The sequence below is a fragment of the Alistipes onderdonkii genome (assembly GCF_025145285.1).
Classification (GTDB): domain Bacteria; phylum Bacteroidota; class Bacteroidia; order Bacteroidales; family Rikenellaceae; genus Alistipes; species Alistipes onderdonkii.
In genome coordinates this window covers 461,373-576,715 of the sequence record NZ_CP102251.1, presented here as the reverse complement: position 1 = coordinate 576,715, position 115,343 = coordinate 461,373, and the positions used below count along the sequence as shown (strand labels likewise).

Here is a 115,343-nt window from a genome sequence, read left to right as displayed (position 1 = left end):
GGAAGAGACCGAGGCGGACATTCGCCGGATTTTCGATAACGATCCCGAATTCGTGGCCCGCGGACTGGTGGAGACCAGGGGCAAATATGTCGATAAGGAGGGGCTGCGCAGGCAGTTGCAGCGTCTGAAGAAGTCATGGCCCGAGCTGAGCCTGCGTATCCGCCGGCAGATCATCCCGTTCGGGGAAGTCCGCCGCCGCCTTGAGCTGGTCGGTGCGCCCTACGAACCCGAACAGATCGGCGTATCGCGTGCCAGGTTCCGGGCAAGTTTCGAAAAAATACCTTACATGCGCAGTCGTTTCACGGTCATCGACATCGCTTTCCGTTGCGGTTGGATGGAACAATGGCTCGATAAACTTTTCGGGAAAGGCGGAATTTGGGAAATAAAGTAGTATATTTGCAAACTGAAACTACTAAACTTTCATTCCGAAATGACTCCTGAACAAACCAAACGCTTCAAGTATTGGCAGACGCGTACCATCATCGCCACGATGGTGGGCTATGCGCTCTTTTACTTCGTGCGTAAAAACTTCTCGCTGGCGATGCCCGGCCTGGAGGCCGACCTGGGGATCTCGAAAACCAGCCTGGGTATTTTCCTGACCCTGAACGGTGTGGTCTACGGGCTTTCGCGTTTCGTGAACGGTATCCTGGCCGACCGCATGAACGCCCGCTGGTACATGGCCATCGGGCTTGCGCTCTGTGCGCTGGCCAACTTCGCCTTCGGATTCGGCGAGGATGTCTCCTACTGGATCACGGGGCAGCACGACGGTTCGCAGTTCACCAATACGATGATCCTCTTCATGGGGATCATGTGGGTGATAAACGGCATGTTGCAGGGGACGGGATTCCCTCCCTGCGCGCGTCTGCTGACCCACTGGATTCCGCCTACGGAGCTGGCGACCAAGATGTCTGTGTGGAATACCTCGCATTCGATCGGTGCGGGCCTCGTGGTGATCCTCTGCGGTTATATCATGGGTACCGTGGGCATGAACATGACGGCCGACCCCGACGCCGTGGCGACGATCGCCGCCAATCTGGGCGTTGCCCCCGACGATGCCGCCGGGATGGAGCGCGTCATGGCTTCGGCTGCGCATGTCGGGGCGTGGAAATGGTGTTTCTGGGTGCCTTCGGCCATCGCATTCGCCGGGGCGATCGGATTGGTCGCCTTCCTGCGCGATACGCCCTCTTCGGTCGGGCTTCCCGAACTGGAAGGCACCGAGGTGAAGGAGGTGAAGAAGGAGACGAAGAGTGCCGAGCACCGCGCTTTCCTGATGAAGCACGTGTTCAGGAACCCGCTGATCTGGATCCTGGGCTTCGCCAATTTCTTCGTATATATCGTCCGTTTCTCGGTGCTCGACTGGGGGCCTTCGCTGCTGAGTCAGTCGAAGGGCGTCAGCATGTCGCATGCTGGGTGGCTCGTGGCGATGTTCGAAATCGCCGGTATCGTCGGCATGTTGTTTGCCGGCTGGGCTACGGACAAATGGCTCAGGGGCCGTGCGCACCGCACCTGCGTGTTCTGCATGGCGGGTGCTGCGCTGTTCGTGTTCCTGTTCTGGCAGCTGCCTGCCGATGCTCCCGTGTGGTTGCTCTTCCTCACGCTGTGTGCCGCCGGGTTCTGCATCTACGGCCCGCAGGCGCTGATCGGCATTGCAGCCGCGAACCAGGCTACGAAAAAGGCAGCCGCGACGGCCAACGGGCTTACCGGCCTGTTCGGTTATGCCAGCACGGTCGTTTCGGGCGTGGGGCTGGGCTTCGTGGCGCAGCATTACGGTTGGAACTGGGCTTATGTAGGGATTATCGGCGTTGCCGTCGTCGGCATGCTGGTATTCCTGATGATGTGGGGGGCGCGTGCCGACGGTTACGATGCCGAGCCGGAGCGGAATTAAACCGGATGTTCCTATTTTAGATGATGATACGGGTCTTGCGGCCCGGGAGTATCCGAGCCGGAGTGCGGTTTCGGATACTTTTTTTGATAAAAGCGAAAAAAATAATTATATTTGCTCCAATAACTGCTAAAAAGACAGAGAGATATGCTGAGCATTGCCGAACGACACAAATATATCCTCGACAAACTGAACAAGTACGGTTTCGTGCGCATCACCGACGTGGCGAACGAACTGGGGGTCACGAAGGTAACGATCCGTAAGGATGTGAAAATCCTGGAGAGCAAAGGGCTGCTTTACAAGGTGCATGGCAGCGCCCGCCCCGCCAATCCCCATGTCGCCGACCTCGACGTGCATGTCAAGGACAATATCAACCGCGATGCAAAGCGTCTCATCGCGCAGCGCGCCGTCGAGTTGTTGGACGATAACGATTCGATCATCATCGCATCGGGATCCACGATCTACGCCTTCGCCGAGGAGATCAAGATGCGCCAGTGGCACCACCTGAACATCGTCACGCCGTTCCTGCGGCTGGGTGTGCTGCTCAACGAGGCGGAGAACGTCAATGTCGTGCAGCTGGGCGGTACGGTGCATAAGAAGTCGCTTTCGGTGCTGGGCGAGGAGGCCTCGCGGTCGCTGGACGACTGCATTTGCTCGAAACTCTTTTTCGGGGTGGACGGCATCGACCTCGAACACGGCATCACCACCTCGACGCTCGACGAGGCGAAACTCACGCGCAAGATGATGAAGGCCTCGTCGCAGAATATCGTGCTGGCCGACTCGTCGAAATTCGGGCAGCGCGGTTTCGGGCGCATCTGTGCGTTGGAGGATATCGACGTGATCATCACGGACGACGGGATTCCCGAACAGATGGTTACCATCGTCGAAGAGGCGGGCGTCGACCTGTTTATCGTCAAATAACGCTGCCCGGGGGCATTCCGGGCTGTAAAGCCGTTGCGGGGCGGTTGGCGTTTCCGGCGGCGGGGGCGGTGTGGATTATTTGTTGAAAATTTTCCGGCTAAATTTTGCATGCCCGGCAAAAAAGCCCTACCTTTGTGCACAATTATAGTGATCCCGAGAACCTATGAATTGTAAACCCAGCATATTGTCGGCGCAGGCTTCCTGGCAGCAAGACTATTGGTTGGGCGACGTATTTCCTCCGGTTTTCGGCGATTTTGTTTTATTAGGGTAACTGTTTCAGTTGCCCTATTTTTTTACGCTTACGCAGATGAAGACGCTTTATACCAATGCCGTAATTTATGACGGCGGCCGTTTTGCGGCCGGGGAGTTTGCCGTCGACGGGGGGCGTGTCGTGCCCGCCGGGGGCGTTGCCGACCGGGTCGTAGACCTCGGGGGGCGCCACGTGGTGCCGGGGCTTGTCGACGTGCATGTCCACTTGCGCGAACCGGGGTTTTCGCAGAAGGAGACCATTGCGACGGGTACGGCGGCCGCGGCCCGCGGAGGCTATACGACGGTATGTTCGATGCCGAACCTGAACCCTGCGCCCGACACTCCGCAGACGCTCCGTGCGCAGACCGACATCATCCGCCGCGATGCCGTCGTGCGCGTAGTTCCCTACGGCTGCATCACGATGGGGCAGCGCGGCTGCGGCCGGCTGGTCGATTTTGCGGCGCTGGCGCCCGAGGTCGTCGGCTTTTCGGACGATGGCCGCGGCGTGCAGTCGGACGGCCTGATGGAAGAGGCGATGCGCCGCGCTGCACAGGTGGGGAAGCCGGTCGTGGCGCACTGCGAGGTCGACGACCTGCTGCGGGGCGGCTATATCCACGACGGGGAGTACTGCCGTGCGCACGGGCATAAGGGCATCTGTTCGGAAAGCGAGTGGCGGCAGGTGGAACGCGATATCGCGCTTGCGGAAAAGACCGGCTGCCAGTACCATGTCTGCCATGTGTCGACCCGTGAGAGCGTCGAACTGGTACGCCGCGCCAAAGCCAGGGGCCTGCGCGTGAGTTGCGAGACGGCCCCGCACTACCTGCTGCTCTGCGACGAGGATCTGCAGGAGGACGGGCGCTTCAAGATGAACCCGCCGCTGCGCAGCCGCGCTGACCGCGATGCCCTGCTTGCGGGGATCACGGACGGCACGATCGAGGTGATCGCCACGGATCATGCGCCCCATACCGCCGCGGAGAAGTCGCGCGGCTTGGCCGCAAGCGCCATGGGGATCGTGGGGTTGGAGTGTGCTTTCCCGCTGTTATATAAATATATGGTGTTGCCGGGCATTATCACGCTCGAAAAGCTGATCGCGCTGATGGCTGTCAATCCCCGCCGGATATTCGGCCTGGGCGGCGGGCTGCATGTCGGCGACCAGGCCGACTTTACGGTGCTGGATCTCGATGCACGGTACAGGGTCGACCCTGCGACGTTCCTTTCGATGGGCCGGGCGACTCCGTTTGCGGGCTGGGAAGTACAGGGCCGTGCGGCGATGACCGTCGTGGGCGGCAGGGAAGTGTTTACGGACGAAGTGATGAAAACCAATAGATAAGAATGAAACCATTTACGAAGAAAATTGTTCTGGAAAACGGCCGGGAGTTCTACGGTTACGGCTTCGGTGCCGACCGAGAGGCTATCAACGAGATCGTCTTCAATACCTCGATGGTGGGGTATCAGGAGATCATGTCAGACCCCTCCTACACGGATCAGATGGTCGTGATGACCTATCCGCTCATCGGAAACTACGGTATGACCGACGAGGATTACGAAACGAAGAACCCGACCATCGGCGGTATGATCGTGCGCGAGTATAACGACTCGCCGTCGAATTTCCGGTATACGAAAACCCTGAACGAGGTGTTCGAGGAGTACGGCATCCCGGCGATCTGGGGCGTAGATACCCGCACGCTGACGCGCATTATCCGCAACGAGGGCAGCCAGAAGGTCATCGTCACCGATGCCGCCACGCCCCGTGAGGAAGCGATGCGCAAGCTCGCCGAGTATCGCCTGCCGCACGATATGGTTTCACGTGTGAGCTGCAAGAAACGCTGGATGTCGCGCGTTCCCAACCACAAGTACGACGTGGTGGCCGTCGACTGCGGCATCAAGCACAATATCATCCGCCAGCTCAACCGCGTGGGCTGCAACGTGACCATCGTGCCCTACGACTCGACGGTCGAGGAGATCATGGCCTTCCATCCCGACGGCATCGTGCTGTCGAACGGCCCCGGCAACCCCGAGGATGTGACGCCGGTGATCGGGCTGGTCAGGCAACTGCGCGGCAAACTGCCGATTTTCGGCATCTGCATGGGGCACCAGCTCATATCGCTCGCCTATGGCGCCAAGACCGTGAAGATGAAGTTCGGCCACCGCGGCGGAAACCACCCCGTGAAAAACCTGGAGACGGGACGGATCGAGATCACGAGCCAGAACCACAGCTATGCCGTGGACATCGACTCGCTGGCCGCCACCGACCTCAGGCTGACGCACGTAAACCTGCTCGATGGCACGGCCGAAGGCGTGGAGTGCGCCAGGGACGGTGTCTTTTCGATGCAGTACCACCCCGAGAGTGCCTCGGGCCCGCAGGATAGCGGCTATTTGTTCAAGAAGTTTACCAAAATAATGGAGGAGCGTAAAAATGCCTAAGAGAAAAGATATAAACAAGGTAATGGTCATCGGTTCCGGCCCGATTGTCATCGGCCAGGCCGCGGAATTCGATTATGCGGGTACGCAGGCGTGCCTCGCACTCAAGGAGGAGGGATACGAGGTAATTCTGGTGAATTCCAACCCTGCGACGATCATGACCGATACGCATATCGCAGATAAGGTCTACATGGAACCCCTGACGCTCGAATACGTGGCCAAGATCATCCGTTTCGAGCGTCCCGACGCCATCGTGCCGGGGCTGGGCGGCCAGACGGGTCTGAACCTGGCCGTGCAGCTGGCCCGCAAAGGCATCCTGAAGGAGTGCCAGGTCGAGATCCTGGGTACCTCGTTCGAGTCGATCGAACGCGCCGAAGACCGCGAACTTTTCAAGGAGCTGTGCGAGTCGCTGGGCGAACCGGTGATCGAATCGAAGATCGCCATGTCGATCGAGGAGGCCGTGGAGGTCGCCGCCCAGATCGGTTATCCCGTCGTGCTGCGTCCCGCCTATACGCTGGGCGGTACGGGCGGCGGCTTCGTCGACAACGAGGAGCAGCTGCGCGAAATGATGCGCCACGCCCTGTTCCTCTCGCCCGTGCACCAGGTGCTCGTCGAGAAGAGCATCAAGGGCTACAAGGAGATTGAGTTCGAGGTGATGCGCGACCACAACGACACGGCCATCAGCATCTGCTGCATGGAGAATATCGACCCCGTGGGCGTGCATACGGGCGACTCGATCGTCGTGGCGCCGTGCCAGACGCTTACCAACAAGGAGTTCCAGATGCTGCGCGACTCGGCGCTGAAGATTATCCGCGAGCTGAAGATCGAGGGCGGTTGCAACGTGCAGTTCGCACTCGACCCCCTGTCGTTCAAATACTACCTGATCGAGGTGAACCCCCGCGTGTCGCGCTCGTCGGCCCTGGCGTCGAAGGCCAGCGGCTATCCGATCGCGCGTGTGACGGCCAAAGTCGCCGTAGGGCTTACGCTCGACGAGATCATGCTGGCCAATACGCCCGCCAGCTTCGAGCCGACGCTCGATTACGTGGTCACCAAAGTCGCCCGCTTCCCGTTCGACAAGTTCAGCGATGCGTCGAACAAACTGGGTACGCAGATGAAGGCCACGGGCGAGGTGATGTCCATCGGCCGCACGATGGAGGAAAGCCTCCTGAAGGCGATGCGCTCGCTCGAAACGGGCGTCTGCCATATCTACCACAAGAAATTCGACGACTGGTCGGACGCGCAGCTGCTGGAATACATCAAGGACGCTACGGACGACCGCCTCTATGCCATCGCGCAGCTGATCCGCAACGGCATCGACCTGGTGCTGATCTACGACAATACGAAGATCGACATGTTCTTCCTCGAAAAGTTCAAGAACATCGTCGAATTCGAACGCGAGGTGAAAGCGCACCCGATGGATGTCGAAACCCTGCGCGACGCCAAGCGCATGGGATTCAGCGACAAGTTCATCGGCCAGTTGTGGGGCATCTCGCAGTATGACGTTTACCGGCTGCGCGAGAAGAACGGCGTCTTCCCCGTATACAAGATGATCGACACCTGCGCCAGCGAATTCAGCTCCTACGTGCCCTATTTCTACTCGACCTACGAGGACGAGAACGAATCGGTCGTGAGCGACAAGGAGAAGATCGTGGTGCTCGGCTCGGGCCCGATCCGTATCGGGCAGGGCGTTGAGTTCGACTACTCGACCGTGCATGCCATCTGGTCGATCCGCGAGGCCGGTTACGAGGCCATCATCATCAACAACAACCCCGAAACCGTGTCGACGGACTACACTACCAGCGACAAGCTCTATTTCGAACCGCTGATGGTCGAGGACGTGATGAACGTCATCCACCTCGAAAAACCGAAGGCGATCGTCGTGTCGCTCGGCGGACAGACGGCCATCAACCTGGCCGAGCCGCTGGCGCAGCTGGGCGTGCCCATTATCGGTACCGATACGCAGGCGATCAAGAACGCCGAAGATCGCGGTTGCTTCGAGAAGATCATGGAAGAGCTGCGCATCCCGCAGCCCGAGGCCGAGGCCGTCACCGACATCGAGACCGGCGTGAAGGCCGCCGCCCGCATCGGCTACCCGGTGCTGGTGCGCCCGAGCTATGTGCTCGGAGGCCGTGCCATGCAGATCGTTTCGAACGAGGAGCGCCTGCGCCACTACCTGCAGACGGCCGTCGAGGTCAATGAGGATTCGCCGGTGCTGGTCGACCGCTATATCATGGGTAAGGAGCTGGAGGTGGACGCCATCTGCGACGGCAAGGACGTCTTCATCCCCGGCATCATGGAACATGTGGAGCGTACGGGTATCCATTCGGGCGACTCGATCAGCGTCTATCCGACCTTCAGCGTCAGCCAGAAGGCCAAGGACAAGATCATCGGCTATACGGTCAAACTCGGCCTGAGGATCGGCATCGTCGGCCTCTATAACATCCAGTTCATCCTCGACGAAAACGACGAGGTCTACGTCATCGAGGTCAACCCGCGTTCGTCGCGTACCGTGCCGTTCCTTTCCAAGTCGACGGGCGTGCCCATGGCGCACATCGCCACGCAGGTCATCCTGGGCAAGACGCTCCGCGAGCTGGGCATCACCGAAGTCTACGGCAAGGAGAAGAAACGCTGGTACGTCAAGGCCCCGGCTTTCTCGTTCGCCAAGATCCGCGGTATGGATTCGTACCTGTCGCCCGAGATGAAGTCCACGGGCGAGGCGATCGGCTACGACGACAAACTCACCCGCGCGCTTTACAAGGCGTTGCAGGCCACGGGCATGAACGTCTCCAACTACGGTACGATCTTCGTCACGATCGCCGACCACGACAAGGAGCAGGCGCTGCCCCTCGTGCGGCGTTTCTACGACCTGGGCTTCAACATCGAGGCCACGACCGGGACGGCCGAGTTCCTGCGCAACCACGGCATCCGTACCCGTACGCGCCGCAAGCTGAGCGAAGGCAGTTCGGAGATCATCGACTCGCTGTGCCAGGGACATGTGAGCTACGTCATCAACACCATCGACGTCAACCAGCATAACACGCGCCTCGACGGATACGAGATCCGCCGCACGGCCGTCGAGAACAACGTGACGGTATTTACGGCGCTCGAAACGGTGAAGGTGCTGCTGGACGTGCTGGAAGAGATTACGTTCGGGGTTTCGACCATCGACGCGAAGTGATTTCGGGTTTTATGCCGCACCTGCGGCACATCGGGACAGAAAAGCATGTATAAAAAAGGCATCTATAAAATCCTTGCCAACGAACCGCTGACGGCGACCGTATGGCGCATGGTGCTCGGGGGGGATACGCAGTGGATCACCGCCCCCGGGCAGTTCGTCGACATCGCCCTCGAAGGCCGTTACCTGCGCCGTCCGATCTCGGTCTGCGACTACGACGCCACGACGCTCACGCTCATCTACAAGGTGGTGGGCGAGGGAACCGCACAGATGAGCCGTATGGCTGCGGGCGGGGAGCTCGACCTGCTGACGGGGCTCGGCAACGGGTTCGACGTGCACAATGCCGCACAGCGTCCCCTGCTGGTGGGCGGCGGCGTAGGCGTGCCCCCGCTCTACAACCTGGCCAAAGTGCTGCTTGCGGCAGGCAAACGGGTCGGTGTGGTGCTCGGGTTCAATACGGCGGACGAGGTTTTCTATGCCGACGAATTCCGGGCGCTGGGCTGCGACGTCGATCTGGCTACGGCCGACGGTTCGGCGGGTGTCAGGGGTTTCGTCACGACGGCCATCGCCGAGTGCCGCCCCGAGTTCGACTATTTCTATGCCTGCGGGCCGCTGCCGATGCTGCGGGCATTGTGCGACGCCGTGCAGCAGGACGGGCAGCTCTCGTTCGAAGAGCGCATGGGCTGCGGTTTCGGGGCCTGCATGGGCTGTTCGTGCAAAACCAAATACGGGAACAAGCGCATCTGCAAGGAGGGGCCCGTATTAACGAAAGGGGAGGTCATATGGTAAACAAGCAGTTCATCGCACAAAACCGGCCCGCGGAAAAACCCGCCGCGGATATGTCCGTCAGCCTGAGCGGCCTGAGACTGGATAACCCGGTCGTGCCGGCCAGCGGTACGTTCGGGTACGGCAACGAGTTCCGGGATTTTTACGACATCAACATCCTCGGGTCGTTTTCGTTCAAGGGCACCACGCGCGATGCGCGCTTCGGGAACCCCACGCCCCGCATCGCCGAATGTACGGCGGGCATGATCAACGCCGTGGGGTTGCAGAACCCGGGCATCGACGCCGTGATCGCCGAAGAGCTGCCGCGCCTGAAGACTTTTTTCCATAAACCCGTGATCGCCAATATCAGCGGCTTTTCGGTCGAGGAGTACGCCTATTGCTGCGAGCGGATCGACCGCGAGCCGCAGGTCGGCATCATCGAGGTCAACGTCTCGTGCCCCAACGTGCGGCACGGCGGCATGTCGTTCGGCACGTCGCCCGAGTGTGCCGCCGAGGTGACGCGCGCCGTGAAGGCCGTGACGACCAAACCCGTTTACATCAAGCTGTCGCCCAACGTCACGGACATCGTTTCGATCGCCCGGGCGTGCGAGGAGGCGGGCGCCGACGGCATCTGCCTGATAAATACCCTGCTGGGGATGCGGATTGACGTCAGGAACCGCAAGGCGGTCATCGCCAATACGATGGGCGGTTTTTCGGGTGCCGCGGTCTTCCCCGTGGCCGTGCGGATGGTCTACCAGGTTGCCAAGGCCTGCAAAATACCCGTCATGGGGTGCGGCGGCGTGACGACGGCCCGCGACGTGATCGAGATGATGATGGCCGGCGCTACGGCCGTACAGGTCGGCGCCGCGAACCTGGCGAACCCCTATGCCTCGAAGGAGATCGTCGAGGCGCTGCCTGCCGAGATGCAACGGCTCGGGATCGGGCGGCTGAGCGACATAATCGGAATTGTAGAATGAACGTAAAATCGTACGATATGCAACATGACGTAATTATCGCCTGCGACTTCAAGTCTGCGGAAGATACCTTCAAATTCCTCGACCTGTTCAGGGGCGAGGCACGCAAACCTTTCCTCAAGATCGGCATGGAGCTGTTCTACGCCGAAGGGCCGGAAATCGTGCGTGAGATCAAGCGCCGGGGGCACAAGATTTTCCTCGACCTCAAGCTGCACGATATTCCCAATACGGTGAAGAAGGCGATGGCCGTACTGTCGCGGCTGGATGTGGATATGTGCAACGTCCATGCGGCGGGTACCATCGAGATGATGAAATATGCCCTCGAGGGGCTCACGCGCGAGGACGGTACGCGCCCCCTGCTGATCGCCGTGACACAGCTCACCTCGACCAGCGAGGAGCGTATGCAACAGGAGCTGCTGATCGCATCTTCGATCGGCGACACGATCGTGAAATACGCGCAGAATACCAAGGCCGCAGGGCTTGACGGCGTGGTATGCTCGCCGCTCGAAGCGGGCATGGTACACCAAGCCTGCGGAAAAGAGTTCCTCACAATCACGCCCGGCGTGCGTTTTGCAGACGGTGACGTGGCGGATCAGGTGCGTGTCACCACGCCTGCCCGTGCGCGGGAGATCGGCTCCGACTTCATCGTCGTGGGACGCCCGATCACCGCCGCGGCCGACCCCGTGGCAGCCTACCGCCGCTGTGTGGACGAATTCTGCGGATAATCCGCGAAGTTACTTTTAAACAGTATAGTTATGAAACCGGTAAAACTTTTCTACCTGAAAAACTGCCCCTTCTGCAAGAAGGCGCTGCGTTACATCGAAGAGGCCAGGGCGGCGCACCCCGAGCTGGCTGCCGTCGGGATCGAGATGATCGAGGAGTCGGAGCAGCCTGCGCTGGCCGACACGTTCGACTATTACTACGTGCCGACATTCTATGTCGATGGCGTGAAGGTGCACGAAGGCGGGGTTTATCCCGAGGAGGTGGAGAAGATTTTACGTTCGGCACTGGAATAACCCTCCGGTCGGGAAGAACCGATCCGGGGAGCCGATTCATACGAACCTGCCCGATGAAGACCTTGCTGCGAATGTCGCTGGCGGCTGCGGCCGTGCTTTGCCTGCTGCCCGCCGGGGCACAAACCCCGGCAGGGGACGCTGTGTCCGATTTCGACTATGCCGTCGATGTCGTGGAACGCGCCTATGCCGGCTATCCGGACAAGACCGCGGGCCGCGAAGCGGAGTACGCCGCACTGAAAGGGCGGCTGCAAAGCGAGATTTCCGGCGACCGTGACGTCTATGATGCCATTGCCGAATACCTCGGCTGGTTCGACGATTCGCACCTCCAAACACCCGGTGTCGAAGCCTACCGGGCTAAGTCGCTGCGCCGCGATACGGACTATGCCGGGCGGATGAAGCGTTACGATCCGCAGTTCATGCACTGTCGCGTGGACGAAGATACGTATTTGATCCGATTCCCGTCGTGCGACCTGACCGATGCCGAAATCGCCGGAGTGCGGGCCGCTGTCGCGGCTTACCGCGCCTCGGGCTGTGAGAACCTTGTCGTCGACATCCGCGGCAATATGGGCGGGAGCGACAATGCCTATGAACCCCTGCTCAAACTGCTCTACGACCAGGAAGGTGCGGAGGATGCCATGGAGTACCGCGTATCGGATATAGCCATCGCCCACGTCCGGGAGTTTGCCGGGAATACGGAGCGGGGACGCAGGAAGGTTGCGCGTATGGAGCGAACCCCGGCCGGGGAATTTCTCGAAGAGGGCAAAACCTACCGTATCCGTTACGATTCGGTGTCGCCGGTGCCCCGGCGCGCCGCGCTGATCGTCGACGGCCGGGTGGCTTCGTCGGGTGAGCAGCTGGTGCTCGAAATCAAGGCGTGCAGCCGTCGTACGACCGTCTACGGACAGGACAACACGCTGGGGTGCCTCGACTATTCGAACTGCGAGATACTTTATTTCCCTCGGGACACGGCGCGTTGGATGATCGTGCCCGTCACCCGTTCCAAACGGATTCCCGCAGGGCGCGGCATCGACCGGGAGGGGATCGCGCCCGACGTGCGCATCCCGTTGCCGCTGCCCGCGACGCTCGCCGACAACGTCGACCCGTGGGTCGAGTGGGTGGCCGGGGAACTGAAAAAATAACCGAAAAACGAAAATTACCATGGAGAAATCAATTGCGAAAGACCTGCTCTCGATCGGCGCGGTATTCCTGCGCCCCGAGCAGCCGTTTACCTGGGCCAGCGGTATCAAGAGCCCGATCTATTGCGACAACCGCCTGACGCTGACGGCACCTGTCGTGCGCGGACATGTCGAGGCCGGGCTTGCCGGGATCGTCCGCACCAAATTCCCCGGTGCCGAGGTGCTGATGGGCACTTCGACCGCCGGCATCGCCCATGCGGCCATCACGGCGACGATCCTCGACCTGCCGATGGGTTATGTGCGCAGCGGTTCGAAAGACCATGGCCGCGGCAACCGGATCGAAGGCAAACTGGAGCAGGGGCAGAAGGTCGTCGTGATCGAAGACCTGATCTCGACCGGCGGTTCCTGCATCGAGGTGGTGAACGCCCTGCGCGAGGCCGGTGCCGAGGTGCTGGGTGTGGCTTCGATCTTCACCTACGGCATGAAAAAGGGGCTTGAGCGCCTGAAAGAGGCCGGCGTCGTCAATTACAGCCTTTCGAACCTCGATGCGCTGGTGGAGGTCGCCGCCGAAGAGGGGTATATCGAGCCCGGGGATAAGGCCCGGCTGCTGAAGTTCCGCGACAACCCCTCGGACGAAAGCTGGATGGACAAATAGTTCGCTGCGGCCGCGCATTCCCGGCCGGGCCTTTCCTGCCGTGCGGGGATATGCCCGTTCGCAGCCGGGGGGCAGGGCATGCCGATAAGGACTACGTAACCCGAAACCGAAACAGAGAAGAAAAATATGCGACATTTAATCGATCCGACCGACCTGACGGTTGCCGAAACCGAACAGATCGTTGCGCTGGCGGAGGACATCATCGCCAACCGTGCCAAATACAGCGAGGCGTGCAAGGGAAAGAAGCTGGCGACGCTCTTCTACGAACCGTCGACCCGTACGCGCCTGAGTTTCACCTCGGCCATGATGGAGCTGGGCGGCAGCGTCATCGGTTTCTCGGACGCCAACTCGTCGTCCGTGTCGAAGGGCGAGACCGTGGCCGATACCGTACGTGTGATCCGCTGCTTCGCGGACATCATCGCCATGCGCCACTTCAAGGAGGGGGCGCCGCTCGTGGCCTCGCAGTATGCCGGGGTGCCGGTCATCAATGCCGGCGACGGCAGCCACAGCCACCCGACGCAGACGCTGACCGACCTGCTGACGATCAAGCGCGAAAAGGGGCGTTTCGACAACATGACGATCGGCTTCTGCGGCGACCTCAAGTTCGGCCGCACCGTCCATTCGCTCATCAAGGCGCTGTCGCGCTACTCGGGCATCAAGGTCATCCTGATCGCCCCGCAGGAGCTGCGCCTTCCCGACTACATGCTGGCCGAGATGAGCGAGAACTCGAAGCTGGAGTTCCGCGAGGTGGAGACCATGGAGGAGGTGATGCCCGAACTGGACGTTCTCTACATGACGCGCGTACAGAAGGAGCGCTTCCTCGACGAGGAGGAGTTCGACCGCGTGAAGAACAGCTTCGTGCTCAACCCCGAGAAACTCGGGACAGCCAAGGAGGATATGATCATCCTGCATCCGCTGCCGCGCGTGAACGAGATCACGCGTGCCGTGGACAATGACCCGCGCGCGGCCTATTTCCGGCAGGTCGAGAACGGTAAGTTCGTGCGTATGGCACTGATCCTGACCCTGCTCCGCTGGGCCGACCGGAACAAGCCGTTCGAACGGACTCCGGTTTTCAACGGCGAGTATGTGGTCAACGAGATGGAGTGTTCCAACCGCCGTTGCATCTCCGCCACGGAGGATGTCGACCAATTGTTCTACCGCACGGCCGACGGCACCTGCCGCTGCGCCTACTGCGAGGCCAAAGCCAGGTAACGGGCTGGCAATTCGGGCTGAAAGCTCCCTTCGGGGAGCTTTTTTTATGTCTGGTGCGGAAAAAACGGTTTTTTGTCAGGGATTTCCCGCGCTGGAGTGTTATTATATAAATGGCAGGGATTTATGGAATAAATTCTGTTGCGTTGCCCTACCCGGAGTTTGGCGCTGGCGGGTATGGCCGTTTATTTTTTGCGTTTTTAGGGCGCGGATATTGCAACACTTTCCTTATATTTGTTTATCAATGAATGAGTGTATGGAGTTGCAATCCGAGACGATTCTGGATCTGAAGGCGTTCAACCGCCTGTTCGGGGAGTACCAACAACGGTTTATCCGTTTCGCGGGCACTTATGTCTCCGATGCAGCCACGGCCGAGGATATCGTCATGGAGAGCTTTATGGCCGCCTGGGAAAAACGCGATATGCTTTCCGCCTCCGCCTTCCCTCCCTACGCGCTCACGATCGTCAAGAACAAATGCCTGAACCATCTGCGTTCGCAGGGCGTCCGCCTGCGTGCCGCCGAGGATATCCACTCCCACGGTGCGCGCATGCTCCGAACCCGCATCTCGACCCTCGAAGCCTGCAACCCCGAGGAACTGTTCAGCGAGGAGGCGCGGCGGTTGGTGAACGAGACGCTGGACAGACTTCCGGAAAAGACCCGCGCGATTTTTATCCGCAGCCGCTTCGACGGCAAAAGCTATAAGGAGATCGCCGCCGAAATGGACGTTACGGTCAAGAGCGTCGAATTCGAAGTCTCGAAGGCGATGAAAATCCTGCGCGTGGCACTCAAAGATTACCTGGCTTTTTTTATTTTCTGGTTTTATATCAATTGATAATCATTCGTTTAACTTGCTTCACCCGGACTTTCCCTGAAAAAAGTGCGATTTTTTTCAGGGATTTCCCCGGCTGGGGTGTTATCTCTATGTCATGGAAAAAGAATTACTACACCGGTTTTTTGACGGGCGCGCGTCCGTAGAAGAGGAAAAACAAGTCCTCGACTGGATCGACCGTGATCCGGCCAACCGCAGGGAACTGCTTGCCGAGCGCCGTTTGTTCGATTCGATGCTGATGCTGGCCGACCCCGGACGCACGACACGCAAGCCGAAGGTTTTGACCCTGCCGCGCTGGACACGCGAAGTCCTCAAATACGCTGCGGTCATCCTGGTCATTGCGGGAGCAGGGGGTATCTATGTCTCGCGGATGTATGACAAGTTCCTGTTGACGGGCAATACGATCACCGTCCCGGCAGGCCAGCATATCGACGTGCAGCTGCCCGACGGCACGAAGGTCTGCATGAATGCGCTTTCCGAACTGCATTACCCGACTTTCTTCGTCGGGCGCGAGCGGAAGGTGCGGCTCAAGGGCGAGGCATTCTTCGACGTGTCGCATGACCGGAAGCATCCTTTCGTCGTCGAGACCTATGCCTGCGACGTGGAGGTGCTGGGTACGAAATTCAACGTCAAGGCCCGTTCGGAAGACGGGGAATTCGTCGCCTCGCTCGTCGAGGGTAAGGTGCGCGTGACGGATCGCTTCAATACGAACAACCATGTCGAGCTGCGCCCGCGCGAACAGGTGACACACCTCAACGGACGGCTGATCCTGGGGCGGATACCCGAGCACGAAGGGTTCCTGTGGCGCGAGGGGCTGATTGCTTTCCGCGACGCTTCGTTCGGGGATTTGCTCGATGAGTTCGAGAAATATTACGGCGTGAAGATCGAGGTGCGGCGCCAGGATATACCGACCAACCTTTTCACCGGGAAGATCCGTATCTCCGAGGGTATCGACCATGCCCTGTGGGTTTTGCAGCAGAGCGCCGATTTCCAGTATACGCGCAACGAACTGAAAGACATGATTTATATACACTGACCAACCTAACCTGATTGTAGTACCTAAGCCCAGATTTATGTGAAAAATTGCCCCAGACCTTAGACGAATGATGAGGCGTGCTCCGGACAGCGCCTTTAACAACCCCTCCCCCGACCAGGGCAGGAGATCCGGAAAAACCAATAACCTAATTAACTGACCAACGTATGAAAATGAAAAACCAAGCGAGAGTTAGGTTTCTCTTGCCTGTTTTGACACTTGTATGCTGCCTTTTCGCGGGCACGGCAAGTGCGCAGTCCGTACCGGTAACCCTCCGGGTTTCGGACGCTCCCCTTGAGCAGGTGCTCAGTGCAATCGAAAAGCAAACCACCTACCTGTTCGTGTACGACAAGAATGTGGACGTGGCGCGCCGCGTGTCGATCGATGTGAAGGATACGCCGCTGAACAATGTGCTCAATACGCTTTTCCAATCCTCCGATATCGCTTATGCCGTCGAGAATACGTCGATCGTACTCTCGCAGAAAGCTCCGGCCGCACAGCCCGGCCAGCCTGTCACCGTGACGGGCAAGGTCGTCGATGCTTCCGGTATGCCGGTGATCGGCGCTGCGGTCATTATCAAAGGGACTACGATCGGTACGAGTACCGGCGTGGACGGCGATTTCTCGCTGCAAGTTCCCCCCCCCCTCGGCTGATGCTGTATTAGAAATCAATTATTTAGGCTACGAACCGATCGCACAGGCCGTAGGCAGCCGCACCAACATCACCTTTACGCTCCGGGAGTCGGCGGTGGATGTGGACGCGGTCGTGGTTACGGCCCTCGGTATCAAACGCTCGGAAAAGGCGCTGTCGTACAACGTGCAGCAGGTCAATTCCGAAGACATCGTAGCCAACAAGGACGTCAACTTCATCAATTCGCTCAGCGGCAAGGTCGCCGGTGTGACGATCAACTCGTCGTCGGGCGGCGTCGGCAGTGCCTCGAAGGTCGTCATGCGCGGTCAGAAATCGATCTCGCAGTCTTCGAACGCCCTCTACGTGATCGACGGCGTGCCGATGTTCACGACGGCCCGCGACGGCGGCACGGAGTTCGCCTCGCAGGGTACGACCGATCCCATTGCCGACATCAACCCCGAGGACATCGAGTCGATGTCGGTGCTGAACGGTGCGGCCGCGGCTGCGCTCTACGGTTCGGATGCCGCCAACGGTGCCATCGTCGTCACGACCAAGCGCGGCAAGGCGGGCTACACTTCGGTGACCGTTTCGAGCAGCACGGAGGTGATGTCCCCGTTCATCCTTCCCGATTTCCAGAACCGTTACGGTACGGGCGACCTCAATTCGACCGAGAGTTCTTTCGTCCGCAGTTGGGGCAACCGCCTGAACAGTTCCAACTACATGGGCTACAATCCCCGCGACGACTATTTTCAGACCGGCGTAACGGGTACCGAGAGCGTGTCGCTCTCGACAGGTACCGAAAAGAACCAGACCTATTTCTCGGCCGCGGCGGTCAATTCGCGCGGTATCGTCCCCAACAACGGTTACGACCGATACAACTTCACGTTCCGCAATACCACCTCGTTCCTCAACGACAAACTGAAACTCGACGTGGGTGCCAGCTATGTGATGCAGAAAGACCGCAACATGACCAACCAGGGTACCTACAACAACCCGCTGGTCGGCGCTTATATCTTTCCGCGCGGCAATGACTGGGGCGATATCGAGATGTACGAGCGTTACGATCCCGCCCGCCGTCTCTATACGCAGTACTGGCCCGTGGGCGATGCCGGCATGACGATGCAGAACCCCTATTGGATCAACTACCGTAACCTGCGCGAGAACAACAAAGACCGTTACATGCTGAGTGCCGCGCTTTCGTACGACGTGCTCGACTGGCTCAATGTCTCCGGCCGTATCCGGGTCGACAACAGCAGCAACGACTATACGGAAAAGTTCTATGCTTCGACCTTCACGCAGCTGACCGAGGGCTCGAAAAACGGTCTTTACGGCATCACGAAGACCAAGGACAAGCAGGTCTACGGCGACGTGCTGGTGAATATCAACAAGACCTTCGGCGAGAACTGGTCGCTCCAGGCTAACGTCGGAGCCTCGATCTCGGACATGCGCTACGATGCCATGAAGGTGCGCGGCCCGATCCCCGACGGCGAGATCACCGACGAGAAGCCCTTGCTGGCCAACGTCTTCAACGTGCAGAACCTGAGCAATACCTCCAAGACCAAGCGGTTGCAGGAAGGGTGGCGCGAGCAGACCCAGTCGGTCTTCGCTTCGGTCGAGGTCGGCTTCAAGAACACCTATTTCCTCACGCTGACCGGCCGTAACGACTGGCCTTCGCAGCTGGCCGGCGAGCACTCGGTGAAGAGCTCGTTCTTCTATCCTTCGGTCGGCGCTTCGGTCGTGCTGTCGCAGCTCATCCCCGAGATGCCGAAGAACCTCTCCTACGTCAAACTCCGTGCGTCGTACGCATCGGTGGGTGTGGCCTTCGAGCGCTATCTTGCCAATCCGCGTTACAGCTGGAGCGAGAGCGGCCTGAACTGGAGCACCCAGACCCGCTTCCCGATCTACAACCTCAAGCCCGAGCGCACCAAGTCGTTCGAGGTCGGTCTGACGATGCGCTTCCTGCGCCACTTCAACCTCGACTTCACCTACTATAACACCAAGACGCAGGATCAGACCTTCGAGCCCAATATTTCCACCGGTTCGGGTTCGTCCAAGCTGACCATCCAGTCGGGCAATGTCCGCAACCGCGGTTTCGAGGTCGCCTTGGGTTACAGCAATACGTGGGGCAGGTTCTCGTGGGATTCGAACTACACGCTGTCGGCGAACAAGAATAAGATCCTTTCGCTGGCCGACGATGTGGTCAACCCCGAGACCGGCGAACATTTCTCGGTCGACCAGCTCGATATGGGCGGTCTGGGCGATGCCCGCTTCATCCTCCGCGAAGGCGGTACGCTCGGTGACTTCTATTCGCGCATCGACCTCAAGCGAGACAGCAACGGAGCCGTCTATATCAACGAGAAGGGCGAAATCGCAAAGGAGCCGGTGACCGATGTGGCGAACTACATCAAACTGGGCAGCGTGCTCCCCGATGCCAACATGGCATGGCGCAACGACTTCCGCTGGCGTAACTTCAACTTCGGGTTCATGGTGTCGGCCCGCCTGGGCGGCGTGGTGTTCTCGCGTACGCAGTCCATGCTCGACTACTACGGTGTTTCCGAAGCTACGGCTGCCGCCCGCGATGCCGGCGGTGTTATGATCAATGGCAACGACCTGGTGGATGCCAACAAGTGGTATACGGCTATCGGCGGCGGTAACTCCGTGCCCCAGTATTATACCTATTCGGCTACCAACGTGCGCCTGCAGGAAGCTTCGATCGGCTATACGATTCCCAAGAAGACGCTGGGCGACATCTGCGAGATCACGTTGTCGCTCGTCGGCCGCAACCTGTGGATGATCTACAACAAGGCTCCTTTCGATCCCGAGACCATCGCTACTACGGGTAACTACTACCAGGGGGTCGACTATTTCATGTCGCCCTCGATGCGCAATATCGGTTTCAACCTCAGAGTTAAATTCTAATCTGCACGATGACTATGAAATTCAATATATTAAAACCGGCTCTGGCTGCGTTGGTACTTGTCGGTACGGCCTGTACTGCCAACTACCTCGATATAAATACCAATCCCTACGAGCCGTCGGAGGACGACATGCAGACCGACGGTTATATCATCGGCTCGGCGCTGACCTCGCTCGCGAGCACGGTCGTTTCGACCGACGTCAATACGGCGCAGTTTACCGATGTGCTGCTGGGCGGCCCCATGGGCGGATATTACTCCACGACGGGCAAGTTCGACAATACGATCATGAACTACAACCCGACGGATGACTGGACGAACGTCTTTATGTACAGCGACAAGACGATCCCCGTGCTCTATTCGAACCTGCGCGAGCTGAAGAAGGTGACCGAAGATCCCATCGTGCTGGCGATCGCCGACATCATCAAGGTGGCCGCCATGCACCGTGTGACCGACGCCTACGGCCCGATTCCTTATTCGATGATCGGCGAGAACGGCCAGATCCAGGTGCCGTACGATTCGCAGGAGAAGGTTTACGACAAGTTCTTCGAAGAGCTGGATGCCGCGATCAAGGTACTTACCGAACACCGCACGGACGCCATCTCCGCCAAGGCCGACTATATCTACGGCGGCAGCGCCGAGAAATGGTGCAAACTGGCCAATTCGCTCAAACTGCGCCTGGCCATGCGTATTGTCTATGCGAACGAGGCTAAAGCCCGCGAGATGGCCGAATCGGCTGTGAACAGCGAGGTGGGCGTCATCACGTCGAATGCCGACAACGCCAGGCTGACGTCGTTCGGTGCCGACGGCAACCCGATTTACGTGGCTGTCAACTACAACAAGCCCGCAGATTGCCTGACGGGCGGCGATACACATGCCGCTGCCGACATTATCTGCTATATGAACGGTTACTCTGACCCGCGCCGCGAGAAATATTTTACGAAGTCGGAGTGGGAGGGCCATACCTATGTGGGTATCCGCCGCGGTATCGTGATACCCGATTTGAATTCCGTCGGACGCAAGTATTCGGGCGTCAACATCTCGGTTTCCTCGCCCGTCACGTGGATGAACGCAGCCGAGGTCGCCTTCCTGAAGGCTGAGGCGAAGGGGGTCTTCGGGTTCAATATGGGCTCCGGCGAAGCCGAGGATTTCTATAACGAAGGCATCCGCCTCTCGTTCGAGGAGTGGGGTGTGTCGGGCGCCGACAATTACCTGGCCAATGCCACGGGCAAACCGCAGCTCTATGCCGATCCTGCCAATTCGAATTCTTATTCGCAGGAGTTGTCCGACATTACCATTGCCTGGGATGCGGGTGCTTCGCCTGCCCAGATGCAGGAGCGCATCATCACGCAGAAGTGGATCGCCAACTGGCAGGTGGGCAATGAGGCTTGGGCCGATTACCGCCGCACGGGTTATCCCCGTCTGATGCCTGCCACCGAGAACGGCAACAAGAGCCTCGGGGTGGTCGATTCCGAGCTCGGGGCGCGCCGCATGCCTTATCCGGCAGACGAATACACGAACAACAACGTGAACGTCAACAATGCGGTTTCGTCGCTTTTGAAGGGTGCCGACAACATGGCGACCCGTATGTGGTGGGATTGCAACCCCGCAATCAAATAATAACCAATCCGAACGCTAAACGATTATGAAACGAAATATCAAGAAATTTCTGTTCCCGGCCGTAGCCGTTGCAGCCCTCTCTCTTGCGGCGTGCAGCGACTGGACCGAAACCGAAAGCCTCGACATCAACTATCCTTCGCTCGAGGAGCAGAACCCCGAGCTCTACAAGCAGTACCTCCAGGCGCTCCGGGATTACAAGGCGGGCGAGCACAAGGTCGTCTTCGTCTCGATGGACAATACCACCTCGGCTCCGGCCCAGCGCAACGAGCACCTGACGACCATGCCCGACAGCGTGGACATCATCTGCCTGATGAATCCCGACAACCTGCATCCGACCCTGGCGGGTGAATTCGCCAAGGTGCGCGAGAAGGGCACCCGGGTGATCTACAACATCGACTATAATGCGATCGAGAAACTCTGGGAGAAAGTCCTCGCAGATGAGGAGGCCAACAAACCCAAAGAACCTGCTGCGCCCGATACGCCCGAGGCAACTCAGGACGAGGGCGGCGAAGGCGGCGGCGAGGGCGAACCGACCCCCGAGGAGGAGCTGGAGCTCCGTTTCCTGGAGTTCTGCAGGCAGCAGACCGTCAGCCAGCTGACCCTGTGTGCCAAATATGGTTACGACGGTGTCCAGGTGAACTATACCGGCCGTGCCCCGCAGGCTATGCAGGACGAGGAAATAGCGCAGTATGCCGCACGCCAGGAGGCGTTCTTCTCGAACGTGAAGACCTGGAGCGGCGCCAACTCCGGCAAAGTGCTGGTCTTCCAGGGCAATCCGCAGAACCTCATCGACAAGTCCGTCCTGGGCGAATGCGATTATATCGTCATCCCGGCGCTGACCGCAACTTCGGCCGACAAGATGTCGTTCGCCGTGCTGATGGCCGCCGTGGAAGATGTTCCGACCGACCGGTTCGTCATCGGCGTGACGACCCCGTCGCTCACCGACCTGAGCGATGAGAGCGGCTATTTCTCCGGCTACGAGGCCGACGGCAAGACACGTGTGCGTGCCACCAAGGGCGCTGCCCAGTGGGTCGTAAGCCCGGCGTCGGGCTATGAGAAACTGGGTATCTCCATCGCCAACGCGCAGAACGACTATTTCAACCTGACTTTGGTTTATAAAAACATCCGGGAGGCGGTCGATATCCTGAATCCCGCACCTAAAAACTAATGCGACCTATGAAACTCAACAAGTTAAATATTGCTGTCGCGGCTCTTGCCGCCGTCGCTCTGGCAGGCTGCAAGAACGAGGATCTGTCCAGGCAGCATTACGACAATAAACTTTTCATCTCGGCGACGAATTTCACCGACGAGATGCTTATCAAGGCTGCGAATCCCTCCTATGAGCGCGAAATCACGGCCGGCATCGCCAAGCCCGTCGGGCAGGACATTTCGATCGAGTTCGCCGCGGCTCCCGAACTGTTCGACCACTACCGCCAGGCCTTCTACGACGAGGACGTGAAACTGCTCTCCGAGGAGTTCTACCAGTTCGATGAGACGAAGACCAGGATACAGGCCGGAAGCGTGGCGAGCGTTCCCGTGACGATCAGGTTCGTCGACGTGAACCTGCTGGACAAGAACGAGCGCTATGTGCTGCCCGTGACGATCCGTTCGGTGTCGGGTATCGACGTGCTGCCCAGTGCCCGCAGTGTTTACTATATCTTCAAGGGTGCCGCGCTTATCAACGTCGTGGCCGGTATCGCCGAGAACCGTGCATGGCCCGACTGGAAGGATGCCTCGCCCGTAACCAACATGCGTACCTTCACGCTCGAGGCGCTGATCAACGGCAATGCGTTCAAGAACCAGATCTCCACCATCATGGGTATCGAGGGCAAGTTCCTCGTCCGTATCGGCGATTCGGGCGTGGATCCCAACCAGATACAGGTGGCTTCGTCGAGGAACCTGACCAATTCGGATCTCAAACTCGATGCCGGCCGCTGGTACCATGTGGCCGTGACATTCGAGTCGGGAAACGTGAAAGTATACCTCGACGGTGCGGAGAAGTGCAGCGGCAACGTCGGTACTTCGTCCGTGAATTTCGGCGTAGCCCATTCCGACGAATCGGACGGCAAGCCCCGTTGCTTCTGGATCGGTTATTCGTATGCCAGCGACCGTTATTTCGACGGCCAGATCTCGGAAGTGCGTATCTGGAACAAGGCGCTGACCCCCGAGGAGATCAATGCCCCCGACCATTTCTACCAGGTGGCCGCGGCTTCCGACGGACTGGTGGCCTACTGGAAATTCGACGAGGGAGCCGGCAAGACCATCAAAGACCAGACCTCCTACGGGAACGACCTTACCGTCGAGAAGGAGTTGAAGTGGGTGAATGTATCGCTTCCCGAGCTGGGTAAATAATCTGCTAACCTTTAACCTGAAACGATTATGAACACCAAGAAATATCTGAAATACAGCATCCTTCCGCTTGCGCTGATGTTGGGTGGCCTGGCATTCACGGCCTGCACCGACGACATCGAGGGCGGCAAGCCTGTCGACGAGGGGGCATACGACGCCGTGAAGCGCGTCGACGGCATGTTGCTCGACGTGACGTCGAACAAGAACGAGTCGGTGATCGAACTGCGCTCGGACAAACACCAGACCGAGGTCTTCTTCCGCCTTACGAAAGCGCCGCAGAAGGGTGTCGACGTGAAGATCGAGATGGATCCCGCTTATCTGGAAACCTACAATGCCGAACACGGGACGGAGTTCGAACTCTTCCCCGCGGCCAATGTCGCCATCGACCGCGAGGGCAAGCTGCTGCTGGCCCCGGACGAGATCCGTTCGGTCGGGGTGGGCGTTACCCTGGCCGCAGGCAGCGAATTGCAGGAGGGGACGACCTATCTGCTTCCGCTCAAGGCAACCTCCTCGACCGAGGGTATCACGCTCTCGGAAAAGGCGCAGCATGCGGTCTATCTGGTGAAAGACCTGCGAGCCCAGGGCGACGCTTACAAGGGCCCCGACGCCGTGAGGAACGTGTGCTATTTCGAGGTCAACGACACCAACCCGCTCAATGCGCTGGAGTTCGTGCTCAAGGACAGCGGCAAGCTCTTCTTCGACGACATCATCCTTTTTTCGGCCAATATCAATTACAATGCGGAAACGGGACGGGTCTATGTGCTGAACAACCCCAACGTGCAGTTCCTGCTGGACAACAACGAGCAGTTCCTGCAGCCGTTGCGCAAGCGTGGCATGAAGGTGATCCTCGGTATCCTGGGCAACCACGATGCCGCCGGCGTGGCACAGCTGTCCGATATGGGCTGCCGCGAGTTTGCCAAGGAGCTGGCCGCTTATTGCAATGCCTACAACCTCGACGGCGTCGGTTTCGACGACGAGTATTCGAACTCTCCCGACCTGAGCAATCCCTGGTTTGCGCCGTGGTCGTCGGCTGCCGCCTCCCGGCTGCTCTATGAAACCAAGAAAGCCATGCCCGATAAAACCGTCATGGTTTACTATCTGGGCGGTATCAATAGCCGGATGCCTTCTGTCGACGGGGTCGAGCCGGGCATGTTCGTCGACTATGCCGTCGCCGATTACGGGGGAACCGCAGCGCCGATGCAGGGCATGACCGTCAAGCAGTGCTCCGGCATGTCGATCGAGTTGAACCGGGGCAGCGGGGATTCGAGCGAGGGCACAGCCCGCTCGAAGAAGGAGGCCGGATACGGCTATTACATGTTCTTCGCACTGGGGCATACCAATTCGTTGGTAAGCGATTTCAGCGACTATCGGTTCCAGGTGAGCCGTTGCCAGTCTGTTGCCCGGGGCCTCTATGACGAGGAACTGCTGATGCCCGAGTATTATTACAAAAAGAACGACGCAACGCGTTATAAACTGCCTTAATCCGATTGTGTGCTGTACTCCCCGCAGCACGCCGCTGCGGGGAGTGCAGTTCGACTGAGAACCTAAAACAACGTAGATTTTATGAAAAAGATATTTATAGCGTTTGTAGCGGTGGCCTGTGCGCTCAGCGCCTGTTCCGACGACGATACGGCGGACGACCTTTCCCGGGCCACGATATCCATTACCCCCGATGCCATCCCCGCCGGGCCTGACGGGACGACGACGCAGGTGACCGTAACCAGTTCGGGAGACTGGCGGCTCGCAGGTGTCTGCGACTGGGTGCATCCTTCGGCCGAAGCCGGGAAGAGCGGCGATGTGGTAACCTTCACGATCGATCCGAATACAAGCGAAGAGAGCCGTGAAGCGGCCTTCAAGTTCTTTACGGGATCGGCTGTCGCTCCCCTGAAAATCGTTTCGGAAGCGGGCTATTCGCTGACCCTTCTTTCCGAGGAGAATATGACCGTCGAAGCATTGAGCACCGATATCCAGGTCAAACTGCATACGAACATTCCGGAATTGGCCGTCGCGTTTTCCGACGGCGGCGGGGATTGGGTCACGTATGTCGGGCGCAACGACGTTTTCGGCAACACGGTCTTGAAGTTTACCGTTGCCAAGAACCCGGATTACGATGACCGTTCGACCGTGGTCACGGTCTCGGGCATGGGGCAGTCGGTCGATATTCCGCTGACCCAGAACCGGATATATGCAATCAATATCGAGGATACGGCATTTGAGTTTGACCTTGCGGAGCGTTCTTTCTCCGTTGATGTGAATGCCAATGTAGATTACAAAGTAATGATTAGCGACGATTGGATCACGCAGGTGCCCGAAACCCGTGGGCTGGAAACGAAGACGCTTACATTCCATCTCGGAGCGGCAACTACCAGTCGCGGAGGTAAGATTACGATTGAGGGTGCTGGCATTACCAAAGAGTTGTCCGTTATCCAGAAAGATCCGAATGCGACACTGATTTCGTTTGTCGATAAGGATTTTGTAAAGTGGCTGCAACAACAGGGCTGGATCGTCGCATTGGGGTCTACTTCCGGAATCATTACGGAGAAAGGGTTGGCCGCCACCGAGTTGTCATATAACCCCAGCTACTATGGTACCCAATGGACATCGCTGGAGGGGATCGAAAACTTCACGAACCTGGAAAAGATCAATGTCATGAGTAATGATCTAAGTGAAATAGACCTTTCCGGTTTGACAAAGGTAAAAGAATTGAATTGCACCAAGAATTATGGGTTGGCCTTGATTAATCTTGGAGACAATCCGATCGAATCGTTGTCGCCGCTGGGAACCGATTATGCGGATGTCGAGAAGTTTACGATGATCGGTAACAAGTTGCTATCGCTGGATCTGACAGTAGCCTCCTACTATGTTTGGTATGACGGGATAACCTCGATCGACGTGTCGGGTTGTCCGGCACTCCAGACTCTTAAATGCGATCGTGGGGAGAAGGTGAAGTCGCTCTATCTCAAGAAAGGGCAGGATATTCCGCACCTGACCAAGAATGCCGCGACGGAGATCGTATATGTAGATTGATTTCTCTGCAGGATTCGATTCTGACGACCGTGCAGTCGCGAGCCGCAAGACCCGCCGGCTGCACGGTCTTCTTTCCCGGGGAATTAAATTGCCGGCCGCTTTAGTAATCCTACGCCCGAAATTGTATTACTTTACGGATGCAAAGATGATAACCGCCCGGAATACCGATCGCGTGCGGAAAGATTTTATTATCTTTGTGCATCCCTAACCTAAAACCGGAGAAGACCCGATGATTTCGACAGTTAAAAAAACTTCGCCGCTGGCCTGGGTGCCTACGGTCTATTTTGCGATGGGGCTTCCGTTCGTCGTGCTGAACATGGTCTCGGCCGTCATGTTCAAGGATATGGGGATTTCCGACGCCCGGATCGCGTTCTGGACGTCGCTGATCATGTGGCCGTGGACGATCAAATTCCTGTGGAGCCCCTTCCTGGAAATTTTCCGCACCAAAAAATTCTTCGTCGTCACGACGCAGCTCCTGAGCGGCGTGTTGTTCGGCCTTGCTGCGCTGGCGCTGCATATGCCCCATTTCTTCGCCGTCACGGTGGGGGTCTTCGCGGTGGTGGCCTTCAGTGGCGCCACGCACGACATCGCGGCCGACGGCGTTTACATGTCGGAGCTCTCGACCGAGGATCAGGCGCGGTATATCGGCTGGCAGGGGGCGTTCTACAACCTTGCGAAACTGGTCGCCACGGGCGGCCTGGTCTGGTTCGCGGGCTGGCTCAGCAAGCGTTTCAGCGATTCCGGGGCGGCGACCTTCGATGCCTATGTGCAGTCGTGGACGGTGGTGCTGGCGATCCTTTGCGGCCTGCTCGTCCTGCTGGGTATTTACCACAGCCGCGAGTTGCCGTCGGGCGGAAGTGCGGCTGACGGACATTCGCTGCGGGAAGGGCTGCGCAGCCTGAAGGAGGTGATCGCGGCGTTCTTCACGAAAAAGCATATCTGGTATTACATCGCCTTCATCGTCTTCTACCGCCTGGGCGAGGGCTTCGTGATGAAGATCGTGCCGTTGTTCCTCAAGGCGGATACCGCGGCCGGAGGGCTGGGGCTTACCAACCAGCAGATCGGGTTGTACTACGGCACGTTCGGCGCCGGGGCATTCCTTTTGGGATCGCTGCTCGCGGGCTACTATATCGCCCACCGCGGGCTGAGGCGCTCGCTCTTCACGCTGTGCTGCATTTTCAACCTTCCGTTCGCGGTCTATGCGCTGCTGGCATGGTTCCAGCCGCAGTCGATGTGGCTCGTGGGCGGCGGCATCGTCGTGGAGTATTTCGGCTACGGGTTCGGGTTCGTGGGACTTACGCTCTTCATGATGCAGCAGGTGGCCCCGGGTCGGCACCAGATGGCGCACTACGCTTTCGCCTCGGGCATCATGAACCTTTCGGTGATGCTCACCGGCGCCGTTTCGGGTTACCTGAGCGACTGGAAGGGCTACGGCGTCTTCTTCATCGTGGTCATGCTGGCGACGATCCCCGCCTTTGTGATGACCTGGTTCGTACCGTTCACCTATGATGATAAACCAACAACCAAATAACATGAGCAATCTGAAAATAATGGGCCCGGCACTGCCGGATATGCCGTGGGAAGAGCGTCCCGCGGGGAGCAAGGAGGTTATGTGGCGCTATTCTGCCAACCCGATCATCGGGCGCGACGCGCTTTCGACCTCCAACTCGGTCTTCAATTCGGCGGTCGTGCCGTTTAAGAAGGGCAAGTACAACTATGCGGGTGTTTTCCGCTGCGACGACACGAACCGCCGCATGCGCATCCATGCGGGCTTCTCGGTGGACGGCATCGACTGGGACATCCGCGAGGAGGACTTCAACCTGGTGGGCGGCGACGCCGAGATCTCGGAGTGGGTCTACGGCTACGACCCGCGTGTGGCTCAGATCGGGGACAAATACTACGTGACGTGGTGCAACGGCTACCACGGCCCGACGATCGGCGTGGCGTGGACGGAGGATTTCGAGACGTTCCACCAGCTGGAAAACGCCTTCATCCCGTTCAACCGCAACGGCGTGCTGTTCCCCCGCAAGATCGGCGGGAAATTCGCGATGCTTTCGCGTCCGAGCGACAACGGGCATACGGCGTTCGGCGACATTTTCTATTCCGAGTCGCCCGACATGGAGTTCTGGGGACGCCACCGCCACGTGATGTCGCCCGCGGCGTTCGAGGTTTCGGCCTGGCAGTGCATGAAGATCGGCGCGGGGCCCGTGCCCATCGAGACCAGCGAAGGGTGGCTGTTGTTCTACCACGGGGTGCTCCGTTCGTGCAACGGCTACGTCTATGCGTTCGGCTCGGCATTGCTCGACCTGGATGAGCCGTGGAAAGTCACGGCGCGCAGCGGCCCGTACCTGATCTCCCCGCGTGAGACGTACGAGTGCACGGGCGACGTGCCGAACGTGACGTTCCCCTGCGCGGCGCTGCACGACCCCGCGACGGGGCGCGTTGCGGTCTACTACGGGTGTGCGGACACGGTTACGGGATTGGCTTTCGGATATATCCCTGAAATCATCGAATTTACGAAAAAACACTCGATCCTGTGATGCCGCTGCGACGAACGCTCTTAACTGCTGCGCTCGCCGCAGCCGTTTTCTCGACACCGCTGCGTGCGCAGGAGCCTGCCGATTGGGTCGACCCGTTCATCGGGACGACCAATTTCGGGACGACCAACCCCGGCGCCGTATGCCCCAACGGGATGATGTCGGTCGTGCCGTTCAATGTGATGGGCTCCGACGAGAACCTCTACGATAAGGACGCCCGGTGGTGGTCGGCGCCCTATGAGTACCGCAACAAGTTCTTCACGGGCTTTGCACACGTCACCCTGAGCGGCGTAGGATGCCCCGAGCTGGGCTCGCTGCTGGTAATGCCGACGGCGGGTGCGCTGGACGTCGATTACCGCAACTACGGCAGCGCATATACCGGCCAGACGGCCTCGCCGGGCTACTATTCGAACCTGCTGACCAAGTACGGTATCCGCACCGAGGTGACGGCCACGCCGCGCACGTCGGCCGAGCGCTATACCTTTCCGGAGGGTACGGGACATATTCTGTTAAACCTGGGCGAGGGGCTTACCAACGAGTCGGGAGCCTGGGTGCGCCGCGTGAGCGACACCGAGGTCGAGGGCATGAAACTGCTGGGCACGTTCTGCTACAACCCGCAGGCGGTGTTCCCGGTCTATTTCGTGATGCGCGTCTCGAAACGCCCCGCGGCCACCGGGTTCTGGAAGAAACAACCCCCGAAACAGGGCGTCGAAGCCGAGTGGGACAAGGATGCCGGCAACTACAAGCTCTATACGCAATACGGCAAGGACATTGCCGGCGACGACGTCGGCGTGTGGTTCTCCTACGACATGCAGCCGGGCGAGCAGGTCGAGGTGCGCATGGGCGTTTCGTTCGTATCGGCCGAGAACGCCCGCCTGAACCTCGAAGCCGAGCAGCAGGGGCGCTCGTTCGACGACATTCGCGCGGCCGCACGCCGCACGTGGAACGACGACTTGGGGCGCATCCGCGTCGAGGGCGGTACCGAAGCGCAGAAGAAGGTCTTCTATACGGGGCTTTACCATGCGCTGATCCACCCCAACGTGCTGAGCGACGTCAACGGCGAATACCCCGCGATGGAGAGCGCCGAGATCCGCACGGCCGAGGGCAACCGCTATACGGTCTTCTCGCTGTGGGATACTTACCGCAACCTGCACCAGCTGCTGACGCTGGTCTACCCCGAACGCCAACTGGAGATGGTGCGCTCGATGGTCGGCATGTACCGGGAGTGGGGCTGGCTCCCCAAGTGGGAACTTTACGGCCGTGAAACTTTCACCATGGAGGGCGACCCGTCGATCCCCGTGATCGTCGATACCTGGATGAAGGGGCTGCGCGATTTCGATGTGGACGCCGCCTACGAGGCGATGCGCAAGTCGGCCACGACGCCGGGCGCGCGGAACAGGATGCGCCCCGACATCGACCCCTACATCGAAAAAGGCTATGTGCCGCTGGGCTTCTACGCCCGCGACCTTTCGGGCGACAACTCCGTGTCGCACGCCCTGGAATACTATATCGCCGACCACGCGCTGTCGCTGCTGGCCGACTCGCTCGGCAAAAAAGACGACGCGGCGCTGTTCCGCGCCCGCTCGCTCGGCTATAAGAACTATTACAGCACCGAGTCGGGCACGTTCCGTCCGATTACCAAGGAGGGTAAGTTCCTCACGCCCTTCGACCCGCGCCAGGGCGAGAATTTCGAACCCGTCCCCGGCTTCCACGAAGGTTCGGCCTGGAACTATACGTTCTATGTCCCGCACGACGTGGCCGGACTGGCCCGACTGATGGGCGGCAGACGCCGATTCATCGACAAGCTGCAGATGGTCTTCGACCAGGGGCTGTACGACCCGGCGAACGAACCCGACATCGCCTATCCTTACTTGTTCAGCTATTTCCAGGGCGAGGAGTGGCGTACGCAGCGCGAGGTGCGGCGTTTGCTGGACAGGTACTTTACGACAGCCCCCGACGGCATCCCCGGCAACGACGACACGGGCACCATGTCGGCGTGGGCGGTCTTCTCGATGATGGGCCTCTACCCGGACTGCCCGGGGGAGCCTTACTATACGCTTACATCGCCCGTTTTCGACAAGGTGACCGTTACGCTCGACCCGAAATACTATCCGGCCGGGGAGCTCGTTATAGAAACGGAGCGCTCCGGAGCCGGCGACCTCTACATCGGCTCGATGACCCTCGGCGGCAGGCCGCTGAAGAAATACCGCATTTCGCATGGCGAACTGGTGGGCGGCGGCCGGCTGGTTTTCGGATTGCAACCCGAACGCAAATAAAAACAACATATGTCCCTATGAATTTAAAATCTCTCTCAGCTCTCGGCGCAGGCCTGCTTCTGGCGGCCTGCTCGCAGGCACCCCGTACGGATTCGCTGACGCAGTATGTCGACATGCGTATCGGCACGGGCGGCCACGGCCATGTATTCATGGGCGCCAACGTCCCGTTCGGCGCCGTACAGCTCGGCCCCACGAGCATCCCGCAGTCGTGGGACTGGACGTCGGGCTACCACATTTCCGACACGACGGTCATCGGTTTCAGCCACACACACCTGAACGGCACCGGTATCGGCGATCTGTTCGACGTCACGGTGATGCCCGTCGTGGGGCAGGTGACCTATGCCCGCGGCACGGAGGACGACCCCCAGTCGGGCATGTGGTCGTATTTCAGCCACGCCAATGAAAAGGCCCGCCCGGGCTATTACGCCACGCGGCTCGACCGCTACGGCATCGACGTGGAGCTGACCGCCACCAAGCGCGTCGGCCTGCACAAATACACCTTCCCGGCATCGGCCGATGCCGCCGTGGTCTTCGACCTCGAGAACGGCGGCTGCTGGGATGCCCCGACCGAAACCTTCATCGAGCGTGCCGACGACCATACGATCAGCGGCTACCGCTACTCGACGGGCTGGGCGAAAGACCAGCGGGTCTATTTCACGGCCGAATTCTCCAAACCCTTCAAGTCGCTGGCCATTTACGAGGGCGGCGAGGGCGGCGGCCTGCGCGAAGGCGACAGCTTCAGGGCGGAGCGCCTTTACGGCCGAGTCGGTTTCGACACTTCGGCCGGAGAGACGATCTATGTCAAGGTCGCCATTTCGCCCGTGAGCATCGAGAATGCACGTCTGAACATGCAGTCCGAGCTTCCCGGCTGGGACTTCGAAGCGACGGCCGCCGCCGCCGACCGGGCGTGGGACGCCGAGTTGCAAAAGGTGCGCATCGAGACTTCGGACGACGCCGCACGCCGCATTTTCTATACGGCGCTTTACCACACGATGGTCGCCCCGTCCGAATTCTGCGACGTGAACGGCGACTACCGCGGTTCCGACGGCAAGATCTACCGCGCCGCGCCGTTCGTGAACTATACGACTTTCTCGCTGTGGGACACCTACCGCGCCGCCCAGCCCCTCATGACGATCCTCCACCCCGAGAAGATGCCCGACATCGCTAATACGATGCTCCATATCTACCGGCAGCAGGGCAAGCTTCCCGTATGGCACCTGATGGGCAACGAAACCGACTGCATGGTCGGCAATCCCGGTATCCCGGCCCTGGCCGATGCCGTGCTCAAAGGCTACGGTGGCTTCGACAGGGAGCAGGCCTACGAGGCGCTCAAGCAGTCGGCGATGCTCGGCGAGCGGGGTATGGATCTGCGCATGAAATACGGCTATATCCCCTGCGACCTCTTCAACGAGGCGGTGGCTTACGACATGGAGTACGCCCTCGCCGACTGGGCCGTGGCACAGGTCGCCAAAGAGCTGGGCAAGACCGCGGATTACGACTATTTCCTCGAACGAAGCAAATCCTACCGCCATTTCTTCGATCCGCAGACCCGCTTCATGCGCGGCCTCGATTCGAAAGGCAGATTCCGCACGCCGTTCAATCCCTTCGCCTCGACCCACCGCGAGGACGACTACTGCGAGGGCAACGCATGGCAGTACACCTGGCTCGTGCCGCACGACGTCGAGGGGCTGATCGGCTGTTTCGGCGGCAAGGAAGCCTTCACCGGGAAACTCGACTCGCTGTTCGTCGTCAGCTCCGTGCTCGAGGGGGCCGCCTCGCCCGATATTTCGGGCCTGATCGGTCAGTACGCCCACGGCAACGAACCCAGCCACCACGTCGTCTACCTCTACACGATGATAGGCCAGCCGGCCAAGACCGCCGACAAGGTGCGCGAGATACTGACGACGCTCTACCACGACCAGCCCGACGGGCTTTCGGGCAACGAGGACGTGGGGCAGATGTCGGCATGGTACGTCCTCTCGTCGCTGGGTTTCTACCAGGTCGAACCCGCCGGGGGCCGCTATTTCTTCGGCTCGCCCCTGTTCGACCGGGCCGAGGTGCGTGTCCGCGACGGCGTGCTGACCGTCACGGCGCATAACAACTCCGCCGCGAACAAATACATCCAGGCGGTGAAGCTCAACGGCAAACCCTACACCAAGCCCTATATCGCCTTCGACGACATCGCCGCCGGCGGCAGGCTCGAATTCGAGATGGGTGCCCAACCCGCAGTGTGGTATGAACTCTAAACATCGAAAGATCATGAAAAAAGGATATATCGCTTTTGCCGCCCTCTGTGCCGCCGCACTCGCTTCGTGCACATGCCCTTCGGCCGGAGAGCAGCGCCTCCGTCCTTCGGAGTACGTTTCGACGCTGGTCGGTACGCAGTCGGATTTTTCGCTCTCGACGGGCAACACCTATCCGGCCATCGCCCTGCCGTGGGGCATGAATTTCTGGACGCCCCAGACCGGCAAGATGGGCGACGGCTGGGCATATACTTACGGGGTGCACCAGGTGCGGGGATTCAAGCAGACCCACCAGCCCTCGCCGTGGATCAACGATTACGGCCAGTTCTCGCTCATGCCCGTGCGCGGGGAGGACAAATTCGACGAGGAGTCGCGCGCCAGCTGGTTTTCACACCAGTCCGAAGTGGCCAAACCCTATTACTATAAGACTTACCTCGCCGACCATGACATCCGCGTGGAGATCACGCCGACCGACCGCGCCGCAATGATGCGCTTCACCTTCCCCGACTCGAAGGAGTCGGGCGTGGTGATCGACGCCTTCGACCGCGGTTCGCAGGTCGGGATGGTCGACGACCGTACGATCGTCGGTTATACCACGCGCAACAGCGGCGGTGTGCCGGAGAATTTCCGCAACTGGTTCGTCGTGCGCTTCGATACGCCGTTCAGCGCCATCGAGCTGACCGATGCCCCCGGCGGATACAAACCCGGCAGCAACCTGCTCTATCCCGAAGGACAGAAGTCCGTCACGGGCGAACATGCCGTGGCCAAGGTGCATTTCGCAACCCGCCGCGGCCAGCAGATATGCGCCAGCGTGGCGTCGTCGTTCATTTCTCCCGAGCAGGCGTTGCAGAACCTCCGGGAGCTGGGCAGCGACGATTTCGAAACGGTGAAGTCCAAAGCGCAGGCGCGCTGGGACGACGTGCTGGGACGCATCGAGGTCGAGGGCGGTACGGTCGACCAGTACCGTACGTTCTATTCGTGCCTCTACCGCTCGGTGCTCTTTCCGCGTAAGTTCTACGAGGTGACCGACCAGGGCGAGGTCGTGCATTACAGCCCCTACAACGGCGAGGTGCTCCCCGGCTACATGTATACCGACACCGGGTTCTGGGACACCTTCCGCAGTCTTTTCCCGCTGCTGAACCTCGTTTACCCCTCCGTGAACGCCGAAATCCAGCAGGGACTCGCTAACGCCGCTCGCGAGAGCGGTTTCCTGCCCGAATGGGCGTCGCCCGGGCACCGCGGCTGCATGGTGGGCAACAATTCCGCTTCGGTGGTTGCCGATGCCGTGGTGAAGGGCACGAACGACAAAGACCTCGGGGTGCTCTACGATGCGATGGTGTACGCCACGGAGCACGTGCACCCGACCGTTGCGTCGACCGGACGCTGGGGACACGAGTACTACAACGAGCTGGGATATATCCCTTACGACGTGAACATTCCCGAGAACGTGGCCCGCACGCTCGAATATGCCTACGACGACTGGTGTATCCTCCAGGTCGCCAGGAAACTGAACCGTCCCCAGGCTGAACTGGACAAGTGGGCGGCGCGTGCCCGGAACTACCGCAATGTCTTCGACCCCGAGACCCGCCTGATGCGCGGCCGCCTCAAGGACGGCAAGTTCCAGGCGCCGTTCAGCCCCTACAAGTGGGGCGACGCCTTCACCGAGGGTAACTCGTGGCATTATACGTGGTCGGTATTCCACGACGTCGAGGGGCTCGTCGACCTGATGGGCGGCCGGGAGCAGTTCGTCCAGATGCTCGACTCGGTATTCGTCGTGCCGCCGATCTACGACGACAGCTACTACGGATTCCGCATCCACGAGATCACCGAGATGCAGGTGGCCGACATGGGCAACTACGCCCACGGCAACCAGCCTGCGCAGCACATGATCTACCTCTATAATTATGCGGGTGCCCCGTGGAAAGCCCAGTACTGGGCGCGCGAGGTGATGGATCGCCTCTACTCGGCCCGCCCCGACGGCTATTGCGGCGACGAGGACAACGGCCAGACTTCGGCCTGGTATGTCTTCTCCGCCCTGGGGTTCTATCCCGTCTGCCCGGCTTCGGACGAATACGTCGTCGGTTCGCCGCTGTTCCGCAAGGCCGTCGTGAACCTCGAAAACGGGAATAAGATCGTGCTCGAAGCGCCGGACAACAGCCCCGAGAACCGTTATATCGGAGCCGTGCAGTTCGACGGGAAGGCCTATACGCATAATTTCCTGCGCCATTCCGACCTCGTGAAGGGTGCCGGCGTCCGCTTCTCGATGCGCCCCGAACCCGATTACACGCGGGGTATGGAGCCCGGGGATGCCCCTTACTCGTTCAGCCGCGAATAGCACGGACGGGTCGAACCGATGTCAATCCGTCGCGGCCGGTTCCGGCTGCGGCGGATTTTTTGTTTTTGCCGGAATCCCGAAATGTCGATAATTTGTCAATAGAATATGCCCGGGGATTTTGTAAATCGGCTGAAAAGCGCTATTTTTGTAGCGTTGTTTTGACAATTGTTAGGTTAATCCGAACACCTCCCCATGACATCTACCGACAGAATCGACCAACGCGAACGTAAGAAACAGCAGGGCCAGGCCGCTGCGTTCTATTCGTCGTCGTGCCGACAGCAGGATCGGAGTACGCAGATGCAAGGGCAGCAGGTGTCCGGGAGCGGAATACGCAGATAGATACCAGACCGCCATGACATACGTGTCGTGGCGGTCTGTCTTTTTTTCAAACTTAAAACCAAAGGTATGAAGGTCGGTGTTATTATGGGCTCAGTGAGCGATTATGAGGTGATGGCCGATGCCGTCGCCATGCTCGGACAATTCGGTGTCGATTTCGAAAAGCGTGTGGTGAGCGCCCACCGTACCCCTGACCTGCTGTGCGAATATGCCAAGACGGCCAAAAGCCGCGGTATCGGGGTGATTATCGCCGGTGCGGGCGGTGCCGCGCATCTGCCGGGCATGGTGGCCTCGATGACCACGCTGCCCGTGGTGGGCGTCCCCGTGAAGTCGCGTGCCCTGAACGGGCTGGATTCGCTGCTTTCGATCGTGCAGATGCCTGCGGGCGTTCCGGTGGCGACGACGGCCATCAACGGGGCGAAGAACGCGGCGCTGATAGCCGTGTCGATCCTCGCACTGCAGGATGCGGAGCTGGCCGCCCGGCTCGAAGCGTTCCGTGCGAAACAGACCGCCGACGTGCTGGCGGCAGAACTTTAATCCGGCAGGGGAGGCGACTATGGCAGAGAAAACGAAAACGATCGGTATCATCGGCGGCGGTCAGCTGGGGCTGATGATCGTCGAGCAGGCGCACCTGCTCGGGGCGCGCACGCTGTGCCTCGACCCTGCGCCCGACGCCCCCGCGTTCGCGCTGAGCGACGGGCACATCGTGGCGGCGTATGACGATGCCGCGGCGCTCGAAGAGCTTTGCCGCCGTAGCGATGTGGTGACCTACGAATTCGAAAACGTCCCGGGCAGCGTGCTGATCCCGCTGGAAAAGAAATACAACATCCCGCAGGGTTTCCGCCCGCTCTACGATTCGCAGGATCGCCTGCGCGAGAAGGACAATGCCCGCGCCAACGGGCTGCGGACGCCCCTGTACGCCGCCGTGGACGACGAGGCGTCGCTGCGTGCCGCCTTGGCCGAGATCGGATTCCCGGCGGTGCTCAAGACCCGTACGCTGGGATACGACGGCCACGGGCAATTGGTGTTGAAGGACGAGGCCGACGTGTCGCGTGCGCTGCCGATGCTCTCCGTACCCTGCATCCTGGAGGCGTTCGTGCCGTTCGATTTCGAAGCCAGCATCGTGATGGTCTCGGACGGGGAGCGCGTCATCCATTTCCCCATCGGGCGGAACGTCCACCGCGACGGTATCCTCGACCTGTGCTTCGTCCCCGCCGAGGGGATGGACGACGGCCTGCGCAGCCGCATGGCTGCGGCCGGCGAGCGGTTCATGAAATCCTGCCGCTACCGCGGGATCCTCGCCATCGAGTTCTTCATCCGCGACGGGGAGTTCTATTTCAACGAAATGGCGCCGAGGCCCCACAATTCGGGGCACTATACCATCGAGGGGTGCACGACCAACCAGTTCCGCGAACTGGTGCGCTTCCTGCTGGGCGAACCGTTGCAGGAGCCGCGGCTCGTGGCGCCGACCGTGATGAAGAACATTTTGGGGCAGGATCTCGAAGCGGCCGAGAGGGTCGCCGCCGAAAACCGCCCGGGTGTCCATGTCCACCTTTACGGCAAGACCGAGAGCCGTCCGAAGCGCAAGATGGGGCATATCACCTTCGTCGGGATGGACGCCGGGGAATACGGTGCTGCGTGGGCCGACAGATTCGTAAAATAAGTGCAAACGAAATAACATGGAAAACTACCGGATTTTTGTTGAGAAACATCCCCGTTTCCGGGTCGAGGCCGACAGCCTGCGCCGGGAGCTGAACACCAATCTGAACCTGGACATCCGCAGCCTGCGGTTGCTCAACGTCTACGACCTGTTCGGGTTCAGCCGAGAGCTGCTCGAAAAGAGCCGTTACAGCGTCTTTGGCGAAGTGGTAACCGACAGCGTGACCGATTCGTGCGACCTGGCGGGACGGAAATACATCGCCGTGGAGTACCTCCCCGGCCAGTTCGACCAACGTGCCGCGTCGGCCGTCGACTGCGTGCGGCTGATCGACCCGTCGGCCCAGGTGCGCATCCGCTCGTCGAAGCTGTTGCTGTTCGACGATGCCGTTTCCGACGAAGACCTGGCGCGCATCCGCCATTACTATATCAACGCGGTCGAGTCGCGCGAGAAGAATCTGGACGTGCTGACCGACATGGAACAGGCCGAGGTGAAGCCCGTCGCCGTGCTGGAAGGCTTCACCAAGATGACCGACGCCGAACTGGAACCCTGCTGCAAGCGGTACGGGCTGGCGATGAATGCCGACGACCTGCGCGAGGTGGTGAAATATTTCCGTGCCGAGGGGCGCGATCCCTATGAGACCGAGCTGCGCATCCTCGACACCTATTGGAGCGACCACTGCCGCCATACGACCTTCACCACCGAGCTGGAGGGCATCACGGTCGAGGAGTCGTTCGCAAAGGACGAGATCGAGGATTCGCTGGCCCTTTACCTGCGCATCCGCCGCGAACTGGGCCGCGAGCACAAGAGCATCTGCCTGATGGACATGGCGACCATCGGAGCCCGTTACCTGCGCAAGAAAGGGCTGCTGGACGACCTGGAAGTGAGCGACGAGAACAATGCCTGCTCGGTATACGTCGATGTCGATGTCGACGGGACGACCGAGAAGTGGCTCCTGCAATTCAAGAACGAAACCCATAACCACCCGACCGAGATCGAGCCGTTCGGCGGTGCTTCGACCTGTCTGGGCGGCGCTATCCGCGACCCGTTGTCGGGGCGCAGCTACGTCTACCAGGCCATGCGCGTAACGGGTGCCGGCAATATCTACCAGAAGGTGTCCGATACGCTCGAAGGCAAGCTCCCGCAGAGCGTCATTTCGAAGAAGGCCGCCGCGGGCTACTCCAGTTACGGCAATCAGATCGGGCTGGCAACGACCCATGTGCGCGAGATTTACCACGACGACTATGTGGCCAAGCGCCTCGAAGTCGGTGCCGTGGTCGGTGCCGTGAAGGCTGAAAACGTCCGCCGCGAAAAACCCGTCCCGGGCGACAAGATCGTCATGCTGGGCGGCCGCACGGGGCGTGACGGTATCGGCGGCGCCACGGGTTCGTCGAAAGAGCACAATACCAAGTCGCTCGAAACCTGCGGCAGCGAGGTGCAGAAGGGCAATGCCCCCGAGGAGCGCAAGCTCGAACGCCTGTTCCGCCGCCCGGAGGTGACGCGGCTCATCAAGAAATCGAACGACTTCGGTGCCGGCGGCGTCAGCGTCGCCATCGGCGAGCTGGCCGATGGGCTGGACATCTACCTCGACCGTGTGAAGACCAAGTACAGCGGCCTGAATTCCACGGAACTGGCGATCAGCGAGTCGCAGGAGCGTATGGCCGTGGTCGTCGAGGCGAAGGACGTCGCCGAATTCATGGGCTACTGCCGCGAGGAGAATATCGAGGCGGTCGAGGTGGCCGACGTGACGGATACGGCCCGTATGCGGATGTTCAACAAAGGGCGCAAAGTCGTAGACCTCGCCCGTGAATTCATCGACAGCGCCGGGGCGAAGCACTATGCCGAAGCCATGATCGGCGAGGTGGAGAACCGCGATCCCTTTGCCCGCGAGGTCGTGGGCGCGACGTTTGCCGAACGCTTCGAGGAGAACCTGCGAGACAACAATGTCGTCTCGCAGCGCGGTCTGATCGAGATGTTCGATTCGACGATCGGCCGTTCCACCGTGCTGATGCCGTTCGGCGGCCGCACGCAGGGCAGCGAAACGCAGGTGTCGGTGCAGAAACTCCCGACCGACGGTTACACCGATACGGCCAGCATCATGGCCTTCGGCTACAATCCCTACCTGGCCTCGTGGAGCCCTTACCACGGTGCTGCGTATGCCGTCGTCGAAGCTGCTGCCAAGGTCGTGGCTGCGGGCGCGCGTTATGACAGGATGCGTTACTCATACCAGGAATATTTCGAACGCATGACCCGCGATCCCCGCTCGTGGGGCAAGCCGCTGGGTGCCCTGCTCGGTGCGCTGAAGATGCAGGTCGAACTGGGCCTGCCCTCGATCGGCGGCAAGGACTCGATGTCGGGCACGTTCCAGCATATCAACGTCCCGCCCATGCTGATGGCCTTCGGCATCACGACGGTGAATGCCGGGACGGTCATTTCGACCGATTTCAAGAAGGCCGGCAACCGTATCTACCTGGTGCGCCATACGCCCAGGGAGAACCATATGCCCGACACGGCGCAGCTGAAGGACAACTTCGGCTTTGTCAGCGAAAATATCGAACGCGGCAATATCCTCGCCGCATGGTCGGTGGGCTTCGGAGGTGTCGCCGAAGGTCTTGCCAAGATGGCTTTCGGCAACCGCATCGGTGCCGAGGTGGAGATGGACGAGGCGGAACTCTTCGGATACGCCTATGGTTCGATCCTTGTCGAGAGCACCGTCGAACTGACCCATCCTGCGGCCGGGCTGCTGGGTATGACCGCAGCCGAAGAGGCATTGACCGTCAACGGCGTGAAAATGCCGCTCGACGTCCTCTACAAGGCCAATACCGAGAAATTCGCGGCCGTTTACCCCGACAAGGGGGAGAACCATGCCGGGGTGATGACCTCGGAGCCCGCACCCCGGACTTTCGCCTATCGGGGCGAAGCCGTCGAACATCCGCTGGTCTATATCCCCGTGTTCCCGGGCACGAACTGCGACTACGACACGGCCAAGGCATTCCGCAAGGCCGGGGCCGAGGTGGAGATGAGCGTGTTGTGCAACCTCGGGGGCGACGACATCCTGCGTTCGATCCGCGAAATGAAGGAACATATCCGCCGCGCCCATATCTTCGTACTGAGCGGCGGATTCTCGTCGGGCGACGAACCCGACGGCAGCGCCAAGTTTATCGTCAACGTACTTAACAATAAGGATATACACGATGAAATCCATGCGTTGCTCGACCGCGGCGGGCTGATCCTCGGCATCTGCAACGGTTTCCAGGCGCTCGTCAAATCCGGCCTGCTGCCTTACGGTCGCCTGGGCATGGTGACCAAGGATTCGCCGACGCTGTTCCGCAACGACATCAACCGCCATATTTCGCAGATCGTCTCGACGCGCGTCTCGACGCTCAACTCCCCGTGGCTCGCGGGCTTTGGCCTGGGCGACATCCACTCGATCGCCGTCAGCCACGGCGAAGGCAAGTTCGTCGTGAGCGAAGAACTGGCCGGAGAACTGTTCGCCAACGGGCAGGTGGCCTTCCAGTATGTCGATGACGCGGGACATGCGACGGCCGAGGCGCCGTACAACCCCAACGGTTCGTCGTATGCCATCGAGGGCCTGGTATCGCGTGACGGCCAGATCCTCGGCAAGATGGGGCATACGGAGCGTTACGAGAAAAACCTCTTCAAAAATATCGCAGGCGAGAAGGAACAGTCGCTGTTCCGCAATGCCGTCAACTATTTCCGCAAAAATTAATACAACATAAAACTTAAACTCACAAACACCATGAAACAGCTCGAAATGCTCTACGAAGGCAAGGCAAAACAGGTTTTCCGCACCGACGATCCCGACAAGATCATCATCCACTACAAGGATGCGGCAACGGCTTTCAACAACATCAAGAAAGCCACGATCGAAAACAAGGGCGTGCTGAACAACGCCATCTCGACCCTGATTTTCAAGGAGCTTCAGAAGGCGGGTGTCAAGACCCACTATATCGAGACGATCAACGACCGCGACCAGGTGTGCCGCCGGGTGACGATCATCCCGCTGGAGGTGATCGTGCGCAATGTCATCGCCGGTTCGATGGCCCAGCGCCTCGGCATCGAGGAGGGTACGCAGCCGTCGAACGTCATCTACGACATCTGCTACAAAAAGGACGAGCTGGGCGACCCGCTGATCAACGACCACCACGCCGTGGCATTGGGTGCCGTGACCTACGAGGAACTCGAACTGATCTACGCCATGACCTCGCGTATCAACGAGATCCTGCGCAACCTTTTTGCCAAGATGAACATCAAACTCGTGGACTTCAAGATCGAGTTCGGCCGTACGTCGGACGGGGAGATCGTGCTCGCCGACGAAGTGTCGCCCGATACCTGCCGCCTGTGGGACATGACGACCAACGAGAAACTCGACAAAGACCGTTTCCGTCGTGACCTGGGCAAGGTGCGCGAGGCTTACGAGGAGATTTTGGCACGTTTGCAGAAAATCGTCGGGTAATGGTGATGGGGCAGATTAGCGACCGCGAGTTGCATGAGGAGTGCGGGGTGTTCGGCGTCTTCGGAGTCAAGGACGCTGCGTCGCTGACCTATTATGGCCTGCATGCCTTGCAGCACCGCGGTCAGGAGGGTGCCGGTATCGTGACCGTCGACCGGGACGCGACGTTCCGCCGCATCAAGGGCGGCGGCCTGGTCACCGAGGTGTTCGACGAGGAAAAGCTCTCGACGCTCAAGGGCGACATGGCCATCGGGCATGTGCGCTATACCACCGCCGGCGGTGGTGGCATCGAGAACGTGCAACCGTTCCTTTTCCGCCACAACACGGGCGATTTCGCGCTGGCGCACAACGGTAATATCGTCAATTCGGCGTTGTTGCGTATTTATCTCGAGAACAAGGGGAGCCTGTTCCAGTCGACCTCGGACAGCGAGATCCTGGCGCACCTGATCAAGAAGGAGACCAAATACCACGACCGTCCGCGCATCTATTCGATCATTGACGCACTGAATATGATCGAGGGGGCTTTTGCATTCCTGATCATGACCGCCAACCGCATCTATGCCTGCCGTGACAAATACGGCCTGCGGCCGCTGTCGATCGGCCGGCTGGGCGACGGTTATGTCGTGTCGAGCGAAACCTGTGCCTTCGACGTGCTGGGTGCGGAGTTCGTCCGCGACGTCGAGCCGGGCGAGATCGTCACGATCGACAGCGAGGGCATCCGGAGCCGCGATTTCTCGCAGTATAAGCGTTGCGAGATGTGCTCGATGGAGTATATCTACTTTGCACGTCCCGACAGCGACATCGAAGGGTGCAACGTCCATGCCTACCGCAAGGAGTCGGGGCGCCTGCTCTTCGGCGAGGCGCCTGCCGAGGCGGACATCGTGGTCGGGGTTCCCGACTCGAGCCTCAGCGCCGCGATGGGCTATGCCGAGGCGAGCGGCCTGCCGTATGAAATGGGGCTTATCAAGAACAAGTACATCGGCCGTACGTTCATCCAGCCTTCGCAGGAGCTGCGCGAGAAAGGGGTGCGCATGAAGCTCTCGGCCGTGAGGACGATCGTCAAGGGCAAGCGCGTGGTGCTGGTCGACGATTCGATCGTGCGCGGTACGACCTCGCGCCGCATCGTCACGATGCTCAAGGAGGCGGGGGCCACCGAGGTGCACGTGCGCATTGCCAGTCCCCCGATGACGCACCCCTGCTTCTACGGGGTGGATACCTCGACCCGCGACGAGCTGATCTCGGCGCGCAAGGAGGTGGACGGTGTCCGGGCGGAGATATGCGCCGATTCGCTGGCGTTCCTGTCGCCCGGGGCACTGCTCAGGGCGGGGAACCGCAAGGATTTGTGCATGGCCTGCTTCACGGGGCACTATCCCACGGCGTTGTACCAGTCGGTCGACGAGGTGAACAAAGACGTAAAATGTTAAGGACTGTTAAAGGAAGATTATAATGGCACAGAGTTATGAGAAGGCCGGTGTGAACCTCGAGGCCGGATACGAAGTGGTGCGGCGCATCAAGAAACACGTGGCATCGACCTCGCGCCTGGGCGTGATGGGCAATATCGGTGCATTCGGAGGCATGTTCGACCTCTCGGCGCTGAACGTGAAGGAGCCGGTGCTGGTGAGCGGTACCGACGGCGTGGGCACGAAGCTCAAGTTGGCGTTCGAGATGGACAAGCACGACACGATCGGCGTCGATGCCGTGGCCATGTGCGTCAACGACGTGCTGGCGCAGGGTGCCGAGCCGCTGGTGTTCCTCGACTATGTCGCCGTAGGCCATAACGAACCCCAGAAGATCGAAGCCATCGTGAGCGGCGTTGCCGACGGCTGCCGTCAGGCGGGTTGTGCGCTGGTCGGCGGCGAGACGGCCGAAATGCCGGGCATGTACTCCGAGGGCGAGTACGACATCGCCGGTTTCACGGTCGGCGTGGTCGAGAAATCGAAGCTCATCGACGGATCGAAGGTCAGGGCCGGCGATGTGCTGGTGGGCATCGCCTCGAGCGGCGTGCACTCCAACGGCTTCAGCCTCGTGCGTAAGATCCTTGCGGATAACTGCCTGGATCTGCACAAGGTCTATCCCGAGTTGTCGAACAAACTGCTGGGCGAAGTGCTGCTCACCCCGACGAAGATCTACGTGAAGCAGGTGCTCGAAGTGATCCGCAGCTGCGACGTACACGGCATCAGCCATATCACGGGCGGAGGGTTCGACGAAAATATCCCCCGCATCCTGCACGAAGGGCAGGGGCTCGAAATCGAGGAGGGCACTTGGGAGATACTGCCCGTGTTCCGCTTCCTCGAGAAATACGGCAAGGTGGCCCACCGCGAGATGTTCAACATCTTCAACATGGGCATCGGCATGGTCATCGCCCTCGATGCGTCGCAGGCGGAGAAAGCCATCGCCATCCTTGCGGAGCAGGGCGAGAAGGCGGCCGTCATCGGACGCGTCACGGACACCGAGGGTGTCGTAATCCGCTAAGGCCGTGCGACGCCTTGCGGTCTTTGCCAGCGGCAGCGGCACGAACTTCGAGGCCATCGCCACGGCCTGCGAGCGGGGGGAGATCCCGGCCCGGGTGGTGCTGATGGTCTGCGACAAACCCGGCGCCGGGGTCGTGCAGCGGGCTGCGGGGCACGGGGTCGAGGCATTCGTATTCGCCCCGAAAGAGTATGCCTCGAAGGCCGACTACGAGCGCGAGATCGTGCGGCGGCTCGACGAAGCCGGCGTGGAGCTGGTCTGCCTGGCGGGGTACATGCGCATCGTCGGCGACGTGCTGCTGGGGGCTTACGGCGGGCGGATCATCAACATCCATCCTTCGCTGCTGCCGGCATTCCGCGGGGCGCATGCCATCGACCAGGCGCTGAAATACGGCGTCAAGGTCTTTGGTGTGACGATCCACTATGTCGATGCGACGCTCGACGGCGGGAAGATCATCTCCCAGCGGGCGTTCGGATACGACGGCGACGACATCGCCGAGCTGGAAGCCCGGATTCATGCGGTGGAATATCCGCTTTATATAGAAACGATAAATAAATTATTAAAGGAATAATAACGATATGCGTGCATTAATCAGTGTCAGCGACAAAACGGGTGTCGTTGATTTCGCCAAGGGCCTGCGTGCCCTGGGTTGGGAGGTGATCGCCACGGGCGGCACGATGAAACTGCTGGCCGACAGCGGGGTGGAAGTAATCAACATCAGCGACGTGACGGGCTTTCCCGAGATCTGCGACGGCCGCGTCAAGACCCTGCACCCCAACGTGCACGGCGGCCTGCTGGCGCGACGCGACGATCCCGAACACCTGAAAGCCCTGAAAGATAACAATATCGAATTTATCGACATGGTCTGTGTGAACCTCTACCCGTTCCGCCAGACCATTGCCAAACCCGATGTGAAGATGGAGGACGCCATCGAGAACATCGACATCGGCGGCCCTTCGATGCTGCGTTCGGCCGCCAAGAACTGGGCCGATGTCACGGTGGTCTGCGACCCTGCGGACTATGACTTGATTTTGAACGAGATCCGCACTGCCGGCAATACCGAAAAGGCTACGCGCCTGAAACTTTCCGCCAAGGCATACACCCATACGGCCGAGTACGATGCGATGATCGCGGCCTATATGCGTGCACAGGCCGGGCTTAACGAGAAGCTGTTCCTCGAATTCGACCTCGTGCAGTCGCTGCGCTACGGGGAGAATCCCCACCAGTCGGCCAAGTTCTACCGCGAGCAGACGAAGGTTCCCTATTCGCTGGCTTTCGCCCGTCAGCTCAACGGCAAGGAGTTGTCGTACAACAATATCCAGGATGCCAATGCCGCGCTGTGCATCGTCCGCGAGTTCGATGAGCCGTTCTGCGTGGGACTCAAACACATGAATCCCTGTGGTGCTGCCGTCGGCAAGGATGTCGTGGATGCCTGGACGAAGGCTTACGAGGCCGACAAGGTGTCGATCTTCGGGGGTATCGTCGCCACGAACCGCACCGTAACGCGCGAGGCGGCCGAGTTGATGAAACCGATCTTCCTCGAGATCATCATGGCGCCGAAATTCGACGAAGGGGCGCTCGAAGTGCTCTGTACGAAGAAAAACCTGCGGCTGCTGGAGGTCGATATGCAGCAGGGGGCCGTCGACCCCAAGCAATATGTCAGCGTCAACGGCGGCCTGCTGGTGCAGGATCTCGACGTGGCGACGAAAACCGTCACGGCCGATATGTGCGTGACGAAGGCAAAACCCGCCGCGGCACAGATGGACGACCTGAATTTCGGCTGGCATATCGTCAAGCACGTCAAGTCGAACGCCATTGTCGCCGTCAGGGACGGCCGTACGCTGGGCGTGGGCGCCGGGCAGATGAACCGCATCGGCTCGGCCGAGATCGCACTCCGGCAGGCGCATGCCGCCGGCGTTACCGAAGGGCTGGTGCTGGCTTCGGACGGCTTCTTCCCCTTCGACGACTGCGTGACGCTGGCTGCCGAATATGGCGTGACGGCCATCGTGCAGCCGGGCGGTTCGGTACGTGACGAGGACTCGATCCGGAAGGCCGACGAGAAGGGCATCGCCATGGTATTCACGGGCGAGCGCCATTTCAAACATTGATTTTCGATTATCGCGGCACCTTTCGTCTCGCCGTGCCCGCTTCGGGCGGGAAACAGGATGCTGTGCCCCGCCCGAACCGGACTTCGCCAAGGTGAAATCCGCTTCCGTGGCGATCGGAAATCGGACGGTATAAATAAAAACTTTTGCCGCTGCGACAAGCCTCTCCCGAGGGAGGGGCTTGGGGAGAGTGCCGGACTTGTGGTCGGCAGCAGGCCGTGCATACATCGTCCGGCGGCATAACGGCGGTGGAAACTGTTAATTCGTATTCGTATGAAAGTTTTGGTTATTGGCGGCGGTGGCCGTGAACATGCAATTGTGGATGCGCTGTCGCGCTCGCCCCAGGTGGAGAAGATATTTTGCGCCCCCGGCAATGCGGGTATTGCGGCGCAGGCCGAGTGCGTGGCTATCCGCGAGACGGAGGTGGAGCGGCTGCGCGATTTTGCGGCGCAGAACGGGATCGGCCTTACGGTCGTCGGCCCCGAGGTGGCGTTGGCGGCGGGTGTGGTCGATGCGTTCAAGGCCGCCGGGCTGCGGGCTTTCGGCCCTACGAAGGCTGCCGCGCGTATCGAGTCGAGCAAGGAGTTCGCCAAAGATCTGATGGCCAAATACGCCATTCCGACGGCCGGTTACCGGGCCTTCACCGATTATGCCGCGGCGATGGACTATGTCGCTTCGCGTCCGCTGCCTGCCGTGCTGAAATACGACGGGCTGGCCGCGGGCAAGGGCGTGGTGATCGCCGAGACGATGGAGGAGGCCGACGCCGCCCTGAAGGACATGTTGCTCGACGACAAATTCGGCGCGGGCAAGGTCGTCGTCGAGGATTTCCTCACGGGGCCTGAATTTTCGTTCATGTGCTTCGTCTCCGGGCATAAGGTATGGCCGATGGTGCTGGCGCAGGATCACAAGCGGGCATTTGACGGCGACAAGGGGCCCAATACGGGCGGTATGGGCGCATATTCGCCCCTGCCGTTCATTACGGCCGAGGACGAACGCTATGCGCTCGAGAAGGTGTTGCAACCGACCGCCGACGCGATGGTCGCCGAGGGCTGCCCGTTCGAAGGCGTGCTTTACGGCGGCCTGATGAAGACCCCGCAGGGGATCAAGGTCATCGAATTCAACGCCCGTTTCGGCGACCCCGAAACCGAGGTCGTGCTGCCGCGCCTGAAAAGCGACATCGTGGATATCTTCTGCGCTGTGGCCGACGGCGGCGATACGCAGCTCGTATGGCACGATTTTGCCACGCTCGGCATCGTGCTCGCCTCGAAAGGCTATCCCGGAGCCTATGAAAAGGGCTGCGAGATCAAGGGGCTCGACCGGGTGGAAGGCGCCCTTTACCACATGGGGACGAAGACCGACGGCAGCCGCATCCTCACCTCGGGCGGCCGCGTGCTGTTCGTCGTGGGCAAAGGGGCCACGCTGGCCGAGGCACGCGCCAATGCGCTGCGGGATGTCGCACGCATCGGATGCGACAACCTCTTCCACCGCACCGACATCGGACATTGGGCATTTGAAAATTAGTTATATATAAGGTATGGTTATCAGCGGAAAAGAACTCTCAGCAAAACTCAAGGCCGAAATGGCCGCCGAAGTGGCTACTTTCGGCGCGAAATACGGACGCGTGCCGCATCTGGTCGTAATCCTCGTGGGCGAAGACCCGGGCAGCGTCTCCTATGTGACGGGCAAGGCCAAGGCCTCGGCCGAAGTCGGCATCCGCAATACGACGATCCGCAAGCCGGAGTCGGTCTGCGAGGCCGAGTTGCTCGGCATCATCGCCGACCTGAATGCCGACGAAGGCGTCGACGGAATCCTGGTGCAGCTGCCCCTGCCCAAGCATATCGACGAGGACAAGGTGATCGCCGCGATCGACAAGGGGAAGGATGTCGACGGCTTCCATCCCCTCAATGTGGCGGCTTTGTGGCAGAAACAGCCCTGTACGCTGCCCTGTACGCCGAAAGGTATCCTCAAGATGCTGCGGGCTGCGGGCGTGGAGATCGCCGGCAAGGAGGCCGTGGTGATCGGCCGCAGCAATATCGTCGGGCTTCCCGTCTCGAAATTGCTGTTGGATGCCAATGCCACCGTGACCATGGCGCACAGCCGTACGCGTAACCTGGGCGAGGTGACGCGCCGCGCCGACATCCTGGTCGTGGCGATCGGCCGCCCGAAGTTCGTAACGGAGGATATGGTGCGTGACGGGGCCGTGGTGATCGACGTGGGGGTCAACCGCGATCCCGAAACCGGCAAGCTGTGCGGCGACGTCGATTTCGCCGCCATCGAGCCCAAGGCGTCGGTCATCACCCCTGTTCCCGGCGGCGTGGGGCCGATGACGATCTGTTGCCTGATGGAGAATACGATCGAGTGCTTCCTGCGGCGTATCGCACGGAAATAGCCCCGAATCGCCTGCCCCGGACGTTGTCCGCCTCCGGTGCCCTCCCCCGCAAAACCCGAAGTGAAAACTTCGGGTTTTTTAGTGCCTTGCCTTTTCCCGGCCTTCGCCGTTGGGGGAGGGCGGCGGTTTTTCTGCGGCCTGCTTCGAGCAATGCATGTCCGGCATTTTGCCGGGTTCGGGCTCCTCTGATGTCGATTTTCAGGATGCTTGTATACAGATACGCCCATGGGCTATATATGAAAGCCCGAATAGGTATACAAAAATGCTTTTTGTGTAGGCTTATTCGGTTCATATGGTGCAATGATGCGGTTTTTATTTAACTTTGAATATCATTAATGAACGAAATTGTGTGACGAAGTGTGAACAATTTGGTGTAATGTGAATAATTACGTTCTGTAAGAGAGGATAATTGGGGCTGTCGGTTGAATTCGTTTGAGCGGGTTGCAGGCCGTCCAAAAAATGTATAACAATTTAATAAACTATCTAAATGAAACTTTTTTACTATGCGGCAGCTGCTGCAGCCATGGCTTCGGCCGTTTTCTGTTCTTGCGATAAACAGGACGAAGTTACCCCCCCCCAGCCTGAAATCGCGCCTGTACAGTTCGTAGGTGTGACGGCACTCGATGTCGTTACGCGTGCCGAGGCGAAACCGTATGCAGCCGATTTCAATGTTTTTATTCCCGGCGTTACTGCTGCAACGAAACTGGTGAAATTTAGTGCCGATGCATGGACTGTCGATGGCGATCCCATCTTGGTGGATCGCAAGGGCGGTACGCTGGTTGCGTGGGCGCCTTCGGCTTTGGCCGTGACTACTTCTGCCAGTGGCGCCGAATATACGCTGACGGCGCAAAAGGATGCGGCCGCACAGGATTTGATCTACCAACCCCAGCCTGTCAATGCTGCCAATGCGAATGCTGTCGCCGTCGAGATGAAGCACGCCTATTCCAAACTCTCTTTCCTGGCAACGGCCGGCAGTGGATACACGGGTGCTGCCAACCTTACTCAGGTGCAGATTACCGGTGGAATCCATGCGACCGGCACGCTCGATATGGTAGCCGGCACGGTGGATCCGGCCGGCACGGCGACGGGGACGCTTACCCTGGCCGCCGGCGAAAAGGCGCTTGTCGTGCCTATGGCCGCTAAGCCTACCCTTGCCGTGACCTGCACGATCGACGGCGAAGAATTCACAACAAGCATTACGGCTGATACCATGCCGTCGCTGCTGGCTGGCGTGGAATACGAAATTACGTTGACGGTCATCGGCCAGGAGGCTGTCATCTCTTCGGTGAAGGAGGTTCCCTGGACTACGACCGAAGTGAACGGCGGAACCATATACTGACGACTTTAAGTGACGATATGCAAAACGGAAAGCCGCAGACTGTAAAGTCTGCGGCTTTCTTGTCGTGGGTGCGATATCGCACCTTGCGTTGCGGCGCAGCAGGGCGGTACTACCTCTTGGCGTAAGTGCAGTGCAGTGCCTCGGGCAGCGGAGCCCCGGGGGCTCGCCGCCAGACCATGGCCCTGTCTTTCGAGGCGTCGCCCGTCCCGAAATCGAAGCCGTCTTGCGATGAGAATGTCACCGGGACGGCGCCTTCGAAGCCGTATTTTGCATAGAACCCGTGCAGCCACTCCTCGCTCGGGATCAGGAAGGCCGCCTCGTCGCCCTGCTCGCCGATGAGCCGCATCGCTTCGCGTATCAGCTTGCCGGCCAGTCCCCTGCGGCGGAATTCGGGCGCTGTCGCTACGCCGTAGATGTAGGTCGACCGTCCCAGCTCGCTCTCGAACGGCAGCATGTGGAGCATGGCCGCCGTACGCCCTTCGCATTCGGCCGTCAGCATCCTGCGGCGGCTGTAATAGCGCATCAGGAACGAGTCGACGAATTGTTCGTCGTCGCCGAATGCCGCCGTCCAAAGTTCCTTGCAGGCGATTTCGTCCGGGTGCAGGTGGATGGCCGCATATTTGTGCTGGATGACGGCGGGGTGGTAGGAGAGCTTCGACTGGCGCAACCCGTCGATCCCGAGGTCTTCCTCGCGGTTTATCATCGTGAAACGCGCGGGAAGGTGCTGTGCGAAGAGTTTGTTGATGATCGTGAAGGCGCCGTCGTAGTCGGTGTCCGCCTTCTCGACATGCGTGTCGAACGTATGGTCGTTGACCGCCGAACCGTATGTGAACGCGATCAGTTTGTCGCCTACGTAGATACAGCCGCCGATCATTTCCAGTTCTTCGAAATGTTCGAAAGCCCGCTGCATGGCCCGCTGTTCGGCGCACAGTTCCGAGGTGTGCCCTTCGTGGGCCCGGCGCCATTCGCGTTCGAGCTGCATGCACTCCCCGAACCGCTCGCGCGTGAGTTGCTCGTACCGGAAATCGGGGTATTCCGCCATGAAACGGTTGATATGGTTGCGTTTGGGCTGGTACCTGCGTCCCGTGAGGTTGCGCAGGTCGTCGGCGTTGTAAACGTAATCTTCCATCCCGCGGTCGGATTCGAACGCGAACAGCCCGGCGTGCATGTTGCGAACCATCTCGCGCCCCTCGTCCGTAAGCCCGATGATGCGCAGCCGCTGTCCGTGCGCATGGGCATCTTCGCGCAGGGCGGGGATGATCCGGGCGAAATCCCCTTCGCCGACGGGTTGCATGTACCCGATCTTCTCCCCGCCCCCGATCTGGAAGCGGATCACCAGGAAGCCGTCGATCACGGCCCAGGCACTGTGGTACATCGCCTGCCAGCAATACATGTTGGCGAATGCGAGGTCGCAGTTGTAGATGCCCGAAGGCATGGTATAGCGCTCGATGGTCTGTTTATCCTCGAGGCGCACGGGTTTGAATTCAATCATGGACGATGTAACTCTTTTTTTCTGCGTGGGAATAGTATTGCTGGACAAGGGCGCGGAAATCCTGCAGGAGGGAATCCCCTGCGCCCGACGCTTCCGGTTTGTCCTGCGCGTCGTCGAAGCGGATCGTGCCGTCGTTCGTCACGGCCTGGAACGCCCCGTCCCAACTCACCGACCACTGCTGTCGCTGCGGTTCGTTCAGCACGTCGCGGCCGAATGCGAAATAGGACTCCGTATTGCCCAGCAGCCCCAGGAGCGTGGGCATGATGTCGAGCTGCTGCACGACCTCTCCGACCTGGCCCCGCAAGGCGCCGTCGGGGGTATACATGAAGCCGATGATATGGTAGTTGCCCGGATAGCTGCGGGTTTTGGCGGCGAATTTTTCGGAGGACACATGGTCGGCTACGAATACGAATATCGTGCGGCGGAACCATTCTTCGCTTCCGAAGCGCTCGAAGAAGAGCCGGAAGGCATTGTCGACATAGGCTACGCCCTTGTGCAGTTTCGTGTAACCGGCCGGGAGTTTGTCCTCGTATTGTGCCGGGACGACGAACGGGTGGTGCGACGAGAGGGTGAACAGCGTGGCGAAGAAAGGCTCCGGTGTCCGGGAGAGCTCCTCGCCGGTGAATTGCAGGAACGGTTCGTCCCAAATGCCCCAGTAACCGTCGAAATCACCCTTGCCGTGCCTGTCTTCGTAGTCTTCGCGGCTGACGAGCCGTTCGACGCCTGCCGAGCGGGCGTATGCCCCGAATCCCATCGAGCCGTGTTCCGACCCGCAGAAGAATGCCGTCGAATACCCCCTCCCGCGGAGTATGGCCGGTAACTGCCGGCTTTCACCGAGCGATTGCGGCATCAGTACGAACGGCGTCCGGAACGAAGGGATGCTTCCCAGCACCGAGGGCATGGCCTGTATCGAGCGCGTGCCGTTGGCATACATGCGTTTGAAACAGAGGCCGCCGCGCATCAGCGAGTCGAGGAACGGCGTGAAGCCCTTGGTTTCCCGGCCGGCATAAACCTCCGGCATCAGATAGGCCGAATGCTCGGCCGACATGCTCTCCATGATGAAGACCATGACGTTGCGCCCTGCCAGGTTCACCGCTGCACTGTCTGCGGGCTGGTGCACGGGCGTGAAATGCTGCGGCAGCTCTTCGGGGGTGAAATATTTTTTGTAATTGATGCTTCCCGCGTTGCCGATCGTCCGCAGGATGCAGAACGGGTTGCTCAGGATGAGGTTCGCCTTGCCGCTGTCGTCGGTATAGAGGGTGGCGTTCGAAAGGGTGATCGGCCGTGTCATGCGGGTCATGCCGCCGCGCATGCCTGCGATCGAGAGCCCTGCGCCTGTGGCGAAGATCACCGTGCTTCCGACATAATAGGCCCAGCCGCGGCTCAGCAGGCTCTCCTCGCGCACCTTGCGGCCGTAACCCCATGCCAGCAGCGCCACGAGGGCTGCGGCGACGAGTACCAGGTACCAGTTTTCGGCCATGAACTTACCGACGAGCTGTACCGAATTGCTGTTGTCGGCGAAGAATACCTCGTCGGCCGTGAAGCGTTTCTGCGTGTAACGGAAATAGACGCAGTCGGACATGTTGACCGCCACGACCAGCACGGCATTTACCGCCACGTAGTACCAGTACATCAGTTTGCGGTACCAGCCGCGTTCGCGCACATGCAGGGGCAGCAACGCCAGCAGGATGAATACCCCGTTGGCATAGATGACCGATACCGTGTCGAATTTGAGTGAGCCGGCGAGCAGCTGCCACAGCTCACCCCGGCCGATCGTCCCCAGCAACTGCGCGTTGTAGAGATAAAAGACCACGCGGCAGAGCATCAGTACCGCATAGAGCAGTACAATGCGCCGCAGTAACAGGGTCAGCGGGGTATGGAGCAGGCGTTTCATGAATTAACCGTTGTCCGTATGATTCGGTGACGACAGGGCGTCTGGGTTATTCGCAGGCCTTGAGCGACATGTCGAGCGACTTGATCTGGTGCGTCAGGGCACCGACCGAGATGAAGTCGACGCCGCATTCGGCGTAGTCGCGCATCGTCGAGAGCGTGATGCCGCCACTCGATTCGGTCTCGCAGCGGCCTGCGACCTTCTTCACGGCCTCGCGGGTCATCGCAGGCGTGAAATTGTCGAACATGATGCGGTCGACACCGCCCGCGGCGAATACTTCGTCGATGTCCTCCAGCGAGCGCACTTCGCACTCGATGGGAATATCCTTGCCCTTGGCCCGGAGGTATTCGCGGGCGCCGTGGATGGCTTTGCGGATGCCGCCCGCAAAGTCGATGTGGTTGTCTTTCAGCAGGATCATGTCGAAAAGCCCCATGCGGTGGTTCTCGCCGCCGCCGATCTTCACGGCCATCTTGTCCAGCACGCGCATGCCGGGTGTGGTCTTGCGCGTGTCGAGCACCCTGGTGTGCAGCCCTGCGAGGCGGTCGACGTAAACGGCGGTCTGCGTAGCCACGCCGCTCATGCGCTGCATGATGTTGAGGATGATGCGTTCGGCCTGCAGCAGCGAGCGCAGGCGTCCCGAAACGTAGAACGCCACGTCGCCGGGCTTTACGCGGTCGCCGTCGCGGAGTACCTGCTCGAATTCCATGTCGGGGTCGAGGCGATGGAAAACGACCTGCGCGATCTCAATGCCGGCGATGATTCCCTCCTGCTTGCACAGCAGGCGCATGCGGCCATGTTCGTCGGAGGGGATGCACGAGAGCGACGTGTGGTCGCCGTCGCCGATGTCCTCTTTGATGCAAAGCTCGATAAGAGCGTCTACGAATGGTTTGTATTCTGCCTTCATATCGTTACGGTTTTCGATGCAAAGTTACAAAAGAATCGTTCCCTTGTACACGGCTTTGTGGTCGAGCGTCTCGTCGCCCACGGGAATCTGCGCGTTGCGGCAGGTGAAGATCACCTCCAGGCTGCCGTTGGCGAGCCTGCCGGTGAACATCGGGATTGCGAATCCCTTGCCGGTTTGCGGGTCGTAATACGGTTTGCCGCCGATGTAGGGGATGATCGGATCGGCCGTGCTCGTCAGTTCGTAGATGCCGTCGTTGTCCGAGTCCTCGTATTTCAGTTCGGGGATAACGATATTGAGTGACATCGGCATGGACTGCGCGAAACGCACGTTGTACATCGTGAGCTTGAACAGGCCGCTGTTGTCTTCCGTAAGTTCGAAACTTATGTTGTTTGTCACAAAGGGTGTCGCCGACGGGGTCTGATTGCTGGTAATGGTGAGCGTACCCCCGAAAGTGGCCTTTTGCCGGTTGTCGTTGTCGTCTTCGGTGTTGCATGCCGCACAGGCCGCGAGGGCGAGCAGGATAAGGAGTTTTTTCATTGTGCTATTGTCGTTATAAGTTAATATTCAGTGTTATGCCGAATGTCCTGGGGCGTCCGCGCTGTACGAATTCGTTGCCGATGGACTTGAAATAAAATACGTTGTAACCCGCGTCCGCGAGGTTGCGCCCCCATATGTCGACCGAATAGTGTTTCTGTTCGAAACGCAGGGAGGCTTCGGTCAGCGCGTAAAAGGGCTGCGAGAGCGAATTCTCCTCGTTCCACCAGATGCGCCCCGCGCAACGGACACCGGCCTGCAGGACGATGTTCCCGAGCCACGGCACACCCGTGGGGATCGTCCACGCCCCGGTTGCGGCCAGCGTATGCTGCGGCGCGTAGGGCAGGTAGTTGCCCTTGTAATCGGTTTTCCCGTCGTTATAACGGACAAACCTGGCATTTGTGTATCCGTAGGCCGCATTGATGTCGAGGTTCTGCCACGGCGATACCTGCAGCGACAACTCGCCGCCGAAGCTGCGCGTGCGTCCGGCATTGGTCATCATGCGCCCGGTGGTCGTCCCTTCGGGGAAGATTGTGAGCTGCTGATCACGGCAGTCGATGTAGAAGAGCGCGAAATCGCCCCGCACGGCGCCTTCCATGCAGGAAAAGTGCCCGCCCAATTCGTAGTTCCAACTGTATTCGGGTTCGTAGCTCACGACTTTATCCGCGTCGTAGACCGTCCCGAACCCCATTTCGTTCATCATCTTCTGCTGGAGCACGTCGGAGAACATCTGCGTGTTGAACCCGCCGGCCTTGTACCCTTTGGCCACCGAAACGTAGAGGTTGTGTATCTCGTCGAAGGCATAGAGCACCGAGAATTTCGGCAGTACTTCGGTGAAATTCCGCTTGAGCGTATTGCGGATGTCGATCGACAGGGGGTAGTGCCCCGTCGTGCCGCTCACGCGGTCGGTCGCCGTGTAGCCGGTCTGCGTGGAGCTGCGGTAGCGCAGGCGGGTGTGCTCGTAGTCGAAGCGCAGGCCCGCGGTGAAGCGCCAGCGTCCGGCCGTGTAGTTCGATTCGTGGTAGAGCGCCCCGCCTGCCGAGGGGTTGCGGAAGCGGCTGCCCAGCAGCAGCTCGTCGTTGTCCCATGCGTCGTAGGTGTATTGCGGGTCGTGTTCGTTGGCGTTGCTGAGTATCAGCTCCTCGATGCCGGTCTGCTTGAAATGCACCGGGGCGTTCATCACGCCGTGGCGGTAGAATCCGAATGCGCCCAGCAGCCAGCGGTACGCCCCCCGTTCGTGCGAGCGGAATACGATGTCCTCGGTGAGGGTGTGTTCCGTACGCGCCTGTTTGAGCGTGAAATACGAAAGGGGCAGGAAATCCTGGTCGAGGATCATCTCGTCGTCGGAATACTGGTAGCTGGTGATCGAGGCCACCGAGAAACTGCCGGCGTCGTAGCGCACCGTGAGCCCGTCGCTGAGGGTTGTGCGGCGGTAGGAGCACGGGTCGTTGTAGCGGATCTCGCCCGGGCGGATGACCGTCTGCCCGTCGTGCACGATTTCCTCGCCGACGTAGGCATAGGGATACCCGCCCTGTTCGAGCACCGAGAAGGAGAGCGTATTGTCGATCCTCAATCCCGCACGGTTGCGCCACTGCGCCTTCCAGCGTCCGCCGCCCATCCGCTCCCAGTCGCATTTCTCGCCCGTTGCGAGGTTCTCGAAGAATCCGCCCGTATGCGTGTAATAGCCCGTCACGGCCATGCCCAGGTCGGGGTTTATCCTGTAATAGGACGAAGCCCTGAACCGGTAGCTGTCGCCGCTGCCGTATTCGGCGCTCAGGCGGACACCCTCGTACGCGAGCGGCGAGAGCGTGTATACGTTGATGACGCCGCCCATCGTGTTGCGCCCGTAGAGCGTCGACTGCGGGCCCCGCAGCACTTCGATGCGCTCTGCGTCGGCCAGCTCCATGTCGTAATTGTCCTTGTTCAGCACCGGAACGTTGTCGATGTTGAGCCCCATGACCGGCTGGTCGATCCGTGCCCCGAGCCCGCGGACGTAGATCGACGAGGTCATGCGCGATCCGTAGTCGGGGACGTAGAAGTTGGGGACGTTCTGCGAGAGGTTTTTCAGGGCGTCGACATGCCCCCGTTCGATGGCGCGGCTGCCGACGATGGCTGCTGCCACGGGCTGCGAGCGCAGCACCATGCCCTGCTTGATGGCCGTTACCTGCACCTTGTCCACCACGATCACCGTGTCGACAGCCGTGGGGTCGGCCTCGCCTGCGTTCGCAAACTCCCCGGTTGCCGTGCCCCCTTCCGTTTCCGTCTGTCCGCCGTTCCCGTCCAGCCTTGCGGCCGCAGTGATTTCTCCGGTCTGCATCCGTTCTCCGGCGGCCGCATGTCCCGCCGCGGTTCCCGCTGCCGGGAGTGGCGCAGACGAATGCCTTCCCGCAGCAGCCGACAGGAGCGGCAGTAGCAGGAGTGCTATGAACAGTTGTTTGCAGTGCACGATAAGACGTTTAATTCAGCTGCAAAGTAACGGAATTATTTCGGAAGCTGCAATCCTAATTTGTGAGGAGGCGTTCAGAGCTCGTCGACCGCGACATATCCGGCCGTCATGGCGTAGATCGCCAGCCCGGCCACCGAGCGAATGCCCAGCTTTTCCATGATGTTGCGGCGGTGGGAGATGACCGTCGTCAGCCCGATTTGCAGGCGGTCTGCGATCTCCTTGTTCATATAGCCCCGGGCGATGAGGGCCAGTACCTCGGTCTCGCGTCCCGTGAGCTGTACGCCGGCGGGGTAAGCGGCGCCCCCGATGTCGTGTTCGTGGTGGTGCGCCCCGCGGTGCATACGCAGGATATCGCGTACGACGGTCTCTTCGCTGGTGCAGACGTCGATTCTGTGCATGTCCGCATAGGCCGGCTGCGGCTGCCCGTTGCAAAGCAGGATCGTCTTGTGGCGCAGCGGGCGGAAATACGAACTGTGCGTGACGAACAGCTGTGCCGCGACGAAGAAGTGGAAGAACCGTTCCGGGGCTGCCTCCGCGAATGCTTCGAAATCGCCGAAAAGCTCCACGTCGGCCATCGGGATGATCTTTTCCAGGATGGCTTTCAGCCCGACGCCCATCAGGACGTTGGGGGCTACGACGGCTATGGCGGGGCGCTGCTGCATCGGTTTATTCGTGGTGGTAGGGTTCGTTGTTGAGGATGGTGAAGGCCCGGTATATCTGTTCGGCGAAGATCGCCCGCACGATCTGGTGCGAGAAGGTCATGCGCGAGAGCGACAGTTTCGCATCGGCGCGCCTGTAAACCTCGTCCGAGAACCCGTAGGGGCCGCCGATCACCAGTACCAGGCGTTTCACGCCGCTGTTCATCCGTTTCTGAAGCCAGTAGGCGAATTCCACCGAGCGCATCTCCTCGCCCCGCTCGTCGAGCAGTACGACGTAGTCGCCGTCCGTTGTCTGGCGCAGGATGGCCTCGCCTTCGGCCGTACGCTGTTGTTTTACCGTGAGGTTCCTGGTGTTTCGGACGTCGGGCAGGGCCGTGACCGCGAACCTGCAGTAGAAATTCACACGCCGGGCGTACATCTCGACCAGCGCTGCGACCTCCTTCGAATCGGTTTTACCTATGACGATCAGTTCGACGGTCATTGCCTACAAATCCGAATTCCACTCGCCGTCGGCATCCGCACAGATCACCGGGCGCGACTTCTCCACCGACTTGAGCCACTCATAGGCTTTGTACATGTTGTATCCGTTGCCCGATTCGCCGCCCAGCGCGAATGCGATGACGCACGAATGGTTGCGCGAACGGTAGTACATCGCCTTCACGCGTTCGAGGTATTCGTCCGCCAGCGACGGGTCGTTCGACGGCGTGCCGCCGACCTTCCGGTCGTCACGCTTTTCGGGTGCGTTGATGTTGGCGCAGTCGATGACGTAGAGCCCCAGCTCATCGCACAGGTCGTAGAACCACCCCGGCTGCGGATAGTCGGGGCATATCGTATTGTTGCCCTTGGCCTTGAGCGTTTTCAGCTCCGCGAGGGTCGTCTTGCGGTCGGCAGCGGCGTTGTACCCGGCCTTGGCCAGTTTCAGCTCCTTGTCGAAGCGCATGAGGCGCCCGTCGACGAGCTCCGTCTTGCCGAAGCCGATCTTCAGCGGCATGTATTCGCGGTAAGCCCCGTCGCGGCGCGTGAAGAGCATCACCTTGTAGAGCGGCGGGTTCTTGGCGCCCGGCTCCCACCTGTTGGCGTTGGTGCCGTAGATGAAGGGCGTGAAGCACACGGTGTCGGTCGAACGCCCGGGGATCGTGACCTCCTGCATGTTGAACTCGAGCAGCTTGCCCTGCGGCGAGTAGATGTCGTAGCCTACGGTCACGGGTTCGTCGTAGTTGAAACCGTTCTGCGCGACGATCGCCAGCTCCAGCACGCCGAATTTGCGTGTCGAGTCGGGCACGAGCGCGATCTCGAAATCGCGGATCGAACGTTTGGTCTGCGTGTAAAGGTAACAGTTCTCGAAAGCCTTGCGCGAGGCGGGGACGGCGTTGATCCGGTCGGCGGCACTGCGGCGCAACGTCAGCGCGATGGCGTTCTTGCCTTCGCGGATGTAGGGCGTCAATGCGAATTCGGCGGGCGTCGAAGGGTCTTCGACTTCGGCCACCTTGCTGTCGTTGACCGTGAGGGTGTAGGCCGTGCCTATGTTTTCCAGATGCAGGTAGACGACCCCGTCCGTCCACACGTAGGGTATTTCGACCACCTGCCCGACGGCAACCGCGTCGCCCGATGCGGCGAACGGTTCGGGCGTGTAGGCCATATATGCGTCGGCGCCCGCTAAGTTGCGGGCATCGGCGTCATGGCGCTTGTCGTAGGGAATGACCTCCGTGCGGTAAATGCGGCCCCCTTCGACGGGGCGGAGCGCTACCGGGGTTTCGGGCTCGGGGATCAGCAGGTCGTATGCCTCCTGCGCCCGGGTGCCTGCGGCGCAGAGGATGGCCGTCGTCAGCAGTATCGTACGTTTCATGCGTGTGTTCTTAATATAGGTTAGGCAAAGGTACTTTTTTTTTGCCAAATCGCAAATAATGGATATCTTTGTAAGTTCGAAAAAGAGCCGTTAAAGGCATAGATAAAATTGATCATATGAAAACGCAGAGAATCGTAGAAATTCTGAAGTCGGGCGTCGTGGACACCGACATTGTCGTCAAGGGATGGGTGCGCACCAAGCGCGGGAACAAGAATGTGGCGTTCATCGCCCTGAACGACGGATCGTGCGTTGCGAACATACAGGTGGTCGTCGATCTTTCGAAATTCGGCGAAGAAGAGCTCAAACCCATCACTACGGGTGCCTGCATCCGCGTCGACGGACGGCTCGTGGAGTCGCTCGGGTCAGGGCAGCGGGTCGAGGTGCAGGCCGCGAAGATCGAGGTGTACGGCACGGCCGACCCCGAAACCTATCCCCTCCAGAAGAAGGGGCACTCGCTGGAGTTCCTGCGCGAAATCGCCTACCTGCGTCCGCGAACCAATACCTTCGGTGCCGTGTTGCGCATCCGCCACGCCATGGCGTATGCCATCCACGAGTATTTCAACAAACAGGGCTTCTATTATTTCCATACGCCGCTCATCACGGCTTCGGACTGCGAGGGCGCGGGCGCCATGTTCCAGGTGACGACCCTCGACCTGAACGATGTCCCCAAGACCGATGAGGGCAAGGTCGACTATGCGCAGGATTTCTTCGGCAAGTCGTGCAACCTGACCGTCTCGGGCCAGCTCGAAGGCGAACTGGGGGCCCTGTCGCTGGGACGTATCTATACGTTCGGCCCCACGTTCCGCGCCGAGAACTCGAACACCCCGCGCCATGCGTCGGAGTTCTGGATGATCGAGCCCGAGGCTGCCTTCTACGAACTGGAAGACAACATGGAACTGGCCGAGGATTTCCTCAAGTACCTGATCCGGTATGCGCTGGATAACTGTGCCGAAGACCTCGAGTTCATGAACAAGATGTGGGACAAGGGTTTGCTGGAACGTCTGAACTTCGTGCTGCACAACGATTTCAAGCGCCTCGACTACACCGAGGGCGTCGAGATACTGAAGGCTTCGGGCCGCAAGTTCGAATTCCCCTGCGACTGGGGGTGCGACCTGCAGTCCGAGCACGAGCGTTACCTCGTGGAGGAGCATTTCAAGCGCCCGGTCATCCTGATCAACTACCCCAAGGATATCAAGGCCTTCTACATGAAGCAGAACGACGACGGCAAGACGGTACGCGCTATGGACGTATTATTCCCCGGAATCGGCGAAATCATCGGCGGTTCGGAGCGCGAGGCCGATTATGGCAAGCTTCATGCAAGGGTGCAGGAGCTCGGTATGAACGAAAAGGAACTCTGGTGGTATTTGGATACCCGCCGCTGGGGTTCGGCCCCGCACTCCGGCTTCGGCCTGGGCTTCGACCGGTTGCTGCTTTTCGTGACGGGCATGACCAATATCCGTGACGTGCAGCCTTTCCCGCGCACGCCGAAGAACGCCGAGTTTTAAAACCACCTGGGAAGGCTGTTTCGTACCGGCTGCATAACCCGAACTCGAGCATTTTCCTGTCCGGGCTGTGCGGCGCAAGTCCCGAAATCCCGCTTTTCCATACGATTTTCCGGCTGCGGCCGTTTGTGTTGTATACTAACCCCCAAGAAGAAACCAAATTCGGAATCTCTAATTCTTAATTTGGAAAAAGTATGGCTATTAATCAGAAACAGGTACTGTCGCTTCAGCAGAAGCTCTCGCCCCAGCAGATTCAGATGATCAAGTTGCTGGAGCTGCCCACCGTGCAGCTCGAACAGCGTATCAAACAGGAGATCGAAGACAATATCGTGCTGGAGGAAGAGGATCGTGCTGCCGAGGACGAGGAACAGCCCCAGCAGATTTCGGTCGACGAGTATTTGCGTGAAGACGACACCCCTTCCTATAAAAGCCGTATCAATAACTACTCGAAGGACGACAAGCAGCGCCCGGTCTTCCTGACCGAGGGACGGTCGTTGCAGGAGTACCTGATCGAGCAGCTGGGGTTCCGCAACCTTTCCGAGCGCGAGATGAAACTGGCCGTATACCTGGTCGGGAGCATCGACGAGGACGGTTACCTGCGCCGCGACCTGGAGTCCGTGGCCGACGACATCGCCTTCACGGTCGGGATCGAGACCTCGGCCGAGGAGCTGGAGAAACTGCTCGGCATCATCCATGAACTGGAACCCGCCGGCATAGGCGCCCGCAATCTCCAGGAGTGCCTGTTGCTGCAAATGGCGCAGATCCCTGTCAATTCGCGGCCCCGCCGGCTGGCGCGCAAGATACTGACTGCCTATTTCGACGAGTTTGTCAAGAAGCATTACGAAAAACTGATGTCGCGCCTGCAGGTTTCCGAGGACGATTTCCGCGAGGCCATCGCCGAGATCAGGCACCTGTCGCCCAAGCCCGGCAACCTCTATGCCGAGGGCGGAACCGACACGACGCCCTACATCATCCCCGACTTCATCCTCGACTATCAGGACGGGCATTTCCAGCTGTCGCTCAATTCGTATAACGTCCCCGAGGTGCGCGTCAACCGCCGCTATATGGACATGATCCGCGAAATGGTCGGTGCCGACGGCCTTGTCCGCGAGAAGGACAAGGAGGCGATCCAGTTCGTGAAGAACAAGATCGACTCGGCCAAATGGTTCATCTCGGCCATCAAACAGCGCCACGATACGCTTATGCGTACGATGCAGACCATTCTGGACTACCAGCAGGAATATTTCAAGGACGGCGACAAGTCGAAACTGCGGCCGATGATCCTCAAGGACATCGCCGACCGCACGGGGCTGGATGTGTCGACCATCTCGCGCGTGGTGAACAGCAAGTACGTGCAGACGCAGTTCGGCATCATACTTCTGAAGTCGCTCTTCTCGGAGGCGATGCAGACCGACAGCGGCGAGGAGGTGTCGAGTTACGAGATCAAGAATATCCTGCAGGAGTGTATCGACGACGAGGACAAGCGCCATCCGCTGACGGACGAGACGCTGATGGACATCCTCAACGGCAAGGGTTACCGCATCGCCCGGCGCACGGTGGCCAAATACCGCGAGATGCTGGGTATTCCCGTCGCCCGGCTCCGCAAACAGATATAGCGAAGTTTTGACCCGGCGGCTTCGCGTACGCCCTTTTACCGGACGGCCGTGCTGCCGGAAATATGCCTTCCCGCCGGATGGACAATTGCCGGACAGCTGCGGGGCGGGAGGCCGTGATAAATTTGAATGATGTATAAGAAACTTTCGAACGGAATATCGTGGGTGCTGCACCCGTTCCTGCTGCCCCTCTACCTGATCGTCGTGCTGCTGACGCTCACCGTTTTCGCGCATTATCCCGCCAATGTGAAGTTCTACCTGCTGTGGGTTGTCGTGCTCTATGCGATGATCATCCCCCTGCTGGCGTTGGGCGTGCTGCGCTCATTGGGACGCATTTCCGACTTTAAGGTGGACAACCGGCGCGAGCGGCTGCTGCCGCTGCTGGTCGGGGCCGTCTGCTACGTGCTTTGCGCCATCACCATCGCCAAGATCCCGTCGGCGATCTTCCTGCGCAAGTTCATGATCGCCGCGGCGTGCTGCGAAGTGCTCTGCTTCGTCGTGTCGTTCTACTGGAAGATCAGCCTGCACCTTACGGCCATGGGCGCTGCCGTGGCGCTGCTGGTGGTGATGAACGTTGCGGGCGTAGGCAACATGATGGTGCCGCTGATGGTCGCCATTCTCTGTGCGGGTGCACTGGCCTCCGCACGCCTTTACCTGGGCTGCCATAACGGACAGCAGGTGCTTGCGGGTTTCTGCGGCGGCTTTGCCGTCGCGACGCTGGCTGTGCTGTTCCTGTAATCCGTTTTCGGGCCGGATATGCTTCCGATGCGGGTCTCCGCACGAATCCCTCCTCGGCACGATACCCTTCGCACACGGATAATTCGCGCACGGACAATAAAAAATCCCGGGCTTCCTTGCCAGAAGCCCGGGATTTCCCATACTTAATACTTGGCTGCCGGTTATACGCAACCCTGCGCCAGCATGGCGTTGGCGACCTTCATGAAGCCTCCGATGTTGGCTCCGACTACGTAGTTGATGTAGCCGTCGGGCTGGGTGCCGTACTGCACGCATACCGAGTGGATGTTCACCATGATCGAGCGGAGTTTTGCGTCGACCTCTTCGGGCGACCAGGTGATACGCATCGAGTTCTGCGTCATTTCGAGCCCCGAGGTCGCAACGCCGCCGGCATTGGCAGCCTTGCCCGGGGCGAAGAGCAGCTTGTGCTGCTGGAAGATGCGGATGGCATCGGGGGTCGAGGGCATGTTCGCCCCTTCGGCTACGCAGATGCAGCCGTTGTCCACGAGTGCCTGCGCCTGGTCTCCGTTCAGCTCGTTCTGCGTGGCGCACGGCATGGCGATGTCGCACTTCACGCCCCACGGGCGCTCGCCGGGGTAGTACTTGGCCGACGGATAGCGGTCGGCGTACTCCTTGATACGTCCGCGGAAGATATTTTTCAATTCCATTACATATTCCAGTTTTGCCTCGTCGATGCCTTCGGGGTCGTGGATGTAACCCGACGAATCGGAGAGCGTCACGACCTTCGCACCGAGTTGCGTCGCCTTCTGGCAGGCATACTGTGCCACGTTGCCCGATCCCGAGATGCAGACGGTCTTGCCTTTGAACGACTCCTTGCGCGTGGCGAGCATCTCCTGTGCGAAGTAGCAGGTGCCGTAGCCCGTCGCTTCGGGGCGCAGCGGGCTGCCGCCCCAGTCGCGTCCCTTGCCGGTGAGCGTTCCCGTGAATTCGTCGCGCAGGCGCTTGTACTGCCCGAACATGAAGCCTATCTCACGGCCGCCGACGCCGATGTCGCCTGCCGGGACGTCGGTGTCCTGTCCGATGTGGCGCTGCAATTCGGTCATGAACGACTGGCAGAATTTCATCACCTCGTTGTCCGAGCGCCCCTTGGGGTTGAAATCCGAACCGCCCTTGCCGCCGCCCATCGGCAGCGTCGTGAGGCTGTTCTTGAAGGTCTGTTCGAAGGCGAGGAACTTCAGGATCGACAGGTTGACCGAAGGGTGGAAGCGGATGCCGCCCTTGTAGGGGCCGATGGCGCTGTTCATCTGCACGCGGTAGCCGCGGTTGATCTCGATCTCGCCTTTGTCGTTGAGCCAGGGCACACGGAAAATGATGACGCGCTCGGGTTCCGCAATGCGTTCCAGAACTTTCATTTTCTGCAATACGGGGCTCGCCACGATGTGGGGAGCCAGCGATTCGGCGACCTCGCGGACGGCCTGGTGGAATTCCGGCTCATTGGGATTGCGGAGGGTTAGTTGCGCCATGAAATCTTCGACGTACTGATGTGCTTGCTCGTTCATAGTCAATCTGTGTTTAAGGGTTTATGGAATCTGTTCGGTGGTAAAAATAATGTATCTGTTCGAGTTTTGCAAGTTCTTTAAGAAATTGCTAAAATATTTTACTTATGCCGTTTGCGACTTCTGCACCCCATCTGCTTACTGTCCGGGGGAGTGCGGGGAGCGATCGGTAAATATCCGTAATAAAAAATGACAGATCCGCCGTGAATCTGTCATTTAAAAAAAATTATGATTTTTTTTCAACTATTTCGTGTTTTCTGCCGTCCCCTTGCTGAATTCGAATCCGATGTATACGTTCTTGTACTGTTCGAGCAGGGCGACGACGGTCTCCATCGACGAGATTTTGCTGCCGTAGGATTTGATGATCTCGATGAGCTTGCCCACCGGGAAGACCAGTACCATCTTCGTCCCGCTGAGGTAGACGTGCCCCGGAACCTCGCCCAGGTCGAGCTTTTCCTTGCCGAGCTTCTCCTTGGCGAATTTCATCGCGGCTACATGGGTCGAGGGGTCGAACGTATAGGTGCCCGACAATTTGTAATTGCCCATTTGGGTACTGAATGCGCCGTCTTTGCCGAATGTGACCGAACCTGCGCCGGGCTTGATGCCCACCGTTTGGTAGACCTTGTCGAGCTGGCTCTTGACGGTACCTTCGAGCGCCGATCCTCCGAGCTGGCTCAGCAGGTCGTTGCCTTCGAATTTCACGCCCGGAGCGGAGTAGTTCCACGTCCCGACCAGCGCATATTGGGTCAGTTTGCCGCCTGTCGCCTTGTCTGCGGCCTCCGTCGCGGCCTTTTTCAGTGCTTCCTGCCAGTCCTGTGCCGATGCGGCGCCGCCTGCGAGCAGCAGTGCCGCGGCGACGGACAAAAGGGTTTTCTTCATTTGGATTTTATTGGTATTTACGGTTTACAGTGTTTCGAGTTCCTTGAGCCATACGGCTGCCGAGGCGTCCGAAGGCATACGCCAGTCGCCCCGGGGCGACAGGGCCACCGAACCGACCTTCGGGCCGTCGGGCATTGCCGAGCGCTTGAACTGCTGCGAGAAGAAGCGGCGGAAGAATACCTCCAGCCATTTCCGGATCGCAGCATGGTCATAACTTCCGCGGAATGCCTGTTCGGCCAGGAACAGGATCTTCGCCGGACGATAACCTCCGCGGATGAAATTGTAGAGGAAGAAATCGTGCAGCTCGTAAGGGCCTACCAGGTCTTCGGTCTTCTGGCTGATCCTGCCGTCCTTGTCCGCCGGCAGCAATTCCGGGCTGACCGGCGTGTCGATGATGTCGAGCAGCGTGGCGCGGGCCGCCGCATCCGACTCGGTGTCGGCCACCCATTTTACCAGATGGCGCACCAGCGTCTTGGGCACCGAGGCGTTCACGCCGTACATCGACATCTGGTCGCCGTTGTAAGTCGCCCATCCCAGGGCCAGCTCGCTCAGGTCGCCCGTGCCGACCACCAGTCCGCCCTCCATGTTGGCGACATCCATCAGTATCTGCGTGCGTTCGCGTGCCTGGCTGTTCTCGTAGGCCGCCGAGCGGTCTTCGGGGTCGAGCCCTATGTCCCTGAAATGTTGCAGGCAGGCGTCGCGGATCGGGATTTCGCGCACGGTGACGCCCAGGCTGCGCATCAACTCCAGCGCATTGTTGTAGGTGCGATCCGTGGTGCCGAACCCGGGCATCGTGATGCCGATGATCCCCGTGCGGTCGAGTTGCAGCTTGTCGAACGTGCGTACCGCCACGAGCAGAGCCAGCGTCGAGTCGAGCCCGCCCGAGATGCCGACCACGGCCTTTTCGCAGCGCGTGTGTACCAGCCGCTTGGCCAGCCCGTGCGACTGTATCTGGAAGATCTCCTCGCAGCGCTGGCTGCGGTGCGCTTCGTCCTGCGGCACGAACGGCATCGGGTCGATGTCGCGGTCGAGCGCCGCCGCGCGCAGCCCTTCGGGGATTTCCATTTCGATCACGGTGTTCTCCGCCGCGCCTTCATTCACGCGGAACGAGGTGTTCCTGAGGCGTTCGAATTCCAGCCGCTCGATGTCGAGGTCGGCCACCACCAACTGCTCTTCGAGCACGAAACGCTTCGCTTCGCGCAGGATCTTTCCGTTTTCGGCGATGATGCCGTTCCCGGCGAATACCAGGTCGGTCGATGATTCGCCGAAGCCGGCCGAGCAGTAGACATAACCCCCTATCGTGCGTGCTGACTGTTGCGCTACGAGCTGCCGCAGGTAGGCGTGCTTGCCGACGGCCTCGGGCGATGCCGAGAGGTTGAAGATCACCTTCGCGCCGCTGAGTGCCATGTGCGACGAGGGCGGCACTGCCGTCCAGAGGTCTTCGCACAGTTCCACGCCGAACTCCGTGCCGTTGACCTCGAACGTGAGGCCTGCGCCGAAATCCGCAGCCTGCCCCGCGACGGGGATCGTCTCTTCGGAGATGCCTGCGCCCGATGCGAACCAGCGGTTCTCGTAGAATTCCGTATAGTCGGGGATATAGGTTTTGGGGACGACGCCCAGTATGCGCCCTTGCGTGAAGACCACGGCGCAGTTGTAGAGCGTCTGAGCGTGGCGCAGCGGGGCTCCCGCGATGAGCGTCAGCGGCAACTTGCGCGTGTCGCGTACCAGCCTTGCTAACGCCTCGTCGGCCGCGTCGAGCAGTGCGGGTTGCAGCAGCAGGTCGCCGCAGGTGTAGGCCGTCAGGGCCAACTCGGGGAACGCGACGATCTCCACGCCCCGCTGTGCCGCCTCGTCGGCCATAGCGGCCATGCGCTCCGCATTGAAATCGCAGTCGCCGACCCGTACGTGCGGCACGGCTGCCGCCACTTTCAGAAAACCGAAGCTATCCATATATACGTTATGTTATTCCGCCCACAACTGCGCCAGGTTCAGGATCACCTGCTCTGCCTTGTGCATCGTGGTGAGCGAGCAATATTCGAATTTGCCGTGGAAGTTCATGCCCCCCGTGAAGAGGTTGGGGCAGGGCAGCCCCATGAACGACAGGCGTGCGCCGTCCGTACCGCCGCGTATGGGGCGTACGATCGGGTTCACGCCGGCCATTTCCATGGCCTTGAGCGCCTTGTCGATCACCTGCGGGTGCGGCTCGACCATCTTGCGCATGTTGAAATACTGGTCTTTGAGCGTCAGGGTCAGCACCCCGTCGCCGTATTTCTTCTTCAAAAGGTCGACGCAGGCCCACATGAATACCTTTTTCTGCTCGAATTTCTCCGCATCGTGGTCGCGGATGATATAGCTGACCGAGGCTTTCTCGACCGTGCCGTTCAGCCCTACGCAGTGGTAGAACCCTTCGTATCCTTCGGTGTACTGCGGACGTTCGGCGGCCGGCAGCAGCCCTTGCAGTTCGCACGCCACGTCGAGCGCATTGACCATCTTGTTCTTGGCGTATCCCGGGTGGACGTTGCGTCCCTGAATGTCGATTTTGGCGCTTGCGGCGTTGAAGTTCTCGTATTCCAGCTCACCCTCCATGCCGCCGTCGACCGTGTAGGCGAAGTCGGCGCCGAAGGCCCTGACGTCGAAGAAATCGACCCCGCGGCCCACCTCCTCGTCGGGCGTGAAGCCGATGCGGATTTTGCCGTGTTTGATCTCGGGGTGTGCGAGCAGGTACTCGGCGGCGGTCATGATTTCCGCCACGCCCGCCTTGTCGTCGGCACCCAGCAGCGTCGTGCCGTCGGTATGGATCAGCGTGTGCCCCTTGAAGAACTCCAGCTCGGGGAAATCCGCGACCCGCATCGTCAGCTGGCCGTTCAGTGCGATGTCGCAGCCGTCGTACTCCTCGATGACGCGGGGTTTGACGTCCTTGCCGCTCATGTCGGGCGAGGTGTCCACATGGGCGATGAACCCGATCACCGGGGCATTCTCGCAACCCGGCGTCGCAGGGACGGTGCCCATCACGTAACCGTACTGATCCATCGAGACCTCGGTCATGCCCAATGCCTCCATTTCGTCGCGCAGGGCGGCCAGCAGTACTTTCTGTTTTTCGGTCGAAGGGAACGTCGTGCTCTCCTCCGACGACTGGGTGTCGTAGGAGACGTATTTCAGGAATCTTTCTTTGAGGTTCATGGTGTTGTGTTGTTTATGGGGTTACTATTGTGGCTGTCGAGCCGTTGACGATTGCTATGGAATGCGTGCCGTCGGGGTTTACCACGACCGACGTGTTGCCGCACGGGGACATGACGACCGCATGCCCTCCGTCGGGCGTGACGGCGACGGCGGGGTAGGAAGAGCCGGTGACGGATATGCTCGTCCCCGCCCTGCTCTGCCGTTGCGGGTTGCCGGCTGCTGCCGGGTTCTCCATACCGTTTCGCTGCACGACGGCCAGCGAGGCGCAGCCCTGCAGCAATGCCGCGGCGGCGAGGAGTATGATTCCGTTTTTCATGCGGTGCTGTGTTTCCTATTCTTCTTTCCTGGCCCGGAGCGTGTGCCATGCGAAATAGCCGATCAGTACGAGGTACATCGCCAGCCCCGTCCACTCGGCGGCGTTCGAGGCCGCCCAGCCGCTCAGGAACCAGTCCACCTCGGCGAATTTCAAGAGGGCGCTCACCACGCCCATCAGCGCGCCGCCGGCGATGAAGCCCGAGGCGATGAGCGTTCCGCGGTCGAAACGCGCCTTGTTGAGCCCCTCGTCCTTCGAGCGGTTCGATACGAACCATGCCACCAGGCCGCCCACGACCAGCGGTGCGTTCAGCTCCATCGGGATGAACATGCCCAGCGCGAATGCGAGGGCCGGGACACCGATCGAGGTCAGCACCAGCGCCAGTGCCGCGCCGCAGAAGTAGAGCATCCACGGGGTCTGCCCGCCCGTCATCAGGGGTTGTATCACGGCGGCCATGGCGTTGGCCTGCGGGGCTACGAGGGCGCCTTCGCCCACGAACCCGTACGATTTGTTGAGGATGATCATCACCCCGGCTACGGTCGCCGCAGCAACGAACGTGCCGAGGAATTTCCAGGCCTCCTGCTTGCGGGGCGTCGTGCCGAGCCAGTAACCGATCTTCAGGTCGGTGATGAACCCTCCGGCCATCGAGAGCGCCGTGCAGACCACGCCGCCGATGATCAGCGCCGCCGTCATGCCCGTCGTGCCGCTCAGCCCGACGCTCACCAATACCAGCGACGAGAGGATCAGCGTCATCAGCGTCATGCCCGACACGGGGTTCGTGCCGACGATGGCGATGGCGTTGGCCGCCACGGTCGTGAAGAGGAACGAGATGACGAAGACGATCAGGATGGCCGTGACGGATTGTACCCAGCCGTCCAGCAGCCCGAAGTGGAAGAATACGAAGACCGAGATGAGCGTGGCGATCAGGATCGTGAGGATCCGCTTCATCGTCAGGTCGCGCTGCGTGCGTTCTACCGCAGCCGGGGCAGTTTTGTTGCCCCCCCCCAATTCCGATACGGCCAGCCCTACGGCCTGGCGGATGATCTTCGATTGCTTGACGATGCCGATGATGCCCGCCATGGCGATGCCTCCGATGCCGAGCGGTTTGCCGATGAAGGCGAAGAGGTTTTCGGCCGTGAAGATGCTGCCGGGGTCGGCGAGGATGTCGGCGCGCGTCACGCCCAGCAGCGAGGCCAGCGCCGCGGGGTCGATCGTGTCGGCCAGCGACCCTACGAGCGGTACGACGAGGAACCACACCAGGCACGAACCCGCCGTGATGATCATGGCGTATTTCAATCCGATGATGTAGCCCAGGCCCAATACGGCGGCCGACGTGTTGAGCGAGAATACCACCTTGAACTTGTCGGCTGCCACCTGTCCCCACGCACAGATGCGCGTCGATACCGACTCCGTCCACATGCCGAACGTGCCTACCGCGAAGTCGTAGAGGCCGCCTATGAGACCCGCCACGGCCAGCAGTTTGGCCTGGTTGCCGCCCTTCTCGCCCGAGATCAGCACCTCGGTCGTGGCCGTAGCCTCGGGGAAGGGGTATTTCCCGTGCATCTCCTTGACGAAATATTTGCGGAACGGGATCAGCAGCACGATGCCCAGCAGCCCGCCGAAGAGCGACGAGAGAAACACCTGGTAAAATGCCGCGTCGAGCCCGAGGATGTAGAGCGCCGGGAGGGTGAAGATGGCACCCGCGACGATCACGCCCGACGAGGCGCCGATCGACTGGATGATGACGTTCTGTCCCAGCATGTTCCTCTTACCCATCACGTTGCCCATGCCGACGGCGATGATGGCGATCGGGATCGCCGCTTCGAATACCTGCCCGACCTTCAGGCCGAGGAAGGCCGCGGCGGCCGAGAAGACGATGGCCATGACGATACCCATCGTGACCGAGTAGGGCGTCACCTCCCTGGGCGACGACGAGGCGGGCATGATGGGCGTGTACTCTTCGCCCGGTTTGAGTTCTCGGTAAGCGTTCTCGGGCAATGACGTAAGTTGTTTTTCCTGTTCCATTTATTGAGGTTCTTTGATGTACTTGTCCAGGTCTTTGAGAATGTAGTAGCGGTTCAGCGACGCCGGGGCTTTCTTTGCGTCGAGATAACTGTATATCGCGCCGACGGCAGCCGCGAGGCGCAGCCGTTCCGCGTGCTGCTCCGATGCGGCCACCATGTCGAAGAGCAGTTCGGCGAACTTGTCCAGTTCCTGGTCGCCGAACCCGTATTCGTCCGTAAGCCGGCCGATGAAATCCGCCTCATCCAGCAACGTGTCGATGTCGATGTCCAGTTTCTCGGCCAGCTCCGTCTTGGCCGTCGTCCGTATCTGCTCCGGGGAGGCCGATTGTCTCATCAGCCCGATTTTGGCCATCAGGGCGGCGATCAGCTCCCCGATCCTGTTGATCTCCCGTAAGATATAATCTTCCATGTCCTTAGCGGTTGTCGCCGCTGCCCGAGATGATGTGGCGTTGCATGCGCGAGCGGAGTTTGTCGACGTTCATCTGCGCCACGTCGTCCAGTTCGTACCCCAGGTCGCGGGCGAGCGTCGCGCAGTACCACAATACGTCGCCGATCTCCTTGACGATCTCCAGCCGCTTCTCGTCCGTGAACTCCTCGTGGGCGTCGCGGATGACCTTTTTGACCTTGTCGGCCACTTCGCCCGCCTCGCCCGTAAGCCCGAGCGTGGGGTAGATGATGCGACGATTTTCGGGATAGATTGCCGTTTCGAGTGCGTGCTGCTGGTATTCGTTGAGTGTCATGGTTTTGATTTTGAGCGTGAATATTGGGTGCTACCGAGGGCAAAAATAGCAAAATAATTTAAAAATACGCATAAAAAAGCCCCTGTTCCTATGGAACAAGGGGCAAAGGATTTTTTGAGGGGGGGGCTGTACGGGCATTCCGTTGCCGGACATTGCCGAGTGCCGCATGCCGGCTGGCAGTGGAGGCCGGACGGTCTGCTGCCGTCCGCGGCCGTGCCGGGGTACGGGTTCAGCGCCGGCGCCGGCTGTGTGGGCCCCGGCATGATTGCCGTCCGCACGGCATTTCCCGTTATTTCAGCCTGCGGAGTTTGCGGTCTGCGTCGGTAGCCTCGCGTATGGAGATTGCAAAGCCGCCGCCGCGCGCCATCTCCACGTCGAGTTCCGTGCGTTGTCCGACCTTCCCGGTGCGGATGACATACGCCTGCGGATTGGTCTGGTAATCGGCATCGGGGGCATCGGCGTAGAGTGTCGCCACGTACTCCTTGCCGGGATCGAGGTAGTCGAACGGGAGCGTCACCGTACGTCGGTTCTCGTCCGTCACGCCGCCCACGAACCACGCGCCCGTGCCTTTGGCCTTGCGCGCCACGACGATGTAGTCGCCCGGTTCGGCCAACAGGTAGCGGCTCTCTTCCCAGTCGAGTGCGACGTCCTCGATGAAACGGAACGCATCCATGTATTTCTCATAGTGCTCGGGCAGGTCTGCCGCCATCTGCAGCGGCGAGTACATCGTCACGTACAACGCCAGCTGGTTGGCGAGCGTCGCGTTGACGTGCGAGTGGTTGCCGGGGTTGACCTCCGCGACGTCCATCACGAAGATGCCGGGCGTGTAGTCCATCGGGCCGCCCTGCAGGCGCGTGAAGGGCAGGATCGTCACATGGTGGGGCTTCGAGCCGCCGAACGCCTGGTACTCCGTGCCGCGTGCCGACTCGTTGCCGATCAGGTTGGGGTAGGTGCGGCAGAGGCCCGTCGGGCGCACCGCCTCGTGGGCGTTGACCATGATCTTGTGGTCGGCGGCCCGGCGGACGGCATAGAGGTAGTGGTTGTTCATCCACTGCCCGTAATGGTGCTCGCCGCGGGGCAGGATGTCGCCCACGTACCCGCTCTTGACCGAGTTGTACCCGTATTTGTCCATCAGGCGGTAGGCCGCTTCCATGTGGCGTTCGTAGTTGCGCACCGAAGCCGACGTTTCATGGTGCATCATCAGCCGGATGCCTTTCCCGTGCGCATATTCGTTCAGTGCGGCGATGTCGAAATCGGGGTAGGGGGTCACGAAATCGAAGACGTAATCCTTCGTGTGCCCGAACCAGTCCTCCCAGCCGACGTTCCAGCCTTCGACGAGCAGCTGGTCGAACCCGTGTGCCGCCGCGAAGTCGATGTACCGCTTCACGTTCTCGTTCTCGGCGCCGTGGCGGCCGCTGGGCCTGCATCGGGCGTAATCCGTCACGCCGAGCTGTACCGACGGCACGTCGCGCGTATAGGCCCAGTCGCTCTTGCCGGTGATCATTTCCCACCATACGCCCATGTATTTCACGGGCTTGATCCACGAGGTGTCGTCATAGGCGCACGGCTCGTTGAGGTTCAGGATCAGCTTCGAGGCGAGGATGTCGCGGGCGTCGTCCGAGACCGTCACCGTGCGCCACGGGGTATGGCAGGGCGCCTGCATGTAGCCTTTCCACCCCTGTGCGTCGGGCGTAAGGTGCGAGGTGAAGATGAAATTCCGGTCGTCCAGGTCGAGGTGCATGCACGCATAGTCGACCAGCGCCGCTTCGTGGATGTTGATGTAGAGCCCGTCGTCGCTCTTCATCTGCAGGGCCGTCTGTACGCCCGTGGGCGAGAAGGGCGTCTGCGACGAGTTGGGCGTGATGGCGCCGGGCATCAGCTCCCGTATCTGCGAGAGTTTCGATTCGGTGTAGTCGTACTCCTGCGTGTCGTAGTCGCCCGGGATCCAGAACGCCGTGTGGTCGCCCGTCATGGCGAACTGTGTTTTCTCCTCGCCGATGACGAAATAGGTCAGCGACTCCTGTTCGGGGAATTCGTAGCGGAATCCGAGCCCGTCGTCGTAGAGCCGGAAGCGGATCGTCATGTCGCGGCCTGTCGCGGCCTGCCGCAGCGTGACGGCCATTTCGTTATAGCGGTCGCGGATCTCGGCCTGCTCGCCCCATACGGGACGCCATGTCTGGTCGGACTCGCTGCGGGCCACCTGCCCGAGGGTGAACCCGTCGTAGAGCGATACCGGGCGCCCTGGTTCGCCCTTGCGGATTTCAGCCCCGAATTCCAGCTTCGGGGCTTCGCCGCGCAGTTCGAGCCCCATGCCGCTGGGCAGGATCACGGGGCGCTCCTTGTAATCGAGCGTATAGGTGGGGCGGCCTCCGTCCGCCAGGCTGAACTCCAGGCGGAGGCGGCCGTCGGGCGAGAGGAGCGTCTCCTGTGCCGTGCAGGCTGCACCGGCCAGCAGCGCAGAGATATATAAAAATATTTTCTTCATGGTTCGGTCTTGTTATTTACGTTTGAATTCTACGATCAGCGCCTGCCGCGGGCCGACCGTGGTGGTATCGTCCACCTTCGTGGCTTCGCCCGTCAGGACGTTGCGCCCGTCGCTCAGCCCCGAGGCGATCTCGGCATAGTGCGACCACGGCACCTGTTTCTTGCCCCGCGAGTTGTTGATGAAGACGAATACCGCGTCGGTGTCGTCATAACGGAAATAGGCGTAGGTGTTGTCGCGCGAGAGGAAGTGCATCGTGCGGCCGTTGTGGATCACGGGCTTCGACTTGCGCCATTGGAAGAGCCGCTGCGTGTAGTCGAAGAGCCCCGCCTGTACGGCATCGCGCTGCGCCGGGTCGAACAGGTTCACCGCGTCGCCCTCCCAGCCGCCGGGGAAATCCACGCGCAGCCCGCCGTGTCCCTGCGAGAGGTCTTTCGAGGTGAACATCATCTCGTCGCCCGAGAATATCTGCGGGATGCCGCGCATCGTGGCCAGCATCGCCATCGAGAGTTTCAGCCGGTCGGGGTTCCCGCGTACGATGTCGCCGATGCGGTCGGTGTCGTGGTTGGCGACGAAGATCATCATTTTCGACAGGTCATGGTAGACGAAATCGTGCGACAGGCAGTCGTAGACGCGCGTCATGCCCTCGCCCCAGCGGAGCGAGTCGGTGGGCAGCGCCCGGCAGATGGCCTCCTGCAGCGGGAAATCCATGATCGACGGCAGGTGCGAGTCGAAGCCGTCCTTGTTGGGATTGCCGCCCTGCCAGTATGCCAGTTGCGGGATCGACGACGTCCAGCATTCGCCCACGATGTTGAAATCGGGGTATTCCCTGCGTACGGCCGCGCACCACTCGCTCATCGGCACCTTCTCGTTGTAGGGGTAGGTGTCGACGCGGAACCCGTCCAGGCCGGCATACTCGATCCACCACACGGCCCATTGCTTGAAATATTGCAGCACGTAGGGATTGTCGAGGTTCATGTCGGGCATCGACGGCACGAACCAGCCGCTCTCCTGCAGGTCGAGGTCGTAGCGCGAAGCGTTGGGATCCATGTTCGTCGAGAAGCAGACGTTCGTCCCGGTGTATTCGGGGAACTGGTGTATCCAGTCTCTGAAAGGCAGGTCTTTCATCCACCAGTGGCCCGTGCCGCAGTGGTTGGTGACGATGTCCATAATCACCTTCAGCCCGTGCTCGTGGGCTTTGCCGACGAACTCCCTATACAGTTCGTTCGAGCCGAACCGGGGGTCTATGCGGTAGTAGTCGCCGCAGGCGTAGCCGTGATACGAACCTTCGGGTTCGTCGTCCAGCAGCAGCGGCGTGGGCCATACGGCCGTGGCGCCCAGCCCTGCGATGTAATCCAGGTGGTCGATCATCCCCTGCAGGTCGCCCCCGTGGCGGCCGAAGAAGGCGCTGCGGTCGGCGCGCTCCCGCGTGTGGGGTGTCGAGTCGTTCGACGCATCGCCGTTGGCGAAGCGGTCGGGCATCAGGAGGTAGATCATGTCGGCCGTGGTGAAACTCCTGCGTGCGGCCGAGCCTTCGGCGCGTGCCGCGATCTCATAGGGAACCTTGAACTGCCGTTCCCCCTGCGAGAATACGAGGTGGTAGGTGCCCGGCTCCGCGTCGGGTTTCACCTCCACGTCCACGAATAGGTAATTGGGACTGTCGGCTTTGTGGCGGGCCTTCACCCCGACGCCCTGTCCGCCTTCGATGCGGATGTCGTATGCCGCGATGCCGGCCCCGTTGACGAGCAACTGGAGCGGGGTCTGCATTCCCGTCCACCACGAGTGGGGTTCGACGCGGGTAACCTCGCCCGAGGCGTCTGCCACCGAGGCGGGGTCGAATGCGGACTGTCCTGTCCCTGTGCAGGAGAGCAGTCCGGCTGCTGCGAGTGTCATGAAAAATCGGTTCAAAATATCGTCGTTTGTAAAGTTAGCAAAAAATCGGTTTCCAGCGATTCCCGTTTCGCCCGGGGCATCCCTGTGCTTCTCGTGCGCATCCCTATGCTTCTCGGATGGTTTACTGTCTATTCCCGTCGGGTTCTATCGGGTTCCCGGCGGTTTCCCGGCGCTGTTTCCGCGCATCCCCGGCGCATGTCCGCAACTTTTATCTCCTGTCTTGTGCGAAGACCAGCCACTGCCATGCGGGAAGCACGGTGCGGGTGCCGCCCGTGTATTCCTTCCCGGTGAAGAACTCGCGGCGCGAGCCCTCGAACGGCAGGTCAAATGCGACCTCCTCCGCACTGAGGTTCGCAGCGACTGTCACCTCGTTGCCGCCGGCCGTACGGGAAAACAGCATCAGGCCGTCGGGTGTTCGTTCGCCGAGCGGGTATGCGGCCTGCCCGCCGCGTTCCCCGGCCGCGAGCGCCGGGTTCTCGTGGCGCAGCCGGATCAGGGCGGCGTAGAAATCCGTAAATCCGTTGCGTTCCCACGCGGGGACGGGGTCTTTCTCGAAGAACTCGAAGCGGTGGTCGAACCCCATCTCCTGTCCGGTATAGACGAGCGGCTGCCCGTTGGGCAGCGTGAAGGTCAGCAACGCCATCACGCGTGCCGCGTCGCCCATGCGCTCGAATTCCGTCCCGGCCCACGAGTTTTCGTCGTGGTTCGAGGTGAACATCAGGCGGAACGCCTCGCGCGGCATGGCAGCGGCATCCCTGGCGACGTAGGCACGCAGGTCTGCGGCGCTTTTCCGTCCCTGTGCGATGTCGTTCAGCAGGTGGTGCAGCTCCCACGCATACGAGGCGTCGAACGCCCCGTCGTGCAATGCGGGGGCTTCGCCCTCGGCGAGCAGGTAGATGCCGGGGTACTCCTTCCGCAGTGCGGGCAGCGTCTGCTGCCAGAAGTCGATGGGTACCTCGCACGCCATGTCGCAGCGGAATCCGTCGATGCCGCGGTCGAGCCAGAAACGCATGGCGGCCGCCATTGCGGCACGCATGTCCGCGTTGCCGTAGTCGAGCTTGGCGATGTCCGTCCAGTCGTACTGCACGATGGTGTTGCCCAGCGAGTCACGTACATACCAGTCGGCCGGGCGCTCCTCGATCCAGCGGGCATCGGGCGAGGTGTGGTTGGCCACCCAGTCCAGGATCACGCGCAGCCCGAGTCTGTGGGCTTCGGCCAGGAACCGGTCGAAATCCTCCAGCGTGCCGAATTCGGGGTTGACGGCTTCGTAGTCGGAGATGGCGTAGTACGAGCCGAGGGTTCCCTTGCGCTCCTTGATGCCGATGGGGTAGACGGGCATCAGCCAGACGACGTCCACGCCCAGTTCTCTGAGCCGGGGCAGGTGGCGTGCGGCCGCCGCCAGCGTCCCTTCGGGGGTGTACTGGCGCACGTTCATTTCGTAGACGACCGAGTTGTAACTCCAGTCGGGGTGGGCGGCCGGTTGCTGCGGCCGTGTGCCGCAGGCAACCAGTACCATTGCGAGAAGTAATGCGGGCAAGTGTTTCATGGCGTGTCGTTTAGAGCGTGAATACCACCGACGACCAGGCGCCCATGAGCAGTTTCGACGAAGCGTCGCCGCGCTGAAGTTTCACTTCACCTGAGACGCCTACGGCCTTGTCCGGTTGGTCGGTAAGGGTCAGTATCTGCTCCTCCCGGCCGAAGTTGTGCACGACGAGCATCCGTTCGCCGTCCAGCTCGCGGTACCAGGCTGCGATGGATTGCTGCGAGGTGTTGCCGTCGTTGTAGACCGGGTGTTTGACCATCTTGCCCTGCGCCAGCACGGGGTAGGTGTTGCGCAGCCGGGCGAACGTGCGGTAGAGGTTGAGCAGCGAACCGTCGTCGTCGGCCTGTGCCTCGACCGAGATCGCCGGGGTCAGCATCTGCATGTCGATCTTGCCCGAGAGGCTTCCCGAAGCCAGTTCGTTGCCCGCCTTGTCCCACAGGATCGGGGTGCGGACATATTCGTCGCCGTTGGATTTGGTGCCCCAGTACCCGAGCTCTTCGCCCTGGTAAATGTAGGGTGCGCCCTGCGCCGTGAGCAGCACGGCGGCCGCCACCTTCATCTTTTCGGCGGACTGCTCCAGGTCGGAGCCCGTGCGATCCTCGTCGTGGTTCGAAAGTTTCGTGGCTTCGATATAATCGCTGCGGTACTGTGCGTAGAGGGGCTGCACGTCGAGGATGTCCTTGACGAAATAGCATCCGATGCCGTTTTGCAGCGCCCATTTGAGCTTGTACCAGAACGTGAATTCGAACAGCGCCGGCAGCCCCCGGTAATAGGGTGCCGCCTTGTCCGCTTCGTCGAGCATCTCGCCCACCATGTAGAAATCGCCCTCTCCGCCGGCGGCCTTGTAGCTCTCGTTCATGCGGTCGTAGAATTTCTTGAGGAACGTGGGGTTCTCGTCGTTGTAGGCGTTGTGGTAGATGTGCTTCACGGCATCGAGGCGGAACCCGTCCACGCCCATGCGTACCCACTTGTCGGCCGCTTCGGTGACGGCCTTGAACGCCCCGGACTGCTCGGCCTGGGCGGCCTTGCCGTAGTTGAGGTCGGCGAATGCCGCCGTCCAGAAGTGCGAATGGTACATCGTCGGCAGCGAGAACTGCACGTTGGCCGGGTCGGCCGAGCGGTTCGACATCAGGGTGAAGGGCTCCCCGAACCGGATGATCGTCCGGTTGTCCGGGGCGCCGTATTTGGTGCCTGCGGCCCACGACGTGGTCGAGGTGCGGACGAGGAATCCCCAGTCGGAATCGAAGTCGAGCGTCAGTTCGTAACTGTTGCCGCCCCTGGCGTAGAAGCGTTTGCTCGTGCCGTTGCCGAAATAGAGGTATTTGTCGTCCGCGCCGCCCTGCGTATTGTCCGCATCCGCGGCGTCGGTCGTTTCGGTAACGGTCACCGTCGGGCTGTCGGTATTTGTCCAGTCGAGCACGAACTTGAAGCGCCCGGCGGCACCCGCCCCCGTGTCGGTCGAGAACCATTGTCCGGCATCGTAGCCTGCGGCGCCTTCCGTGGCGATCTGGTCGATCCGCCCGGCCGCGATGTCGGCCTGCGGGTCTTCGGAGAAGATATAGCGGTCACGGTAAGGGCTCCCTTCGGACGCGGCGGCCGATTTGAACCACGGGTGGTCTTTGCCCGTATGGTTGAGCACGTAATCCAGGTAGACCCGGATGCCGCGGGCATGGGCCGCGTCGATGAATGCCCTCAGGTCGGCGTCCGTCCCGAAGGCGGGGTTGACCGCCTCGTAGTCGAGCACGTCGTAACCGTGGTACGAAGCCGCCGGATGGATCGGCGAGAGCCATACGGCCGAGGCGCCGAGTGCGTCGATGTAGTCGAGCCGCCGGGTCAGCCCCGGCAGGTCGCCCACCTTGTCGCCGTTGCCGTCGGCGAAGCTGTATACCAGCAGCTGGTAGCTTATGTCGGCGCGTTTGCGGTTGTCCCACGCATCGGGCTGGGCGACGACCTGCTCGCCCTCGAAATCCTGGGAGGCATCGCCGCTCTGTGTCACGGTGACGACGACCGGATCGCAGCCCGGGGCGGTGAAGGTAAGCGTCGCGGAGCGTTTCGACGACTCGTTTGCGGTCGCCGTGACCGCGAACGACGTGGAGGTTTTGCCCGATGTGAGGGCCGGTGTGCACCATGCGGTATTGTCGCTCTGCGTCAGCGACCACGCGCCCGCATCGGTGCGCAGGTCGAGCAGCCGGCTGCCGCCTGCGGCTTCGAATTCTATCTCCGTGGGGGTCACGGAGAGCATACTGCCGCCGGTATCGCCGGTCTTGTCGTCGCTGCACGACACGGATACGGAAAGTACGAGTGCCAGCAGCAGGAAAAGAAATTTTTTCATAGCGGAATCTCGGTTAAAGTTCGTTTCGGGGCCTGCCGTCCGGTCAGGGACGGCAGGCCAGAAACGGGACGGCAACCTCTGTGTGCCGTCCCGTGAAAGGGTGGCCGTTATTCGGCCTCTGCCGGGGTCTTGCCCTCGGACATGATGTATATCTGCGAATTCGCGAGGTCGAAATAGATGTCGTAGGTGCCGTCGAGCTGGACTTTCATGTTCTGCGAACCGCCGCTGGTGATGATGTCTACGGCCTTGTTGATGTCGACCGCACCGCCCGACGCCGTGCCGTAGTTCTTGGAGTCGTCCCAGGCGTTATTGAAGCGGATCTTGAATTCGCTGGCGGTGGTCAGGGCTACGCCTTTGCGAACGAGGTAGGCGCCCTCCTCGCTCATGGAGAAATCGCCCAGGTCACCCCATCCGGTGATGTTGCCGACCAGTCCCCATGTGTCGGCGACCAGCTCGGGCTTGGCGCCTGCGGCCATCACGTAGGCGCGTCCCGCCTCGGGCAGCAGCCAGTAGTCGTACGTGCCGGCTTCGGCGATCACGGCATTGACCTTGTCGGCGGAAACCTTGAAGGCCGAGCCGATCGTGCAGGTGTAGGGGCTGCTGCCGGCGAATGCGGCGTCGGCCCCGATCCACTGCGACTCGTCGCCGCTCTTGAAGAGGAATTCCGAGTTGGCGGCTACCTCGACCCCTGCGGCCTTGTAGGCCACGATGTTCGAGCTGGCGCTCTCCATGGCCGTCGGGCCCCAGTCGGGGGTTGCGACGGTCTGGCCGTGGATGTACCAGTCGGCCTTTTCCGGCCCCGGGTCGGGTTCTTCGCCGCCGCCCGTGCCGTAGTCGCCGGCATTGAGTTCGTAGGTGATCTCCGCAGAGTTGTTCAGGGTTGCGTATACGCGGTAGTTGCCCGCCGTGGCCTTGATGTTGTCGCCGTTCTGCGAAAGGCGTCCGTCCGCCCCGCCGAAGTTTATCGCCCAGTCGTTGTCCGCACGGAATTTGAATTCCCCGGCGGTCAGTGTGACGTCGACCCAGAAACGCTGTTTTTGGGTGTCGAAATTCATCTCCGTGTCGGTGTCCCAGCCGCCCGGAGTGGCATCGCCGATAATACCCATCGAGTTGAACGACAGCTTATTGCTTAACGTTAATGTCGAACGGTCGAATACGAAGCGGTAGAAGCGCTTGGAATAGACCATGATGTTTCCGGAACCGCCGCTGGAGATCAGCGTGATCGACGGGGCTTCCGTTTCCGGAGCCGCAGCATCACCGTCGGTGCCCCAGTTGCAGGCATCGTTCCAACCGGCTTCGCCGCTCAGTTTGAAGCCGTTGGCGGCTTTTTCGCCCAAGTCAACGATAGCTTCGTAGGTGACCTCGTCGCCGGAGAAACAGAACAGTCCCTGTGCGTTGTCGAAATTCCAGCCGCAGTAATCGCCGATTACCCAGACCTGGGGATAGGTACGCTCGGCCGTTGTCACGGTCATGCGGACGGTGGCGGGGGCGGAGTAGAATTTCTCGAAGTCGGTGCCGATCGTGGCGCTGATGTAGAAATCCACGTCTGTAGGTTCGCCCGAGGGAACCCCCAGGCCGCCGTCTTCCACGGACAGCGCAAGGATGTTGTTGAGGCTTTCATAGGTCTGTTCCGACGAGGTGCCGTTCATACCCGTGAAGAGCACCAGTTTCGCACCGTCGTTGTACGAGGCTTCGATCGAGTAGTTGATCTGGGTGCGGACGCCGAAGTCGGCGGCGTCCCAGGTGAAGGTCTGCGTCGAGCCCATGTTGTCGGGCGTAATGACGATCTCCCCGGGCAGCGCATGCAGCACGGGCGCCACGACCTTGTCGGGGTCGTAGGCCTTTACCTCGTCGAGCTTTTGGCAGGCGGAGAGGAGTCCCGTCGCAGCCGCCAGCATCATCGCATATCGTGTAATTTTCATAGTCGTACGATTTTTAGGGTTGGTTATTTATCGGTTGCGTTTCCGTAGCCGGGATTCTGGTGCAGTTCGGGGTTGGAAGCGAGCTCCGACGAAGGGATGGCAAAGATTTTCATGTAATCATCGAACCCCTGTCCGGTGAAGGTGCCGCCCTTGTATGTCCAGAGGAACGACGGGGTGGTGAACTTGCCGTAGCGGATCAGGTCGGTGCGGCGGTGCCCCTCCCACATCAGCTCGCGGGCACGCTCCTCGAGTAGGTAGTCGGCCGTGACCGACGAGGGGGCCGATACCCCGGCACGGTTGCTCAGCTCCTGGAGTTTCGGCAGCGCGGTGTTGGCCTGTCCCAGGTTCATGCAGGCCTCGGCGTAGATCAGGTAGATCTCGCCCAGGCGGATCATCGGGAAGTCGATGTCGCTGTATGCCTTCGATGCAGCCGTGGCAAGGAATTCGTCGTTGGTCATGTTGTGGGGGATGTTGTTGAATTTGAGGCAAGTCCACCCGTTGAGGAAGACATAGAGCGCATCGTTCATCGACTCCTGGCGGCCTTTGATGTAGAACATTCCGCCGCGTTTGTCACTGACCGTATATTCGCCCGTGGTGTAGTCCGCGTTGCGGGCGTTGAAATATTTCTGCACGTATTCGTAGGGTACGCGGATGCCGGCCCAGCCGTTGTTCACGCCGTTGATCTTCTGTTCGGCCGTCACGTCGGTGGCGGCGATGGCTGCCAGCGTCAGGTACGACGTGCCGCCGTAGGACTGCGTCTGCTCGGCGTCGTATGCCACGCCGAAGATGATCTCCTTCAGGGCGTCGGCGTTCTCGCCGTTGTCGCCGCGGAAGAGGTCGGAATACTCCGGGCAGAGCGAGTAGCCCATGCCGAAGATCGCTTCGCAGGCGGATTTGGCCTCCGTCCACATCGGGGTGCCGGCATAAACCTCGGCATTGAGGTACATGCGGGCCAGCAGGCCGTTGACCGCACCCTTGTCGGCACGCGGGTAGTTCGAGCGTGCGGCAGGCATCGCGCTTTCGTCCGAAGCCAGGTCGGTCAGCTCCGAGATGCAGTAGTCGAAGACATCCTTGCGCGAGGCCTGTTTGGGGTTCACACCGCCGCCGAAGGGCGAGGTCTCGGTCGTGAACGGCACGTCGCCGAACACGTCGAGGGCGATCCAGTAGAAATAGGCGCGCAGGAAACGGGCCTCGGCGCGGAAGCTCTGGATCCTGGCGGCCAGTTCGCTGCTCACGCCGCGGTCGGAGAGTTTGTCCGAGGCGGTCTGGCGCAGGTACTCGTTCACGTAGGCGATGCCCTGCAACGTACGTACGTAGACGGCGTAGGTCGCGTCGTTGTCGGCGTCGGACCACGTGTCGGTATTCATGGCGCGTACCCAGGCGTCGTTCTCCCAGGCGCATTTGCAGGCGTCGGCCGTAACCTCCTGGATCGTCCAGAATGCGCGGATGAGCTCCGAGGCGCCGCCGTCGCTGACCTGCAGGTCGGTGGTGTCGTTCGAGACGAAATTGAAATAGAGTTTGGTGAGCCCGGCCAGGTAGCCGTTCTCGTCTTTCCCGTAGACGGTCTCCGAGGTCGAGTCGGACGGGTTGAGGGGCAGGGTGTCGAGATCCCCGATGCACGAAGTGAGCAGCATCGTTGCGCCTGCCGCCGCCAAGGCGAAATGTTTTATGTCGATTTTCATGGTTCGTTCGTTTTTAGAAGTTTACATTCAGACGCAGCGAATAGGTGCGCGGGCGTGGCCATATCGAGCCGTCGATGCCGTTGACGCCCGGTATTTCGGGGTCTACGCCGCTGTAATCGGTGATGACGAATACGTTCTGCACGCCGAAGGCGACGCGCATCGAGCCCTTCCAGTTGCCGATCTTGTTGAACGTGTAGCCGAGGTTGATGTCGTCCATGCGGAAGAACGAGGCGTTTTCGAGGAACATGTCCGAATACCACTGCTCGCCGCTGTTGGCCTTCGTAAAGCCGGTCTTCTTGACCAGCCGTGCGAAGTTGGGCAGGTTGCCGGCGTTGATGTCGATGTTGGACGTCGAGTTGGCCGAGGCGAAGTCGTTGAAGACCCAGTTGCCCGCCGAACCGTGGCCGTTGAAGCCGAAGTCCCAGTTCTTGTAGCTCAGCTTGAGGCTGATGCCGTAGAAGAAGTCGGGGTTGGGGCTCTTGTCGGTCACGTAACGGTCGGCCTGTGTGATCTTGCCGTCCTTGTCACGGTCGACCAGCGCGTTCTGGATCGGATTGCCGTCCTGGTCGTATACCTGCTGGAAACAGTAGAAAGTGTAGGGCGCATAGCCTACCTTGTGGATCTGGAGCAGGTTACCCGTGCCCTTGGTGATGCTTCCCGTCTGGATGTTGTAGTCGGGGTCGTCGGTGTTGTTGAGCTTGGTGAACTCGGTGTGTTGGAACGTGCCGTTGAAGCCGACCGTGAGGTTCCAGTCCTTGGTCTGCACGGGGATGAAATTCAGGTTGAATTCCACGCCCTTGTTCTCCATCGAGCCAATGTTGGTGAGCACCGTGTTGCCGAAGTTCGAGCCCATGGGGGTGATGACGCTGTTCAGAAGGTCGTCCGTCTGGCGCAGGTACCAGTCGACGCTACCGTTGATGCGGCCGCCGAGGAACCCGAAGTCGAGTCCGACGTTGTAGGTCGTCGTGGTCTCCCATTTGATGTTGGGGTCGTAGGCGCCCGGCGTGAGGTAGAACATGTGGCCGGCGCTGCCCATGTAGTAGGTCTTGTAGACGTCGGTCGACATGTAGTAACGCGCCAGGTAGGGGTAGTTGGAACCGATCTCCTGCTGGCCGGTCTGTCCGACGCCGACGCGCAGCTTGAGGGCCGAGACGGCACGCGAATCCTTCAGGAAATTCTCCTCGGCGATGTTCCACGCAAAGGCGCCCGAAGGGAAGAGGCCCCAGCGGGTATCCTTCGAGAAACGCGAAGAGGCGTCGTCGCGCAGCGTGAAGGTGAAGAGGTATTTCGAGGCGATCGAATAGTTCAGGCGTCCGTAGAACGAGAGCAGGTAGTTCTCCTGGCGGTTGAACGGGTAGCGCGAATCCTCGCCCTTCTGCTCGTGCGTCTCGTTGAAATAGGATACCGAGTGGTCGGAGCTGTAGAAATGCTGCCACGAATAACCGGCCATCACGTCGAGGTGGTGGATGCCCCACTCCTTGTTGAAGTTGGCGTAGAATTCGAGCAGCTGGTTGCGGCGGAAGTTCGTCGTCCACGAATACTGTCCCCAGCCGCGGGCCTCGGTGTCGGTGTATGCCTGGAACGAGCCGGGGTTCACGCCGTCGTAGGTCTTGGCGCTCGATACGTCGAGGCCGAGGTTGAGGTTGAAACGCAGCGCTTCGAAGCCGTGAACCTTATAGTCGATCTGGGCGTTGCCGATGAAACGCTTGGCACGCGCCGTATTGTCGCGGTCGTAGAGCTGCGAGAGCGGGCCTGCGCCCAGCAGGGTGTTGGGCGTGAAGTCCTCGCCGCGGCCCGATCCGTAGTTCCAGTATCCGTTGGTGGTCGTGTAGTCGATCGAACCGTCGTCGTTGCGGAAATAGGGGTCGATCGTGGGGTTGAAGAAGGCCGCCGAACCCACCACGCCGCCCGAGGCGTAGCGCTGCGACGTGATGACGCCCTTGGCGTTGAGGTTGACCGTGAGGTGCTTGTCGAAGAAGTTGGGCGAGAGGCTCAGGTCGAGCGTCCCGCGTTCGTATTTCGACGTTTCGAGCGTACCCTGCTGGTTGGTGTAGCCCACCGATGCACGGTAGGGCATCCTATCGTTGATGTTGCCGATCAGGCTGACGTTGTGGTCATGCGAAATGGCGGTGCGGAAGACCAAGTCCTGCCAGTTGGTGTTCTTGTCGCCGAGCATCGACTGTACCTTGTCGCCCGTGGTCGTACCTGCGGGATACACCTGGTCGATGTAGGTGCGGAACTCGCCGGGGGACATCACGGGCAGCTCGTCGGAGTTGGTCTGGACGCTCACGCTGCCGCTGTACGATACGCGGGGCGTGTTGCCGCGCCCCTTCTTGGTGGTGACGAGGATGACGCCGTTCGAAGCACGCGAACCGTAGATGGCCGCCGCCGAAGCGTCCTTGAGCACGGTGAAGGATTCGATGTCGTTGGGGTTGATCGTCTCCAGCGGGTTGGCCATACCCTTGCCGCCGTCGACTGCGATGGGTACCCCGTCGATCACGATCAGCGGGTCGTTCGAGGCGTTGAGCGAAGCCGCACCGCGCACGCGGATGGTGGCGCTCGATCCGGGGCCGCCGTCGCCGGGGATGATGTGTACGCCCGGAACCTTGCCCTTGAGCATGTCCTGCGTGGAGACCACGGCTCCGCGGTTGAACTCTTCGGCCTTGATTGCCACGACCGAACCGGTCATGTCGTTCTTCTTGACCGAACCGTAGCCGATCACCACCACGTCGTCGATGCCCATGGCATCCTCTTCGAGCGTGAGGTGTGCCAGCAGCGACGAACTGGCCACCAGGCTGACGGTCTTGTAACCGACATAGCTGACTTCGATGACCGATTCGGGGCCGGCGGCGCGGATGGCATAGTCGCCGTCGATGCCCGTCGAGACGCCGTTGGTCGTGCCCTTTTCGACGACGGTAGCGCCCAGGATCGGCATTCCGGACTTGTCGACAACTACGCCTTTAACCTCATAACCAGCGTTTTGCGCCAGCGTGAGGGGGGGGGGTAAATTGACATATGAGCAAGATACCCGCACACATAGTTAAAAATCGTTTCATAAGAATTTTGGTTAGTTTATAAGTTGATTTTATGGATTGTAGGTCATTGGGCCTTGTGTTCTTTGACCAGGAAGACCGACACGGCGGCCAGCAGCATGAAGACCCCGGCGAGCGCCAGCATGTCGGCCGCGTCGGAGGCGAAGCAGTACTTGACGATGGCACCGCCGGTCAGTCCGATGACGATCTGGGGGACGGTGATCGTGAAATTGAAGATACCCATGTATACGCCCATGCGGCGTGGCTCGACTGCGCGCGACAGGATGGCGTAGGGCATGGCGAGGATGCCCGCCCAGGCGATGCCGATCCCCACCATCGGGAGCATCAGCGCGTACTGGTCGTGCAGCAGGCACAACCCCGCTAAGCCCAGCGCCCCGGCGAGCAGGCAGGCCGCGTAGACGGGTTTGTTGCCGTAGCGCGCGGCGACGCGCCCGAGGAACAGGGCGGCGATGCAGGCGGGGATGGGGTAGGTGCCGTTGAGCACGCCGACCCATGTCTGCGTGGCGCCGGCCGAGAGCACTTCGCCCGTGGCATGGTCGGTGACTACACCCGTGATGGCGGGTTTGAGGTAAGTCCACATCAGGAAGAGCGCCGCCCACGAGAAGAACTGCGTGACGCCCAGCCGCACCATCACGCCGGGGACGTTGCGCATGAGGCCGGCGAAGCTCACCGGTTTGGCGTCCTCCTCGGAGAGGTTGTTGTAGCGGGCGAACTCCCCGGGCGGATATTCCCGCGTCTTGAACGAGGTGACGAGCACCGTGAGCAGCAGGATTGCGCCCCCGGCATAGTAGGAGTAGGCGATGTGCGGCGAAACATGCCCCGGAGCGGCCTCGTCCGACACGCCGAGCCATGTCATGACGAGCGGCAGGATAGCGCCGACGACCGCACCGAGGTTTATCAGGAAGGTTTGTACCACGTAGCCCTGTGTCTTCTGCGAATCGTCGAGCATGTCGGCCACCAGCGCCCGGAAGGGCTGCATTGTGACGTTGAACGACAAATCCATGAACAGCAGGATGAAAGCCCCCATGGCGAGTGGGGCGAAGGCGAGCAGTTTGGGGCAGTTGGGCATGAGCACCAGCGCCAGCGCCGAGATCAGCGACCCGCCCAGGATGTAGGGGATGCGGCGGCCCCAGCGCGTCCAGGTGCCGTCGGAAAAGAGCCCCACGATGGGCTGGACGATCATGCCGGCCAGCGGTGCCGCCAGCCAGAAGTAGCTCAGGTGGCTGACATCTGCCCCCAGCGATTCGAAGATGCTCGACGTGTTGGAATTCTGGAGCGAATATCCGATCTGCACGCCGAGGAAGCCGAAGCTGAGGTTCCAAATCTGCCAAAATGAGAGTTTAGGTTTGGTCATTTCGGTTTTTCGGTTGGTTTTCAGGTTATACAAATTTTAATAAAAAAATCCGGATGGCGAACCGCCGGGCGACGAACGGAGGGATCAGCCGGATGAACGGGCGGATTTTTACGACGAACGGTAGCCCGAGGGGGACGATTTGGAATTTACGCGGAAAAACACTACCTTTATTCATAAATAAACGAAACCCGTATATACTTAATACAGCCTCAGTCAGCCTATATGCGATCGCTCAAAGTGTCCGGAATTATCCACCTGTTCGCCGTGCTCCATGCCGTGGTCGCCCTTTCATGCCATCTGGCGGGGATCAACGACGAGTTGGTGCTGACGCTGCTGACGATCGTGCTGATCGTGCTGATCTGCCTCAAACGCGGCCTGAACGTGGAGTTCACCGCTGCCAGCGTGATCGTCGTCAACGTGATCGGCTACCTACTGGGTACGGGCGGTGCGCAGCTGATCGAGCTGTTATTGCACGCCCCGCCCGTGGTGCATGCCGTCTCGACCTTCATAACCACCGAGATTCTGGGCTGGAGCATCGTGTGGTTCACCAAGTTGTTCCGCCGCGGCGACGACACGGCGAGCCGCTCCTCGGCCTGGACGCCCCGCATCGGGTTGCTGCTGCTGGCCGTGGGGGTGATTTTCGTGCTGAGGCTGGCCTATGTCGAGCTTTTCGCCTCGCCCTCCTTTTCCACAGACCGCCTCTACCACATGGCCGACTTGCTGGCTTCCAATTCCGCGGCACTGATTATCCTGCTGTGCGTCAATATCATCTATGTCCGGCATACGCGCAGGCGTGAAACCCGGCACGGTCTGATCGCCGAAATCGCGGCGTTCCTCCTGTTCGTGCTGCTCACGTCGGCCTGCGTGGCGCTCATTACGGGGTTGCACCTGCCGTTCGCCTTCGACCGCTCGTTCTCCGCACGGGAGTTCCTGCAACTGTGGATCGTCACCCTGCTGGTCGAGGTGACCCTCTATTCGGTCGTATTTATGGTTGATTACGCCCTGGTCGCACGTGCCGTGCTGCGTGCCGAGCGCGGCAAGGCGCACCAGGCGCAGTTCCGTTACATGAAACTCAAACAGCAGGTCAACCCCCATTTCCTGTTCAACTCGCTCAATATTCTCGACTGCCTGGTCTGCGAGCAGCGCACGGAGCAGGCCAGCGCCTACATCCATAAACTGGCGGGCATCTACCGTTACATGCTCCAGAACGAGGAGGAGACGCTCGTGCGCCTGCGCGAGGAGATGGCTTTCGTGGGGATGTACGTCGACTTGTTGCAGGTGCGTTTTCCCGAGGGGTTTCGCGTGGAGACCGACATTCCGGACGAGGCCATGAACCGCCATGTCCTGCCCTGCTCGGTGCAGCTGCTGATCGAAAACGCCATCAAGCATAACTCGGTGGGGGCCGACCGGCCGCTGGTGATCCGCATCGTCGCCGGGGCCGGAGCCGTGACGGTGTCGAACAACCTTCAGCTGAAAGTGTCCGGCACTACCTCGACCCGTGTGGGGCTGAACTACATCCGCCAGCAATACCTCGACCTGTCGGGCATCCCGATCGGGATACGCCGTACCGATACCGAATATTGTGTCACCTTACCGTTGCTGTAATATGAACGTACTGATCGTAGAAGACGAAATGATGGCCCAGGCAAACCTGGCGCGAGCGCTGACCCAGCATTTTCCCGACGTACGGATCGTCGGGACGACCGGCTCGGTCAGGGAGACGGTGCTCTGGCTGCGCACGCCGGGGAACAGTGCCGATGTGATTTTCATGGACGTGGAGCTCTCCGACGGGGATTGCTTCGAGATATTCCGCCAGGCGGACGTAACGGCGCGGGTCATCATGACCACCGCATATGACAATTACGCCGTGCGGGCGTTCGAGGTCAACAGCATCGACTACCTGCTCAAACCGATCGACCTCGCGGCGCTGCGGCGTGCCGTGGAACGTTGCCGTGTGCGGAGCGGGGGCATCGACCCCGACGTATTGCTGAACGCAATCCGCAGCCCGCGCGAATACAAACAGCGCTATGTCGTGCGTTTCAACGACCGGATCGTCCCGGTGCAGACCACCGACATCGCCTATTTCTACTCGGAAGAGAAAAACACCTACCTTGTCACGAACGACAACAACCGCTACATCATGGATCAGTCGCTCGACGTCCTTTCGGACGAACTGGATCCCGGGCGGTTTTTCCGCATATCGCGCAGTTGCATCATCGCCATGCCGGCGATCGTCAGCATCGTGAAATACCTGGGCAACCGGCTGAAGATCACGGCACGTCCGCGTCCGGAGTTCGAGATGGTGGTGAGCCGGTCGCGGGTCGACGACTTCCTGAAGTGGCTGGAGGGGAATGGCTGAGCCTTGGTCGCGGCGGGCAGGTCTTCGGCCCCCCCCCCTCCGTTTCCGGGTTTTGTCCTCCGGCCTTCCGGGTTCCCGTTCCTGCGGCGGGCGGGGGCTCCGGTTCCGGCGGGCGTAGGGTTCCGGCGGGAGAGGGGAGTTCCGCAGAGGAGTTCCTCTGGAATTTTCCGCAGAGGACTGAAAGTTCACTTTGAAGGATCATGCTGCGGGCGTTCCTCCGGAGGCGTCCTTCGAGGGCTTCGGTTGAGAGATCCCAGGAAGGGATTCCCGTGGAAGGTTTCCGCAGGGGCACCCGGGAGGATGGCGCGGCGGCATGATAAAAGGGGCGCTCCGGAAATTCCGGGGCGCCCCTTATTTTTGCGGCCGGGGTCGGCGCTGCCGCAGTCTGCCCGTCAGCGGCGCCCGCTGCAGGCGATCATGTCGTGCAGCGACTCGTTGAAAGTCTCCTTGTGCAGCAGTTTCTCGAGCGGGAGGTGCATCCGGTAACGCCAGTAGTATCGGGCGACGGCCGGGACGTTGATGCGTTCCTTGGCCGGGTCGGGGTAGCGCAGTTCCCCGTCGGTCGAGAACCAGTCCTGCAACGGCAGGATGGTGAGCATCGCCGGGGAATTGAGGTGCATGTCGAGGATGCGCCGGCATATCCACGGCTCGCAGAAATAGGGAACGTCGCCCCCGATGCCGAGTGCTTCGTGGTAGAAGCGCGCCGTGAGTTCGCGGTCTTCCTCCCACCATGCCCGCAGCGGGTTCATGTCGTGCGTCGAAGTGGTGCAGACCGAGAAATAGGGGTAGTGCGCCGGGTCGGCGAAGAGTTCCCCCGGCGTCTTGGGCATGCGCTGGATTTCGAACGAGAGGATTTGCAGTTCGTGCATCGTCTCGGGGACGCTGTCGGGAATCATGCCCAGGTCTTCGCCGCAGGTCAGCATCTCGGTCGCCGAGAGGAGCACCGGGAGCTTGCGCAGGGCGGATTCCTGCCAGAAACGGTTGTGCCGGTGGTAGAAGAAGTCGGTATAGAGCCGGTCGAAAGCTGCACGGCGCTCTCCGTCGAGCCGGCGGTAGGCGTGCGTCGAGTGGGGGGCGATGCGGGGGTGGAAATAGCCCTTGCGGCGCGGGTCTTCGATGAAGAGCACGTCGTCGAGCAATGCCATGAGCCCTTCCCGCAGCCGGGTCTGGCGTTCGTCGTCGCCCGGGAAGCGGGCTGCGACCTTGCGCTGGGTGGCATAGGCGGGCAGTAACCGCCCCTCCTTCATGCAGGTGGCGCGGACTTCGCCGGCCAGGTCGCCGAACAGTTCCCCGAGCATGTGTCCGTCGGGCGCCGGGGTGGTGTAGCGTCCGTCCTGCGTGTCGAAGCCCATGCCGCGCAGTTCATCTGCGGAATAGGGCAGGGCGGGGTTGAAATAGCCCAGTAACCCGTGTACGGCATGCGTGGGAATCTCCCAGATGCGGAAGAACCCGAGGATGTGGTCGATGCGGAAGGCGTCGAAGTATTCGGCCATCTTGGCCATGCGTGCCCGCCACCAGGCGTAGCCGTCGCGTGCCATACGTTCCCAGTTGTAAGTCGGGAATCCCCAGTTCTGCCCGACGGCCGAGAATGCGTCGGGCGGAGCCCCGGCCTGCGAGTCCATGTGGAACAGGTGCGGGTAGAGCCATGCGTCGACGCTCGTGCGGCTGATGCCGATGGGCAGGTCGCCCTTGAGGACGATGCCGTGGTCGCGGGCGTAGGCGCAGACCTCGGACAACTGCGTATGCAGGTGGTATTGGACATAGCAGTGGAATGCGATGTCGCGGCTATGGCTGCGGCAGTAGGCGTCGACGGCTTTGCGGTCATAGCGGGCGAAGCCGCCCCAGCGGGTAAAGTCGGGCGTGCCCGTTTCGTCGCGCAGCGTGCAGAAGGCGGCATAGGGGATGAGCCAGTGTCTGTTGGCGGCGATGAAGTCCTTGTAGTCGCGGCGTGCTGCAGTGCGGGTTCCGTGGCGTTCGAACGCCCGGCGGAGCAGCCGCAGTTTGTGTCGGTTAACCCGTTCGTAGTCTATTTCGGGGAGGGCGTTCAGTTCGTTGCGCAGGGTGCGGTACTCGTCGTCCTCCACGACGCCCGCGGCCGGCAGCCGGATGAACTGCGGGTGCAGGGCGAAGGTCGAATTGGCGTTGTAGGGGTAGGAGTCTTCCCATGTGCCGGTCATGGTGGTATCGTTGATCGGCAGTACCTGGATGACGCGCTGCCCGGTGGCGGCCGCCCAGTCGATGAGCCGTTTCAGGTCGTAGAACTCGCCGACGCCGAAATCCTCTTCCGTACGGAGCGAGAAGACCGGGATCGCCGTCCCGGCGCCCCGCCACCTGCGCTCGGGGAACCGCGGGTACGCCGCGGCGTCGAGGGCGTGTTCGCCGGCGCCGGGCAGCTCGCCCCAGGTGCGGTTGGCACCCTCCTCCCACAGGATGGGGGTGAGGGTCTTGCGGTCGGCGATCAGGAATTTGTATTCGAACCGGTGTGCGGTATGCAGCGTGAGTTCCCATTCCGGGAAGCGGCTGTCGTCCATCGGGACGATCCGTTTCCAGTCGCCCAGTTCACGGCCGCTGCCGGCGACGGCGAGCGTTTCGTCCGGCCGCAGGGTGGGCAGCACGACGCGCAGCGTGATGTTGCCGGCCGCTTTCTTCGGATTGCCGATTTTTCCGCGGCCGAAGATGCCCCGGGTGAATGCCGAGGAGTAGAACGGCGTGTCGGAGGGCATCTCCTGCCAGCGGTCGCGGATGCGCAGCGTGCGCACCCCCTCCCGGGACGGGAGCCGCAGCGTGTGCGGCCGCCATTCGCTGCGGATGCATGTGCCGTCGCGTTCGATTTCATAGCGGTATTCGGTATCATCCCTCTGGGTATAGCGGTCGATGGCGCCTGTCCAGATGCCTCCGTCGGCGTATTGCAGCGCAATGCGCCGTTTGCCGATCCGCATGACGAGCTGTTCGCCCCAGCGGGTACGGTATTCGATGCTGATCAGGAGTTTCATGGTTCGGTATGTCGTTTGGTTCGGAATCGGTTTATACAAAATTAAAAAAATAATCCGGTTTTGTCTTTCCGGCAGGGAAAATTCAGAGACCCCGGATGAATTCCGTAACGACGGCCACGAGGTCGGGGTCGATCGGCAGCGTGCTGTCGCCGTAGGCTCCCATCTGGTCGATGCGCGTGCGTCCCGTGCATTTTTTGAGCGGGTGGGTCATCCCTGCGATGATTGCCTTCCGGGCCCGGGGCTGTGCCTTCGCCAGTGCCTCGGCATTGCCGGGCGGCACCTGCAGGTCGTTGTCCCCGCCCACGACGAGGATCGGAACCCGCACCTTGCGGATCTCCTCGCGCGGGTCGTAGCGCAGGCTGGAGATCCAGAACGTCTGTACCGAAGGGTGGAACAGCGCTTCGAGCTGCGGCGGGCAGGATTCGACCCGTTCGCCCCGTTTCAGGGAGGCGGTGATCGCGTTGGCCTGCAAGAGCAGATCCATGTTGTCGGGCAGGAGTTGTGAGGCCAATTGCAGCTGGAGTATCTCGTCGAGCGGGTAGCCGGCGCCGGCCACCGAGATGACGGCAGCGACCTTCGGGGTCTGTTGCGCCGCGCAGAAGGCGATCAGCGCCCCTTCGCTGTGGCCGATCAGTATGACACGGCGGAAGCCCTCGCCGGAGAGGTAGTCGGCCCATGCCGCGGCGTCGCCGATGAAATCCCCCAGTACGGCGTCGGCCATTTTTTCCGGCTCCGTGAACCGGCTCGCACCGATGCCGCGTTTGTCGTAGCGCAGCGAGGCGATGCCTGCCTTTTCGAGCGCCTGCGCCAGGTAGAGATAGCTGTTTACATTGCCGTTGCGCGGAGTGGGCCCCGAACCGGCGATGATGACGGCCACGGTTTCCGTACCTGCATCGGGGGTGAGCAGCGTGCCGTAAAGCGTTCCGAAATCGCGTTCGAGCGAGACGTTCCTTTCGCCGGCGGCGGTATGCGCGAAGACCAGCAGGAGGATGGCTGTCAGCAGGTGTTTCATGGCTTATGGGTTTCAGGTTGTTCTCAGTCGGTGTTTTTTTGCCTGTGCGGCGTGTCGCTCCGGTCTGTTTGCCGGCGTTTTGTTCCTGCGTATCGTGCCGGTACCGGGTCGGTGCCGGGCCTGTGTCCGGCGGGTCGTGGCGGCGGGGTTACAGCTCCCCGACCGCCTTTTCCAGTCCGATGCCGCGCGAACCCTTGATAAGCACCAGCGTGTTGTCCACGGGGTGTGCGCGGAGCGACGCGATGAGGTGTTCCCGGTCGGCGAAGAGCGTGATTTGGGCGGGTTGCGGCTCCATGCCGGCATGGGCCCTGGCGAATTCCGTGCCGACGAGCATCACTTCTGTCTGCGGAGCCTGCGCTGCGAGGCGGATGACAGCGGCGTGTTCCTGCTCGGACCAGGCGCCCAGTTCGAGCATATCGCCCAGGATCAGCAGGCGGCGGGTACGCGCGCCGGGCGGCTCGGCGAGGAAATTCGCGACCGATGCCCGCATACTCGAGGGGTTGGCGTTGTAACAGTCCATGATGAGGGTGTTGCGCCCCGTCTCGGTGCGCTGCGAGCGGTTGTTGTCGGGGACATAGCTGCCGACAGCATGGCGGATACGCTCGTCGGCGACGTCGAAATAACGTCCGACGGCCACGGCTGCGGCGATATTGAACCGGTTGTAATGCCCTTCGAGGTGGTTTTCGAGGCCCTCGGCCAGCGTGACGCTGTAATATTCCACGGCCAGCCCGTCGCGTTCGGCGGCCATGTTCGTCAGTGTCTCGTCCTCGCGGGGTACGAAGGCGCGGCCGCCGTTCGCGGCCAGGTAGTCGAACAGTTCGCCCTTGCCGCGGCGCACCCCCTCCGGGCCGCCGAAGCCTGCGAGGTGTGCACGGCCGATGTTGGTCAGGATGCCGTAGTTGGGCTCGGCGATCGAGGCCAGCAGGGCGATTTCGCCGCAGGCGCTGGCTCCCATCTCGACCACGCCGAACCGTGTGTCGCGGGTCATGGCGAGCAGCGTGAGCGGCACGCCGATGTGGTTGTTGAGGTTACCGCGCGTGGCGTAGACCTCGAAGCGTTCGGCCAGCACGCGGCTCACCAGCTCCTTGGTCGTGGTCTTGCCGTTGCTGCCCGATATGGCGAGTATCGGGATCGCCAGCCGGCGGCGGTGTTCGCGTGCCAGCTCCTGCAATGCCCCGAGCGTGTCGCCGACCAGCACCATACGGTCGTCGGTGACGGCTGCCGGGTCGTCCACGACGGCATAGGCCGCGCCTTTGTCCAGCGCCTCCGCCGCGAAGCGGTTGCCGTCGAACGTCGCGCCGCGCAGGGCGAAAAAGATGGAATCAGCCCCGATGTCGCGCGTGTCGGTGGAGATGTGCGGGTGTTCCCGGAAAATATCGTATAGTTCGGACATGTCAGTTCGCGTGTATGGGGGTTCCCGAGGGCATGGGGTAGGGCCCCGGCTCTGCGGGTTGCCCGAAGCGGGGGTTGCCCGCGGCGTCGAAGTCGAAGCGTTGCAGGCGCACGTCGCGCCCCCAGTTGTGTACCGTATCTTTTTTCGAGTGGTAATAGATCCAGTATTCGCGCCCGTCAGGCGAGGTGGTGAAACTGGCGTGGCCGACGCCGTGTATGCGGTCGTTGCCGGTGAAGACGGGGCCGCTCTTGATCCATGATGCGGGATCCAGCGGATCGCTGTCGGGGGTGCGCAGGCGCAGTTGCCCGAGCTTGTAGTGGCGCGACCACGAGCCGCGCGTGGAGTAGACGATGAACAGGTCGTCGCCGTGCCGCAATGCCGACGGGCCTTCCTGCAGGGAGATGTGGTCGCCCTGTTCCCACGGCTGGTCGGGCCGTGACAGCAGGATGCGCGGCCCGATCCGTGTGGGCGATTCCATGCGGGCGATGTAGAGCAGCTGGTCGGTGGCGTCGGTGTCGCGCTGGCGCTCCCAGCCGGACCATACGGCATAGAGTTCTCCCCGGTGTTCGAAGATCGTCATGTCGATGGCCCAGATGTTGTCCGTCTTGCCGTCGGGGTTGTCGCCCGTATAGAGCATGCCGCGGTCGCGGTAGTCGCCCAGCGGCGTGTCGCATTCCAGCACGCCGGTGCGCTGTCCCGTGAAGGGACTGCCGGGGACGGGTGCCGCGGCGTAGTAGATGTACCATTTGCCGCGGAGGCGGTGCAGCTCGGGCGCCCAGATGTTGAAACTGTTCCACGCCCCGCTGTCGGCAGGCTGCCAGACGACGCGCTCGCGTTCGAAACGCGTCATGTCGTCCGATTCGGTCACGGCGATGCCGCGTCCCGATTTGAAGCAGGTGTAATAGCGTCCGTCGTATTTGGTGATCCACGGGTCGGCGCCGTCGCGCAGCGGGTTGGTGAAGGTGGCCTGCGGCGCGGAGCACGAAAGCATCCCCGCCACTAAAAAACAGCCCGCAGCGAATCGTCGCAGCAAGGCTGTGGTATGGAACGGCATGCGTTTCATAGGTGTCAGATGTGTTTGTCCCCGTTATGGAACTTTACTTCGTCGATGAATTTCTTGATGTTCTGTTCTTCGGCGCGGGGGCATATCATCAATACGTCGTCGGTGTCCACGACGATGTATTCCTTCAGGCCGCTGATGACCGCCACCTTGCCCCTGGGCAGCGAGACGATGCTGCTGCGCGTGTCGTAGAGGTAGCACCCCTCTTCGGGGACGGCGTTGGCGTAGCGGTCTTTGCGGGCGTGCTGGTAGACCGAGCCCCACGTGCCGACGTCGCTCCAGCCGAAATCGCCGCAACGGACGTAGACGTTGTCGGCTTTCTCCATGATGCCGTAGTCGATCGAGATGGCGCGGCACTCCGAGAAGACCATTTCGACGATGGCCTTTTCCGAGTCGGTGCTCAGTGCCCGCATCATGCCGCTGAACATGGCATGGTGCTCGGGCAGGTATTTGCGGAAGGCTTCGACGATGGCCTGCACCTTCCAGATGAAGATCCCCGAATTCCAGTAGAACTCGCCGGTCTGGAGGAAGGTCTGCGCCAGCTCGAGGTCGGGTTTTTCGGTGAAGCACTTGACCTTGCTGATGGCGTGGTCGTCCGAGACCTGAATGTAGCCGTAGCCCGTGTCGGGGCGCGTGGGTTTGATGCCCACGGTCAGCAGGGCGTCGTGCCGGTCGGCGAACTCGAGGCACTCGCCGATGATCGTGCGGAAATCGTCCTCGTTGAGGATCAGGTGATCCGACGGCGTGACGATCATCTCGGCATCGGGGTTCTCCCTGAGCAGCGTATAGGCCGCATAGGCGATGCAGGGGGCCGTATTGCGGCCGATCGGCTCGCAGAGCACCTGTTTCTCCCCGATTTCGGGGATATGCTGCAACACCAGATCCTTGTATTTGTGGTTCGTCACGACGAGGAAATTCCCGGCGGGGACGATTTTTGCGAAGCGCTCGTAGGTATGGCGGATAAACGATTTTCCGGTTCCCAGGATGTCGAGGAACTGTTTTGGCATCGACTGCCGGCTCTTGGGCCAGAAACGCGATCCGATGCCGCCGGCCATGATGACACAATATTTATTGCTTGCCATAAGTTATAATATGGAATTAAGTGAGACAAAGATAAAAATATTTTGTAACTTTGCCGCCTATTGCAGGAATAATATTTTTGTACCCCCGATGAAGATAAAACTGTTCACCATACCCAACCTGCTGACCCTTTCGAGCCTGCTTTGCGGCTCGTTCGCAGTGGTTTCAGCATTGGTTTACGGCGATCTGGCGCTGGCTTTCTGGCTCACGATCGCCGCCGGTGTTTTCGACTATTCCGACGGTTTCGTGGCCCGGCTGCTCAAATGCCCTTCCGCCATCGGCGTACAACTGGACTCGTTGTCCGACATGGTCTCGTTCGGCTTCGCCCCGTCGGCCGTGCTTTTCGTCCTGTGGAACAATTCCCTGCCTGCGGATGCCGAGGCATGGCTGCGCTACGGCGGCAGCGCCTTCTGTTTCCTCGTGGCGGCCTTTTCGGCGCTGCGGCTGGCGAAATTCAATATCGACGAGACGCAGCATACCGAGTTCTGCGGCCTTCCGACCCCTGCCAATGCGCTGTTTTTCGTTGCGCTGGGCTGGATGGACGCCAAGACGGGTTTCAACCAAGGGGGCTGGGTGCTGCTGATGGTGCCGGCCATGTCGTGGCTGCTTATTTCGCCCGTGCGGATGTTCGCCTTCAAGTTTCAGAGTTTTGCTTTTAAAGGCAACGAGATCCGTTATATCTTTATTGCCCTGGCTGTTGTTCTGTTGGTCGCCTTGGGTATCCCGGCTGTCCCCATTGTCATTCTGCTCTACATCGCCATATCGGCCGTGGGATGGGGCATGTCGCTAAAGAAGCCTGGCTCAGCGGCTTGCCCTGAGAAATAGTTGTATATTTAAAATTTTTTAATTATATTTGCCCCGGATTTACGTTCCATGTCGAGGTTGACGAATAGAATATTGCTGGCAGCTTTGCTCGGTCTGTTCCTTACAGCGCCCGGCATCGTACGTTCGCAGGGTTTCAACGCCAGGACGCTGCAGCGTGCCCAGCAGCGCGGGGAGACGGGGAACCTTTACGGTACGAACCCTTACGAGCAGACCGGCGAGGAGGGGGAGGAGGGTCAGGACGGCCAGCCGCAGGATACGACCAAGAAGGAACGCCGGATCCGCAAGCCGCTCGAATCGTATTTTTTCAGCGATTCGATCCGCGCCCTGAACAATTTTCGCTGGAGCGTCAAGCGCGACTACAACCGCGTGGAGATAAGCCCGCTCGACACGACGCTCACCGACTGGCGCATCGACTACCCCTTCTTCCGCGAGGAGGTGGGCGACATCGCACAGGGCGCCCTCGGGCAGACATCGCTGCCGATGAACTATTTCCGGCGGCCGCAGTTCTTTGATTTCAGTTTTGCGAGCCCCTACTATGCGTATACGTACGACATGGAGAACGTGCCGTTCTACAATACGAAGAAGCCCATCATCCGCATGACGTACCTCGAGTCGGGGCAGAAGCGTTTCCGGGAGGAGAACTTCAATATCATGCACGCGCAGAATATTTCACCCACGACGGGGTTCAACGTCGATTACAAGGCGCGGGGAACGCGCGGGCAGTATATCTGGTCACGGACGAAGAACCACAACCTGTCGGTCGCCTTCAGCCATACGGGCAAGCGCTATTCGGTGCATGCGGCCTATTACAACAACCACATCGAACAGCAGGAGAACGGCGGCGTGGTCGGGACGTGGGCCATCGCCGATACGACGTTCCAGATGCCTTCGGGCGTGCCCATGAAGCTGTCGGATGCCGAGGCGCAGAACACCTACCGCAACAATGCCTTCTTCATCACGCAGTCCTATGCCCTGCCGTTGCAGCGCGTGACGGAGAACGACTTTTCGCTCGCCGACCTGTCGGCGGTCTATATCGGCCATTCGTTCCAGTACAGTTCGTGGAGCAAGGTCTATTCGGACAAATATGCGCGGTATATCGACGAAAGGGCGCACCGGGACGAACAGGGCAATTTCGTGGCCGATACGCTGGACTACTACCAGAACTGGTATATCAACCCCGACCAGACGCGCGACTCGATTTACGAGCGGGTGATTTCGAACCGCTTCTTCGTGCAGGCGCAGCCCTGGGATCGTAACGGCGTGGTAGGCACGATTGATGCAGGCATCGGTATCGACATGCATACCTACTCGCAATTCGAAATGAGGGATTACCAGACGGGAAAGTATACGAAGGTCAACAAGACCAGCTATTTCGCATACGGTTCCGTCGGAGGCAAGATAAAGAAATATGTCGACTGGGATGCGAACCTCAAGTTCTACCCGTCGGGATACAGAGGCGGAGACCTCACCATCGGCGCCCACTTGGCGCTGACGGGGTACCTCCGCGGACACCCCCTGATTCTCGAAGGCCGGTTCACGATGGAGCGGCGTTCGCCCAACTACTGGCAGGAGAATCTGTTCTCGAACCACTACGTGTGGTCCACTCCTTTGAATAAGGAGAATGAAACTCGGTTCGAGGTGAAGTTTTCAGTCCCCGATTATGCGTTTGAAGCGGGGGCATGGCAGGGCGTCGTCGGCAACAAGATCTTTTACGACAAGGAGAGCCAGATCGCCCAAAGCAGTGACAACGTAAGCCTCACGAGTGTGTACGCTCGCAAAGATTTCCGCTTAGGCGGACTTCATTTGGACAACAGGGTATTGTTGCAGTGGAGTACGAATCAAGAAGTTGCACCCGTTCCGCTTTTGAGCGCGTTCCTTTCGTATTATTACGAGTTCTGGGTCGTGCGCAACGTATTACGCCTTCAGATCGGTTTGGACGGACGCTATAACACGCGTTATTATGCGCCCAGTTACAACCCTGCGCTGTCGGCCTATTACAACCAACGGGACGTCGAAGTAGGCAATTACCCCTACATGGACGCCTTCGTCATGGGAAAGTGGAAGAGAATGCGGATATTCCTCAAATATCAGCATGTGAACAAGGGACTGTTCGGAAACGGGGAGTATTTCTCCGCGGCGGGTTACCCGCTCAATCCGGGCATGTTTAAAATCGGTATCTCATGGGGTTTCTATGATTAGCGTATTGTTCTGCGCGGTATGAACTGCCCGCAAAACAACATTTTATGTTAAAAAAGACAGTTTTAACTTTTGCGTTCTTAACAATCCTGACGACTTTTTACGGCTTTAACGCCCAGTTCAGCACACCCGTGACGGACGACATGCTGCTGAACGACGATGCGGCCGATTTCGGCAATTCGCTGCTCGGTGAGGGCGACTATGTGATCTCGGCTTATGACAATGTCATTCGCAACATCAGCGAAAAAGAGGGCCACGACTGGCGCCTGATGAGCGCCATCGCCTACCATGAATCGCGGTTCACGCCCGACATCACCTCGCGCAGCGGGGCCCGCGGGCTGATGCAGATCATGCCCTCGGTGGCACGCCAGTTCGACGTCCCGACCGAGCAGGTCTCCAATCCCGAGACCAACATATGGTTGGCCAACAAGCTGATGTCGAAGATTATGAACACGCTCCGTTTCCCCGAGGGGACTCCCGAGAAGGATCGGATGAGCATCATCCTGGCCTCGTACAACAGCGGGATCGGCCATGTGAACGATGCGAGGCGCCTGGCACGGCTCAACGGCGAGGATCCCAATTCGTGGGAGGTCGTGGCCCGCTACCTGCAACTCAAGGCGCAGCCCGAGTATTACGAGAGCGAGGCGGTCAAGTGCGGACGTTTCACCGGCAGCCGGCAGACGCTGGCCTACGTGAACGACGTGATAGGACGCTATGACAAATACTGCCGGATTGCTCGGAGATAACTCCGGCAGGAATTGAAAAGTCTGAATCTACAGCAAAAAGGCTGAACCCAGGGGTTCAGCCTTTTCTCTTTATATCTTCTGAGTTGCCGGCGGACTTGTCCGGCGCCGGGTCAATAGACCCACTGGAAATCGTCGACGTACATTACATTCGTCGTGCAGCCCACCATGTAATCGCCGTAGGCACTCGTGGAGCAGGAGATGATGATGCTGTACTTGCCGGTGGGGCGTCCCGCAGCCGGGTCGTAGAAGTTGAGCGGCAGGGTGGCCTCTACCATTTGCTCGCCTTCGGTCGACTTGTCGACGAACAGCGACCCGTAGGCGATGAGTTTCCCTTCTGCGGTCTGGGTGGTTTCCGCCGGATCCCAGGTGCCCGTGGGGGCGCCCGTCCCGGATGCTACCCGGTGGCGGCTGCTCCAGTCTACGATGGCCACGAAGATGCGGGCTTTGTCCGGGTCGCCTATGCCGACCGGAGCCCCGGAATGTTTGCTTGCGTCGATCGTGCCCAGTGTCGCGTGGTATTTCACCTTCATGCCCGAAGGGCGCGCCGTCCAGTTGTAGGGCTGTCCGAATTCTACTACGCCCGTCCACAGGCCGTCTTTGTAGAAGATGCCGGACATCAGGTTGCCGGCTGCGATGTTGACGAGGGGAGGGGCTGCCGCGGCCAGTTTCGCGCAATAGCTGCCGCCCATTCCGTTGAAAGTCCCCTGCCTACAGAGCTTATCCGCAAATGTGTTGTTACCGCTGGCCCAGAACTCCGCATTCGTATTTTCGCTCGTGAAGCACGACAAGCCCGGGTTTTCCATGTTCCCGTCGGGAATCGTGTCGCCCGCGGGTGCCGTGTATTCGGCGGTTTCGGTCTGCTGCCCGCCGACGAGAAGCCGGAATTCATACGTTTGCCCGGCGTAGACGCCCTTGGTCGTGACGAGGCGTTTTACGGGGATGCCCGCATCGTTGGTGAGGCTTGTCCATTCGGGTGCGATCGAGCTCGTAAAGATGCCGCTTTCGTCCTGTGCGCCCTTCTGCGTCGTCTGCCAGTCGGCGGTACCCTTCAGACGGTACTGGATTTCGGCGGTGGCGTAATCTTCGGGCGTAACCATCGTGGTTACGACGGCCGTGTTGTTCCAGAGGTCGATCTCGCGGACACCGATCTTCACGTTGGTGGGCTGGACATGGAGCATCCACCGCTCCGTGCGGCCGTGGCAGGTGACGTCGACCAGACGAACCGTTTCGAAGCCCGTGGCGGAAAGTTCCTCGGCCGTGGGCGAGTAGGCGGTGATGTCGGCAGGCCCCAGCTTGAGGCTGGTGACCGTGACGGCCTTCAGGTCGGTGCCTTCGGCGACATAGGCCGTGGCCGTACGCGCCTGCGTGTCGATCAGTGTCGATCCGATCTGCCCGGCGACGGTGAACGACCGGGCTATGGGCTGCTCGGCCACGATCGTCCACTCGTAGTCCTGGTAGAGCGAGAGCGTGACATAGAGCGGCGCCCGCAGGTCGAACTCCCCGCTCAGCGGCTGCGAAGTCCTGATCTGGCTGATGAATTTCTCTTTGTCGGTCATCATCGGGTTGGATGTGGCGACGTCGAATTCCGCCTTGTCGATGGTGACCTTGCGGATATCGGTCTTCTCGTCCAGCGTGAGCGTCACGGTACGGTTCACGAGGCTGATGCCGGCCACCGTGAACCCCTTGCCCTCGATGCTGCGGATGTTGAGCTCGATGGTGGGGTACGGTATGTCGTTCTCGATGCACGACGCTGCCAGCAGGAGTGCCGCCGCCGAAAAGAGTATGCGTAGGTATTTCATAGTTTACTGCTTTTTCTTGTCCCACAAATGTATCGTCATACCGAAGTTGATGGCCGCGATATTGAGCCGGAAACGCATGTTCGAAGCCTTGCGCGAACCGATCTTGTTGCCGTCGGCATCCTTCTGGGTGATGCTCGTATACTGTATGCCGCCCAGCCCGAACGAAATCGTCGCACAGACGTTGGGGAAGATGTATACGGCAGCTCCCGGGTTGAACGCCAACTTTACCTGCGTTTTGTCGTTGTAGGTGCGGTTGGGTGCGCCTCCTTCGTTATGATCCGGGTCGTATGCGAAGCTCGAATGTCCCGTCGAGAGCGCCAGCTCGAACTCGGCGAAGAGTCCGAAGCGTCCTTTGGGGTCGAGCCCCGCATAAGAACGGTGGAAAATGCCAAATGAGTATTCGTCGCTCGAAAGATCGACGTAGGGGAGCTGCCCCGAGAGGTCGTTGCCCTCGCCCGCATCGAAATAGGTGTTGTCGAGCGTGCCGCCCATGTGGCTGTATCCGAAACGGATGCCGATACAGTTGTTATCGCGGTAGAAATAACCGACGAAGGGTTTTACCGTTGCGATCGTGGCATCCGCATCGATGTTGTCGAAGATGAGCATGAGGTCGGTGTCGTCGCTCGAAACCGTACCGTAGGAGGCCGTAAGACCCATCATCACTTCGCCCTTGTAGGCGAATTTGAGTTTGTTGATCTCGCGGTCGATGCGGCGGCGCGTGGGCAGGAAACGCTCCACCTGGGGACGCTTGTGCTTTTCGGCCGGCATGGCTGCGGGCATCGGCGCCGAGGGTGCCGCCGGGGCGCCGAGGGTGCCGAGGGTGCCCGCTGCGGTTGCAGTGTCCGTTTCTGCGGCGAGTCCCGAAGTTGTTTCCGTCGTGGCTTCGGTGCCCGTTCCGGGGGTGTCCGAAGTTTCCGGGGGCACGCTGCCCTCTTTGCCGGAGGGGGTTTCTTCGACTGCGGCCGTAGCGGCCCGCTGCACTGCGGGGAGGGCTTGTCCCGTCTCCGCTGCGGCGCCGAGCGTGATGAATACCGATAAAATGGAAAGTATGATTCGTTTCATGTGCGTGCCGTGTTTAGAGATAGAATGCCATGCCGAGCCCTATCGAGAAGATATTGACTTTGAAGTTCATCATGCTGGCGTTGCGCTTGCCGACCGTCACCTGGTTGTGTACCTGTTTGGTGTGGCTGTAACTGATGCCCATCACGCCGACGTTGACCTCGACGGCCATGTTGTTCGTGGCGAAGGCGATGATACCCGGCGAGATACCCAGCGAGAAGGTATAGCCCGTCTGGTAGGTGCCCTTCACCGGGGAGTCCTTGGCAAAGCGTGCCTGCGTACCGCCGCCCGAGAGCTGCATCTCGTTGAAGAGTGCGAAACGCTTGTTGCGGCCCAGCGGGATGTACTGGCGCCAGATCATGGCCACCGAATAGCTCTGTTGCAGCGAATAGCAGTCGTTCAGCTCGAAATTCAGGTCGGAATCCTCGCCGCCCAGGTTGAGGTCGGCCTTGTCCAGTTTGAGCAGCGAGCGCGAATAGATGAAACGGCCTCCGAGCGCCATGTTGTCGCGGAAGGCATAGGCGATCATCGGGCTGACCTTGAACGTGTAGCCCTTCGATTCGATGCCCTCGACGACCAGGAACCTGTACGTATCGTTCGAGTGGGTCGAGTAGGAGGCTGTTCCTCCGAAGATCCATTGCCCGCGCGGGACGAAGAGGTTGTGTTTGTCGGTAAGGCCGCGCTGGCGCCGCATTTCGTTGACGGTCTGAGGACGTTCCTCGTGCTGCATGCAGCTCGTGCTGTCGGCCTGCGGGGCGAGGGACGCCGCGGCGTTCGTCTGTTGTGCACGGCTCTCCGGCGCCGTGCCTGCCAGGAGCAGGAGTGCCAGGAGCGTACTGGTGGTTATCTTGCGCATTGTCGTGCGTTTACGTTTAATCGTTAATATACCCATTCGAAATCGTCGACGTACATCACGTTGGTGGTGCAGGCATCCATGTAATCCCCGTATGCACTGGTGGAACAGGATACGACGATATTGTACTTCCCATCGGGAGCGGCGGCCGTGTCCTGGTAATAGTTTATCGGCAATATAACTTCTACCATTTCATCGCTCTGGGTCGTTTCTTCGATGAATTTGGAGGCATACCCGATGATGGGGCCGTTGGCCGCTTCGGTTTGTGTCTCCGGATCCCAGGTGCCCGTCGGGGCTTTTGTCCCGGCAAATACTTTCTGTTGGGCCGTCCAGTCCACGATGCAGACGAATATCCGGGCCTTGTCCATTTCGCCGACGGGAATTTTCCCGCCGTGGAGATTGTAGTTGACTTCCCCGATCGTAGCGTGGTATTTGAACCTGACGGCTCTCGGGCGGGCGTTGTAAGCGAACTTTTTGCCGAAAGAGACGTTGCCGCCCATCCCGCCGAGAACCTGGATGGCGAAGTCTCCCGTGAATAGGTTGCCCGGTGCGGGAACCTTGGCCAGCGTATTATATGTCGCGGACAGTTTGGCACAGTATGTCCCGACGCGTCCCGGCATCGCCTCGTCACGGGTACAGAGTTCCTTGGCGAACGCGTTGTAGCCGCTGCCCCAGAAGGTATAGTTGGTGCCGGAACCCGGGAATTGCTGGGCGCTTCTCCACGATTCCAGGCTTCCGTCGGGCAGGGTGTAGTAACCCGTCCCTTCGGCCGTGAACCTGAGCGCCGGGACGCTGCCCGCTTCGGCGGCTTCCTCGTCGACCTTTTCCCCGCCGGCAATCCATACGGAATAGCCGGGGGCGAGGTTCTCGGCGATCGTATCGTCGAATTTCACCTCTACGACGGTGTTCACGATCTGGCAGACGACCGCAACGTTTGTGGTTTCGCCGGGTTTGACGGTGAACTTCTCCTCGCCCTTGTATAACCGTTTCGTGAAATCGGCGGGGGCTTCCTCTCCGGCTTCGACCGCTACGCGATAAGTGCCGGCCAACAGTTCCAGCCGTTCGGGACAGGTCTCTTTCGAGGTGTATTTGCGCAGCAGGCCGCCCTCGTCGTTGTAGATGTAGACGGTCTGGTGCTGCAACGGGTCGTATTCGCCGGTGTCGGCTGTCTGCCGGGTCGAGACCGTCATCGCCATGACGCCCGTGCGATTGTCGCTGCCCGCGGCGGAGTCGTCTTTCGAGCAGGCCGCGCCGAGGAGCACCGCGAGCAGTACGGCAAAATATGAGATATATCGTTTCATTATCGGTCGGCTTTAGTGGACGATGAGTTTGACAGTCTTGTGTGTCAGTACATTATCGTTGTCCGTCACGTCGAGGACGAAATTATGCTCGCCCGGGATTTCCAGCAGTATCTCGACGAATTTGGTGATCGAGAAGGTCACCGACGTCTGGTTCTTTACCTGCTCGTTGATCGGGAACCCGAATTCGCCGTGCAGGACTTCGACCAGTTCGTCGGGGATGTCGCAGATGTCGAATTTCTCCGGCAGGTTGATCACCGGCAGCAGCGGCCTGAGCGTTTCGGAGTCGATCGTCACGAAGAACGACTTGATGCCTTTGTCGGCCTCGATGTCGATGTCGATCACCATGTCCTTCTGCACTTCGTATTGCTGGTCGATGTCGTAGCCGCGCCACGTGATCCGGGGGCCCGTCTGCCCCGAGCTTTTATCGACTACGAGCGTCAGTACGGCTTCGGACGAGACGTTTTTTGCATCGGTCATCGTGAAGGCGAAGGTGTGCGTACCGTCGAATTCATAGAGCGCCCTGATCTGCCCTGCGATGTTGAAACTCTTGGCCGTCTGTCCTTTGAGTTCGCTGCCTACGGGGTAGCCGAAGCCCTTGAGGATAATCCCTGCCGCCGAAGATGCGTCGAGGGCGCAGAGGTCGAATGTTTGGGGCAACTGGATGGCGGACATCGACGCCAGGAACTGGCTGTTGGTGGAGCCGACGGTCACTTGCAGCGATTCGATGCCGTTGGGCGAGGAGAGGTCGAATGCGAACGGTTCGATGCAGTTCCCTTCCGCGTCGAACATGGCGTCGGTTAGCGTGAAGGGCTGCGTCATGTCGTGCCCGGGCCAGGTGAGTGCCGGGGCGTTGGGGTCTTCGAGGAGCTCTTCCCCGAGGTTTTCCGTACCGTCGACGACGAACTTGTTGTCCTGGAGGATGCTGTTGTCGACTTTGACCGAGAAGAGGATGTTGCCCTTGTCGGCGTAGCCGATTACGACCGAAACCTTGCGCCATTGCCCGGCCTTGACCCCGGTGATCTGCTTGCTGAATTTAGCGGGGACATCGGTGTCGGCGAAAGTGCCGTCGAATACGAAGTCCAGGGTGTTTTCCAGTGCCTGCGGTTTGAAATAGGCCGCCCGGGTTGCGGTTTTGAGGAAATCCAGGCTGGTGTCGCCCAGCGATACGGTGGCCTTGCTGGTGTCGGCCAGCATATCGGCCAGCTCGGACGAATATTCCACCGAGACTTTGATGTTCTGCAGGGTGCAGACCACCTCTTCGGGCGAGGTCGTCTGTGCCTTGGTGATCGTAAAGTCGCTCGTCGCACCGTAGACGGGGTGTTCCCAGTCCACGCCGGGCATCGTGTCTTCCGAGCGGACTTCCATGCGGTAGGCGCCCACCTTCAGTTCCATCGGCGTCTTGAGCTGCTCCTTCAGCTCGGCATAGGTCATTTCGAGTACCTGCGCGTTGTCGGCGTCGAGGATCTCCACGATAAAGCTGTCCACGTCGGGAGCCGTAGCGCGCGTCCCGGATGCGGTGCGTGCGGCCTGCGTCTCGTCCGACGTGTCGTCGGGACGGATTTCGGTTTCGTCGTAGACGACTGTCATCGAGAGGTTGCCGATCGACAGATAGCCGGTCATCCCGGCGGGCTCGGGGTTCGGATCCTCCTTGTACGGGGGCTCTTCGTTTACACAGCCGGTCGCGAAGAGTGCCGCAACCGCTAACATCGTAAGAAATTTGGTAAATGTTTTCATATCTTTCCCTGTTTTTATTTCTTTTCGGTATCGTCGATGGCTCCCTCGTTGACCTCGCAGTCAAGCGTCCGGGTATCGGTGTAATCCTCGCCGAGTGTGATGGTCAGCGTGGCGCTGCCCGCGTTTTTGGCATCGTAGGTGATGATGTGGCAGGTGCGCGGCGTCGTGGCGTCGAGCGTCTGGGCGGAGAAAGTCACCTCGGGGCCTTCCCCCGTGCCCGTCGGGCTCTGGCGGCGTGCCGTGCCGGTCACCGTGAGCCGCGTGCCGCCCTTGACGAACACCGGTTCGTCGGCAGGGTCGCTGCCGGGCGTGAAGGCGAATTCATTGCCCGAGGCCGTCGTCACGGTGAACCTGGCATCGTGGAAATAGGCGAGGAACTGCTCCGTGGCGCGGATTACCACCTGCGAATTGGCCACCGTGGCGGTCAGGTCTGCATTTACCGTGCGCCGGGGCAGCACTTCGATCTTTTGTTCGGCATAATAGTAAGGTTTGCCGGCTCCTTCCGCATCGGGGTCGCCGTGGGCGATCGCGACGGTGTAGCTGCCCATCCGGAAGACGGTTTCGCTCTGCTCGAACTCGGTGAGCGTATCCCATTTCTGCGTGCCCGTTTCGCCCGTTACCGTGAGCGAGAAAGCCCCGGCTGCGGGCGCTTCGGGCGTGCCTGAAGCCTCGGCCGAAGCCGTGTCGATCGACGTGTCGGCCGTGCAGCTAACGGACAGGGTGCCGTATCCCGTCGCTTCCGTGTCGTTTTCCGTGGAGCATCCGGCGGCCAGCAGGCCCGCCGATGCCAATAGATATATAAGTTGTTTTTTCATAGCAGTCCGGATCGTTCGGTAAAAGATGTTGTCGGGATTCTCGGTTGCCTCGTGCGCTGCCGGGAGTACGGCGGGATATGCCGTTGTGCCGCCGGTCGGATTACCGGTATATGAAATATCCCGAGGCGTTTGCATGGGTCGGGATGTCCGGAATTTTATGCGCATGGGTATGAGTTTTTTATTGGCAATGTGCAAAAATAGACATGCGGCGCGTATCTTGGAAATAAATTCAACGAATGCCTGGTTTTTCATCACGAACACCCTGTCGGGCAAACCTGTTCGAACCTTTTTTTTGACTTTTTCGGCACAGGATGCATCCGCCCGCGGGCTGTGTGCCGACCGTCCGTGTTGCACGACGGCCCGCCGCGGCAATACCCCGCGCAAGAAAAAACCTCCCTGCAATCGCAGGGAGGTCGGGGATAAAGGCCTCTGGCCTTCCGGATATTTCCGGTGGGTTAGTATACCCATTCGAAATCGTCGACGTACATCTCGTTGGAGGTGCATGCATCCATGTAATCTCCGTATGCGCTTGTTGAGCATGATATTACGATATTGTACGAGTTTTTCGGAGCTTGTTCTGTCTGTTGATAATAATTTATCGGAACTATGACTTCCACCATTTCATCACCTTGGGTGGATTCTTCGATGAATTTGGAAGCATAACCAATGATTGCTCCGTTGTTAGTCGATGTTTGTATCTCTGGATCCCATGTTCCGGATGGAGCGTTTTTTCCAGCATATACTTGTTGTTGAGCCGTCCAATCAACAATACATACCATTACTCTGGCTTTGTCCATATCACCCACCGCAATTTTTCCACTATGAAGATTATAGTCGATTGTCCCGATTTTTGCATGATATTTAAATTTAACTGCGCTGGGACGAGCTGTATATGTGTATGGTTTTCCGAAAGAAACATATCCGCCCATCGGACTCAATGAAATTCTAAAATCTCCCGTAAATAGGTTTCCAGGAGCAGGAACACTTGCTAAGCTATTGTAGGTTGCAGTCAGTTTTGCACAGTATGTTCCGCTTCGCCCTGATTTTGTCTCATCTCGAGTACATAAATTAGGTGCAAAGCTGTTATAACCGCTACCCCAAAAATTATAAGTATAACTTTTCGTCAAAGAGCCCGATTCGCTACCAGGGAATTGTTGGGTGTTTTTCCAAGATTCTAAACTGCCGTCGGTAATCGTATTACCTGCGTCGGTGGTAAATTGCCCTGTATATTCACTACCGTCGACAATTAGTTTATAATCATAAGTATTTCCTGCGAACACTCCTGTCCCTGTAGCAATGCGCTGGAATGGGAGAACTGTATTGTCAGTTGCATTTGGAGTAGCCCAATCGGGAGTTGTAAATGATGTCCAGTCTGGTTTTATTTCCGCTTTTGTATTGTTTTCGGTAATTTCGGCGGTCTGCCATGCAGTCTCTGTCGATTTTTTGTATTGTACGCTGACAGATGTCGCGTCGGTCGGAATATTTGAAAGCGTAAACGATGCTGTATTGGCCCAAAGGTCTGCATCCTCGTTATAGGTAATTGGGGATGAGGACGGCATATAAAATGCCAAATTTTGAGTCGTTTGCTGTCCGGCCAGATCGGTTACGACTACCTCGAAAATATGTTCGCTGCCAGGGGCGGCTAGTCCAGCGATCAAAGGTATGAGTTCAGTAATATTGAAGATTGTAGATTTCTGATACTGAATAGCAACGCCGCCGGTCATCCCAGGAAGCCCTAAATCAGTACTGAAAAGATCGAGTGCTGTAAGGCCCATTTCATTCAGTACACCGGACGTGATATTTACCATAAGCCCTGCGATACCTCCCGGGACGGTAATCTGGATATTGGCCTCATAATCGGTGCCGCATTTAGTAATGTCGTGCGGTTCGTTCATATCCTGATTCGGCCATACGAGCGACGGGGGCGCGATGGAGGCGAACTGCGGGGCGTCGACCGCTTTCTTATAGAGCGTTCCGGCTTCGAAGGCTTCGGTGCGGTCGACCGTGACCGTGGCCATCTGGTTGTCGGAGTCGATTACGTCGAGCGTCAGCGTGGGGTAGAGGTCGGCCGGGACGTTGAAGAAGGCTTCGACGTGGTCGCCGCCCGCCGCATCGGGCGTGTATTGCAATGCGATGACGTTCGACTGGTCGGTTGTGCTGAGGCTGGCAACTGTCTCGGCACCCCCGTTTTTGAGGGCGAAATCGAGGCTCGAGGCCGAAAGCTTCTGGGTTTCCCCGCCGGCGGTCAGCAGCAGGTATTTCACCTTGTCGGCCGGCGTGGCGATGGAGAAATTGAGGATCGACGTAAGGCGGTGCAGCGTGAAGGTGACGTCTTTGCCGTCGGCCTTGCCCGCCTCGTCGTCATCGGTGTATGCCCTGGGGGTGGCGACCAGCGCGTCGTAGGCGCTGTTGAAATCGTTGCCCGCCTGCGTGCGCAGGTTCCCGAACGGGAGGTTGGCCGTGGTGCCGGTGACCTTCGCGTGGGGGAAGAAGGCATAGTAATTGCCGCCGCCCGCTGCGAAATCGTTGAGCGAACCTTCGAATGCGGCCGAGGTTGTGTTGTAGTCGAATTTGGCAGCCGTGGCCGGTGCCGTGCCGCCGGTTTTGACAGGCAGGATGCCCAGGGCGTCGCCGGCTTCCCATTCGGCCGTGAAGGCGCTTTCGCCGACATGGATGTTGGCGCGGGTGCCGTCGTTCTCGGCGACCTTGGCATAGACTTTAATAAGCGAACCGTTGCCGGAGTCCGGGGCGGTGTCCGCTTCGTCGAACTTGTTGCAGCCGGCCAGCGATGCGAGGGCCGTTGCACAGAAGAGGAGTTTGAGGGATTTCTTCATGGCGCTGCGGTGTTAGGCTTCGTCGGATTCGTCCATGTAACTGTCGTCATAGGACATCGGAAGAACACTCCCGCCTACCGGTGATGTGGCAAATCCCTTTTCAGTCGTGATCTCGATTACTTCGATGGTAGGGACGGAGTATTTCCCCCCCCCTCGTTTGGCTAATTCAATTCCCATGATATGCAAAAGTTTAAAGTGACATAACAAAAGTAGGTTTGCGCAGCCGCAAATGAAAATAAATTCAACGAACCCGGGCAATTTCATCATAAACGCCCGCTGTTTCACTATTTCCCGTCCTCGCGTATGTGTGCCGATCCGCCGGGAAGGGCGCAGGAGCCCCATAACTTGTTGTCATATCGCCCGATACGACAAAAAACCTCCCCGCAGGTGCAGGGAGGTTTCGAAAGGGAGGCCGTGGTGCCGCCGGGGTTTGTTATTGCCGGGGTTGTAGTATATCCACTCGAAGTCGTCGACGTACAGTTCGTTGCTTTGGCTGCCGCAGAAGAATGCCCCGTAGCAGTCCGAGGAGCACGAAATCATGATGTTGTAAGCCTTCGACGGGATGGGCGTCGCGTCGCGGTCGTTGTAGACGATCGGGATGGTTATGGTCTGCCAACCGTCGGTCGAGGCCGTGAATTTGTGGTCGCCGTATGCCAGGATGCCGATGCCGGTGTCCGAGGGTTCGAACGTCCCGCTGATGTTGTATTCCCCGCTAAGCGCCTTGGTCTGGGATACGTTGTCGATTCGGGTGTCCCTGTCGCAGATACATACGAAGATGCGTGCGGGGGAGATGTCCGAGGTGGACAGCTCGTCCTTCTTCGCCCCCAGGGTCTGAATGTTGCCGACCGTCGCCCTGGCTTTGACCCGTAGCGCCGTGGGACGTGCAGTCCATGCGTAGGGCGAACCGAAGCTGGCCGTTCCGCCGCTCCATCCGAATATGGAAACCGTGTAGTCGAAGGAGCCGGTGAACAGGTTGCCGGCAGCGAAGATCTTGATCGACCCGATCGAGGTCAGGTTCGGCTTCAGGTATGCACAGTAGGAACCGCTGGTATTCCCGATCCATATGTTTTCGTTCTTGGTGCATAGGCCCGTGGTCTGTCCGTTGTTGCCCGATGTCCAGAAGCTGTTGCCGCTCGCATTCGGATATACGATGTTTTTGTTGCTGCCCAGGGTCGTCGTACTCCAGTCCTCCATGCCGCCGTTTTGGATGGGGTCGCCTTTCTCGGCGGTGAGGTCGATCGTGCCGGAAGCCTTCGTCGTGCCGTCGATGACGAGCCGGTATTCGTATCGGTGGCCGGGGCGGATGCCGGTTTCGCTTATCATCGTGTTGTCGGCGTTGTAGGCGCTGCTGATCGTGGCTGTGAAAGTCCCGTCTTCGGCATTCTGCGTCCCCTTGGCGGCAGCCTGCCAGGTGCCGTCGGTACGTTTGTATTCGACCGTCGTGTGCTGGAAGTCTTCCGGGGCGACCACACATGCGAGCGTCGCGGTGTTCGTCCAGAAGTTCGCGTCGTCGTTGTAGGCCGCGCCCGGGGTGATCGCCGAGGCGATGGTCTTGGCGTATTGCAGGGTGACCGTGGTCTGCTGCCCTGCGTTGTCCGTGACGGTGAACCTGAAGTCGGAGTGTGCGGTTTCCGTCACCTCGGCGCAGACCATGGCCAGCAGGTCGATCAGCCCTCCGATCTGGAAGAATGCGTACTGCTGGTCGAGCAGCTGCGAAGGGGTCGGGAATCCGAGTTGGGTGAGCATCTCGGCCATATTCTCGGTCGCCGGGGCGGTCAGCTC

The 115,343-nt window shown here is 60.2% G+C and carries 81 protein-coding genes and 1 pseudogene (2 of these 82 cut by a window edge); 45 read left to right on the top strand and 37 right to left on the bottom strand.

The genetic code is table 11. The annotated features are described in order from the left end of the window. The 37 genes and pseudogenes from NQ559_RS02415 to NQ559_RS02235 all read left to right on the top strand — a co-directional run. On the top strand, positions 1–391 hold the 3' end of the coding sequence (locus tag NQ559_RS02415) for a sn-glycerol-1-phosphate dehydrogenase (RefSeq protein ID WP_018695076.1). 950 nt of this gene lie to the left of the window's left edge; the window shows 391 of its 1,341 coding nt (coding positions 951–1,341); its start codon lies beyond the left edge, outside the window; it ends in the stop codon at positions 389–391. 39 nt (positions 392–430) lie between these two features. Beyond that, positions 431–1,885 carry an MFS transporter gene (locus tag NQ559_RS02410; RefSeq protein WP_018695077.1) on the top strand — a complete coding sequence of 485 codons (1,455 nt, stop codon included), beginning with the start codon at positions 431–433 and terminating at the stop codon, positions 1,883–1,885. A 144-nt stretch (positions 1,886–2,029) separates the two neighbouring features. After that, a complete protein-coding gene (locus tag NQ559_RS02405; RefSeq protein WP_018695078.1) occupies positions 2,030–2,803 on the top strand; it encodes a DeoR/GlpR family DNA-binding transcription regulator in 774 nt (257 codons plus the stop codon). A 307-nt stretch (positions 2,804–3,110) separates the two neighbouring features. After that, positions 3,111–4,382 carry a dihydroorotase gene (locus tag NQ559_RS02400; protein ID WP_032136208.1) on the top strand — a complete coding sequence of 424 codons (1,272 nt, stop codon included), beginning with the start codon at positions 3,111–3,113 and terminating at the stop codon, positions 4,380–4,382. A 2-nt stretch (positions 4,383–4,384) separates the two neighbouring features. Beyond that, positions 4,385–5,476: a glutamine-hydrolyzing carbamoyl-phosphate synthase small subunit gene (carA, locus tag NQ559_RS02395; protein WP_018695080.1), complete on the top strand. Its 1,092-nt coding sequence runs from the start codon at positions 4,385–4,387 to the stop codon at positions 5,474–5,476. Beyond that, complete coding sequence (gene carB, locus NQ559_RS02390) at positions 5,469–8,651, top strand: carbamoyl-phosphate synthase large subunit (protein WP_026318224.1); 3,183 nt, start codon at positions 5,469–5,471, stop codon at positions 8,649–8,651. Before carA ends, carB begins: the two co-directional genes overlap by 8 nt. A gap of 45 nt (positions 8,652–8,696) precedes the next feature. Beyond that, positions 8,697–9,437: a dihydroorotate dehydrogenase electron transfer subunit gene (locus NQ559_RS02385; protein ID WP_018695082.1), complete on the top strand. Its 741-nt coding sequence runs from the start codon at positions 8,697–8,699 to the stop codon at positions 9,435–9,437. Next, positions 9,431–10,390: a dihydroorotate dehydrogenase gene (locus NQ559_RS02380; RefSeq protein WP_018695083.1), complete on the top strand. Its 960-nt coding sequence runs from the start codon at positions 9,431–9,433 to the stop codon at positions 10,388–10,390. Before NQ559_RS02385 ends, NQ559_RS02380 begins: the two co-directional genes overlap by 7 nt. A gap of 17 nt (positions 10,391–10,407) precedes the next feature. Beyond that, the gene (pyrF, locus tag NQ559_RS02375; RefSeq protein WP_026318226.1) at positions 10,408–11,112 is read left to right on the top strand and encodes an orotidine-5'-phosphate decarboxylase; all 705 of its coding nucleotides are present in this window, start codon (positions 10,408–10,410) and stop codon (positions 11,110–11,112) included. Positions 11,113–11,142: 30 nt separating this feature from the next. Then, positions 11,143–11,403: a glutaredoxin family protein gene (locus NQ559_RS02370; RefSeq protein WP_018695085.1), complete on the top strand. Its 261-nt coding sequence runs from the start codon at positions 11,143–11,145 to the stop codon at positions 11,401–11,403. Positions 11,404–11,456: 53 nt separating this feature from the next. After that, complete coding sequence (locus tag NQ559_RS02365; RefSeq protein ID WP_154653995.1) at positions 11,457–12,542, top strand: S41 family peptidase; 1,086 nt, start codon at positions 11,457–11,459, stop codon at positions 12,540–12,542. A 19-nt stretch (positions 12,543–12,561) separates the two neighbouring features. After that, on the top strand, positions 12,562–13,194 hold the full coding sequence (gene pyrE / locus NQ559_RS02360; RefSeq protein ID WP_018695087.1) for an orotate phosphoribosyltransferase: 633 nt from the start codon (positions 12,562–12,564) through the stop codon (positions 13,192–13,194). 126 nt (positions 13,195–13,320) lie between these two features. Next, on the top strand, positions 13,321–14,406 hold the full coding sequence (pyrB, locus tag NQ559_RS02355; protein WP_018695088.1) for an aspartate carbamoyltransferase: 1,086 nt from the start codon (positions 13,321–13,323) through the stop codon (positions 14,404–14,406). A gap of 241 nt (positions 14,407–14,647) precedes the next feature. Next, on the top strand, positions 14,648–15,235 hold the full coding sequence (locus tag NQ559_RS02350) for an RNA polymerase sigma-70 factor (protein WP_046518118.1): 588 nt from the start codon (positions 14,648–14,650) through the stop codon (positions 15,233–15,235). Between the two features lie 94 nt (positions 15,236–15,329). Next, a complete protein-coding gene (locus NQ559_RS02345) occupies positions 15,330–16,268 on the top strand; it encodes a FecR family protein (RefSeq protein WP_018695090.1) in 939 nt (312 codons plus the stop codon). 164 nt (positions 16,269–16,432) lie between these two features. Further along, positions 16,433–19,814, top strand: a pseudogene (locus NQ559_RS02340) (SusC/RagA family TonB-linked outer membrane protein). 14 nt (positions 19,815–19,828) lie between these two features. After that, complete coding sequence (locus NQ559_RS02335) at positions 19,829–21,430, top strand: RagB/SusD family nutrient uptake outer membrane protein (RefSeq protein WP_026318228.1); 1,602 nt, start codon at positions 19,829–19,831, stop codon at positions 21,428–21,430. Positions 21,431–21,455: 25 nt separating this feature from the next. After that, positions 21,456–22,598 carry a glycoside hydrolase family 18 gene (locus NQ559_RS02330; protein WP_018695094.1) on the top strand — a complete coding sequence of 381 codons (1,143 nt, stop codon included), beginning with the start codon at positions 21,456–21,458 and terminating at the stop codon, positions 22,596–22,598. An 8-nt stretch (positions 22,599–22,606) separates the two neighbouring features. Further along, on the top strand, positions 22,607–23,782 hold the full coding sequence (locus NQ559_RS02325) for a DUF1735 and LamG domain-containing protein (protein WP_018695095.1): 1,176 nt from the start codon (positions 22,607–22,609) through the stop codon (positions 23,780–23,782). 27 nt (positions 23,783–23,809) lie between these two features. Continuing rightward, on the top strand, positions 23,810–25,261 hold the full coding sequence (locus NQ559_RS02320; RefSeq protein ID WP_018695096.1) for a BT_3987 domain-containing protein: 1,452 nt from the start codon (positions 23,810–23,812) through the stop codon (positions 25,259–25,261). Positions 25,262–25,372: 111 nt separating this feature from the next. Further along, on the top strand, positions 25,373–26,806 hold the full coding sequence (locus NQ559_RS02315) for a BACON domain-containing protein (RefSeq protein ID WP_169342429.1): 1,434 nt from the start codon (positions 25,373–25,375) through the stop codon (positions 26,804–26,806). A 229-nt stretch (positions 26,807–27,035) separates the two neighbouring features. Continuing rightward, positions 27,036–28,337 carry an MFS transporter gene (locus NQ559_RS02310; protein ID WP_018695098.1) on the top strand — a complete coding sequence of 434 codons (1,302 nt, stop codon included), beginning with the start codon at positions 27,036–27,038 and terminating at the stop codon, positions 28,335–28,337. A gap of 1 nt (position 28,338) precedes the next feature. Beyond that, on the top strand, positions 28,339–29,346 hold the full coding sequence (locus NQ559_RS02305; RefSeq protein WP_026318229.1) for a glycoside hydrolase family 130 protein: 1,008 nt from the start codon (positions 28,339–28,341) through the stop codon (positions 29,344–29,346). Next, positions 29,346–31,619, top strand: coding sequence for a GH92 family glycosyl hydrolase (locus NQ559_RS02300; RefSeq protein ID WP_018695100.1), 2,274 nt, complete (start codon positions 29,346–29,348; stop codon positions 31,617–31,619). The genes NQ559_RS02305 and NQ559_RS02300 overlap by 1 nt, the downstream gene beginning before the upstream one ends. A gap of 17 nt (positions 31,620–31,636) precedes the next feature. Then, complete coding sequence (locus NQ559_RS02295) at positions 31,637–33,865, top strand: GH92 family glycosyl hydrolase (RefSeq protein ID WP_018695101.1); 2,229 nt, start codon at positions 31,637–31,639, stop codon at positions 33,863–33,865. A 13-nt stretch (positions 33,866–33,878) separates the two neighbouring features. Continuing rightward, positions 33,879–36,197, top strand: a complete 2,319-nt coding sequence (locus NQ559_RS02290; protein ID WP_018695102.1) for a GH92 family glycosyl hydrolase — start codon at positions 33,879–33,881, stop codon at positions 36,195–36,197. 405 nt (positions 36,198–36,602) lie between these two features. After that, positions 36,603–37,070 carry a 5-(carboxyamino)imidazole ribonucleotide mutase gene (gene purE, locus NQ559_RS02285; protein ID WP_018695103.1) on the top strand — a complete coding sequence of 156 codons (468 nt, stop codon included), beginning with the start codon at positions 36,603–36,605 and terminating at the stop codon, positions 37,068–37,070. Positions 37,071–37,089: 19 nt separating this feature from the next. Then, on the top strand, positions 37,090–38,196 hold the full coding sequence (purK, locus tag NQ559_RS02280) for a 5-(carboxyamino)imidazole ribonucleotide synthase (protein WP_018695104.1): 1,107 nt from the start codon (positions 37,090–37,092) through the stop codon (positions 38,194–38,196). Between the two features lie 16 nt (positions 38,197–38,212). Further along, the gene (locus NQ559_RS02275) at positions 38,213–41,920 is read left to right on the top strand and encodes a phosphoribosylformylglycinamidine synthase (protein ID WP_018695105.1); all 3,708 of its coding nucleotides are present in this window, start codon (positions 38,213–38,215) and stop codon (positions 41,918–41,920) included. A 30-nt stretch (positions 41,921–41,950) separates the two neighbouring features. After that, a complete protein-coding gene (gene purC / locus NQ559_RS02270; RefSeq protein ID WP_018695106.1) occupies positions 41,951–42,667 on the top strand; it encodes a phosphoribosylaminoimidazolesuccinocarboxamide synthase in 717 nt (238 codons plus the stop codon). Continuing rightward, positions 42,667–44,088, top strand: a complete 1,422-nt coding sequence (gene purF / locus NQ559_RS02265) for an amidophosphoribosyltransferase (protein WP_018695107.1) — start codon at positions 42,667–42,669, stop codon at positions 44,086–44,088. The genes purC and purF overlap by 1 nt, the downstream gene beginning before the upstream one ends. A 22-nt stretch (positions 44,089–44,110) precedes the next feature. Next, on the top strand, positions 44,111–45,136 hold the full coding sequence (gene purM / locus NQ559_RS02260; RefSeq protein WP_018695108.1) for a phosphoribosylformylglycinamidine cyclo-ligase: 1,026 nt from the start codon (positions 44,111–44,113) through the stop codon (positions 45,134–45,136). A 4-nt stretch (positions 45,137–45,140) separates the two neighbouring features. After that, on the top strand, positions 45,141–45,704 hold the full coding sequence (gene purN, locus NQ559_RS02255; RefSeq protein WP_018695109.1) for a phosphoribosylglycinamide formyltransferase: 564 nt from the start codon (positions 45,141–45,143) through the stop codon (positions 45,702–45,704). Positions 45,705–45,711: 7 nt separating this feature from the next. After that, on the top strand, positions 45,712–47,241 hold the full coding sequence (gene purH / locus NQ559_RS02250) for a bifunctional phosphoribosylaminoimidazolecarboxamide formyltransferase/IMP cyclohydrolase (RefSeq protein WP_018695110.1): 1,530 nt from the start codon (positions 45,712–45,714) through the stop codon (positions 47,239–47,241). A 270-nt stretch (positions 47,242–47,511) separates the two neighbouring features. Then, on the top strand, positions 47,512–48,759 hold the full coding sequence (gene purD / locus NQ559_RS02245) for a phosphoribosylamine--glycine ligase (protein WP_026318232.1): 1,248 nt from the start codon (positions 47,512–47,514) through the stop codon (positions 48,757–48,759). Between the two features lie 13 nt (positions 48,760–48,772). Then, on the top strand, positions 48,773–49,627 hold the full coding sequence (gene folD, locus NQ559_RS02240; RefSeq protein WP_018695112.1) for a bifunctional methylenetetrahydrofolate dehydrogenase/methenyltetrahydrofolate cyclohydrolase FolD: 855 nt from the start codon (positions 48,773–48,775) through the stop codon (positions 49,625–49,627). Between the two features lie 487 nt (positions 49,628–50,114). After that, positions 50,115–50,966: a fimbrillin family protein gene (locus NQ559_RS02235; RefSeq protein ID WP_018695113.1), complete on the top strand. Its 852-nt coding sequence runs from the start codon at positions 50,115–50,117 to the stop codon at positions 50,964–50,966. Between the two features lie 109 nt (positions 50,967–51,075). On the opposite strand, the gene NQ559_RS02230 is transcribed toward NQ559_RS02235, so the two are convergent. From NQ559_RS02230 to NQ559_RS02195, 8 genes are all read right to left on the bottom strand, one after another. After that, complete coding sequence (locus tag NQ559_RS02230; RefSeq protein ID WP_018695114.1) at positions 51,076–52,458, bottom strand: GNAT family N-acetyltransferase; 1,383 nt, start codon at positions 52,456–52,458, stop codon at positions 51,076–51,078. Then, complete coding sequence (locus tag NQ559_RS02225; protein WP_018695115.1) at positions 52,451–54,352, bottom strand: LTA synthase family protein; 1,902 nt, start codon at positions 54,350–54,352, stop codon at positions 52,451–52,453. The genes NQ559_RS02230 and NQ559_RS02225 overlap by 8 nt, the downstream gene beginning before the upstream one ends. Before the next feature lie 46 nt (positions 54,353–54,398). Then, positions 54,399–55,253, bottom strand: a complete 855-nt coding sequence (gene nadC / locus NQ559_RS02220; protein WP_018695116.1) for a carboxylating nicotinate-nucleotide diphosphorylase — start codon at positions 55,251–55,253, stop codon at positions 54,399–54,401. A 24-nt stretch (positions 55,254–55,277) separates the two neighbouring features. After that, entirely contained in the window at positions 55,278–55,790 is a 513-nt protein-coding gene (locus NQ559_RS02215; RefSeq protein WP_018695117.1) for a hypothetical protein, read from the bottom strand. A 13-nt stretch (positions 55,791–55,803) separates the two neighbouring features. Further along, positions 55,804–58,104: a TonB-dependent receptor gene (locus NQ559_RS02210; RefSeq protein ID WP_018695118.1), complete on the bottom strand. Its 2,301-nt coding sequence runs from the start codon at positions 58,102–58,104 to the stop codon at positions 55,804–55,806. A gap of 203 nt (positions 58,105–58,307) precedes the next feature. Next, positions 58,308–58,895, bottom strand: a complete 588-nt coding sequence (locus tag NQ559_RS02205; protein WP_018695119.1) for a helix-turn-helix transcriptional regulator — start codon at positions 58,893–58,895, stop codon at positions 58,308–58,310. A 4-nt stretch (positions 58,896–58,899) separates the two neighbouring features. Further along, positions 58,900–59,373 carry a 23S rRNA (pseudouridine(1915)-N(3))-methyltransferase RlmH gene (gene rlmH / locus NQ559_RS02200; RefSeq protein ID WP_018695120.1) on the bottom strand — a complete coding sequence of 158 codons (474 nt, stop codon included), beginning with the start codon at positions 59,371–59,373 and terminating at the stop codon, positions 58,900–58,902. Between the two features lie 3 nt (positions 59,374–59,376). After that, positions 59,377–60,738, bottom strand: a complete 1,362-nt coding sequence (locus NQ559_RS02195; RefSeq protein WP_018695121.1) for a glycoside hydrolase family 2 TIM barrel-domain containing protein — start codon at positions 60,736–60,738, stop codon at positions 59,377–59,379. A 116-nt stretch (positions 60,739–60,854) separates the two neighbouring features. Here NQ559_RS02195 and asnS point away from each other — a divergent pair, with 116 nt between their 5' ends. The 3 genes from asnS to NQ559_RS02180 all read left to right on the top strand — a co-directional run bounded on the left by asnS (position 60,855) and on the right by NQ559_RS02180 (position 64,591). Further along, positions 60,855–62,243, top strand: a complete 1,389-nt coding sequence (gene asnS, locus NQ559_RS02190; RefSeq protein WP_018695122.1) for an asparagine--tRNA ligase — start codon at positions 60,855–60,857, stop codon at positions 62,241–62,243. Positions 62,244–62,434: 191 nt separating this feature from the next. Next, positions 62,435–63,856, top strand: a complete 1,422-nt coding sequence (gene rpoN / locus NQ559_RS02185) for an RNA polymerase factor sigma-54 (protein ID WP_018695123.1) — start codon at positions 62,435–62,437, stop codon at positions 63,854–63,856. 126 nt (positions 63,857–63,982) lie between these two features. After that, complete coding sequence (locus tag NQ559_RS02180) at positions 63,983–64,591, top strand: hypothetical protein (protein ID WP_032136040.1); 609 nt, start codon at positions 63,983–63,985, stop codon at positions 64,589–64,591. A 161-nt stretch (positions 64,592–64,752) separates the two neighbouring features. On the opposite strand, the gene gdhA is transcribed toward NQ559_RS02180, so the two are convergent. The 16 genes from gdhA to NQ559_RS02100 form a co-directional block, all read right to left on the bottom strand. Continuing rightward, positions 64,753–66,108: an NADP-specific glutamate dehydrogenase gene (gene gdhA / locus NQ559_RS02175; protein ID WP_018695125.1), complete on the bottom strand. Its 1,356-nt coding sequence runs from the start codon at positions 66,106–66,108 to the stop codon at positions 64,753–64,755. Positions 66,109–66,348: 240 nt separating this feature from the next. Then, positions 66,349–66,984, bottom strand: a complete 636-nt coding sequence (locus NQ559_RS02170; protein ID WP_018695126.1) for a DUF4923 family protein — start codon at positions 66,982–66,984, stop codon at positions 66,349–66,351. 24 nt (positions 66,985–67,008) lie between these two features. Further along, positions 67,009–68,934 carry an NAD(+) synthase gene (locus NQ559_RS02165; RefSeq protein WP_018695127.1) on the bottom strand — a complete coding sequence of 642 codons (1,926 nt, stop codon included), beginning with the start codon at positions 68,932–68,934 and terminating at the stop codon, positions 67,009–67,011. 12 nt (positions 68,935–68,946) lie between these two features. Next, positions 68,947–70,164: a peptidase T gene (pepT, locus tag NQ559_RS02160; RefSeq protein ID WP_018695128.1), complete on the bottom strand. Its 1,218-nt coding sequence runs from the start codon at positions 70,162–70,164 to the stop codon at positions 68,947–68,949. A gap of 13 nt (positions 70,165–70,177) precedes the next feature. Then, on the bottom strand, positions 70,178–70,480 hold the full coding sequence (locus tag NQ559_RS02155; RefSeq protein WP_018695129.1) for a hypothetical protein: 303 nt from the start codon (positions 70,478–70,480) through the stop codon (positions 70,178–70,180). A 15-nt stretch (positions 70,481–70,495) separates the two neighbouring features. After that, complete coding sequence (locus NQ559_RS02150) at positions 70,496–72,502, bottom strand: OPT family oligopeptide transporter (protein ID WP_026318235.1); 2,007 nt, start codon at positions 72,500–72,502, stop codon at positions 70,496–70,498. Beyond that, positions 72,503–72,910, bottom strand: a complete 408-nt coding sequence (locus NQ559_RS02145; RefSeq protein ID WP_018695131.1) for a hypothetical protein — start codon at positions 72,908–72,910, stop codon at positions 72,503–72,505. A gap of 4 nt (positions 72,911–72,914) precedes the next feature. Continuing rightward, positions 72,915–73,241, bottom strand: coding sequence for a nucleoside triphosphate pyrophosphohydrolase family protein (locus NQ559_RS02140; protein WP_018695132.1), 327 nt, complete (start codon positions 73,239–73,241; stop codon positions 72,915–72,917). Between the two features lie 289 nt (positions 73,242–73,530). Beyond that, on the bottom strand, positions 73,531–75,726 hold the full coding sequence (locus tag NQ559_RS02135) for a glycoside hydrolase family 97 protein (RefSeq protein WP_018695133.1): 2,196 nt from the start codon (positions 75,724–75,726) through the stop codon (positions 73,531–73,533). 12 nt (positions 75,727–75,738) lie between these two features. After that, entirely contained in the window at positions 75,739–77,616 is a 1,878-nt protein-coding gene (locus NQ559_RS02130) for a glycoside hydrolase family 13 protein (protein WP_033395161.1), read from the bottom strand. 208 nt (positions 77,617–77,824) lie between these two features. Beyond that, positions 77,825–79,132: an alpha-amylase family glycosyl hydrolase gene (locus NQ559_RS02125; protein ID WP_018695135.1), complete on the bottom strand. Its 1,308-nt coding sequence runs from the start codon at positions 79,130–79,132 to the stop codon at positions 77,825–77,827. A gap of 40 nt (positions 79,133–79,172) precedes the next feature. Next, positions 79,173–81,491 carry an alpha-amylase family glycosyl hydrolase gene (locus NQ559_RS02120; RefSeq protein WP_018695136.1) on the bottom strand — a complete coding sequence of 773 codons (2,319 nt, stop codon included), beginning with the start codon at positions 81,489–81,491 and terminating at the stop codon, positions 79,173–79,175. Between the two features lie 107 nt (positions 81,492–81,598). Then, positions 81,599–83,413, bottom strand: a complete 1,815-nt coding sequence (locus tag NQ559_RS02115) for a SusF/SusE family carbohydrate-binding protein (RefSeq protein WP_026318236.1) — start codon at positions 83,411–83,413, stop codon at positions 81,599–81,601. A gap of 23 nt (positions 83,414–83,436) precedes the next feature. After that, a complete protein-coding gene (locus NQ559_RS02110) occupies positions 83,437–85,095 on the bottom strand; it encodes a RagB/SusD family nutrient uptake outer membrane protein (RefSeq protein WP_018695138.1) in 1,659 nt (552 codons plus the stop codon). A 13-nt stretch (positions 85,096–85,108) separates the two neighbouring features. Then, entirely contained in the window at positions 85,109–88,030 is a 2,922-nt protein-coding gene (locus tag NQ559_RS02105; protein WP_018695139.1) for a SusC/RagA family TonB-linked outer membrane protein, read from the bottom strand. Positions 88,031–88,194: 164 nt separating this feature from the next. Beyond that, positions 88,195–89,502, bottom strand: a complete 1,308-nt coding sequence (locus tag NQ559_RS02100) for an MFS transporter (protein ID WP_018695140.1) — start codon at positions 89,500–89,502, stop codon at positions 88,195–88,197. Positions 89,503–89,724: 222 nt separating this feature from the next. Here NQ559_RS02100 and NQ559_RS02095 point away from each other — a divergent pair, with 222 nt between their 5' ends. Together NQ559_RS02095 and NQ559_RS02090 are read left to right on the top strand one after the other, a co-directional pair. Continuing rightward, positions 89,725–91,107 (top strand): sensor histidine kinase, encoded by a 1,383-nt coding sequence (locus NQ559_RS02095; protein WP_018695141.1) that lies wholly within the window; start codon positions 89,725–89,727, stop codon positions 91,105–91,107. Between the two features lies 1 nt (position 91,108). Beyond that, positions 91,109–91,861, top strand: a complete 753-nt coding sequence (locus NQ559_RS02090; protein ID WP_009597005.1) for a LytR/AlgR family response regulator transcription factor — start codon at positions 91,109–91,111, stop codon at positions 91,859–91,861. A 392-nt stretch (positions 91,862–92,253) separates the two neighbouring features. Here the strand turns inward: NQ559_RS02090 and NQ559_RS02085 are convergent, their stop codons facing one another. From NQ559_RS02085 to NQ559_RS02065, 5 genes are all read right to left on the bottom strand, one after another. Further along, the gene (locus tag NQ559_RS02085) at positions 92,254–94,854 is read right to left on the bottom strand and encodes a 4-alpha-glucanotransferase (RefSeq protein WP_018695142.1); all 2,601 of its coding nucleotides are present in this window, start codon (positions 94,852–94,854) and stop codon (positions 92,254–92,256) included. Positions 94,855–94,936: 82 nt separating this feature from the next. Further along, a complete protein-coding gene (locus tag NQ559_RS02080; RefSeq protein WP_018695143.1) occupies positions 94,937–95,866 on the bottom strand; it encodes an alpha/beta hydrolase in 930 nt (309 codons plus the stop codon). A 148-nt stretch (positions 95,867–96,014) separates the two neighbouring features. Next, on the bottom strand, positions 96,015–97,259 hold the full coding sequence (locus tag NQ559_RS02075) for a UDP-N-acetylmuramoyl-tripeptide--D-alanyl-D-alanine ligase (protein WP_018695144.1): 1,245 nt from the start codon (positions 97,257–97,259) through the stop codon (positions 96,015–96,017). Position 97,260: 1 nt separating this feature from the next. After that, complete coding sequence (locus NQ559_RS02070) at positions 97,261–98,322, bottom strand: glycoside hydrolase family 43 protein (protein WP_018695145.1); 1,062 nt, start codon at positions 98,320–98,322, stop codon at positions 97,261–97,263. A 5-nt stretch (positions 98,323–98,327) separates the two neighbouring features. Further along, on the bottom strand, positions 98,328–99,401 hold the full coding sequence (locus tag NQ559_RS02065; protein WP_026318239.1) for a mannose-1-phosphate guanylyltransferase: 1,074 nt from the start codon (positions 99,399–99,401) through the stop codon (positions 98,328–98,330). A gap of 88 nt (positions 99,402–99,489) precedes the next feature. Between NQ559_RS02065 and NQ559_RS02060 the strand changes: the two genes are divergently transcribed. The 3 genes from NQ559_RS02060 to NQ559_RS02050 are packed head-to-tail and all read left to right on the top strand — an operon-like array spanning position 99,490 to position 103,166. Further along, a complete protein-coding gene (locus tag NQ559_RS02060; RefSeq protein ID WP_018695147.1) occupies positions 99,490–100,224 on the top strand; it encodes a CDP-alcohol phosphatidyltransferase family protein in 735 nt (244 codons plus the stop codon). 48 nt (positions 100,225–100,272) lie between these two features. Continuing rightward, positions 100,273–102,423: a putative porin gene (locus tag NQ559_RS02055; RefSeq protein WP_026318240.1), complete on the top strand. Its 2,151-nt coding sequence runs from the start codon at positions 100,273–100,275 to the stop codon at positions 102,421–102,423. A 44-nt stretch (positions 102,424–102,467) separates the two neighbouring features. Further along, positions 102,468–103,166: a transglycosylase SLT domain-containing protein gene (locus NQ559_RS02050; protein WP_018695149.1), complete on the top strand. Its 699-nt coding sequence runs from the start codon at positions 102,468–102,470 to the stop codon at positions 103,164–103,166. 110 nt (positions 103,167–103,276) lie between these two features. Here NQ559_RS02050 and NQ559_RS02045 read toward each other — a convergent pair whose 3' ends face one another. From NQ559_RS02045 to NQ559_RS02010, 8 genes are all read right to left on the bottom strand, one after another. Continuing rightward, complete coding sequence (locus tag NQ559_RS02045; RefSeq protein WP_018695150.1) at positions 103,277–104,965, bottom strand: PCMD domain-containing protein; 1,689 nt, start codon at positions 104,963–104,965, stop codon at positions 103,277–103,279. A gap of 3 nt (positions 104,966–104,968) precedes the next feature. Continuing rightward, a complete protein-coding gene (locus tag NQ559_RS02040) occupies positions 104,969–106,027 on the bottom strand; it encodes a hypothetical protein (RefSeq protein ID WP_018695151.1) in 1,059 nt (352 codons plus the stop codon). A gap of 13 nt (positions 106,028–106,040) precedes the next feature. Further along, positions 106,041–106,880 (bottom strand): hypothetical protein, encoded by an 840-nt coding sequence (locus NQ559_RS02035; RefSeq protein WP_018695152.1) that lies wholly within the window; start codon positions 106,878–106,880, stop codon positions 106,041–106,043. Between the two features lie 23 nt (positions 106,881–106,903). Then, positions 106,904–108,178 carry a DUF4493 domain-containing protein gene (locus NQ559_RS02030; RefSeq protein ID WP_018695153.1) on the bottom strand — a complete coding sequence of 425 codons (1,275 nt, stop codon included), beginning with the start codon at positions 108,176–108,178 and terminating at the stop codon, positions 106,904–106,906. Between the two features lie 12 nt (positions 108,179–108,190). After that, the gene (locus NQ559_RS02025; protein WP_018695154.1) at positions 108,191–109,912 is read right to left on the bottom strand and encodes a DUF4493 domain-containing protein; all 1,722 of its coding nucleotides are present in this window, start codon (positions 109,910–109,912) and stop codon (positions 108,191–108,193) included. 14 nt (positions 109,913–109,926) lie between these two features. Continuing rightward, on the bottom strand, positions 109,927–110,727 hold the full coding sequence (locus NQ559_RS02020; protein WP_229111499.1) for a DUF4493 domain-containing protein: 801 nt from the start codon (positions 110,725–110,727) through the stop codon (positions 109,927–109,929). Between the two features lie 455 nt (positions 110,728–111,182). After that, positions 111,183–113,561, bottom strand: coding sequence for a PCMD domain-containing protein (locus NQ559_RS02015; protein WP_018695156.1), 2,379 nt, complete (start codon positions 113,559–113,561; stop codon positions 111,183–111,185). Positions 113,562–113,912: 351 nt separating this feature from the next. Beyond that, positions 113,913–115,343 carry the 3' portion of a PCMD domain-containing protein gene (locus NQ559_RS02010; protein WP_018695158.1) on the bottom strand. The gene runs 1,143 nt beyond the window's last position, so the window shows 1,431 of its 2,574 coding nt (coding positions 1,144–2,574); its start codon lies off the right edge, out of view; the stop codon is at positions 113,913–113,915.

Coding starts and splice junctions, on each gene's coding strand:
- carB (WP_026318224.1), top strand. CDS start 5,469: ATGCCTAAGAGAAAAGATATAAACAAGGTAATGGTCATCGGTTCCGGC.
- NQ559_RS02215 (WP_018695117.1), bottom strand. CDS start 55,790: ATGAAAAAACTCCTTATCCTGCTCGCCCTCGCGGCCTGTGCGGCATGC.
- pyrF (WP_026318226.1), top strand. CDS start 10,408: ATGCAACATGACGTAATTATCGCCTGCGACTTCAAGTCTGCGGAAGAT.
- NQ559_RS02020 (WP_229111499.1), bottom strand. CDS start 110,727: ATGAAAAAACAACTTATATATCTATTGGCATCGGCGGGCCTGCTGGCC.
- NQ559_RS02275 (WP_018695105.1), top strand. CDS start 38,213: ATGGAAAACTACCGGATTTTTGTTGAGAAACATCCCCGTTTCCGGGTC.
- purD (WP_026318232.1), top strand. CDS start 47,512: ATGAAAGTTTTGGTTATTGGCGGCGGTGGCCGTGAACATGCAATTGTG.
- NQ559_RS02210 (WP_018695118.1), bottom strand. CDS start 58,104: ATGCAGACCGGAGAAATCACTGCGGCCGCAAGGCTGGACGGGAACGGC.
- NQ559_RS02060 (WP_018695147.1), top strand. CDS start 99,490: ATGAAGATAAAACTGTTCACCATACCCAACCTGCTGACCCTTTCGAGC.
- rlmH (WP_018695120.1), bottom strand. CDS start 59,373: ATGACCGTCGAACTGATCGTCATAGGTAAAACCGATTCGAAGGAGGTC.
- NQ559_RS02180 (WP_032136040.1), top strand. CDS start 63,983: ATGATGTATAAGAAACTTTCGAACGGAATATCGTGGGTGCTGCACCCG.
- NQ559_RS02030 (WP_018695153.1), bottom strand. CDS start 108,178: ATGAAACGATATATCTCATATTTTGCCGTACTGCTCGCGGTGCTCCTC.
- NQ559_RS02295 (WP_018695101.1), top strand. CDS start 31,637: ATGAATTTAAAATCTCTCTCAGCTCTCGGCGCAGGCCTGCTTCTGGCG.
- NQ559_RS02135 (WP_018695133.1), bottom strand. CDS start 75,726: ATGAAGAAAATATTTTTATATATCTCTGCGCTGCTGGCCGGTGCAGCC.
- NQ559_RS02365 (WP_154653995.1), top strand. CDS start 11,457: ATGAAGACCTTGCTGCGAATGTCGCTGGCGGCTGCGGCCGTGCTTTGC.
- NQ559_RS02330 (WP_018695094.1), top strand. CDS start 21,456: ATGAAACGAAATATCAAGAAATTTCTGTTCCCGGCCGTAGCCGTTGCA.
- carA (WP_018695080.1), top strand. CDS start 4,385: ATGAAACCATTTACGAAGAAAATTGTTCTGGAAAACGGCCGGGAGTTC.
- NQ559_RS02055 (WP_026318240.1), top strand. CDS start 100,273: ATGTCGAGGTTGACGAATAGAATATTGCTGGCAGCTTTGCTCGGTCTG.
- purE (WP_018695103.1), top strand. CDS start 36,603: ATGAAGGTCGGTGTTATTATGGGCTCAGTGAGCGATTATGAGGTGATG.
- NQ559_RS02035 (WP_018695152.1), bottom strand. CDS start 106,880: ATGCGCAAGATAACCACCAGTACGCTCCTGGCACTCCTGCTCCTGGCA.
- NQ559_RS02110 (WP_018695138.1), bottom strand. CDS start 85,095: ATGAAAATCGACATAAAACATTTCGCCTTGGCGGCGGCAGGCGCAACG.
- NQ559_RS02145 (WP_018695131.1), bottom strand. CDS start 72,910: ATGGAAGATTATATCTTACGGGAGATCAACAGGATCGGGGAGCTGATC.
- NQ559_RS02075 (WP_018695144.1), bottom strand. CDS start 97,259: ATGTCCGAACTATACGATATTTTCCGGGAACACCCGCACATCTCCACC.
- NQ559_RS02325 (WP_018695095.1), top strand. CDS start 22,607: ATGAAACTCAACAAGTTAAATATTGCTGTCGCGGCTCTTGCCGCCGTC.
- NQ559_RS02025 (WP_018695154.1), bottom strand. CDS start 109,912: ATGAAAACATTTACCAAATTTCTTACGATGTTAGCGGTTGCGGCACTC.
- NQ559_RS02350 (WP_046518118.1), top strand. CDS start 14,648: ATGAATGAGTGTATGGAGTTGCAATCCGAGACGATTCTGGATCTGAAG.
- NQ559_RS02405 (WP_018695078.1), top strand. CDS start 2,030: ATGCTGAGCATTGCCGAACGACACAAATATATCCTCGACAAACTGAAC.
- NQ559_RS02095 (WP_018695141.1), top strand. CDS start 89,725: ATGCGATCGCTCAAAGTGTCCGGAATTATCCACCTGTTCGCCGTGCTC.
- NQ559_RS02090 (WP_009597005.1), top strand. CDS start 91,109: ATGAACGTACTGATCGTAGAAGACGAAATGATGGCCCAGGCAAACCTG.
- pepT (WP_018695128.1), bottom strand. CDS start 70,164: ATGAACCTCAAAGAAAGATTCCTGAAATACGTCTCCTACGACACCCAG.
- NQ559_RS02125 (WP_018695135.1), bottom strand. CDS start 79,132: ATGGTACTGGTTGCCTGCGGCACACGGCCGCAGCAACCGGCCGCCCAC.
- NQ559_RS02150 (WP_026318235.1), bottom strand. CDS start 72,502: ATGGAACAGGAAAAACAACTTACGTCATTGCCCGAGAACGCTTACCGA.
- NQ559_RS02140 (WP_018695132.1), bottom strand. CDS start 73,241: ATGACACTCAACGAATACCAGCAGCACGCACTCGAAACGGCAATCTAT.
- NQ559_RS02290 (WP_018695102.1), top strand. CDS start 33,879: ATGAAAAAAGGATATATCGCTTTTGCCGCCCTCTGTGCCGCCGCACTC.
- NQ559_RS02050 (WP_018695149.1), top strand. CDS start 102,468: ATGTTAAAAAAGACAGTTTTAACTTTTGCGTTCTTAACAATCCTGACG.
- pyrB (WP_018695088.1), top strand. CDS start 13,321: ATGCGACATTTAATCGATCCGACCGACCTGACGGTTGCCGAAACCGAA.
- gdhA (WP_018695125.1), bottom strand. CDS start 66,108: ATGAACGAGCAAGCACATCAGTACGTCGAAGATTTCATGGCGCAACTA.
- NQ559_RS02170 (WP_018695126.1), bottom strand. CDS start 66,984: ATGAAGAAAACCCTTTTGTCCGTCGCCGCGGCACTGCTGCTCGCAGGC.
- asnS (WP_018695122.1), top strand. CDS start 60,855: ATGAAAACGCAGAGAATCGTAGAAATTCTGAAGTCGGGCGTCGTGGAC.
- NQ559_RS02400 (WP_032136208.1), top strand. CDS start 3,111: ATGAAGACGCTTTATACCAATGCCGTAATTTATGACGGCGGCCGTTTT.
- NQ559_RS02065 (WP_026318239.1), bottom strand. CDS start 99,401: ATGGCAAGCAATAAATATTGTGTCATCATGGCCGGCGGCATCGGATCG.
- NQ559_RS02115 (WP_026318236.1), bottom strand. CDS start 83,413: ATGAAAATTACACGATATGCGATGATGCTGGCGGCTGCGACGGGACTC.
- NQ559_RS02155 (WP_018695129.1), bottom strand. CDS start 70,480: ATGAAAAACGGAATCATACTCCTCGCCGCCGCGGCATTGCTGCAGGGC.
- NQ559_RS02015 (WP_018695156.1), bottom strand. CDS start 113,561: ATGAAGAAATCCCTCAAACTCCTCTTCTGTGCAACGGCCCTCGCATCG.
- NQ559_RS02040 (WP_018695151.1), bottom strand. CDS start 106,027: ATGAAACGAATCATACTTTCCATTTTATCGGTATTCATCACGCTCGGC.
- NQ559_RS02070 (WP_018695145.1), bottom strand. CDS start 98,322: ATGAAACGCATGCCGTTCCATACCACAGCCTTGCTGCGACGATTCGCT.
- NQ559_RS02205 (WP_018695119.1), bottom strand. CDS start 58,895: ATGCAGCAGCGCCCCGCCATAGCCGTCGTAGCCCCCAACGTCCTGATG.
- NQ559_RS02230 (WP_018695114.1), bottom strand. CDS start 52,458: ATGATTGAATTCAAACCCGTGCGCCTCGAGGATAAACAGACCATCGAG.
- NQ559_RS02385 (WP_018695082.1), top strand. CDS start 8,697: ATGTATAAAAAAGGCATCTATAAAATCCTTGCCAACGAACCGCTGACG.
- NQ559_RS02410 (WP_018695077.1), top strand. CDS start 431: ATGACTCCTGAACAAACCAAACGCTTCAAGTATTGGCAGACGCGTACC.
- rpoN (WP_018695123.1), top strand. CDS start 62,435: ATGGCTATTAATCAGAAACAGGTACTGTCGCTTCAGCAGAAGCTCTCG.
- purH (WP_018695110.1), top strand. CDS start 45,712: ATGCGTGCATTAATCAGTGTCAGCGACAAAACGGGTGTCGTTGATTTC.
- folD (WP_018695112.1), top strand. CDS start 48,773: ATGGTTATCAGCGGAAAAGAACTCTCAGCAAAACTCAAGGCCGAAATG.
- NQ559_RS02165 (WP_018695127.1), bottom strand. CDS start 68,934: ATGGATAGCTTCGGTTTTCTGAAAGTGGCGGCAGCCGTGCCGCACGTA.
- NQ559_RS02195 (WP_018695121.1), bottom strand. CDS start 60,738: ATGAAACGTACGATACTGCTGACGACGGCCATCCTCTGCGCCGCAGGC.
- NQ559_RS02320 (WP_018695096.1), top strand. CDS start 23,810: ATGAACACCAAGAAATATCTGAAATACAGCATCCTTCCGCTTGCGCTG.
- purM (WP_018695108.1), top strand. CDS start 44,111: ATGGCACAGAGTTATGAGAAGGCCGGTGTGAACCTCGAGGCCGGATAC.
- NQ559_RS02130 (WP_033395161.1), bottom strand. CDS start 77,616: ATGACACTCGCAGCAGCCGGACTGCTCTCCTGCACAGGGACAGGACAG.
- NQ559_RS02305 (WP_026318229.1), top strand. CDS start 28,339: ATGAGCAATCTGAAAATAATGGGCCCGGCACTGCCGGATATGCCGTGG.
- NQ559_RS02345 (WP_018695090.1), top strand. CDS start 15,330: ATGGAAAAAGAATTACTACACCGGTTTTTTGACGGGCGCGCGTCCGTA.
- purK (WP_018695104.1), top strand. CDS start 37,090: ATGGCAGAGAAAACGAAAACGATCGGTATCATCGGCGGCGGTCAGCTG.
- purF (WP_018695107.1), top strand. CDS start 42,667: ATGGTGATGGGGCAGATTAGCGACCGCGAGTTGCATGAGGAGTGCGGG.
- NQ559_RS02045 (WP_018695150.1), bottom strand. CDS start 104,965: ATGAAATACCTACGCATACTCTTTTCGGCGGCGGCACTCCTGCTGGCA.
- NQ559_RS02380 (WP_018695083.1), top strand. CDS start 9,431: ATGGTAAACAAGCAGTTCATCGCACAAAACCGGCCCGCGGAAAAACCC.
- NQ559_RS02310 (WP_018695098.1), top strand. CDS start 27,036: ATGATTTCGACAGTTAAAAAAACTTCGCCGCTGGCCTGGGTGCCTACG.
- nadC (WP_018695116.1), bottom strand. CDS start 55,253: ATGAAGGCAGAATACAAACCATTCGTAGACGCTCTTATCGAGCTTTGC.
- NQ559_RS02080 (WP_018695143.1), bottom strand. CDS start 95,866: ATGAAACACCTGCTGACAGCCATCCTCCTGCTGGTCTTCGCGCATACC.
- NQ559_RS02085 (WP_018695142.1), bottom strand. CDS start 94,854: ATGAAACTCCTGATCAGCATCGAATACCGTACCCGCTGGGGCGAACAG.
- NQ559_RS02335 (WP_026318228.1), top strand. CDS start 19,829: ATGAAATTCAATATATTAAAACCGGCTCTGGCTGCGTTGGTACTTGTC.
- NQ559_RS02105 (WP_018695139.1), bottom strand. CDS start 88,030: ATGCCGATCCTGGGCGCTACCGTCGTCGAAAAGGGCACGACCAACGGC.
- NQ559_RS02300 (WP_018695100.1), top strand. CDS start 29,346: ATGCCGCTGCGACGAACGCTCTTAACTGCTGCGCTCGCCGCAGCCGTT.
- NQ559_RS02225 (WP_018695115.1), bottom strand. CDS start 54,352: ATGAAACGCCTGCTCCATACCCCGCTGACCCTGTTACTGCGGCGCATT.
- NQ559_RS02120 (WP_018695136.1), bottom strand. CDS start 81,491: ATGAAAAAATTTCTTTTCCTGCTGCTGGCACTCGTACTTTCCGTATCC.
- purC (WP_018695106.1), top strand. CDS start 41,951: ATGAAACAGCTCGAAATGCTCTACGAAGGCAAGGCAAAACAGGTTTTC.
- NQ559_RS02100 (WP_018695140.1), bottom strand. CDS start 89,502: ATGACCAAACCTAAACTCTCATTTTGGCAGATTTGGAACCTCAGCTTC.
- NQ559_RS02370 (WP_018695085.1), top strand. CDS start 11,143: ATGAAACCGGTAAAACTTTTCTACCTGAAAAACTGCCCCTTCTGCAAG.
- NQ559_RS02235 (WP_018695113.1), top strand. CDS start 50,115: ATGAAACTTTTTTACTATGCGGCAGCTGCTGCAGCCATGGCTTCGGCC.
- pyrE (WP_018695087.1), top strand. CDS start 12,562: ATGGAGAAATCAATTGCGAAAGACCTGCTCTCGATCGGCGCGGTATTC.